The 112,935-nt window shown below is 59.4% G+C and carries 107 protein-coding genes and 2 pseudogenes (2 of these 109 only partly in view); 68 read left to right on the forward strand and 41 right to left on the reverse strand.

Annotation, left to right across the window (positions count from 1 at the left end; genetic code table 11):
- The 4 genes in view from dapF to JQ848_RS00280 are tightly spaced (at most 13 nt apart) and all read left to right on the forward strand, a layout consistent with a single transcriptional unit that may run on beyond the window.
- Positions 1–185 carry the final stretch of a diaminopimelate epimerase gene (dapF, locus tag JQ848_RS00265; protein ID WP_202210158.1) on the forward strand. Its footprint begins 646 nt before the window's first position, so only the last 185 of its 831 coding nucleotides appear in the window; its start codon lies off the left edge, out of view; the stop codon is at positions 183–185.
- Positions 186–198: 13 nt separating this feature from the next.
- Entirely contained in the window at positions 199–915 is a 717-nt protein-coding gene (locus tag JQ848_RS00270) for a DUF484 family protein (RefSeq protein WP_010656738.1), read from the forward strand.
- A gap of 2 nt (positions 916–917) precedes the next feature.
- Complete coding sequence (gene xerC / locus JQ848_RS00275) at positions 918–1,814, forward strand: tyrosine recombinase XerC (protein ID WP_160626478.1); 897 nt, start codon at positions 918–920, stop codon at positions 1,812–1,814.
- On the forward strand, positions 1,811–2,503 hold the full coding sequence (locus tag JQ848_RS00280) for an HAD family hydrolase (RefSeq protein ID WP_127196628.1): 693 nt from the start codon (positions 1,811–1,813) through the stop codon (positions 2,501–2,503). Before xerC ends, JQ848_RS00280 begins: the two co-directional genes overlap by 4 nt.
- Before the next feature lie 95 nt (positions 2,504–2,598).
- On the opposite strand, the gene sutA is transcribed toward JQ848_RS00280, so the two are convergent.
- The 3 genes from sutA to glnK all read right to left on the reverse strand — a co-directional run bounded on the left by sutA (position 2,599) and on the right by glnK (position 5,140).
- Positions 2,599–2,925 (reverse strand): transcriptional regulator SutA, encoded by a 327-nt coding sequence (gene sutA / locus JQ848_RS00285; protein WP_003437896.1) that lies wholly within the window; start codon positions 2,923–2,925, stop codon positions 2,599–2,601.
- 504 nt (positions 2,926–3,429) lie between these two features.
- The gene (locus tag JQ848_RS00290; RefSeq protein WP_003437894.1) at positions 3,430–4,767 is read right to left on the reverse strand and encodes an ammonium transporter; all 1,338 of its coding nucleotides are present in this window, start codon (positions 4,765–4,767) and stop codon (positions 3,430–3,432) included.
- 34 nt (positions 4,768–4,801) lie between these two features.
- The gene (glnK, locus tag JQ848_RS00295; protein WP_002555808.1) at positions 4,802–5,140 is read right to left on the reverse strand and encodes a P-II family nitrogen regulator; all 339 of its coding nucleotides are present in this window, start codon (positions 5,138–5,140) and stop codon (positions 4,802–4,804) included.
- A 417-nt stretch (positions 5,141–5,557) separates the two neighbouring features.
- On the opposite strand from glnK, the gene JQ848_RS00300 reads away from it, so the two are divergent.
- The 14 genes from JQ848_RS00300 to JQ848_RS00365 all read left to right on the forward strand — a co-directional run bounded on the left by JQ848_RS00300 (position 5,558) and on the right by JQ848_RS00365 (position 24,307).
- The gene (locus JQ848_RS00300) at positions 5,558–5,818 is read left to right on the forward strand and encodes an accessory factor UbiK family protein (protein ID WP_003437892.1); all 261 of its coding nucleotides are present in this window, start codon (positions 5,558–5,560) and stop codon (positions 5,816–5,818) included.
- A gap of 46 nt (positions 5,819–5,864) precedes the next feature.
- Positions 5,865–6,311: a bleomycin resistance protein gene (locus tag JQ848_RS00305; protein WP_010656740.1), complete on the forward strand. Its 447-nt coding sequence runs from the start codon at positions 5,865–5,867 to the stop codon at positions 6,309–6,311.
- Between the two features lie 150 nt (positions 6,312–6,461).
- A complete protein-coding gene (locus JQ848_RS00310) occupies positions 6,462–7,850 on the forward strand; it encodes an SrfA family protein (protein ID WP_202210159.1) in 1,389 nt (462 codons plus the stop codon).
- Positions 7,851–7,868: 18 nt separating this feature from the next.
- On the forward strand, positions 7,869–10,934 hold the full coding sequence (locus tag JQ848_RS00315; RefSeq protein ID WP_202210160.1) for a virulence factor SrfB: 3,066 nt from the start codon (positions 7,869–7,871) through the stop codon (positions 10,932–10,934).
- Positions 10,931–13,642 carry a virulence factor SrfC family protein gene (locus JQ848_RS00320; protein ID WP_003437884.1) on the forward strand — a complete coding sequence of 904 codons (2,712 nt, stop codon included), beginning with the start codon at positions 10,931–10,933 and terminating at the stop codon, positions 13,640–13,642. Before JQ848_RS00315 ends, JQ848_RS00320 begins: the two co-directional genes overlap by 4 nt.
- A gap of 3 nt (positions 13,643–13,645) precedes the next feature.
- Complete coding sequence (locus JQ848_RS00325) at positions 13,646–14,662, forward strand: hypothetical protein (protein ID WP_202210161.1); 1,017 nt, start codon at positions 13,646–13,648, stop codon at positions 14,660–14,662.
- Positions 14,659–16,644, forward strand: a complete 1,986-nt coding sequence (locus JQ848_RS00330) for a vWA domain-containing protein (RefSeq protein WP_202210162.1) — start codon at positions 14,659–14,661, stop codon at positions 16,642–16,644. Before JQ848_RS00325 ends, JQ848_RS00330 begins: the two co-directional genes overlap by 4 nt.
- Positions 16,645–16,654: 10 nt before the next feature.
- Positions 16,655–17,374 (forward strand): ABC transporter ATP-binding protein, encoded by a 720-nt coding sequence (locus tag JQ848_RS00335; RefSeq protein WP_127196634.1) that lies wholly within the window; start codon positions 16,655–16,657, stop codon positions 17,372–17,374.
- Entirely contained in the window at positions 17,358–18,581 is a 1,224-nt protein-coding gene (locus tag JQ848_RS00340; protein WP_202210163.1) for an ABC transporter permease, read from the forward strand. The genes JQ848_RS00335 and JQ848_RS00340 overlap by 17 nt, the downstream gene beginning before the upstream one ends.
- Positions 18,571–20,118, forward strand: coding sequence for an SUMF1/EgtB/PvdO family nonheme iron enzyme (locus JQ848_RS00345; RefSeq protein ID WP_127196636.1), 1,548 nt, complete (start codon positions 18,571–18,573; stop codon positions 20,116–20,118). The genes JQ848_RS00340 and JQ848_RS00345 overlap by 11 nt, the downstream gene beginning before the upstream one ends.
- 32 nt (positions 20,119–20,150) lie before the next feature.
- Entirely contained in the window at positions 20,151–20,864 is a 714-nt protein-coding gene (locus tag JQ848_RS00350; RefSeq protein ID WP_202210164.1) for a hypothetical protein, read from the forward strand.
- A gap of 4 nt (positions 20,865–20,868) precedes the next feature.
- On the forward strand, positions 20,869–21,372 hold the full coding sequence (locus tag JQ848_RS00355; RefSeq protein WP_003437868.1) for a hypothetical protein: 504 nt from the start codon (positions 20,869–20,871) through the stop codon (positions 21,370–21,372).
- Between the two features lie 61 nt (positions 21,373–21,433).
- Entirely contained in the window at positions 21,434–22,681 is a 1,248-nt protein-coding gene (locus JQ848_RS00360) for a VWA domain-containing protein (RefSeq protein ID WP_003437866.1), read from the forward strand.
- Between the two features lie 132 nt (positions 22,682–22,813).
- Positions 22,814–24,307, forward strand: coding sequence for a YifB family Mg chelatase-like AAA ATPase (locus JQ848_RS00365; RefSeq protein ID WP_202210165.1), 1,494 nt, complete (start codon positions 22,814–22,816; stop codon positions 24,305–24,307).
- Between the two features lie 10 nt (positions 24,308–24,317).
- Here JQ848_RS00365 and JQ848_RS00370 read toward each other — a convergent pair whose 3' ends face one another.
- On the reverse strand, positions 24,318–25,238 hold the full coding sequence (locus tag JQ848_RS00370) for a LysR substrate-binding domain-containing protein (RefSeq protein WP_003437862.1): 921 nt from the start codon (positions 25,236–25,238) through the stop codon (positions 24,318–24,320).
- 152 nt (positions 25,239–25,390) lie between these two features.
- Between JQ848_RS00370 and JQ848_RS00375 the strand changes: the two genes are divergently transcribed.
- Positions 25,391–26,767 carry a NorM family multidrug efflux MATE transporter gene (locus JQ848_RS00375; RefSeq protein ID WP_003437859.1) on the forward strand — a complete coding sequence of 459 codons (1,377 nt, stop codon included), beginning with the start codon at positions 25,391–25,393 and terminating at the stop codon, positions 26,765–26,767.
- A gap of 64 nt (positions 26,768–26,831) precedes the next feature.
- Here the strand turns inward: JQ848_RS00375 and JQ848_RS00380 are convergent, their stop codons facing one another.
- Positions 26,832–28,499 carry a putative bifunctional diguanylate cyclase/phosphodiesterase gene (locus JQ848_RS00380; protein WP_003437857.1) on the reverse strand — a complete coding sequence of 556 codons (1,668 nt, stop codon included), beginning with the start codon at positions 28,497–28,499 and terminating at the stop codon, positions 26,832–26,834.
- A gap of 260 nt (positions 28,500–28,759) precedes the next feature.
- Here JQ848_RS00380 and rep point away from each other — a divergent pair, with 260 nt between their 5' ends.
- The gene (rep, locus tag JQ848_RS00385) at positions 28,760–30,769 is read left to right on the forward strand and encodes a DNA helicase Rep (protein WP_127196640.1); all 2,010 of its coding nucleotides are present in this window, start codon (positions 28,760–28,762) and stop codon (positions 30,767–30,769) included.
- A gap of 56 nt (positions 30,770–30,825) precedes the next feature.
- Positions 30,826–31,398, forward strand: coding sequence for a xanthine phosphoribosyltransferase (locus tag JQ848_RS00390; RefSeq protein WP_003437854.1), 573 nt, complete (start codon positions 30,826–30,828; stop codon positions 31,396–31,398).
- A 46-nt stretch (positions 31,399–31,444) separates the two neighbouring features.
- Here JQ848_RS00390 and JQ848_RS00395 read toward each other — a convergent pair whose 3' ends face one another.
- From JQ848_RS00395 to dadA, 6 genes are all read right to left on the reverse strand, one after another.
- The gene (locus tag JQ848_RS00395; protein WP_202210166.1) at positions 31,445–33,376 is read right to left on the reverse strand and encodes an acetyl-CoA hydrolase/transferase family protein; all 1,932 of its coding nucleotides are present in this window, start codon (positions 33,374–33,376) and stop codon (positions 31,445–31,447) included.
- 147 nt (positions 33,377–33,523) lie between these two features.
- Entirely contained in the window at positions 33,524–33,937 is a 414-nt protein-coding gene (locus JQ848_RS00400) for a c-type cytochrome (RefSeq protein WP_127196668.1), read from the reverse strand.
- 180 nt (positions 33,938–34,117) lie between these two features.
- On the reverse strand, positions 34,118–34,666 hold the full coding sequence (locus tag JQ848_RS00405) for a cupin domain-containing protein (protein ID WP_003437848.1): 549 nt from the start codon (positions 34,664–34,666) through the stop codon (positions 34,118–34,120).
- A 127-nt stretch (positions 34,667–34,793) separates the two neighbouring features.
- Positions 34,794–35,867, reverse strand: a complete 1,074-nt coding sequence (gene alr, locus JQ848_RS00410; RefSeq protein WP_202210167.1) for an alanine racemase — start codon at positions 35,865–35,867, stop codon at positions 34,794–34,796.
- A 99-nt stretch (positions 35,868–35,966) separates the two neighbouring features.
- Positions 35,967–36,320 (reverse strand): RidA family protein, encoded by a 354-nt coding sequence (locus JQ848_RS00415; RefSeq protein WP_003437845.1) that lies wholly within the window; start codon positions 36,318–36,320, stop codon positions 35,967–35,969.
- Positions 36,292–37,593, reverse strand: coding sequence for a D-amino acid dehydrogenase (gene dadA / locus JQ848_RS00420; protein WP_003437843.1), 1,302 nt, complete (start codon positions 37,591–37,593; stop codon positions 36,292–36,294). The genes JQ848_RS00415 and dadA overlap by 29 nt, the downstream gene beginning before the upstream one ends.
- A gap of 156 nt (positions 37,594–37,749) precedes the next feature.
- Here dadA and JQ848_RS00425 point away from each other — a divergent pair, with 156 nt between their 5' ends.
- The gene (locus tag JQ848_RS00425) at positions 37,750–38,238 is read left to right on the forward strand and encodes an Lrp/AsnC ligand binding domain-containing protein (RefSeq protein ID WP_003437842.1); all 489 of its coding nucleotides are present in this window, start codon (positions 37,750–37,752) and stop codon (positions 38,236–38,238) included.
- A gap of 49 nt (positions 38,239–38,287) precedes the next feature.
- Here JQ848_RS00425 and JQ848_RS00430 read toward each other — a convergent pair whose 3' ends face one another.
- On the reverse strand, positions 38,288–38,641 hold the full coding sequence (locus JQ848_RS00430; protein WP_003437837.1) for a YkgJ family cysteine cluster protein: 354 nt from the start codon (positions 38,639–38,641) through the stop codon (positions 38,288–38,290).
- A 147-nt stretch (positions 38,642–38,788) separates the two neighbouring features.
- On the opposite strand from JQ848_RS00430, the gene JQ848_RS00435 reads away from it, so the two are divergent.
- Entirely contained in the window at positions 38,789–40,090 is a 1,302-nt protein-coding gene (locus JQ848_RS00435; RefSeq protein ID WP_003437833.1) for an NAD(P)/FAD-dependent oxidoreductase, read from the forward strand.
- A 35-nt stretch (positions 40,091–40,125) separates the two neighbouring features.
- Here JQ848_RS00435 and JQ848_RS00440 read toward each other — a convergent pair whose 3' ends face one another.
- Positions 40,126–40,359: a DUF1127 domain-containing protein gene (locus JQ848_RS00440; protein ID WP_003437832.1), complete on the reverse strand. Its 234-nt coding sequence runs from the start codon at positions 40,357–40,359 to the stop codon at positions 40,126–40,128.
- 169 nt (positions 40,360–40,528) lie between these two features.
- Between JQ848_RS00440 and JQ848_RS00445 the strand changes: the two genes are divergently transcribed.
- Both JQ848_RS00445 and JQ848_RS00450 read left to right on the forward strand, forming a co-directional pair.
- Entirely contained in the window at positions 40,529–41,965 is a 1,437-nt protein-coding gene (locus JQ848_RS00445; protein WP_003437829.1) for an aminotransferase-like domain-containing protein, read from the forward strand.
- A 30-nt stretch (positions 41,966–41,995) separates the two neighbouring features.
- Positions 41,996–43,531, forward strand: coding sequence for a phospholipase D family protein (locus tag JQ848_RS00450; RefSeq protein ID WP_202210168.1), 1,536 nt, complete (start codon positions 41,996–41,998; stop codon positions 43,529–43,531).
- 29 nt (positions 43,532–43,560) lie between these two features.
- On the opposite strand, the gene JQ848_RS00455 is transcribed toward JQ848_RS00450, so the two are convergent.
- Together JQ848_RS00455 and JQ848_RS00460 are read right to left on the reverse strand one after the other, a co-directional pair.
- Positions 43,561–44,706 (reverse strand): MFS transporter, encoded by a 1,146-nt coding sequence (locus JQ848_RS00455; protein ID WP_010656754.1) that lies wholly within the window; start codon positions 44,704–44,706, stop codon positions 43,561–43,563.
- A 147-nt stretch (positions 44,707–44,853) separates the two neighbouring features.
- Positions 44,854–46,347: an aldehyde dehydrogenase gene (locus tag JQ848_RS00460; protein WP_003437826.1), complete on the reverse strand. Its 1,494-nt coding sequence runs from the start codon at positions 46,345–46,347 to the stop codon at positions 44,854–44,856.
- A 238-nt stretch (positions 46,348–46,585) separates the two neighbouring features.
- On the opposite strand from JQ848_RS00460, the gene JQ848_RS00465 reads away from it, so the two are divergent.
- A complete protein-coding gene (locus JQ848_RS00465) occupies positions 46,586–46,948 on the forward strand; it encodes a cupin domain-containing protein (protein WP_003437825.1) in 363 nt (120 codons plus the stop codon).
- 173 nt (positions 46,949–47,121) lie between these two features.
- Here the strand turns inward: JQ848_RS00465 and rpmG are convergent, their stop codons facing one another.
- Positions 47,122–47,277, reverse strand: coding sequence for a 50S ribosomal protein L33 (gene rpmG, locus JQ848_RS00470; RefSeq protein ID WP_003437824.1), 156 nt, complete (start codon positions 47,275–47,277; stop codon positions 47,122–47,124).
- Between the two features lie 11 nt (positions 47,278–47,288).
- The gene (rpmB, locus tag JQ848_RS00475) at positions 47,289–47,522 is read right to left on the reverse strand and encodes a 50S ribosomal protein L28 (protein ID WP_003437823.1); all 234 of its coding nucleotides are present in this window, start codon (positions 47,520–47,522) and stop codon (positions 47,289–47,291) included.
- Positions 47,523–48,034: 512 nt separating this feature from the next.
- Here rpmB and JQ848_RS00480 point away from each other — a divergent pair.
- The gene (locus tag JQ848_RS00480; protein WP_202210169.1) at positions 48,035–49,621 is read left to right on the forward strand and encodes an ABC transporter substrate-binding protein; all 1,587 of its coding nucleotides are present in this window, start codon (positions 48,035–48,037) and stop codon (positions 49,619–49,621) included.
- Positions 49,622–49,624: 3 nt separating this feature from the next.
- On the opposite strand, the gene radC is transcribed toward JQ848_RS00480, so the two are convergent.
- Positions 49,625–50,299 (reverse strand): RadC family protein, encoded by a 675-nt coding sequence (radC, locus tag JQ848_RS00485; protein WP_202210170.1) that lies wholly within the window; start codon positions 50,297–50,299, stop codon positions 49,625–49,627.
- A 122-nt stretch (positions 50,300–50,421) separates the two neighbouring features.
- Between radC and coaBC the strand changes: the two genes are divergently transcribed.
- The 4 genes and pseudogenes from coaBC to argB all read left to right on the forward strand — a co-directional run bounded on the left by coaBC (position 50,422) and on the right by argB (position 54,720).
- Positions 50,422–51,630 carry a bifunctional phosphopantothenoylcysteine decarboxylase/phosphopantothenate--cysteine ligase CoaBC gene (gene coaBC, locus JQ848_RS00490; protein WP_003437818.1) on the forward strand — a complete coding sequence of 403 codons (1,209 nt, stop codon included), beginning with the start codon at positions 50,422–50,424 and terminating at the stop codon, positions 51,628–51,630.
- A gap of 5 nt (positions 51,631–51,635) precedes the next feature.
- Positions 51,636–52,091 (forward strand): dUTP diphosphatase, encoded by a 456-nt coding sequence (dut, locus tag JQ848_RS00495; protein WP_003437816.1) that lies wholly within the window; start codon positions 51,636–51,638, stop codon positions 52,089–52,091.
- A gap of 321 nt (positions 52,092–52,412) precedes the next feature.
- Positions 52,413–53,789: pseudogene (locus JQ848_RS00500) on the forward strand (phosphomannomutase/phosphoglucomutase); the annotation flags it as partial.
- 25 nt (positions 53,790–53,814) lie between these two features.
- The gene (gene argB / locus JQ848_RS00505) at positions 53,815–54,720 is read left to right on the forward strand and encodes an acetylglutamate kinase (RefSeq protein ID WP_003437812.1); all 906 of its coding nucleotides are present in this window, start codon (positions 53,815–53,817) and stop codon (positions 54,718–54,720) included.
- Between the two features lie 61 nt (positions 54,721–54,781).
- Here argB and pyrE read toward each other — a convergent pair whose 3' ends face one another.
- The gene (pyrE, locus tag JQ848_RS00510) at positions 54,782–55,423 is read right to left on the reverse strand and encodes an orotate phosphoribosyltransferase (protein WP_003437809.1); all 642 of its coding nucleotides are present in this window, start codon (positions 55,421–55,423) and stop codon (positions 54,782–54,784) included.
- 81 nt (positions 55,424–55,504) lie between these two features.
- On the opposite strand from pyrE, the gene JQ848_RS00515 reads away from it, so the two are divergent.
- Positions 55,505–56,284 carry an exodeoxyribonuclease III gene (locus JQ848_RS00515; RefSeq protein WP_003437806.1) on the forward strand — a complete coding sequence of 260 codons (780 nt, stop codon included), beginning with the start codon at positions 55,505–55,507 and terminating at the stop codon, positions 56,282–56,284.
- Between the two features lie 60 nt (positions 56,285–56,344).
- Here JQ848_RS00515 and JQ848_RS00520 read toward each other — a convergent pair whose 3' ends face one another.
- Positions 56,345–56,713 carry a DUF4870 domain-containing protein gene (locus tag JQ848_RS00520; RefSeq protein ID WP_003437794.1) on the reverse strand — a complete coding sequence of 123 codons (369 nt, stop codon included), beginning with the start codon at positions 56,711–56,713 and terminating at the stop codon, positions 56,345–56,347.
- Positions 56,714–56,762: 49 nt separating this feature from the next.
- Positions 56,763–57,485 carry a ribonuclease PH gene (gene rph, locus JQ848_RS00525; RefSeq protein WP_003437790.1) on the reverse strand — a complete coding sequence of 241 codons (723 nt, stop codon included), beginning with the start codon at positions 57,483–57,485 and terminating at the stop codon, positions 56,763–56,765.
- Between the two features lie 222 nt (positions 57,486–57,707).
- On the opposite strand from rph, the gene JQ848_RS00530 reads away from it, so the two are divergent.
- The 6 genes from JQ848_RS00530 to JQ848_RS00555 all read left to right on the forward strand — a co-directional run bounded on the left by JQ848_RS00530 (position 57,708) and on the right by JQ848_RS00555 (position 63,019).
- The gene (locus JQ848_RS00530; protein ID WP_202210171.1) at positions 57,708–58,571 is read left to right on the forward strand and encodes a YicC/YloC family endoribonuclease; all 864 of its coding nucleotides are present in this window, start codon (positions 57,708–57,710) and stop codon (positions 58,569–58,571) included.
- Between the two features lie 13 nt (positions 58,572–58,584).
- Positions 58,585–59,205, forward strand: a complete 621-nt coding sequence (gene gmk, locus JQ848_RS00535) for a guanylate kinase (RefSeq protein WP_003437785.1) — start codon at positions 58,585–58,587, stop codon at positions 59,203–59,205.
- Positions 59,206–59,372: 167 nt separating this feature from the next.
- Positions 59,373–59,636 carry a DNA-directed RNA polymerase subunit omega gene (rpoZ, locus tag JQ848_RS00540; RefSeq protein ID WP_003437783.1) on the forward strand — a complete coding sequence of 88 codons (264 nt, stop codon included), beginning with the start codon at positions 59,373–59,375 and terminating at the stop codon, positions 59,634–59,636.
- Positions 59,637–59,696: 60 nt separating this feature from the next.
- Positions 59,697–61,802 (forward strand): bifunctional GTP diphosphokinase/guanosine-3',5'-bis pyrophosphate 3'-pyrophosphohydrolase, encoded by a 2,106-nt coding sequence (spoT, locus tag JQ848_RS00545; RefSeq protein ID WP_003437781.1) that lies wholly within the window; start codon positions 59,697–59,699, stop codon positions 61,800–61,802.
- A 24-nt stretch (positions 61,803–61,826) separates the two neighbouring features.
- The gene (locus tag JQ848_RS00550) at positions 61,827–62,207 is read left to right on the forward strand and encodes a RidA family protein (RefSeq protein WP_003437778.1); all 381 of its coding nucleotides are present in this window, start codon (positions 61,827–61,829) and stop codon (positions 62,205–62,207) included.
- A gap of 68 nt (positions 62,208–62,275) precedes the next feature.
- The gene (locus JQ848_RS00555; RefSeq protein ID WP_202210172.1) at positions 62,276–63,019 is read left to right on the forward strand and encodes a putative periplasmic lipoprotein; all 744 of its coding nucleotides are present in this window, start codon (positions 62,276–62,278) and stop codon (positions 63,017–63,019) included.
- A 65-nt stretch (positions 63,020–63,084) separates the two neighbouring features.
- Here the strand turns inward: JQ848_RS00555 and JQ848_RS00560 are convergent, their stop codons facing one another.
- Positions 63,085–63,936 (reverse strand): SDR family oxidoreductase, encoded by an 852-nt coding sequence (locus JQ848_RS00560; RefSeq protein ID WP_003437773.1) that lies wholly within the window; start codon positions 63,934–63,936, stop codon positions 63,085–63,087.
- Positions 63,937–64,124: 188 nt separating this feature from the next.
- Between JQ848_RS00560 and exbB the strand changes: the two genes are divergently transcribed.
- The 6 genes from exbB (at position 64,125) to JQ848_RS00590 (ending at position 70,979) form a co-directional block, all read left to right on the forward strand.
- The gene (gene exbB / locus JQ848_RS00565) at positions 64,125–65,096 is read left to right on the forward strand and encodes a tonB-system energizer ExbB (protein WP_202210173.1); all 972 of its coding nucleotides are present in this window, start codon (positions 64,125–64,127) and stop codon (positions 65,094–65,096) included.
- A gap of 6 nt (positions 65,097–65,102) precedes the next feature.
- Positions 65,103–65,528 carry a TonB system transport protein ExbD gene (gene exbD / locus JQ848_RS00570; protein ID WP_202210174.1) on the forward strand — a complete coding sequence of 142 codons (426 nt, stop codon included), beginning with the start codon at positions 65,103–65,105 and terminating at the stop codon, positions 65,526–65,528.
- Positions 65,525–66,271: a TonB family protein gene (locus JQ848_RS00575; protein ID WP_202210175.1), complete on the forward strand. Its 747-nt coding sequence runs from the start codon at positions 65,525–65,527 to the stop codon at positions 66,269–66,271. The genes exbD and JQ848_RS00575 overlap by 4 nt, the downstream gene beginning before the upstream one ends.
- 224 nt (positions 66,272–66,495) lie before the next feature.
- Positions 66,496–67,416 (forward strand): hydrogen peroxide-inducible genes activator, encoded by a 921-nt coding sequence (locus JQ848_RS00580; protein ID WP_003437762.1) that lies wholly within the window; start codon positions 66,496–66,498, stop codon positions 67,414–67,416.
- An 8-nt stretch (positions 67,417–67,424) separates the two neighbouring features.
- Positions 67,425–69,500: an ATP-dependent DNA helicase RecG gene (gene recG, locus JQ848_RS00585; RefSeq protein ID WP_003437759.1), complete on the forward strand. Its 2,076-nt coding sequence runs from the start codon at positions 67,425–67,427 to the stop codon at positions 69,498–69,500.
- 69 nt (positions 69,501–69,569) lie between these two features.
- Entirely contained in the window at positions 69,570–70,979 is a 1,410-nt protein-coding gene (locus tag JQ848_RS00590; RefSeq protein ID WP_003437756.1) for an aminoacyl-tRNA deacylase and HDOD domain-containing protein, read from the forward strand.
- Positions 70,980–71,068: 89 nt separating this feature from the next.
- Here the strand turns inward: JQ848_RS00590 and JQ848_RS00595 are convergent, their stop codons facing one another.
- The 4 genes from JQ848_RS00595 to JQ848_RS00610 form a co-directional block, all read right to left on the reverse strand.
- Positions 71,069–71,449 carry a hypothetical protein gene (locus tag JQ848_RS00595; RefSeq protein WP_003437753.1) on the reverse strand — a complete coding sequence of 127 codons (381 nt, stop codon included), beginning with the start codon at positions 71,447–71,449 and terminating at the stop codon, positions 71,069–71,071.
- Positions 71,450–71,657: 208 nt separating this feature from the next.
- A complete protein-coding gene (locus tag JQ848_RS00600; RefSeq protein ID WP_003437750.1) occupies positions 71,658–71,933 on the reverse strand; it encodes an HU family DNA-binding protein in 276 nt (91 codons plus the stop codon).
- A 188-nt stretch (positions 71,934–72,121) separates the two neighbouring features.
- On the reverse strand, positions 72,122–73,270 hold the full coding sequence (locus JQ848_RS00605) for an NAD(P)/FAD-dependent oxidoreductase (protein ID WP_003437746.1): 1,149 nt from the start codon (positions 73,268–73,270) through the stop codon (positions 72,122–72,124).
- 41 nt (positions 73,271–73,311) lie between these two features.
- Positions 73,312–73,479 (reverse strand): rubredoxin, encoded by a 168-nt coding sequence (locus JQ848_RS00610; protein ID WP_003437744.1) that lies wholly within the window; start codon positions 73,477–73,479, stop codon positions 73,312–73,314.
- Positions 73,480–73,679: 200 nt separating this feature from the next.
- On the opposite strand from JQ848_RS00610, the gene JQ848_RS00615 reads away from it, so the two are divergent.
- Together JQ848_RS00615 and ubiA are read left to right on the forward strand one after the other, a co-directional pair.
- Complete coding sequence (locus tag JQ848_RS00615) at positions 73,680–74,243, forward strand: chorismate--pyruvate lyase family protein (RefSeq protein ID WP_127196648.1); 564 nt, start codon at positions 73,680–73,682, stop codon at positions 74,241–74,243.
- Positions 74,244–75,134, forward strand: a complete 891-nt coding sequence (ubiA, locus tag JQ848_RS00620; protein WP_003437737.1) for a 4-hydroxybenzoate octaprenyltransferase — start codon at positions 74,244–74,246, stop codon at positions 75,132–75,134. It begins immediately after the preceding gene.
- A gap of 51 nt (positions 75,135–75,185) precedes the next feature.
- Here ubiA and JQ848_RS00625 read toward each other — a convergent pair whose 3' ends face one another.
- The gene (locus tag JQ848_RS00625; protein WP_202210176.1) at positions 75,186–77,570 is read right to left on the reverse strand and encodes a penicillin acylase family protein; all 2,385 of its coding nucleotides are present in this window, start codon (positions 77,568–77,570) and stop codon (positions 75,186–75,188) included.
- 37 nt (positions 77,571–77,607) lie between these two features.
- On the reverse strand, positions 77,608–78,192 hold the full coding sequence (locus tag JQ848_RS00630; RefSeq protein ID WP_161719190.1) for a DUF6436 domain-containing protein: 585 nt from the start codon (positions 78,190–78,192) through the stop codon (positions 77,608–77,610).
- A gap of 109 nt (positions 78,193–78,301) precedes the next feature.
- Between JQ848_RS00630 and bipL the strand changes: the two genes are divergently transcribed.
- Positions 78,302–79,243 carry a phospholipase BipL gene (gene bipL / locus JQ848_RS00635; RefSeq protein ID WP_202210177.1) on the forward strand — a complete coding sequence of 314 codons (942 nt, stop codon included), beginning with the start codon at positions 78,302–78,304 and terminating at the stop codon, positions 79,241–79,243.
- A gap of 28 nt (positions 79,244–79,271) precedes the next feature.
- Here bipL and JQ848_RS00640 read toward each other — a convergent pair whose 3' ends face one another.
- The gene (locus tag JQ848_RS00640; protein WP_202210178.1) at positions 79,272–80,024 is read right to left on the reverse strand and encodes a hypothetical protein; all 753 of its coding nucleotides are present in this window, start codon (positions 80,022–80,024) and stop codon (positions 79,272–79,274) included.
- 151 nt (positions 80,025–80,175) lie between these two features.
- Here JQ848_RS00640 and JQ848_RS00645 point away from each other — a divergent pair, with 151 nt between their 5' ends.
- The 3 genes from JQ848_RS00645 to JQ848_RS00655 all read left to right on the forward strand — a co-directional run bounded on the left by JQ848_RS00645 (position 80,176) and on the right by JQ848_RS00655 (position 82,130).
- On the forward strand, positions 80,176–80,811 hold the full coding sequence (locus JQ848_RS00645) for a 2OG-Fe(II) oxygenase (protein ID WP_003437729.1): 636 nt from the start codon (positions 80,176–80,178) through the stop codon (positions 80,809–80,811).
- On the forward strand, positions 80,808–81,299 hold the full coding sequence (locus tag JQ848_RS00650; protein ID WP_003437728.1) for a 2-thiouracil desulfurase family protein: 492 nt from the start codon (positions 80,808–80,810) through the stop codon (positions 81,297–81,299). Before JQ848_RS00645 ends, JQ848_RS00650 begins: the two co-directional genes overlap by 4 nt.
- Positions 81,300–81,416: 117 nt before the next feature.
- Positions 81,417–82,130 (forward strand): carbonic anhydrase, encoded by a 714-nt coding sequence (locus tag JQ848_RS00655; RefSeq protein ID WP_202210179.1) that lies wholly within the window; start codon positions 81,417–81,419, stop codon positions 82,128–82,130.
- Positions 82,131–82,203: 73 nt separating this feature from the next.
- Here the strand turns inward: JQ848_RS00655 and JQ848_RS00660 are convergent, their stop codons facing one another.
- Positions 82,204–82,839, reverse strand: coding sequence for a hypothetical protein (locus tag JQ848_RS00660; protein WP_003437723.1), 636 nt, complete (start codon positions 82,837–82,839; stop codon positions 82,204–82,206).
- Positions 82,840–83,170: 331 nt separating this feature from the next.
- On the opposite strand from JQ848_RS00660, the gene coxB reads away from it, so the two are divergent.
- From coxB to JQ848_RS00705, 9 genes are all read left to right on the forward strand, one after another.
- Entirely contained in the window at positions 83,171–84,298 is a 1,128-nt protein-coding gene (gene coxB / locus JQ848_RS00665; RefSeq protein WP_202210180.1) for a cytochrome c oxidase subunit II, read from the forward strand.
- An 82-nt stretch (positions 84,299–84,380) separates the two neighbouring features.
- Positions 84,381–85,970, forward strand: a complete 1,590-nt coding sequence (ctaD, locus tag JQ848_RS00670; protein WP_003437719.1) for a cytochrome c oxidase subunit I — start codon at positions 84,381–84,383, stop codon at positions 85,968–85,970.
- A 117-nt stretch (positions 85,971–86,087) separates the two neighbouring features.
- The gene (locus JQ848_RS00675; protein ID WP_003437718.1) at positions 86,088–86,660 is read left to right on the forward strand and encodes a cytochrome c oxidase assembly protein; all 573 of its coding nucleotides are present in this window, start codon (positions 86,088–86,090) and stop codon (positions 86,658–86,660) included.
- Between the two features lie 12 nt (positions 86,661–86,672).
- Complete coding sequence (locus tag JQ848_RS00680; RefSeq protein WP_003437717.1) at positions 86,673–87,560, forward strand: cytochrome c oxidase subunit 3; 888 nt, start codon at positions 86,673–86,675, stop codon at positions 87,558–87,560.
- Positions 87,561–87,570: 10 nt separating this feature from the next.
- Complete coding sequence (locus JQ848_RS00685; protein WP_003437716.1) at positions 87,571–88,308, forward strand: SURF1 family protein; 738 nt, start codon at positions 87,571–87,573, stop codon at positions 88,306–88,308.
- Positions 88,283–88,876 (forward strand): hypothetical protein, encoded by a 594-nt coding sequence (locus JQ848_RS00690; protein ID WP_003437715.1) that lies wholly within the window; start codon positions 88,283–88,285, stop codon positions 88,874–88,876. Before JQ848_RS00685 ends, JQ848_RS00690 begins: the two co-directional genes overlap by 26 nt.
- A 10-nt stretch (positions 88,877–88,886) precedes the next feature.
- On the forward strand, positions 88,887–89,966 hold the full coding sequence (locus tag JQ848_RS00695) for a COX15/CtaA family protein (RefSeq protein WP_202210181.1): 1,080 nt from the start codon (positions 88,887–88,889) through the stop codon (positions 89,964–89,966).
- A complete protein-coding gene (cyoE, locus tag JQ848_RS00700; RefSeq protein WP_003437711.1) occupies positions 89,954–90,853 on the forward strand; it encodes a heme o synthase in 900 nt (299 codons plus the stop codon). Before JQ848_RS00695 ends, cyoE begins: the two co-directional genes overlap by 13 nt.
- On the forward strand, positions 90,850–91,485 hold the full coding sequence (locus tag JQ848_RS00705; protein WP_003437708.1) for an SCO family protein: 636 nt from the start codon (positions 90,850–90,852) through the stop codon (positions 91,483–91,485). The genes cyoE and JQ848_RS00705 overlap by 4 nt, the downstream gene beginning before the upstream one ends.
- A 56-nt stretch (positions 91,486–91,541) precedes the next feature.
- Here JQ848_RS00705 and JQ848_RS00710 read toward each other — a convergent pair whose 3' ends face one another.
- The 3 genes from JQ848_RS00710 to JQ848_RS00720 form a co-directional block, all read right to left on the reverse strand.
- Positions 91,542–92,312, reverse strand: coding sequence for a MetQ/NlpA family ABC transporter substrate-binding protein (locus JQ848_RS00710; RefSeq protein ID WP_202210182.1), 771 nt, complete (start codon positions 92,310–92,312; stop codon positions 91,542–91,544).
- 82 nt (positions 92,313–92,394) lie between these two features.
- Positions 92,395–93,069, reverse strand: a complete 675-nt coding sequence (locus JQ848_RS00715) for a methionine ABC transporter permease (protein WP_003437705.1) — start codon at positions 93,067–93,069, stop codon at positions 92,395–92,397.
- On the reverse strand, positions 93,069–94,076 hold the full coding sequence (locus JQ848_RS00720; protein ID WP_003437703.1) for a methionine ABC transporter ATP-binding protein: 1,008 nt from the start codon (positions 94,074–94,076) through the stop codon (positions 93,069–93,071). The genes JQ848_RS00715 and JQ848_RS00720 overlap by 1 nt, the downstream gene beginning before the upstream one ends.
- Before the next feature lie 190 nt (positions 94,077–94,266).
- Here JQ848_RS00720 and katE point away from each other — a divergent pair, with 190 nt between their 5' ends.
- Complete coding sequence (gene katE, locus JQ848_RS00725; RefSeq protein WP_268968739.1) at positions 94,267–96,459, forward strand: catalase HPII; 2,193 nt, start codon at positions 94,267–94,269, stop codon at positions 96,457–96,459.
- Positions 96,460–96,550: 91 nt separating this feature from the next.
- On the opposite strand, the gene JQ848_RS00730 is transcribed toward katE, so the two are convergent.
- The 4 genes from JQ848_RS00730 to JQ848_RS00745 are packed head-to-tail and all read right to left on the reverse strand — an operon-like array spanning position 96,551 to position 99,356.
- Positions 96,551–97,267 carry a PA5502 family lipoprotein gene (locus JQ848_RS00730; protein WP_003437696.1) on the reverse strand — a complete coding sequence of 239 codons (717 nt, stop codon included), beginning with the start codon at positions 97,265–97,267 and terminating at the stop codon, positions 96,551–96,553.
- A gap of 37 nt (positions 97,268–97,304) precedes the next feature.
- Entirely contained in the window at positions 97,305–98,093 is a 789-nt protein-coding gene (gene znuB / locus JQ848_RS00735) for a zinc ABC transporter permease subunit ZnuB (protein WP_003437694.1), read from the reverse strand.
- Positions 98,086–98,874, reverse strand: a complete 789-nt coding sequence (znuC, locus tag JQ848_RS00740) for a zinc ABC transporter ATP-binding protein ZnuC (RefSeq protein ID WP_003437692.1) — start codon at positions 98,872–98,874, stop codon at positions 98,086–98,088. The genes znuB and znuC overlap by 8 nt, the downstream gene beginning before the upstream one ends.
- Positions 98,874–99,356: a Fur family transcriptional regulator gene (locus tag JQ848_RS00745; RefSeq protein ID WP_029612723.1), complete on the reverse strand. Its 483-nt coding sequence runs from the start codon at positions 99,354–99,356 to the stop codon at positions 98,874–98,876. The genes znuC and JQ848_RS00745 overlap by 1 nt, the downstream gene beginning before the upstream one ends.
- Positions 99,357–99,422: 66 nt before the next feature.
- On the opposite strand from JQ848_RS00745, the gene JQ848_RS00750 reads away from it, so the two are divergent.
- Positions 99,423–100,343: a zinc ABC transporter substrate-binding protein gene (locus tag JQ848_RS00750; protein ID WP_160626503.1), complete on the forward strand. Its 921-nt coding sequence runs from the start codon at positions 99,423–99,425 to the stop codon at positions 100,341–100,343.
- 84 nt (positions 100,344–100,427) lie between these two features.
- On the opposite strand, the gene JQ848_RS00755 is transcribed toward JQ848_RS00750, so the two are convergent.
- Both JQ848_RS00755 and JQ848_RS00760 read right to left on the reverse strand, forming a co-directional pair.
- Positions 100,428–101,378, reverse strand: coding sequence for a homoserine kinase (locus tag JQ848_RS00755; protein ID WP_003437685.1), 951 nt, complete (start codon positions 101,376–101,378; stop codon positions 100,428–100,430).
- Positions 101,379–101,436: 58 nt separating this feature from the next.
- Complete coding sequence (locus tag JQ848_RS00760) at positions 101,437–101,727, reverse strand: DUF2782 domain-containing protein (protein WP_003437683.1); 291 nt, start codon at positions 101,725–101,727, stop codon at positions 101,437–101,439.
- A 74-nt stretch (positions 101,728–101,801) separates the two neighbouring features.
- Here JQ848_RS00760 and polA point away from each other — a divergent pair, with 74 nt between their 5' ends.
- Positions 101,802–104,567: a DNA polymerase I gene (gene polA / locus JQ848_RS00765; protein ID WP_127196659.1), complete on the forward strand. Its 2,766-nt coding sequence runs from the start codon at positions 101,802–101,804 to the stop codon at positions 104,565–104,567.
- 251 nt (positions 104,568–104,818) lie between these two features.
- Here the strand turns inward: polA and yihA are convergent, their stop codons facing one another.
- Entirely contained in the window at positions 104,819–105,469 is a 651-nt protein-coding gene (yihA, locus tag JQ848_RS00770; protein ID WP_003437678.1) for a ribosome biogenesis GTP-binding protein YihA/YsxC, read from the reverse strand.
- A gap of 190 nt (positions 105,470–105,659) precedes the next feature.
- Here yihA and JQ848_RS00775 point away from each other — a divergent pair.
- From JQ848_RS00775 to JQ848_RS00800, 6 genes and pseudogenes are all read left to right on the forward strand, one after another.
- Positions 105,660–105,948, forward strand: a pseudogene (locus JQ848_RS00775) (c-type cytochrome).
- A 46-nt stretch (positions 105,949–105,994) separates the two neighbouring features.
- Positions 105,995–106,615, forward strand: coding sequence for a c-type cytochrome (locus JQ848_RS00780; RefSeq protein WP_003437669.1), 621 nt, complete (start codon positions 105,995–105,997; stop codon positions 106,613–106,615).
- A 190-nt stretch (positions 106,616–106,805) separates the two neighbouring features.
- Positions 106,806–107,459 carry a thiol:disulfide interchange protein DsbA/DsbL gene (locus JQ848_RS00785; protein WP_160626506.1) on the forward strand — a complete coding sequence of 218 codons (654 nt, stop codon included), beginning with the start codon at positions 106,806–106,808 and terminating at the stop codon, positions 107,457–107,459.
- Between the two features lie 14 nt (positions 107,460–107,473).
- Positions 107,474–108,340: an endonuclease/exonuclease/phosphatase family protein gene (locus JQ848_RS00790; RefSeq protein WP_160626508.1), complete on the forward strand. Its 867-nt coding sequence runs from the start codon at positions 107,474–107,476 to the stop codon at positions 108,338–108,340.
- On the forward strand, positions 108,337–110,373 hold the full coding sequence (locus tag JQ848_RS00795; protein ID WP_202210184.1) for a diguanylate cyclase: 2,037 nt from the start codon (positions 108,337–108,339) through the stop codon (positions 110,371–110,373). Before JQ848_RS00790 ends, JQ848_RS00795 begins: the two co-directional genes overlap by 4 nt.
- An 83-nt stretch (positions 110,374–110,456) precedes the next feature.
- Positions 110,457–111,239: an N-acetylmuramoyl-L-alanine amidase gene (locus JQ848_RS00800; RefSeq protein ID WP_202210185.1), complete on the forward strand. Its 783-nt coding sequence runs from the start codon at positions 110,457–110,459 to the stop codon at positions 111,237–111,239.
- Positions 111,240–111,250: 11 nt separating this feature from the next.
- Here JQ848_RS00800 and JQ848_RS00805 read toward each other — a convergent pair whose 3' ends face one another.
- Positions 111,251–112,935, reverse strand: partial view of an ATP-binding protein gene (locus JQ848_RS00805; protein WP_003437664.1) — the 3' portion only. The gene runs 106 nt beyond the window's last position; only the last 1,685 of its 1,791 coding nucleotides appear in the window; its start codon lies off the right edge, out of view; the stop codon is at positions 111,251–111,253.

Genomic DNA, 112,935 nt, shown 5'->3' on the forward strand with positions numbered 1-112,935 from the left:
CCCAGGCCTGCGGTACCGGTGCCTGTGCCGCGGCAGTGGCGGCGATCAGCCAGGGCTGGATGGACTCGCCGTTGATTCTGGATTTGCCCGGTGGACGCCTGTCCATCGAGTGGGCAGGCCCGGGTCATTCGGTGATCATGACCGGCCCGGCGATGCGTGTTTACGAAGGACAAGTCCGTTTATGAGTGAGCGCTAACGATGACCGACAAGCCACAGTCTGCAGATCTCGAAATGCCTGCTGAAACCCCGGAGGCGGCGACGGTTGCGGCCTATCTGCAAGCTCACCCGGATTTCTTCAGCCAGCGTGAGGAGTTGCTCCTGTCGCTGCGGATTCCTCACCAGCGCGGCGATACGATTTCGCTGGTAGAACGACAGCTGGAACTGTTGCGTGGCCGTAATATCGAGATGCGTCATCGTTTGTCACAGTTGATGGACGTAGCCCGCGACAATGATCGGCTGTTCGAAAAAACCCGTCGCCTGAACCTTGCCTTGATGGACGCCACCAGCCTTGAAGAGCTGGTGATTGCCGTCGAAGACAGCCTGCGTCAGGACTTTCAGGTGCCGTTCGTCAGCCTGGTGCTGTTTGGTGACAATCCCATGCCGGTCGGTCGTTGGGTCAGCAGCGCCGATGCTCAGCGTGCCCTGGGTGGTTTGCTGACTGAAGGCAAGGCCGTCAGTGGCAGTTTGCGTGAGCATGAACTGGACTTTTTGTTCGGTGAAGAGCAGCGCAAAGAGATTGGTTCCACCGCGGTGGTGGCCCTCAATCATCTGGGGCTGCATGGTGTGCTGGCCCTTGCCAGCCGCGATCCGCAGCACTACAAAAGCTCGGTAGGCACGCTGTTCCTCGGTTATATCGCGCAAGTACTGGGCCGTGTATTGCCGCGCTTCACCAACGCTCTGCGCCCGGTACGTTAGTCATGGAGCGACAGCTGGACGCTTACTGCACCCACCTGCGCAGTGAGCGCCAAGTGTCGCCCCATACGCTGCAGGCCTACCGCCGCGACCTGAACAAGGTGCTGGCGTTTTGCAGCAAAGAATCAATTGCCGGCTGGCGCGCACTGGATATCCAGCGCCTGCGCCAACTGGTGTCGCGTCTGCATCAGCAAGGCCAGTCCTCACGCAGCATTGCCCGCTTGTTGTCGGCAGTGCGAGGGCTCTATCACTATCTGAATCGTGAAGGCCTGTGCGATCACGACCCGGCCAATGGCCTGGCGCCGCCCAAAGGCGAGCGTCGCCTGCCCAAAACCCTCGACACGGACCGGGCTCTGCAATTGCTTGAGGGCGCGGTTGAAGACGAATTTCTGGCCCTGCGCGACCAGGCCATTCTGGAGCTGTTCTACTCGTCGGGGCTGCGCCTGTCAGAGCTCACGGGGCTCAATCTGGATCAGCTCGACCTGGCCGACGGACTGGTTGAAGTACTCGGCAAGGGCAGCAAGACCCGGGTGCTGCCAGTGGGCAAAAAGGCCCGTGAGGCGCTGCAGGCGTGGTTGCCGTTGCGGGCACTGGCCAACCCGGAGGATGACGCCGTGTTTGTCAGTCAGCGTGGCAGGCGTCTTGGGCCGCGGGCCATTCAGTTGCGGGTCAAGGCCGCCGGCGAGCGCGAGTTGGGGCAAAATCTGCATCCGCACATGTTGCGTCATTCATTCGCCAGCCATTTGCTGGAGTCCTCCCAGGACTTGCGCGCCGTGCAAGAATTGCTCGGGCATGCCGACATCAAGACCACTCAAATCTATACCCATCTGGATTTCCAGCATCTGGCAACGGTCTATGACAGCGCCCACCCAAGGGCCAAACGCAGTAAGGGCAATGAATGACCATTGAGTTGATTACCTTCGACCTCGACGACACCCTGTGGGATACCGCGCCGGTGATTGTCAGTGCTGAAACCCGGTTGCGCGAATGGTTGGTTGCCAATGCACCAAAAGTGGGCGCGTTGGACGTTGCGGCGTTTCAGGCACTGCGTCAGCAAGTATTGAGCGACGAGCCGCAATTGCGTCACCGAATCAGCGCGCTGCGCCGGCGGGTGTTATTCCATGCATTGCAGGGCGCGGGTTACATGAACGCTGCAACCCTGGCAGACCAGGCATTTGAGGTGTTCATCGAGGCCCGGCATGCGCTGCAGCTGTTCCCGCAGGCAGAGCCGGTACTGACGATACTGGCCCGGGATTACAACCTGGGCGTGGTGACCAACGGCAACGCCGATGTGCGGCGCATCGGCCTGGGGCATCACTTCAAGTTCGTGCTGTGCGCCGAAGACATCGGTATTGCCAAGCCTGATGCGCGCCTGTTTCACGAGGCACTGGTGCGTGGCGGCAATATCTCGCCTGCGGCAGCCGTGCACGTGGGCGATCACCCCGGTGATGATATTGCCGGAGCCCAGCAGGCGGGCATGCGCGCGATCTGGTTCAACCCCGGCGGCAAGCGCTGGGAAGGCGACAAGGCTGCGGATGCCGAGATCGGCTGCCTGAGTGAGTTGCCGGCGGTGTTGAAACACATTTTGTAGGAGCAAGCTCGCTCCTGCAGAAGATGGGCCAAGGCTGCAGACACAAAAAAACCCGCAGCGACGGCGGGTTTTTTCTTCAAGCCGGCAATAAATCCTTAGATAGGACGGCTGCCGTACTTGTTGTCAGGCTTCTTGGGTGGGTCTGCCACCACGTTGGCCTCGACTTCCTGCACCTTGCCACCTTTGGACAAAAACTCTTCCATGGCACGGGCCAGAGCATCACGCTCCTTGTTTTTGGCTTCTACACTCGGCAGGTCATCAATCGACACTGCAGCCTTGGATTTACCTTTGGCTGCCGGAACCGGAGCATCGTCGCCACTGTCGTCGTCTGCAACGTCTTCGGCTGCCGCTTCCAGGCCTTCCTCGGTTTCGTCCTCGTCACCTACTTCGAGGTCATCATTTTCCAGATCGTCGTCGCTCATGTTCTACCCCATGACTTACTTAAAGCAGATTAGTTATATAGACCAGATGCGACAAATGTCGACCGCCGCCGGTGAAAAAGTAGCCTTGGGTAAACCTCGGCTCACGCCTCACCACTGATTAAAATGATGAGGACTTTACGAGCGCAGCAACAATTGCGGCACTCGCCCAAATAAGCACCTTGCCGAATGTCCGGTGCCAGTTGTTCCGCTGTGTTGGCTGGAGCAACCGGCAGCCCGGCCCTTGGGCCTTGAAAGCGTCTGGAGGTCATCCCCGCCTTCGTCCTGCCAGGACACAGTTTTGTGGCCTTCGGCGCGCATTCTAGCGCGCTGGAAAAAAAAGCAAAGCAGCTAATAGTCGAGTTGCGCTGTAAGTGATCATCCTACAAATCATTGCCGAACCGATCTCGGGACATGGGAGCAGGAAAAGTCATCTGATTGTTGCGAATCAGGCCACATTACAGACAAAAAAATACCCGGCTTGCCGGGTATTTTTCTGACCGTCAGTTACAGGTTGTAACCGCGTTCGTTGTGTTGTGCCAGGTCCAGGCCAACTGCCTCTTCCTCTTCAGCCACACGCAGGCCGATTACGGCATCCAGCACTTTGAGTATGACGAAGGTCACAATCGCGGTGTAGATCACGGTAAAGGCAACGCCTTTGCACTGAATCCAGACTTGAGCGGCGATATCGGTCACGGTGCCGAAACCGCCCAGGGCCGGCGCTGCAAACACACCGGTAAGGATGGCACCGACAATGCCGCCGATACCGTGTACGCCGAATGCATCCAGCGAATCGTCATAGCCCAGCTTGCGCTTGAGGCTGGTGGCGCAGAAGAAGCAGATCACACCCGCCGACAGGCCGATCACGATCGAACCCATAGGGCCAACGGTGCCTGCTGCCGGGGTGATGGCAACCAGACCGGCGACCACGCCAGAGGCGATCCCCAATGCACTTGGTTTGCCGTGGGTGACCCACTCGGCAAACATCCAGCCCAGCGCCGCTGCCGCAGTTGCGATCTGGGTCACCAGCATCGCCATGCCGGCGGTGCCGTTGGCGGCAGCTGCCGAACCTGCGTTGAAACCGAACCAGCCGATCCACAGCATGGCGGCGCCCACCAGGGTGTAGCCAAGGTTGTGCGGGGCCATCGGAGTGTTCGGGTAGCCTTTGCGCTTGCCGAGCACGATGCACGCTACAAGGCCTGCAATACCGGCGTTGATATGCACCACGGTACCGCCCGCGAAATCCAGCACGCCCCAGTCCCACAGCAGGCCACCATTACCGCTCCACACCATGTGGGCAATTGGTGCATACACCAGGGTGAACCACACACCCATGAAAATCAGCATGGCCGAGAACTTCATGCGTTCGGCAAAGGCGCCGACGATCAGTGCCGGGGTGATGATGGCGAAGGTCATCTGGAAGGTGATGAACACCGCTTCCGGAAACAGTGCGGTAGAGGACGTCAGGCTGTCCGGAGTCACCCCTGCCAGGAAGGCTTTGGAGAACCCGCCGATGAACGAGTTGAAGTTGGTGACGCCCTGCTCCATGCCCGTGGTATCGAACGTGATGCTGTAGCCATAAATGACCCACAGAATGCTGATCAAACCGGTGATGGCGAAGCACTGCATCATCACGGAAAGAATGTTTTTGGAGCGCACCATGCCGCCGTAGAACAGCGCCAGGCCGGGGATGGTCATAAACAGCACCAAAGCCGTTGCAGTCAGCATCCAGGCGGTGTCGCCCGAATTGAGGACTGGAGCCGCTACTTCGTCTGCCGCCATGGCCAGGCCTGGCATTACGACGGACAGCAGGGCTCCGAGCCCTGCGATTTTACGCAGAGTCATAGTGTTTTCTCCTGGGGCGTTGGGGTATGGCGGCTTAGATTGCGTCGGTATCGGTTTCGCCGGTACGGATGCGGATAGCCTGTTCCAGATTGACCACGAAAATCTTGCCGTCACCAATCTTGCCGGTGTTGGCAGCCTTGGTTATCGCCTCGATAACCCGGTCAAGATCTTTGTCGTCGATGGCGACATCAATCTTCACCTTTGGCAGAAAATCGACCACATATTCCGCGCCGCGATACAGCTCGGTGTGACCTTTCTGCCGGCCGAAGCCTTTGACCTCAGTAACGGTAATGCCCTGCACGCCGATTTCAGACAGCGACTCGCGCACGTCGTCTAACTTGAACGGCTTGATTATGGCGGTGACTAGCTTCATGAAACTTCTCCCGAATTGGTGGACTTGCCCCAGGAAAACAAACCCGGCTCAAGTCTAAGCGCAGTGTCTGGCTTTGTAACGCATCGTCAGCCTTGTTCAGGCTGTTCCACGTGTCTCAATCGCCGGTGACGAAAGCTTTCCCTGAACCACCTGCCGCACTGCCTAGGTCACAGCTACTGCATCAGTGCCTGAGTCACAGCCAACTAAGCAGAAACCTTGCCATGTCTGGAAAAGTCAGTAATTACAGGGAGATACCCATAGCTGATGGCTTTTGGCCTGATTTGGCAGGGCATTTGTGCACGTAAACAGTGCGTGCCCGGCAGGCCAGGCGCCCAAAAATCGTGCGAAGGCCCCCGAAGATTGGGCCCGGACACTGCGTGATACACTCGCCACCATCAGTTTTTCAGGACCTTACCCATGCTCGCGCCCAAAGACCTCCTCGACGCCCTGAGTGGCCATGCTTCCCGTGTGCTCAGTGGCGAAACTGCGCTGCCGCGCAATGAAATCGAAAGCCAGTTCAAAGCCTTGCTGCAAAGCGGTTTCAGCAAGCTGGATCTGGTGAGCCGTGAAGAGTTCGACAGCCAAATGGTGGTTCTGGCCCGCACCCGTGCCCGCCTCGAAAGCCTGGAAGCCAAGGTGGCCGAGCTGGAAGCCAGATTGCTGCCGCCGACCGAATAACGCGCCAAGGCGGTGCGTTTACCCATATGAACAAGGACGTTTTTGTATGTTGGTGATGAATCGGCTGGTCCCCGAGATGATCGTCTCGGACCTTGCCAGCAGCCTGGATTTTTACTGCGCAGTGCTGGGCTTTCAGATCGAGTACCAGCGACCTGAGCATCAGTTTGCGTTTCTGTCATATCACGGCAGCCAGCTGATGCTGGAGCAGGATGATCTTGAACCCTCCTCCTGGCGGGTCGGGCCGCTGGAGGCGCCTTTCGGGCGAGGCATCAACCTGTCGATCAAATGCCCCGACGTCCAGGCCCTGATCGACCGTTTCGAAGCCGCCGGGTACACATTGCGCAAACCCCTTGAAGAGCGCTGGTACCGCAGCAACGAGGTGTTGTTCGGTGAGCGCAACTGCCTGCTGCTCGACCCCGATGGCTACCTGCTGCGCTTTGCCGAGGACCTGGGAACCCGGGCCGCCACCCGGACACCCGCGATGCCAGGGTGATCCACCGCTCATTTTTTGAACCAATACGGCTCCCCAGATAATGGCCATTTGACTCTATGGCCCTTAAACATTACTGTCGCCAGCTAATCAAGGAAGCGGCACGGACTCATGTCCGGGTTTTGCCGCGCGAACTTAAAACACGGAGCACGGATGCGCGGCGCACTTCTTCGCAGTGGCAAAAGCGGGGCTTTTACTGCCCTGGGTGAGACCGGTCAGCCAGTCTATCGGGCGGCACTGCAATTGCGCGAAGCGATTCGCTGCCAAAATCCTGACATGGCAACGCATCTGGCCATCCCTCAAAGCGATGAGCTGGGCGACAACATTGACTGGTACAGCGAGCTACCCGGCGATGTGATTCCCTGGGCCAGCGCCACCCCGCAGGAACGTGCTCAAGCCGTTGTCGAGCTGGAACAGCTGCAGTCTTTTCTCAATCAGCTCAGTGCTGAACAACTCGACCCCGACAGTGCCCACAAACCTTCGGTAGACCGTACGGTGTTCGGCAAGCTGCTGGCCCACGTGCTGCCATTTCCGGATGAGAACTACGTTTATCTGGTCAACGGCAAACCGGTACTGACGTTCTGGGGCTTCCGTCGTCCGGGCACTGACCACGGCCTCGACCCGCTGTACTGTCTGCGGCCACAGGTAGCACCCGTTACCCCTGCCCCGGTGATTGCCCCGCTGGCCGAGCCTGCTCCGGCACCCGCCCCGGTGCCGGTGCCAGTGGTGGCCCGGTCTTGGTGGCGCTGGTTGTGGTGGCTGATCCCGCTGTTACTGCTGCTGTTGCTACTGTTTGGTCTGCGCAGCTGTGGCCCGCAGTTGGGGGTGCCAGTGCCGGCATGGCTGGTGGACTTCAACCTGGACGGGCTCAAGGTTTCTGAACCTGTTCCCGGGTCCTACCCCACGTCCACGCTCACGCCATCGCGCGAGCTGTCAGGCAGTGGCCAGGTTGGCGGGGCAGCGGGCACGGCTGAAACTGCAGGCCAGGTGCCTGAAGTGCAGACCCCGCCTGCGGTCCAGCCGGAGTCGGTGGTGCCGCCAGGCACCGATAACGCCCAGGCATCCATGGCTCAAGAGCCGCCGACAGCGGATAACGCGACTACCCCGCCGACGCCGCCGACAATCCCGGATGAGCTGCCGAAAACTCCGGCACCTGTGCCTGTACCCGGCGAGCCGTTGATCATCCCGGCCGACAGCGCGGATGGCCAGGCCGCCTTCCTCAACGGCCACTACCGCGCGGGCGCGGGCATTCAAGACAAAAACACCGGTCTGTCACTGCGCCTTGAGTATCAGTTCAAGGACGGCAAGGGCGAGGTCATTGTGCGCAAGGCCAATGGCATCAGCTGCACCGGTCCGGTTTCTGCGGCCATGCAGGCCGGCAGCCTGGCGATCAATAGCCAGGCCCAGGCCGCCTGCAGCGATGGCAGCAGCTATGACATGCCGCAAATCGATTGTCGTCAGGGGGCCAAAAGCATTGCCGACTGCACCGGCGCTTACGAAGACAAAAAATTCCCCATCACCATGCGCCAGACGGGCGAATAATGACTGGAAAACTCTGACATGCTGCCTCAAGTTACCCAATTTGAAGACACCGTTATCCTTGTTGCCGATACCGGCATCCAGTTCATGGATTTCGCCCTGCGCCTGGACCCCAGGAAGCTGCCCTCGGGTGATTTCGCGCCGTTGACCAATGGCCTGTTGTGCCGCCTCGAAGAGGGCGAACGCAACGGCATGACCAGCTACTTTTACGAAAGCGAGCCGGGCAAGACCGTTGACGCACGCAGTACCCTCAACCTCGGCATGGAAGCCAGTCTCAAGCTCTACGACGGGCTCTGGGTACCGATCCCGGTGTTCCGTTACCGCCCGCCCCAGAGCTTTGACCAGGGGCCGGCCAACTGGTCGCGGATGCGCCTGGTGCGCCTGCCCGAGCCGGACATTGATGGCAACACCCATCGCCTGACGGTCGCGCTGGATACCCGGCTCATGGAACAGCATGACACCAGCCTCTATCTGGGGCCGGTCGAGCGCGACGCCAGCTCCGGCGTATCGTTCAAGCTGGCGTGCAAGCCCCAGCAGGCCCGCTGGTTTCTGGATCAGATCTGGGTGCGGGAGTGGCTGCTGGAAGTATTCACGCAGGGCCATCCCAAAACCCCGCGCGATGAGCTGGACAAAGAGATCAAGGACGGTCATGCCGAAGCCCATTACCTGAACCTGCTCAGCTTGTTCATGGAGCCTTGCACCACCCGGGACAACAACACCCCGGCGGCGCAAGTGAAACTGCCCGAACTTAAAATCGTGGCCAGCCATGGCAGTGGTGTCACGCCTCCGATTCCGGTGGATCTGATCCTCGATGTTGGCAACTCGCGCACCTGCGGCATTCTGATCGAAAACCACGGCCAGTCCGGCTCCGGTCTCAAAGACAACTATGTGCTTGAGCTGCGGGACCTGATGAGCCCGGAGCACATCTACAACGACGCGTTCGAAAGTCGCGTCGAGTTTGCCCAGATCTCCTTTGGCAAGGATGACTGTTCGGTAAAAAGTGGCCACACGGAGGCTTTCCTGTGGCCAACCATCGCCCGGGTTGGCAAGGAGGCCGCGCGGCTGGCGAGTCGCCGTCGTGGCACCGAGGGCTCAACCGGACTCTCCAGTCCCAAGCGTTATCTGTGGGATGAAGAGGCCTACGATCACGGATGGCGCTTCAGCTACAGCTTCGACAAAAAGGAAGCCGAGCCGTTTGCCACCGCCAAACCGTTTTCGCTGCTGATCAACGGAACCGGCGACGCGCTGCACAGCTTCGACACCCCAGGCCTGGCGGTGTTTGTACCGCGTTATTCGCGCAGCTCGCTGATGACTTTCATGCTCGCTGAAGTGCTGGCCCAGGCGCTGATGCAAATCAATAGCCCGGCGCAGCGCTCGCGTCAGGGCCATACCCGCGTACCGCGGCGCCTCAACAGCATCACCCTGACCGTACCGCCGGGCATGCCCCAGGCCGAGCGCAGCATCCTGGAAAAGCGCATGCGACACGCCATTGGTCTGGTGTGGAAAAGCATGAACTGGCAGACCGACCGCAAAGACCCCTTCGCTCACGACTCGAGCCCGGCCACTACGCCGCTGCCCAAGGTGCGGGTGGAGTGGGACGAGGCCTCGTGCGGGCAATTGGTCTACCTCTACACCGAGGTCAATGAAAACTTCGCCGGGCACCCGGAAGAATTCTTCGATGCCATCTCGCGCCCCGGCAAGACGGACCGCGAACGTATCACCCTGGCCACCATCGACATAGGCGGCGGTACCACCGACCTGGTGATCACCGATTACCGTCTTGACCGTGCCGGCACTGCCAGCAGTGGCAGCAATGTGCACATCGTGCCCGAGCAGCGTTTCCGTGACGGTTTCAAAGTCGCGGGGGACGACATCCTGCTGGACGTGATTCAGGGGTTCATTCTGCCAAGCTTTGAAAGCGCCTTGCAGAACGCCGGGGTTAAATTCCCCGGCTCCCTGATGTCGCGGTTGTGCGGCGCCGAATCGGGCAGCGCGCAAGACATGGTGTTGCGCCAACAATTGAACCTGCAGGTGTTCACGCCGCTGGCCCTTGAATTGCTGCGCCGCTACGAGCTCTACAACCCGGAGTTCGCCACGCCGGCCAGTGACCACACCTACCTGACGTTGCTGGAAAAAGATGCTGTCAGAGCCAACGTGCTGGAGTATGTGAACACCGCGGTTCGCCGCGAGCTGGGGGTTCAGACCGATTTCGATCTGCTGCAAACGCCGATTACCCTGGACTTGCAGAAACTGCATGGCGCGTTCATCAGCGGTGGCATCAACATCACCAAGATCCTTGCCGGGTTGTGCGAGGTCATTGCGCATTATCCATGCGACATGTTGCTCCTGACCGGGCGGCCATCGCGTCTGCCGGGCATTCAGGCGTTTATCCGCAAGATGCTGCCACTGCCGCCGGGGCGCATCCTTGCGCTGCAAAATTACCGCACCGGCAACTGGTACCCGTTCCATAAAAACGGCCTGATCGACGACCCTAAAAGTACGGCATCTGTCGGCGCCATGCTGTGCCTGCTGTGCGCCAACCACAGTGTGCCGAACTTTTATTTCCGCACCTCGGCCCTGAGGCCGTACTCGACCATCAAGCACATCGGCAAGATCGACGGGGCCAACATCATCGTTGACTCGGACGTCCTGTTCCGCGACCTGACCTCCGAGGACGGGCGCATCGTGCTGCCCGAAATCGGTGAAGGCCTGGATGCAAGGCCGCCAGCGCTGGAAATGCGCGGCAATATGCGCCTGGGCTTCCGTCAGCTGGCGGCCGAGCGCTGGTCTGCCACGCCGCTCTACACCCTGGATTTCTCCCCCCAGGGGCGGCAGCGCTTTACCGAGGCCAAGACCCAGAACAAAGAGATGCCCGTGGTCTACGTGTCCTTCAAAGTGAGCGAGGCCACCGAGCAGATGAAGCGCCAGGGACAACTGAGCGACGAGCTTGAGGTGACATACGTGGATTCGAATACCGACAAAACGTTCAGCAAAAATGACCTTTTGCTGCAACTCAACACCACCCTGGTGGAAGGTTTGAGTGACAGCAAGTACTGGCTGGACAGCGGGAGCGTAAAACGCAAATGAGCAATCTGACCCCAGAGCAAATCGCCCTCAGCGCCAGCTGGAATGCCGTCTACGAAGGTGCCGGCCAGGCCCTGGGCTGGGTGGACAAAAGCCGGGTTACGGCGCCCAAACTTGATCGCGATGCGGCTGACCTGAAGCTGGGCCTGTATCAGGCGCGCAACATGGCCCGCAACCTTGGCCGGGTAGCCACCACACCGATGACCACCGGCTTCTTCGGGTTGTCCCAGGCGGGCAAGTCCTACCTTATTTCAGCCCTGGCGGCAGGGGCCAACGGTGCGCTCGAGACCCAGTTCGGCCAGCAGCGTATGGACTTCATCGAGAACATCAACCCCAGCGGTGGCGGTACTGAAGCCACCGGGCTGGTGACCCGTTTCAGTCGTCTGGCCAAGCCCAGTGAAGACGACAACTTCCCGGTGGAGCTCAAGCTTTTCCGCGAAATCGAACTGGCGAAAATTTTTGCCAACACCTGGTTCAAAGACTTCGACCAGGAAAAAGTCTCCTTCGTGATCGACGACAGCGTGGTGCGCCAGGCCCTGCAACCTTTCGAAGGCCGCGAGCTGGGTCCGCTGCAGCCTGGGGTGAGTGCCGAAGACGTCGTGTCGTTGATGGATTACCTGAACCAGAGCTTTGAACAATCGCTCAAAGTTCTGCCCCATCACTATTGGCCGAAAGTCATCGACCTGGCCCCGCGCCTCAATCCCCAGGAGCGTGGCGAGCTGTTTTCGATTTTGTGGGGCAAGCAAGATGGCCTGACCCAGGTGTACCAGCAGTTGGGCGCAGCGCTCAATCGGCTGGGCATGCCCGACACCGTTTTTGCACCGCTGTCAGTGCTGGCTGAGCGCGTAGGCGATGAATTCAGCCGTCGCAACAGCATCATGAACGTCGACATTTTGGAGCGTTACGGCAGCGCCACTGACGTGCCGGTGTCGGTGCGCCCGATGGTCGAGGGTGTGTTGCATAACCCCGGCCCGATTTCCCTGGTGCAGTTGGCGGCCCTCACCGCCGAGATGACCTTCCGCCTGATTGAAGTACCGGCCGCGCAGATCGTCGAGCAAATGGACCTGCTGGATTTTCCCGGATATCGCGGGCGCCTGAACGTGACCTCCATCGCCAGGGAAAACGGCCAGACCAACTCGATTTCGCAACTGATCCGTCGCGGCAAGGTCGCGTACCTGTTCGAGCGTTATGTCGATGATCAGGAAATGAACGCACTGGTGGTCTGCACCAACAGCACCAAGCAAAGTGATGTCAACGATGTCGGCCCGGTGCTGACGCGCTGGATCAACGCGACACAGGGCGAGACCCCGCAAGAGCGTGGCGCACGTGCCACGGGCTTGATCTGGACCCTGACCATGTTTGACCTGTGCATTTCCCAGTCATTGAACAAGAAGTCGCGCCTGGAGCTGGAAGAAGAGTGGGACGGCATGATGACCCGCACCATGCTCGAGCGCTTCAAAGACTACCCGTGGATGTCGAACTGGCAAGGCGCCCAGGCGTTCAATAACACCTATCTGGTGCGCAAACCGCGCCATCAGGCCGCATTCATTGGTCGTACCGATGGCAACGAAAGCCATTTCACCGAGGACAGTCACAGCACGCTGGAGCTGATGGCCCAAACTCTGGTCGAGCGCCCGAATGTCAAAAAGTACATCAAGGATGCACAGCAGGCATGGGACGCCATGCTCACGCTCAACGACGGCGGTATCACCCGTTTCAGCGAAAGCTTTACGGAACTGGCGAACGTTGACTTCAAACTCAAGCGCATCCGCGAGCAACTGAACAAGGTACTCAACGGCAAAGCCTTGCACACCCTGGGCAGCTACTACGTGGCCGATGGCGCCGATATGGTGGCCATCAAGCGTACCCAGGCGCAGATGATTCTGGCCCAGCTCAAGCGCCGCGGCGGTGTGCTGGGCGAGCTGATCAACACCTTGCAACTGCCGAACGAAGAGATCCGCGAGCTTTACCTCAACGGCGTATACGAAGAGGACAGCGTGTCTGAGACGGGCGATACAGCTCAGGACTCCGCCAGGCAATCGATCGTTTATGCCAGCAGCAACGAGTTTGATTTTGGCGATGATTTCGGTGATTTGTCGGTGGACTTCGATGCCCCGGCCAGTGCTCCGTTGCCAGCGTCCAAGGCTCCCGAGCTGCAAAGCAACGAGCACAAATTTGCCCGTGCCGTGTTCAGGAACTGGGTGAAGTACTTGCGTGCAGTTCCGGAGCGTGAGGGTTTGATGCGTGCCCTTGAGCTGGATAAAACATCGATTGAAGCACTGGTTCAGGAGTTGATCCTCAGCGGTGACCGTCTCGGCTTGCAGGACCAGTTGATTCGCGTCGTGCTCAAGCGTGCGCAAAGTGGCTCGCGCCGCGACCAGATGGTCGAGCGCCAGGTGCTGGAAGTACAGCGCGTGCTGAGCGATTTTGTGGCCTGGTTCGGTTACACCGCTGAACCGCTTGAATCCCGTCCTAAAAGCCATGCCGGCAACCGCGAAGCGCTGTTTTCGTTCTACGGTGATGTGGCCAGAGACGCGTTGCCGCAGCTGCCTGCGCAGCCGATTAACCAGGCGCAGCAGTTCCTTGGCGACTGGTTGTCCGGGGTGGCGCACATCACCCTGGACAATGCCAGCCACGGCACCGGCAGCGAATTCACCCCTGAACAAAATGAACGCCTGGGCCATGTGCTCAAAGCGTTTGAAGCGAGATAAGCAATGTCAATTTTTGTCGATTTGGTCACCCTTGAACCCCACATTGCCGGTCAGGCGTGCCTGATCGTCAAAGACTGGACCGGTGGCCACGAGCGTCTGGAGTTCTCTGTCCAGCGTAACCAGGACGGCTATTTCCTGCAGGGCGACCAGCACTGGAGCAACAGCCAGTACTGGTTCAAGGTGGCGCACTTCAGTGCCGCCGCCAACGGCGAAGCGCTGGAAACCGTGGTTGGCCCGCAATTGGTCGACCCGGCACTCGAAGTGGGCTCCATGGCCACCTTGCGCTTCGAATTGCGCGAGCAGGGCGGTAACGGCCATTGCGATGCCGGCATGCTGATCCCGGCCAAGAACCTGCAATCATCCAGCGCCGCCACGGATGTCAAAGCCCCGGTACACCAGGACACGGGCCAGCTGAAAACCCCGGTGGCGCCAGTGGTGTTGCCTGAAACGGTTCCCGAGCCGGTTACCGAACCGGCCCCGGAACCCGTGCCGGTCATTGAGCCCGCACCTGCGGCCCCGCCGCCACCGGTGCCAGCCAGGAAAAAACCCTGGTTGTTGATGGTGCTCATTGCATTGCTGGTACTGGCCGCCCTTGCCCTGGGCGCCTGGTTCTGGCTCAACAAAACACCCCCGGCAGTGCCTGAACCGATGCCACCGCAGCCTGTACCGGGCGATGCCGCCTGTACCCTGGAAAGCATGGCCGTGCTGCCTGAGCTGAGCGTTGTGCAGGCCTGCATCAAGAATTCGCCGGGCAGCGCCGAGTTGCTGGAAATCATCACCGTGGCCAAGGCCAACAACCATTGCGGCATCGCCCAGCGGCTGTACGCCAACCGTGCGCAAGCCGGTGACCTGCAAATTGCCACCGCCTACGCCCATGAGTACGACCCGAAATTCCATCAGGCCAGCAAGTGCTTTGCCGAGCCGGACCCGGCCACCGCGGCGTACTGGTACGAAACCATCCTCAGCCACGACCCTGAGAATGCCGAAGCCAAGGCGCGCTTTGAGGAGTTGAAACCGTGAGCCGTTTTGCATTGGCTGCCAGCGCTTTGCTGGCGCTGACCATCGGCAGCTCGCTGGCCCGCGCCGACGACAAGCCTTTGATTCAGGAAGGCAAGAAAACTCTGTTCCAGCGCGTGTTGACCACCCCGGGTTGTCAGCTCAGCAGTGCTGCTGGCGGTGATGCCGGTGCGGCGCAGCCAACATTCAGCCGCTTTTACGTATATGAACGGGCCCAGGCGGCTAATGCCGAGTGGCTCAAGGTCGGCCCTGACAGCTACGGTAAAACTATCGGCTGGTTGCCTGCAGCCTGTACCACGGACTGGAAGATGCAGCTCACGCTGGCATTCACCAACCCGGCCAACCGCGACCGTCTGATGTTCTTCAAAGACCGCGCCACCCTTGAAGGCATCCTCGATGCCCCGGACCCGGTGAGCAAAGTCGCGCCGTTGCGCGCCAAGCTCAAGCAAGGAGTACAGGCTCCGGGAGTACTGGCCCAGGAGCCGGAATACTTCGTTGACCTGCACAAGCAGTTTTACTTGCTGCCGGTGTTGAGCGGCGAAGAAGTCATGACCGAAGAAGGCTTTCGCACCCGCCTGTTGAATGTAGCGTCGGTGAGCAAGGCTGAAGACAAACCGCTGCAGGCAGGCGCAAACCCAGGCGCTACGGGGGCCGCGAAATCCAGCCAGTTGAAGGAATTCAGCGCGGCGGTGGTGTTTGTCATCGACTCCACGATCTCGATGGATCCTTATATCGACCGTACCCGCGAGGCCATTCGCAAGGTCTACAAACAGATTGAAAGCGAGAACCTGGGCAATCAGGTCAAGTTCGGTCTGGTGGCATTCCGTTCCAGCACCCAAGCCGTACCTGGCCTGGAATACGTGAGCAAAATGTACGCCGACCCGAACAAGGTCACCGGCAGCGAAGATTTTCTGGCCAGGGTGGCTGACCTCAAACAGGCCAAAGTGTCGAGCAAGGCCTTTGATGAGGACTCGCTCGCGGGCGTGATGCACAGTATCGACAAAGTGGACTGGACCCAGTTCGGTGCGCGCTACGTGGTGTTGATCACCGATGCGGGTGCCATCGAGGGCGACGACCCATTGAGCAGCACCGGGCTGAGCGCTGACCAGGTGCGCCTTGAGGCGGCCAACCCCGGCGTTGCGATTTACACCCTGCACTTGAAAACGCCGGCCGGGATCAAAGATCACGGCAAAGCCGAAGCGCAATATCAAAACCTGTCGACTTACCCGGGCACCAATACCTCGCTGTACTACCCGGTCAACGCCGGTGACGTGCAAGCATTCGGGCGTAAAGTGGATGCGCTGGCCAGCGCGATTACCTCCCAGGTCAAGGCCGCCTACATGGGCGACGATGCCATTGGCAGCGCGCTGAACGCCAAGCAAGCGCCTGTCGCCGGCAAAGACCCGGCCGAGCAAAAACTGCTGGATGACGCGGCCCTGATCGGCCACGCGATGCAACTGGCGTACCTCGGTGAAAAAACCAACAGTCAGGCGCCGCCAGTGTTCCAGGCGTGGATCACTGACCGCGACCTGATCAAGCAAAACATCCCCACCACCGATGTCCGGGTGTTACTGACCAAGTCACAGCTCAGCGATTTGAGCGACGTGATGAAGCAGATTCTGGATGCCGCCAACGAAGGCCTGATTTCGCCGACCGAGATGTTCGATCGCCTGCGTTCCGTCGCCGCGACCATGGGCGCCGATCCCAATCAGCTCAAGCAGAACGGCAACGCCAGGCTGGCGGACATGGGTGTGCTCGGTGAGTACCTCGAAGACCTGCCGTACCAGAGCGAAGTCCTCAACCTGGATGAAGAAACCTGGAAGAGCTGGGATGGTCTGGCCCAGGAGAAATTCATTCGTAACCTGAACACCAAGCTGCGCCACTACCAGCGTTACAACGCTGACGTGGACCGTTGGGTGGCCTTGGCCAAAGACAGCGATGCACGGGACAACGTGTACCCGGTGCCATTGGAAATGATGCCTTAACGGGACGCCCATGCTCGATATTCAGGACATGCTGGTGCGCCGTGGCAGCGGTGCGCAGGCCCATAGCGTGCGGTTGCCAGCCTTGCAGGTAAAGGCCGGCGAAATCCTCGCCATCACCGGCGAAAGCGGCTGTGGCAAAAGTACCCTGCTCGAAGCCATCGGCCTGCTGCTGATGCCCGTCGAGCTGGGGCGCTTCAGCCTTGGTCCGGCGCGTCATGAGCCAGGGGCCAAGGCACTGGATATAGCCCGCATGCTCGCGGCCAATGACCAGCCGGCGTTGTCGGCGGTGCGTTCGCGGGACCTGGGGTTCATCTTGCAAAGTGGCGGCTTGCTGCCGTTTTTGAGCGTGCGCGACAACATCACACTGCCCCGCCGCCTGCTCGGCATGCCGGTCGAGAGTGCGCAGGTCGAGCGTGCAGTGCAGGCGCTGCGGCTGGAGGGCTTGCTGGACAAGTTGCCCCAGGCCTTGTCCATCGGCGAACGCCAGCGCGTGGCGTGCGTGCGGGCTATCGCCCATGAGCCGCAGTTGCTGCTGGCCGATGAGCCCACCGCGGCACTTGATCCCCACAGCGCCAGGCGTTTGTTTGAATTGTTGCTGAGTCTGGTGAATGAGCTGGGCTTGAGCGCACTGGTGGTGTCCCATGACTGGGCGCTGGTGCGCGATTTTGGTTTGCCGCGTCTGGGTGCCATCAGCGGTCAGGGAGAAACACGCTTTGAAGCCATGGATTAGCCGCCTCGGCCTGCTCGGCAAGCTGGCGGTCGAAGACCTCTGGCATGACCGCAAAGTGTCCTTGTGCATCGCCGCGTCGCTGGTGGCGGTGATCGCACCGCTGTTGCTGCTGTTCGGGCTCAAGCATGGCGTAGTCAGCCAGTTGCAGAACGAACTGCTCAGCGACCCGCGCAACCTTGAAGTGAAAATGCTCAGTAGCGGCAATTACGACACCGCCTGGATCGAGGGTTTGCGCCAGCGACCTGAAGTCGGTTTCGCCATCGGCCAGACCCGTTCGCTGAATACGCAGGCCGACCTGCTGGTGGGCCTGCAGCGTTTTGTCGAAAACGCCGAAATTATCCCCAGCGCGGCGGCTGACCCGTTGCTGAACCTGCCCGATATCACGTTGAGTGCCAATCAGGTGATCCTCAGTGCCCGTGCCGCCCAACGTCTGCAAGCCGATGTCGGCGACAGCGTGCGGGTGCGGGTGAGCCGCCGTCTGGACGGCATCAATGAGCGCGGCGAGCTGAATCTGATCGTGGTCGCGGTGCTCGACGCCGCCCGCTTTGGCCGCGCCGCCGGTTTCGTTGCACCGCCTTTATTGCTCGAGCTGGAACGCTTTCGCGATGGCTACCAGGTCCCGGCGCTTGGCCTTGCTACCGGCAAACCGGTCGGCGACTTGCAGCCGCTGTATGCCCGCGCCCGGGTCTATGCCCGTGATATCGATAGCGTGGCGCCGCTGGAACGCTGGCTGAACCAGCAGAACATCGAGACATCGAGCCGCCTGGCCGATATCGACAACGTCAAAGCCATCAACCATGTACTGGGGCTGATCTTTGGCGTGATCGCCGGGGCCGCGCTGATTGGCTGCATCGCCTCGATGATCGGTGCGTTCCTGGCCAATATCGACCGCAAACGCAAAAGCCTGGCGGTTCTGCGATTACTGGGCTTCAGCAGCCCGGCAGTGGCCGGGTTCGTGATCGCTCAGGCGTTGCTCTTAAGCCTGGCCGGCTATGTCGGCGGGCTGGCGTTTTATGGCGTGGGCAGCCTGCTGTTCGACCATCTGCTGGGCAGCAGTCAGGCCACCGGCACCTTTGTCTGCCACATCACTGTCTGGCACGGGCTGGCAGCCCTGCTGATCGCCCTGTTGGTCGCTGCACTGGTCGCCGTGATCGGCGCCCTGCGGGCCATCAGCATCCAACCTGCGGAGAGTCTGCGTGAGTTATAAATCTGTTGTTGCGCTCGCATTCCTGAGCCTTGGCTACTTGCCCGGCGCCTCGGCGGCGGCCTGGGACGAGAAATTCTACAACCCGGCCGCCGACGCCAGTGACGTCGTATTGCCCATGCCCTGCGACGGCTCGATGGTATTTCGCAAGGTGTTCATTCCCGTTACCGGCCCGCTGGACGACTACCCGATCAATATCGGTCAGGACAGCGCCGAATGGGGGTATGTGGAGCAGAAGCGCCCCGCGTTTATTTCCGGCAGTTTCACCGGCAGCAAAACCGACAAGTCCCGTTATTACTTGATGGCCAAGTACGAGATGAGCCAGTTGCAGTATCAGGCTCTGACCGATGAAACCTGCCCGGTGCCGTCGAACAAGCTGCGCTTGCCGCAGGTGGCGATCAGTTGGGTACAAGCCATCGAAGTGGCCGACAAATACAACCTGTGGTTGCGTAAAAACGCTGCCGCCGCGCTGCCCAAGGAAGATGGTGCGCTGGGCTTTTTGCGCCTGCCGACTGAAACCGAATGGGAGTTCGCCGCCCGTGGCGGGCTGGAAGTGGGGGCCGCCGAATTCAGCGATACACGCTACCCGATGCCGGACGGCCTGAACGCTTATGAGTGGTTCGGCGGTGCGCAATCGTCCAACGGCAAGCTGCAACTGGGCGGGCTACAAAAACCCAACCCGCTGGGCCTGCACGACATGCTCGGTAACGCCGATGAAATGATGTTCGAGCCCTTTCGCCTGAATAAGCTCGATCGGCAACACGGTCAGGCCGGCGGCTATGTGGTACGCGGCGGCAACTACCTGACGCCCCAGGCGGACGTGCGCACGTCCTTGCGCAAAGAAGAGCCTTACTACAACGCCGACGGCCAGGTTAAGAATAAAACCACCGGCCTGCGGCTGGTTCTGGTGTCGCCGACACTCACCTCGCGCGAGCGTGTGGGCAGCATCGAAAAGAGCTGGCAGAGCCTCGGCACGGGCGCTGTCCAGGGTGACACCGGGAAAGACCGCGGCGCGGTCCAGGAGCTGAACTCGCTGGCCTCCGCGGTGGAAGACAAGGCCCTCAAAGAAAAGCTCCAGGCCCTGGAAAACCAGCTGCGTGCCAGCAATCAGCAGCAGGAAGAAACCCGCGACCAGGCGATTCGCGCGAGCCTCAATCTGGGGGCGTTCCTGTGTACCAAAATGCTCGATGACGGCCAGTACCTGGACTTCCTGCAGAAAAATTACGCCCTCAATTGCGAGTCCGAAGACAAGGACCCGAGCTGCGACATGCGCAAAGGCAAGCTGGACGAACAGAAAGACCGTCTGCACAAACTCAGCCGTTATTACGCCAGCAGCCTGGTGGAGTCGGCGTCCTTGTACGGCCAGTCCCTGCTGGAACCGCAGGTGCCGGTGATGGAAGAAATCATCGGCCAGAACAAACAACTGCAAGAACTCAAACCTTACCTGCGCACTCACTGGGCGAATCAGAAGACCTATCTGCAAAAGCAGAGGATCGACACTGACGCCTGGTTGAAGAGCTGCAAATCGGTCACCCAATAAGCCCAATACCTGCTTCAACAAGGAGAAATACGATGATGCGCAGCCTGTGGTCCTCTTCCCGGTTACTGATCAGTTCTGTACTCACAGGCAGCCTGCTGTTGGGCGGTTGCGCCAGCACGGGCAGCAGCATGGTCGATCCGCGCCTGACCCAGAGCTCGGACGCCCAGTTCTTCAGCAAGTCGGGCTATCAGGCCTGCGCCATGGGGGTCGGTACCGGTGTATTGGCCTGTGTACTGGCCGATAGCGGCAATAAAACCGTGTGCATGATTGCTGCGGGTGTCACCGCATGTGGCGTGGCAATGGGCGCCAACTACTACCTGGATCAGCGTCGCAGCGAATACTCCAACACCAGCGAGCGTTTGCAGAAGTACAACAGCGATGTGCAGCTGGACACCCAAAAAGTAGTGTCGCGTACCGCGACGGCTCAGCAGGTGATCAAGGATGACCAGGCGCAGATCGCGCAGATCAAGCGCGACCTGGCCAGCAAGAAAATCGATCAGGCCCAGGCTAAAAAACAAATCGCCATGGTTGACGGCAACATTGCTCAGTTGCGCCAGGAGCTGGACAACATGCGGGTCAAGGTCAAGGGCTATAACGACGTGGTGCAAGCCGAGCGTGCCCAGGGCAATGCCCCGGAGCTCAAGCAAATCGACGCCAATATCTCGAAGATGAACGAGAAAGTCGCCAGCCTGCAAAAAGAAGTCGATGGCTTGTACAGCCAGCGCTCTGCAATCACTCTGGGTTGAGACGATGAACGCACGATTGATACTGGGTTTCGGTGTTTTGCTGGCGTTGTCCGGTTGCGCCACACAGCCGGGTGAATGTGATGCCGGCAACCGTGACGCCGGGCTGTTCACCAAAATGAACTGCGACGCCGGTGGCGGTTACAGCGAGCAGATTCGTCAAAACGAATTGGCGCTGGCCAAGTCGCAGCAGGAAAATGCGCTGTTCCATCAGGTCTACGAAAACATTGCCGCGCAACAGGCGGTGTCGCGCACCGACCTGCTGGGCCAGCAAAAGTCCCAGGCGGCATTGAACCAGTCGCTGAACCAGTTACTGGGTTCGCTCAAAGCCCGCAGTGGCAACAAGGCGCAGGTACAGCAGCAGATTGCCGGGCTTGAACAGCAGCTCCAGGCCGCCCGTGCCAAGCCGGCCAGCAGCGCTGATCCGGCGCTGGTGGCCGCCAGGCAGCAGGAGCTCAAGACGTTGCAGAAGAAGGTGAACCAGCTGCAATTCAGCCTCGGTTACGAATAACCCTGCATCCCCGTCCAGTCGGCGGCCAAGTGCCGCCGACCCTTTTTCAGGAAGCCACTGCATGCAGCGCATTACCCGGGATGAGCACGCCAGCTCCACAGAGCTGGATGTGCTGGAAGCGAAAATTGCGCTGATCCTCAAGCATTTCCCGCCGTCGGTGGCGAGTGTCTACGCGATCCCGCGCATCGGCAGCGGCAATGTGGTGGAGTGGTGGACGGAGCTGGGCGGCCAGCCTACGCGCTTCCACGAGTTGAACGAAGATCAGCAGGCGGCGTTGCTGGAACGCTATCGCCAGCGCCAGGAAACCCTGGGCTTGCTGGCCGATGAGCTGGTCGCGCGCGGCCAGGCCGAACAGGCCGCCAGCTTGCGTTCACTGATCCGCCCGCCGGACCTGAACAATCTGTACAGCGTCAACGGTGACCCGGTTGTGGTGCGTTGGGGGCTGCAGCCGCGGGCTGCGGTCGTGGCCCCGCCGCCGGCACCCGCGCCAGCCCCACGTCCGGTGGTGCGCCGGGTAATAGTGTGGCGGGTCTGGCGCGGCTGGTTGTGGCTGCTTGCCGGGTTATTGGGGTTGGGGCTGTTGCTGTGGGCGTTGTGGCAGTGGCGTTTGCCACTGATGAACCTGTGGCCGGGCCAGAGCAGTTATGCCTGTCGGGCCAAGGTACCGGGTGGCGGGGAGCTGCCGCCGGAGTTTGTGGTGATTCTGGACACCTCGGGCTCGATGAACCTGAACATTGCCGCCACCAAGGCTGACGAAGACTGGTATTTCAAGACGCGCCCCCGACCGGCGGCTGACGACCCGCGCACAATCAGGATGTTCAGCCCACAAACCCGGCTGGACGTGGCCAAGGCCTCGTTGTCGGGAATGATCAATAACCTGCACCCGGACATTGATACGCGCTTGATGACCTTCGCCGGCTGTTCGCAACAACCGGATCACGGCGTTTTCAACGCGGCCCGGCGTGGGCAATTAATCGACGGGATTCAGCGTTTGAACGCCGACGACGGTACTCCCCTGGCGTCGAGCCTGAAAAAGGCCGCGCGCACGGTCAACGGCCGTGACCGCGATGCGGTGATTGTGATGTTTGTCGACGGTGACGATGGCTGTAACCAGAACGTGTGCAAGGTGGCGCAGACCATTGCCACCGAACAGCCGCGTCTGCGGGTCAACGTGGTCAATATTGGCGACAGCTCGCTGTCTGACTGCATCGCTGAAAATACCGGAGGCAGTATTTACTCCAGTCGCAACGCCAGCGATTTGGCCGATGCGTTGAAAGAGGCCACCGGCCCGGTGTCGGAATGTGAATGATCGCGGCGAGTCTGCCCGGCGTTTGACGCGCTGACGACCGGGGGCTCGCAACACATTCCGTATCCATTGCGACCCTGCCCCGGGTCGTTGATTCGCGCAGGATGGACGCTTTGTGAACTCAAGGAGTGAGTCATGTCGCTGGCCATCGTTTACAGCCGAGCCAGAGTGGGCGTCGAGGCCCCGGCCGTTACGGTCGAAACGCATCTGGCCAACGGGTTGCCGGCACTGACCCTGGTCGGGCTGCCGGAAACCGCAGTCAAGGAAAGCAAGGACCGGGTACGCAGCGCGATTCTAAACTCCGGGTTTGAGTTTCCGGCCCGGCGTATCACCCTCAATCTGGCGCCTGCCGACCTGCCCAAGGACGGCGGGCGTTTTGACCTGGCCATTGCTCTCGGCATCCTGGCTGCCAGCGGGCAAATCCCCGCTGTATCCCTGGCCCAGGTCGAGTGTCTCGGTGAACTGGCCCTGTCGGGCGCCATCAGGTCGGTGCAGGGCGTACTGCCTGCCGCCCTGGCAGCCCGTGCTGCGGGCCGGACTTTGCTGGTGCCGCTGGCCAATGCCGAGGAAGCCTGTCTGGCCTCCGGCCTGACGGTCATCGCGGTCGAACACTTGTTGCAGGCAGTGGCGCACTTCGCCGGCCGTACAGTGCTTGAACCTTACGGCGCCAGTGGCTTGCTGCGCGAGAGCATGCCTTATCCGGACTTGAGCGATGTACAGGGCCAGCTCTCGGCCAAGCGGGCGTTAGTGATTGCCGCTGCTGGCAGCCACAATTTGTTGTTCACCGGGCCGCCCGGCACGGGCAAAACCCTGCTGGCCAGCCGTCTTCCGGGGTTATTGCCGCCCCTCAACGAGCAAGAGGCGCTGGAGGTGGCGGCCATTCAATCGGTGGCCAGTCATGTGCCCCTCAAGTGCTGGCCGCAGCGTCCGTTTCGCCAGCCGCACCATTCGGCTTCCGGCCCGGCGCTGGTTGGCGGCGGCTCAAAACCCCAGCCGGGCGAGATCACTTTGGCGCACCACGGGGTGTTGTTTCTGGATGAACTGCCCGAATTCGATCGCAAAGTGCTGGAGGTGCTCAGAGAACCGATGGAATCGGGATTTATCGTGATCGCCCGGGCCCGGGATCGAATGCGGTTTCCGGCGCGCTTCCAGCTGGTGGCGGCAATGAACCCCTGCCCCTGTGGCTATCTGGGAGAGCCCACGGGCCGTTGTCGCTGTACCCCGGAGCACATCCAGCGCTACCGCAACAAGCTGTCCGGGCCCTTGCTCGATCGCATCGACCTGCACCTGACCGTGGCCCGCGAAACCACCTCGCTCAACCCCGCTCTTGCCTGCGGCTTGACCACGGCCAGCGCCGCCGCGTCAGTGGCTGGTGCCCGTGAACGGCAGCTGCAGCGCCAGGGCTGTGCCAATGCTTTTCTGGACCTGCCCGGGGTGCGGAGCCAGTGCAGGCTCAGTGCTGTGGATAACACCTGGCTGGAGACGGCCTGCGAGCGCATGGGCCTGTCGCTGCGGGCCGCTCACCGGTTGTTGAAAGTTGCACGAACCCTGGCCGATCTGGAGCAAGTGGACGCTATAGAGCGCAAGCATCTGGCGGAGGCGTTGCAGTACCGGCCGGTGAGCGGGTAACGGGCCTGACTCACGCCATGCGCCTGACCACCGGCAGTTCCATCGCGGCCACTTCGTGTTGCAAGAAATCACTCAGACGGCGCAAACGTTCGCCGCCGGGGCGGGTTTTGGGCCACACCAGATAGTAGTTTTCGCCGCTGGCCACGGCGGTTCTAAAGGGCAGGCTCAGACGATCCTGAGCAACGTCTTCGGCCACCATCAGCAGGTCGCCCATTGAGATGCCGTAGCCACGGGCGGCGGCGATCATGCCCAGCTCCAGGGTGTCGAATACCTGCCCGCCCTTGAGGGACACCTGGCCGCTCAGGCCCATGCAGTCGAGCCAGCGCCGCCAGTCGCGACGGTCAGGTGTGGGGTGCAGCAGTTCAGTGGCCGCCAGACGCCTGGCATCCCATGGCTGGTCGTCTTGCAGGTTGGGCGCGCCGACGGGAATCAGCATCTCCGGGAACAGCAATGTGGCCTCCCAGTCGGGCGGGAAGTGCCCGTTGCTCAGCAGCACCGCGCAGTCGAAGGGTTCCTGATTGAAGTCCACATGGTCGATATCCATCCAGGCGCTGGTCAGTTGCACTTCATTGCCCGGCTGCAAATGGCGAAAGCGACTGAGGCGGGCCAGTAACCAGCGCATGGTCAGGGTCGAGGGGGCCTTCATGCGCAAGATGTCATCTTCGGCACGCAAGGTGGTACAGGCGCGCTCCAGGGCCGCAAAACCTTCGCGCACGCCCGGCAACAGCAAGCGGGCAGATTCGGTGAGTTGCAAGGTGCGGCCATTGCGCTGGAATAACCGGCAGGCGAAATGCGCTTCCAGGGTTTTGATATGGCGACTGACGGCGCTCTGGGTGATCGACAGCTCTTCGCCCGCTCGGGTAAATGAGCTGTGGCGGGCCGCGGCTTCAAAGGCGCGCAAGGCATAAAGCGGAGGAAGGCTACGTGACATGAGGATTATTCCTGGGCGCAACACCAAACAGTGGAAAATTACGGATCTATATATGAGTTTTAATCATGTCATGGATCGTTTTTATCCCTTTGCTTAAAACACTCAACGCGCCGAGAATCAAGCCCTTCAACGCACCTACAGAAATTTTACTGATGACCCTACAGCATCCCGTTCGTATCGAACTCCGGGCCCTTTTGCGGCTGGCCGGGCCGCTTATTGCCTCGCAGTTGGCTCATATGCTGATGGTGCTTACCGACACCCTGATGATGGCTCGTCTGAGCCCGGAGGCTTTGGCAGGCGGGAGCCTGGGGGCGGCCAGTTACTCATTCGTGTCGATTTTCTGCATCGGTGTGATTGCGGCGGTGGGCACCCTGGTGTCGATTCGTCAGGGGGCAGGCGATATCGAAGGCGCGACCCGCCTGACCCAGGCCGGACTGTGGCTGGCCTGGGGCCTGGCCCTGGGCGGCGCGCTGATGCTGTGGAATATCAAACCGCTGCTGCTGTTGTTTGGCCAGACGCCTACCAACGTTGAAGCCGCGGGCCAGTTTTTGCTGCTGCTGCCCTTCGCCCTGCCCGGCTACATGACGTTCATGGCGTTGCGTGGTTTTACCAGCGCCATGGGGCGAGCGACGCCGGTGATGGTGATCAGTCTGATCGGCACCGTGGCCAACTTTCTGCTCAATTACGCGTTGATCACCGGTATGTTCGGCCTGCCCAAGCTGGGCTTGATGGGCATCGGCCTGGTCACGGCAATCGTGGCCACCTGTATGGCCGCAGGCTTGGCCTGGCATATTCATCGGCATCCGGCCTACGACGCGTATCCGATTCGCAATGGCCTGTCGCGGATTAATCTGACGTACCTGCGTGAACTGTGGCGCCTTGGCTTGCCGATTGGCGGCACCTACGCGGTGGAAGTCGGGTTGTTTGCCTTTGCAGCACTGTGCATGGGCACGATGGGCAGCACTCAACTGGCTGCGCATCAGATTGCGCTGCAGATTGTGTCGGCGGCGTTCATGGTTCCGGCCGGGTTGTCCTATGCAATTACCATGCGTATCGGTAAGCACTATGGCGGTGGCGATTTGCTCCGGGCGCGACTGGCCGGTCGGGTCGGGATCGGTTGCGGCGCGCTGATCATGCTTGGTTTTTCAGTGGTGTTCTGGTTCTGGCCGAGCCAGCTGATTGGTCTGTTTCTGGATTACAACGACCCGGCATTCCGCCCGGTGTTCGAGCTGGCTATCAGTTTGCTGGCGGTGGCGGCGTGGTTCGAGCTGTTCGATGGAGTGCAAACCATTGCCATGGGCGCTATCCGCGGGCTCAAGGATGCCCGGACCACGTTCCTGGTGGGGCTGTTCTGCTATTGGGCTATTGGTGCGCCGATGGCCTGGTTGTTGGCGTTCACCCTTGGCTGGGGCCCTACCGGGGTTTGGTGGGGGCTGGCATTGGGTCTGGCTTGCGCGTCGGTAAGCCTGACCCTGGCATTCGAATGGAAGATGCGGCGCATGTTAAAGCGTGAGCTCAAGGCAAGTTGAGTCTGCAGGAGCGAGTTCCTGGCTGGCGTATTGAACAGCTCGCTCCTGCAGGTGACGGTGATGGCTAGATAACCTGCGGTACCTTCTGCTGCTCGCCCAAGGTCAAAAACTCCACCAGGTCTGCCAGCGGCAGCGGTTTGCTGATGAAGTAGCCCTGCACCTGATCGCAGCCAAACCCCCGCAGCAAGGACAATTGCTCAGGGGTTTCGACGCCTTCGGCAACCACTTCCAGTTTCAGGTTGTGGGCCAGGTTGATCATGGCATGCACCAGCTTGCGGTTTTCTTCGCGGTCTTCCATGCCGCCGACGAAACTCTTGTCGATTTTGAGCAGCGCAATCGGCAGGCTGTTGAGATGCACGAACGATGAAAAACCGGTGCCGAAGTCGTCCAGCGAGAAGCGCACCCCCAGCCTTCCCAAGGCATCCATTGTCTGTTTGACCAGGTCACTGCGGCGCATGACAGCCGTTTCGGTCAGCTCGAATTCCAGCCACTGGGCTTCAACTGCGCGCTCGGTGATCAAGCGGCTGAGGGTTGAAAGCAACTGACTGTCCTGGAATTGGCGGAACGACAGGTTGACCGCCATGTGCAGCGCCGGCAGGCCAAGCTCGCGCAGGGTCTGCATATCGCGCAGGGCCCGGGAAATGACCCAGTAACCCAGCGGCACGATCAGCCCGCTTTGCTCGGCCAGTGGCACGAACTCGTTGGGCGCGAGCAAGCCGCGCTCGGCATGGCGCCAGCGTACCAGTGCCTCGAGCCCGACGATCTTGCCCGTGCCCAGATCCAGGCGCGGCTGGTAATGCAGTTCAAGTTCGTCACGGCGCAAGGCCCGGCGCAGCTCGCTTTCAAGGTCGGCCAGGCTTCTGGCATTGCGATTGATGCGTTCGTCGAACACATGAAAGGTGCAGCCCTGGGTGCTTTTGGCCTGCTGCATGGCAATGTGTGCGTGCCACATCAATGGGTCGGCCCCGGCGCTGGCCCGTGCATGGGCAATGCCAAGGCTGCAGCCGATCAGCAGGCTTTCACCGTCGATCCAGTAGGGCTCGGCCATGACTTCGGTGATGCGCTCGGCGATCCATTCGGCGCGCTCGGGGGCACGGCGGGTATCGATCAGCAGGGCGAATTCATCACTGCCCAGCCTGGCAAGCTGATCGCCGGCCTCGAGCTGGCTTTTGAGACGTGCGACTACTTGCAGGATCAGGCGGTCTCCCGCCTGATGCCCGAGGGCGTCGTTGGCGTGACGGAAATTGTCCAGGTCAAGGTGCCCGAGGGCGATGCCACGCCCGTCGCTTTCGGCCAAACGCACGGCCAGCAGGGTCTGGAAGCCCTGGCGGTTGGCAATGCCGGTCAGCGGGTCTTCTTCGGCCAGGCGCTGCAAGGTGTGTTCAAGCACTCCGCGCTCGCGCACATGGCGCAAACAGCGGCGCAGGACATCGGTGTTCAGGCTGGTACTGATTAACCAGTCGCTGACCCCCTGGGGAGGATCCACGGGTTCGCTGTCGAGCAACAGAACCGTGGGCATGCGACAGCGTCCCGGGGCGGGTTGCAGCGCCGGGGTGGTCAGAAGCAGTGCATTTCGATCGTGCTCGAACAGGTAGCTGACAGATTCCCAGTCCGGTGCGCACATCAGTACGACCTTGCTTCCCATGGGCGCCAGGCACTCGCGCACTAACGCTGCCCAAGATGGCTCTTCGGCCAGTAGCAGTAAACGCAAGGGTTCAACATGCTTGGACAAGCTAGCTCCCTAGACTCTGCATAATTCAGGCGATGGGCATTATGACGCGCCAATACTTAATGGTAAATGACACCGATTATCAATTACGCGCGGTCGGTGTATACCAAACGGTAGACTAAAACCCCCCGGTATCCTGCGGCAAACTAACAAAAGCGGCAAATTTAGATAGAGTGCCACGTCACACCGTCGCACGGAGGCAGCAATATCTGCTCAGCCTGTTAAAATGCCTGCCCTTTTTGCACACGACCCCTATTTTCGTCATGTCCCGACTCAATCCCCGGCAGCAAGAAGCCGTGAACTACGTCGGCGGCCCTCTTTTGGTGCTCGCCGGCGCAGGCTCCGGCAAAACCAGCGTGATTACCCGCAAAATCGCGCACCTGATTCAGAACTGCGGCATTCGTGCCCAGTACATCGTCGCCATGACGTTTACCAACAAAGCGGCGCGCGAGATGAAGGAGCGGGTGGGCACCCTGCTCAAGAAGGGCGAGGGTCGTGGCCTGACGGTGTGTACCTTCCACAATCTGGGGCTTAACATCATCCGCAAGGAGCATGCGCGGCTGGGCTACAAGCCCGGGTTCTCGATCTTTGACGAGGCCGACGTCAAAGCGCTGATGACCGATATCATGCAAAAGGAATACTCGGGCGACGACGGGGTCGACGAGATCAAGAATATGATCGGCTCGTGGAAAAACGATCTGATCCTGCCGCCCCAGGCCCTGGAAAACGCGCGCAATCCCAAGGAACAGACGGCGGCCATTGTCTACACCCACTACCAGCGCACGCTTAAAGCCTACAACGCGGTGGACTTTGACGATCTGATTCTGCTGCCGGTGAAGCTCTTCGAAGAGCACACCGACATTCGCGAAAAGTGGCAGAACAAGGTCCGCTACCTGCTGGTGGACGAGTATCAGGACACCAACGCCAGCCAGTATTTGCTGGTGAAATACCTGATCGGTACACGCAATCAGTTCACCGTTGTGGGCGACGATGACCAGTCGATCTATGCCTGGCGCGGTGCCCGCCCGGAAAACCTGATGTTGCTCAAGGACGACTATCCGTCCCTGAAAGTGGTGATGCTGGAGCAAAACTATCGCTCCACCAGCCGCATTCTGCGCTGCGCCAACGTGCTGATCTCCAACAACCCCCACGCGTTCGAGAAGCAACTGTGGAGTGAGATGGGCCACGGCGACGAAGTCCGGGTCATCCGCTGCCGCAACGAAGATGCCGAAGCCGAGCGCGTGGCTGTTGAAATCCTGACCCTGCACTTGCGCACCGATCGGCCTTACAGTGACTTTGCGATCCTGTATCGCGGCAACTATCAGGCAAAGCTGATCGAATTGAAGCTGCAACACCATCAGATCCCGTACCGCTTGTCGGGCGGAAACAGCTTCTTCGGGCGTCAGGAAGTGAAAGATCTGATGGCCTACTTTCGACTGATCGTGAACCCGGACGACGACAACGCCTTCCTGCGGGTGATCAACGTCCCGCGTCGCGAAATCGGTTCTACCACCCTCGAGAAGCTGGGCAACTACGCCACCGAGCGAAAAATCTCGATGTATGCGGCCACTGACGAGATAGGTCTGGGTGAGCATCTGGACCCCCGCTTTACCGACCGTCTGGCGCGGTTCAAGCGCTTTATGGACCGTGTGCGCGAGCAATGCTCGGGCGAAGATCCGATCGCGGCGCTGCGCAGCATGATCATGGACATCGACTACGAGAACTGGCTGCGCACCAACAGTTCCAGCGAAAAGGCTGCTGACTATCGTATGTCCAACGTCTGGTTCCTGGTCGAGGCGTTGAAAAACACCCTCGAAAAAGACGAAGACGGTGCCATGACGATCGAGGAAGCCATCGGCAAGCTGGTGTTGCGCGACATGCTCGAACGCCAGCAAGAAGAGGAAGATGGCGCCGAGGGCGTGCAAATGATGACGTTGCACGCCTCCAAAGGTCTGGAATTTCCCTACGTGTTCATCATGGGCATGGAAGAAGAGATCCTGCCGCACCGCTCCAGTATCGAAGCCGACACCATCGAAGAAGAGCGCCGGCTGGCCTATGTGGGCATTACCCGTGCACGTGAGACCCTGGCATTTACCTTTGCAGCGAAGCGCAAGCAGTACGGCGAAATCATCGATTGCGCACCGAGCCGCTTCCTGGATGAGTTGCCCCCGGACGATCTGGCCTGGGAAGGTAACGATGACACCCCCACCGAAGTGAAAGCGGTTCGCGGAAATACGGCATTGGCCGATATACGCGCCATGCTAAAACGCTAAAATTGACTATTTTTTACTCTACCTTCAGCGCATAAGCGCTATTTGAGGACGTTACGTTGGAAGCACTGCACAAGAAAATTCGCGAAGAAGGCATCGTGCTTTCCGATCAGGTTTTGAAGGTCGACGCCTTTTTGAACCATCAGATTGATCCGTACCTGATGAAGCAGATTGGCGATGAATTCGCGCGTTTGTTCAAGGATGCGGGCATCACCAAGATCGTTACCATCGAAGCATCGGGCATCGCCCCGGCGGTGATGACGGGCCTGAACCTGGGTGTACCGGTGATTTTCGCGCGTAAGCACCAGTCCCTGACCCTGACTGAAAACCTGCTGTCGGCCACGGTGTATTCGTTCACCAAGCAAACCGAAAGCACTGTGGCGATTTCTCCGCGTCACCTGACCAGCACCGATCGCGTGCTGGTGATCGACGATTTCCTGGCCAACGGCAAAGCTTCCCAGGCGCTGATTTCGATTATCAAGCAAGCGGGCGCAACGGTTGCCGGTCTGGGTATCGTGATCGAGAAGTCGTTCCAGGGCGGTCGTGCTGAACTGGACGCGCAGGGTTATCGCGTTGAGTCGTTGGCACGGGTTAAATCCCTGGCTGACGGTAAAGTGACCTTTATCGACTGATACCGCTGCCCTCCCTGCAGGAGCACGCTCCTGCAGGTGACAGGTGTCAGATGCCGGTCTTTGCGGTCGCCTGCAAACCTGCCAGCAGCAGGCGCTGATACAGCTCTTCGCGCAGACCCTCGGGCTTTTCAAGCCCCATGCGCGAGAGGTGTTCGGGGAATGCTTGCGCTGCAGGTGCGTCCAGCGTGGCTTTGCCCAGTTCATAGATCTGCGTGAGTTTGAATTTGCTCTTGAGCCAGTTCAACGCCCGCAGCAGGTCTTGCTCCTGGGTGCTGAAATCGCTGCCCAGCGGGTACTCCGGGAATAAATGCGGGTGGCGCGCGGCAATCGATTGCAGGCGCTGCGGACTGTTGTCGGCAAATCGCGGATCGAGGCAAAAGTCCTTGGGCAATTTGCCGATTTGCTGTGCCTGTTCGATCAGTTCGGTCTGGAAGCGTGAATCGGTGATGGACAGCATCGCCTCGATCACATGACGATCGGTCTTGCCGCGCAGATATGCGATGCCGTATTCGGTTATCACGATGTCGCGCAAATGCCGGGGAATGGTGCAGTGGCCATATTCCCAGACGATGTTGGAACTCACATCGCCTCCCGACTCGCGCCAGCTGCGCAGGATGATCACCGAGCGCGCGTCATGCAGCGCATGGCCCTGGGCCACAAAGTTGTATTGGCCGCCGACCCCGCTGAGTACGCGGCCGTCTTCCAGTTGATCGGCGACGGCGGCCCCGAGCAAGGTGGCGGTGAACGCGCTGTTCACAAAACGCGCATCGCGCCGCTGCAAGCGCTTCAGGTCTTCCTGGCCATACAGTTCGTTGATGTAGCTGATGGCGGTCATGTTGAATTCACTGCGCCTGCTCAGTGGCAACTCCCTCAGGCGCTGGTAAAAGCTGGCCGGACCAAGGATGAAGCCGCCGTGTACGCTGATGCCATCGCGGTGCAGGCTTTCGTCCAGGGTGCCGGCATTGGCCTGCGTCTGACGCTCGATATCCGGGTACACCTTGCGCCGCACAATACCTGCGTCCGCCAACACCATCAGCCCGTGCACAAACATCTCGCTACAGCCATACAGGCCCCGGGCGAACGGTTCGACCCCGCCTTCGCGTTCAATCAGCGAGCGCCATGGGGTTATATCGATATCGCCGAGCAAGGCCCGGTAGCCGTCATTATCGCCCTGACGCGCGAGCAACGCGGCGCTCAGCGCATCGCCCATCGAACCAATGCCAATCTGTAGCGTGCCGCCATCACGCACCAGAGTGCTGGCGTGCAGGCCGATAAAATGGTCTTGCTGGCTCACCGGCATATTGGGGGTAGAAAACAGCGTGGTGTGCTCATCCTCGTCGATCAGCAGGTCAAAATCTTCGATGTCGAGCTCAGAGTCCCCGGGCATGTAGGGCAAGTCGCTGTGCACGTGGCCCAGTATCAGAATGGTTTCGCCCGCGGCCCGGCGTCTGGCGATCATGGGCAGTAAATCGAGGGTGACATCGGGGTTGCAGCTCAGGCTCAGGCGAGTGGCATCCAGGGGATCACGGGCGACCATCTGCGCCACCAGATTCAAGCCGTTGGCGTTGATATCGCGGGCGGCATGGCTGTAGTTGCTGCTGACGTAATCCTGTTGCGCCGCCGGGCTATTGAGCAGGCTGCCCGGCTGCATAAAGAACTGCTCGACGTGAATGTTGCCCGGCATGCTGTTGCGATGCAGGTCGGCTAGATAATCCAGTTCGATATAGTCGCCAAACACCCGCTCCACAAAGGGCTCGAGAAAGCGGCGCTGCAAACCGTCACCCAGGGGCGGGCGACCAAGGCTCAGGGCGGTGTAAATCGTCAGCCGGCGCTCGGGCAGCAACTTGATGCGCCGATATAGCGCGTTAACGAACCGGTTGGCCTTGCCCAGACCCAGCGGCAAGCCGAGGTGAATATGCATCGGCAAACGTGCGAGCACATCATCGACTGCGCGCTCGATCGAACAGGACTGCACCATCTGACCCTCCAAGACCATCCGTGTATAGAGATGTGACAGAGAGTGACCGGTCTTGGTTGCAAAGAGCAAGGAGGATCAAGGGCGTGCCGGAGCAAATTTCAGGCACAAAAAAGCCGCCCATCAGCGGCTTTTCTGGTGAAGATCGGCTTACTTCAAGCCGGACATCTTCTCGATGGCGCCTTTCAGTTCTTCATCGGTACAGGTCATGCACGTGCCTTTTGGCGGCATGGCGTTGATCCCGGTGATAGCCTTGGCCAGGATGCCATCGAGGCCGCCCTGGTGATCGGCACGTTCTTTCCAGGCTGCGGTGTCACCGATTTTCGGTGCGCCCAGCAAGCCTGTGCCGTGGCACGCGTTGCAATGCTTGGCAATGATGTCGTCCGGGCTTTGAGCACCGCCGCCACCAGCTGAAGCGACGACATCCATGCCTTTACATTCTTCGCCCTGAACACAGACTTTGCCTACAGGCTCGAGACGTTTTGCGATGTCATCGTTTGTTGCCGCTTGAGCGTTGACTGCCCAAAGGGCCAATACAGTTGCTGGTACGGCCAGCATTTTCATAATTAGGTTCACGCGTACACCCTCAATGGTGGCTATTCACGCCCACAACCACGGTTTCGCGGGCGGCAAAAGTATAACGGTTAGCCCGCCACTCTGAAACAACCCTAAAGACAAAGGGGGAATAGAGATGGCGAAATGCAGCTGCGGATGCCTCTGCCCATAAGCAGGGCGCCTCTTTTCTTAGAAATTCGCCGGGGTGGCTGCGCTGATTAGTCGCGCTGCGACATCGAACGGATTGCGAAAACGGTGCGGCTTGGAGCTTTCGAAATAGTAGCTGTCGCCGGCTTCGAGCACGAAGGTCTCAAGACCTACGGTCAACTCCAGACGGCCTTCCACCAGGATTCCGGTTTCTTCGCCTTCGTGGGTCAGCATTTCGTCCCCGGTATCGGCGCCCGGTGGATAGATTTCGTTAAGAAATGCGATGGCCCGACTCGGATGCGCCTTGCCGACCAGTTTCATGGTCACGGCACCATCTGAAATGTCGATCAATTCATTGGCTTTGTAGACAATTTGCGTCGGTTTCTCCTGAAGGATCTCTTCGGAAAAAAATTCGACCATGGACATTGGAATGCCACTCAGCACTTTTCTCAGGGAGCTTATTGAAGGGCTCACGCTGTTTTTTTCGATCATCGAAATAGTGCTGTTAGTGACGCCCGCACGCTTGGCGAGTTCACGCTGTGACAGGCCTTTAAGTTTGCGGATGGATTGCAGTCGTTCACCGACGTCCAATGCGGGAGCCTCCTAGGGGTCAAGTTCAGGTCGAGAAGCCGCCATCATGGCGATAGCGTTCAGTATTTACAACACTTCGACTTCAAACCTGTACACCCATTTTGCTCCGCACATTGGATACAACTCATCAGTTCCCGGAATAGAGGCGCGGGGCTCGTTTCAGGTTGCAAAAAATCTGGTAAGGAATGGTGTCAGCCTTGGCCGCCACCTCACTGGCGAGGATGGTTTTGCCCCACAACTCGACGGGTGAACCGAGGCCGGCTTGCGGCACATCCGTGAGATCAATGCACAGCATGTCCATCGACACCCGCCCCAGCAGCTGGCTGCGTACACCGGCCACCAGTACCGGGGTGCCGGTGGGCGCCTGACGCGGGTAGCCGTCGGCATAACCCATGGCCACTACGCCGACGCGCATTGGTCGGGTGGTGATGAATCTGGCGCCGTAGCCCACCGGCTCGCCTGCCGGCAATTCGCGTACGCAAATGACTCTGGATTCCAGGCTCATCACTGGCTGCAGGCGGGAAGCTTGAGCCTGCGGCTCTTCAAACGGGGTTGCCCCGTACAGCATGAGCCCCGGACGGACCCAGTCACTCGGGGTGGTTGGCCAGCCAAGGATCGACGGCGAGTTGCGCAAGCTGACTTCGGCAGACAAGTCCGCACGGGCCGCCTGAAACACCGCCAGCTGTTCTTCACTGCGGCTGCAGTTCAGTTCATCGGCGCGGGCGAAGTGGCTCATGAGTACGATTTTTGCCACTTTGCCGCTGGCCTGCAGGCGCTGGTAGGCGGCTTTGTAATCATGCGGGTGCAAGCCGACGCGGTGCATGCCGCTGTCGAGTTTTAACCACACCTGAATCGGTCTGGCGAGGCGGGCCTGCTCGATCGCGTCGAGCTGCCACAGCGAATGCACCACGCACCAGAAGTCGTGCTCGACGATCAGCGGCAGTTCATCTGCTTCAAAAAAACCTTCAAGCAGCAGAACAGGGGCGCGAATGCCGGCAGCGCGCAGTTCCAGGGCTTCTTCGATACAGGCAACAGCAAAGCCGTCGGCTTCAGCCTCCAGGGCCTGGGCGCAACGTACGGCGCCATGGCCGTAGGCGTCGGCCTTGATCACGGCGAGGGCTTTGGCCCCCGTCACTTCACGGGCCAGTTGGTAGTTATGACGCAGGGCTTGAAGGTCGATCAGGGCACGGGCTGGGCGCATGGCGGCGGGCTTCTAACGGCTGTTGAATAAAAAACCGGCGCCAACCCGTGGCTTGACCACGGTGGCACCGGAAGAGGGACAGTTATGACATCAAGGGTGTTATGGCAGTGCCGCGATAACCGACAGCTCCACCAGAATTTCCGGTTCACACAGCTTGGCTTCGACCGTTGCGCGTGCAGGCTGTACGCCTTTAGGCAGCCACTCGTCCCAGACACTGTTCATGCCGGCAAAGTCGGCATCGATGTTCTTGAGGTAGATGGTGACCGACAGGATGTGGCTTTTGTCGGTGCCCGCCAGGTCCAGCAGGTGCTCGATATTTTTCAGGGTTTCGCGGGTTTGCTGCTCGACCCCGGCATACATGTCATTGCCGACTTGCCCTGACAGGTAAACAGTGCCGTTGTGAGCCACGATCTGGCTCATGCGTTCATTGGTGAGCTGGCGCTGGATTGCCATGTTTTGCAGTCTCCTGGTGGTTTCCGTAACGGGAAATATCAAGGCCTTCGGCGCTGATCTGTGGCGTCTTTTTGGCCATCACGTCAGCGAGGAAGCGACCGGAGCCGCAGGCCATGGTCCAGCCGAGTGTGCCATGACCGGTGTTCAGGAACAGGTTTTTAAATGGCGTCGGGCCCACGATCGGCGTGCCGTCCGGAGTGGTCGGGCGCAGGCCGGTCCAGAAACTTGCCTGGCTCAAATCACCGCCCCGAGGATAAAGATCATTGACGATCATCTCCAGGGTTTCACGCCGGCGTGGATTGAGCGACAGGTCAAAACCGGCTATCTCGGCCATGCCGCCGACACGGATACGGTTGTCGAAACGGGTGATGGCGACTTTGTAGGTCTCATCCAGAATGGTCGAGGTGGGGGCCATGGCCGGATCGGTGATCGGGATGGTCAGCGAGTAGCCTTTGAGCGGGTAAACCGGGGCCTTGATGCCCAGTGGCTTGAGCATTTGCGGTGAGTAGCTGCCCAGGGCCAGTACGTAGCGGTCAGCGGTTTCGAGCTTGCCGTCGATCATTACGCCATTGATGCGATCGCCCGCGAAGTCCAGGTGCTGGATATCCTGACCGAAGCGGAATTCGACACCCAGGTTTTTAGCCATTTCAGCCAGGCGGGTGGTGAACATCTGACAGTCACCTGTCTGGTCATTCGGCAGGCGCAGGGCGCCGGCCAGAATGTCAGTGACACCGGCCAGTGCCGGCTCAACCCGGGCGATACCCGCACGGTCGAGCAGCTCGTAAGGCACCCCGGACTCCTTGAGTACGGCGATATCTTTGGCTGCGCCGTCCAGTTGGGCCTGGGTGCGGAACAATTGAGTGGTACCGAGGTTGCGAGCCTCGTAGGCAATACCGGTTTCGGCGCGCAGTTCATCGAGGCAGTCGCGGCTGTACTCGGACAAACGCACCATGCGCTCCTTGTTCACGGCATAGCGGCTGGCGGTGCAGTTGCGCAGCATCTGCGCCATCCACAGGTACTGGTCGATATTGGTGGTGGCCTTGATCGCCAGGGGCGCGTGGCGCTCGAGCAGCCATTTGATCGCCTTGAGCGGAACGCCCGGCGCGGCCCATGGCGATGCATAGCCCGGGGATACCTGGCCGGCGTTGGCAAAGCTGGTTTCCATCGCAACGGCTGGCTGACGGTCTACGACGACTACATCGAAACCGGCTCGGGCCAGATAATAGGCGCTGGCAGTACCAATAACGCCGCCACCCAATACCATAACTCGCATATTTATTTCCCTCATCGCGGCCAGCCGCAGACGTTTATTGTTCAAAGCGAAGATGAGCGCAGTATAAGAAGCATTTGCCAGTGGATTTCACTGTATAAAAAGCTATATTTGGCGACAATTCTCGGTCAAAACGCTTTTTACAAAGGAGATTCTCCTATGCGTACAAATCATCAGACAAAGCGTGAACTGGACAAGATCGATCGCAACATTTTGCGCATCCTGCAGGCCGATGGCCGGATCTCGTTTACCGAGCTTGGAGAGAAGGTAGGGTTGTCGACCACGCCCTGTACCGAGCGGGTACGCAGGCTGGAACGCGAAGGGATCATCATGGGCTACAACGCCCGGCTCAACCCCCAGCATTTGCAGGGCAGTTTGCTGGTGTTCGTCGAAATCAGCCTCGACTACAAGTCAGGCGATACTTTTGAAGAATTCCGCCGTGCAGTGCTGAAATTGCCCCACGTACTGGAGTGTCATCTGGTGTCGGGTGACTTCGACTATCTGGTCAAGGCGCGGATCAGCGAGATGGCCTCGTACCGCAAGCTGCTGGGCGATATCTTGCTCAAACTGCCCCACGTGCGTGAGTCCAAGAGCTATATCGTGATGGAAGAGGTGAAAGAGAGCCTGAATTTGCCGATCCCGGATTGACCCCGGGGCTCTGCAGGAGCGAGCTTGCTCCTGCAGGGGCAGGAAGGTTCTAGACCAGCACCTGGCGGGTACTGGCGATGTATTCATGCACCAGCTTCTCCGCCGAAGGATGGATCATTTCCACCGGGCGGCGGCCGTTAGGGCACGGCAAGGTCGGGGTGGTGCCAAACAGACGGCAGATCAGCGGGCGCTCTTCATACACAGTGCAGCCATTGGGGCCCAGGTGAACGCAGTTCAGCTCGTCCATGGCCGCCTCTTGTTCGGCAGCAGTCTTGCGTGGCAGGCGGGCCATTTCTTCAGATGAGGTGGTCACGGGCCCGCAGCAGTCATGGCAACCCGGAACGCATTCGAACGACGGGATCTGCTGCCTGAGAAAGCGGATTTTATGACTGTTACAGCTCATCTAAGGCTCACCGGATTTGAAAAGGCCGCAGAGTCTGCCCGAAAAGCCTCACTCTAGACAGGGCCGTCCGGCTGTTCTTGCCCCGCAGGAAGGGCCGGGCTTATGCTCCGTCAAATTTTTCTAACATGAATAATCAGGATTAATCACATGAGCGCCCCGGATCCGCGCAGCCAGCACACCGCTTCTTATTACGCCGCCAGCAGTCTGCCGCAGCCCGATCATCCGGTGCTGCAAGGTGAGCATGTGGCTGATGTGTGCGTGGTGGGCGGCGGCTTTTCCGGCCTGAACACGGCGCTGGAGCTGGCCGAGCGCGGCATGAGCGTGATTGTGCTCGAAGCGCACAAGATCGGCTGGGGCGCCAGCGGGCGCAATGGCGGGCAACTGATTCGCGGCGTCGGCCACGGGCTTGAGCAGTTTGAAGGGATCATCGGCAAGGACGGTGTGCGGCAAATGAAGTTGATGGGCCTGGAGGCGGTGGAAATCGTGCGCCAGCGGGTCGAACGCTACAACATTGCCTGCGACCTGACCTGGGGTTATTGCGACCTGGCCAACAAGCCTCGCGACCTGGAAGGTTTTGCCGAAGAGGCCGAAGAATTGCGCGGCTTGGGTTATCGCCACCAGACCCGTTTGCTGCAAGCCAACGAAGTGCACAGTGTGGTGGGTTCGGACCGTTATGTCGGAGGCCTGGTCGACATGGGCTCGGGTCATTTGCACCCGCTTAACCTGGCGCTGGGTGAAGCCGCCGTCGCGGCGCAACTGGGCGTGAAGCTGTTCGAAAACAGCGCGGTAACCCGGATCGATTACGGCCCTGAAGTGCGGGTGCATACGGCTCAGGGATCGGTGCGGGCCAGGAGCCTGGTGCTGGGCTGCAATGCCTATCTCAAGGATCTCAACCCGCAACTCAGTGGCAAAGTACTGCCTGCGGGCAGTTACATCATTGCCACCGAGCCGTTGAGTGAAGCCCAGGCTCATGCTTTGTTGCCGCAGAACATGGCGGTATGCGATCAGCGTGTGGCGCTGGATTATTACCGGCTTTCGGCGGACCGGCGTTTGCTGTTCGGTGGTGCCTGCCATTACTCAGGCCGCGACCCGCAGGACATCGGCGCTTACATGCGGCCGAAAATGCTCGAAGTGTTCCCGCACCTGGCCAATGTAAAAATCGATTACCAGTGGGGCGGGATGATTGGTATTGGCGCCAACCGCTTGCCGCAGATCGGTCGTCTGCCGGATCAGCCCAACGTGTATTTCGCCCAGGCGTATTCAGGACATGGGGTGAACGCCACGCACCTGGCCGGCAAGCTGCTGGCCGAGGCCATCAGCGGCCAGCAAAGCCACGGTTTTGACCTGTTCGCCAAAGTCCCGCACATCACCTTTCCGGGCGGCAAGTACCTGCGTTCGCCGTTGCTGGCGCTGGGCATGTTGTGGCATCGGCTCAAAGAGCTGGGTTAACCCGCCCCCCTGGGCGCTCGCTGCTGCCAGTCAGGTCAAGAGCGCCAGAACGGTTTGCAGCCTTCGCGCAGGGCCAGCTCCGGGCTCAAACCCACGTCCCGCAGCTGCTGTGCATCCAGCTGGAGCAAGGCCCGGCGGGTGCGTGAGCGGTGACAGAACAGGCCCCAGCGGCTTAAAGCGGCAGGTGAACTGACGACCTGAAAAGATTCGTGCTCAGCCTGTAATTGCGGGCCGTGTAACGTCAGACGCACATCGCTTAAACCATTCATTCGCCAGCTCCTTTTGACTCGGTTGCTATGAGTCAGCATGATGGCCTTGCGTCAAAAACCATGACAGATTCAGCAAACTGTTTTTATATGCATACAGATTCGTCTTTTTAGAGCCTGAATCCTCGGTTTATAGCCCATCTGTACCGGTCAATCTTTCGAGAGCACCGCCATGACCCTATACGTCAACCTCGCCGACCTGCTCGGTACGCGCATCGAACAGGGCTTTTATCGCCCCGGCGACCGCTTGCCTTCAGTGCGTGCATTAAGCGCCGAACATGGTGTGAGCCTGAGTACGGTGCAGCAGGCGTATCGGTTGCTGGAGGACAATGGCCTGGCTTCGCCGCGCCCCAAGTCCGGATACTTTGTACCGATGGAGCGCCAGTTGCCGGCCTTGCCGGGCATGGGCAAGCCCGCTCAGCGGCCGGTGGAAATTTCCCAGTGGGAGCAGGTGCTGGAACTGGTGCGCTCGGTGCCGCAAAAGGATGTGATTCAACTGGGGCGCGGCATGCCCGACGTTACTGTGCCGACCATCAAGCCGTTGTTGCGCAGCCTGGCGCAAATCAGTCGCCGCCTGGACTTGCCCGGCCTGTATTACGACAACGTCTACGGGGTGCTGGCCCTGCGCGAGCAACTGGCGCGCCTGCTGCTCGACTCGGGCTGTCAGTTGAGCCCCGACGAGATAGTGATCACCACTGGCTGCCATGAAGCGCTGTCATGCAGTATTCGGGCGGTGTGTGAGCCGGGAGATATTGTGGCGGTCGATTCGCCGAGCTTTCACGGCGCCATGCAAACCCTCAAAGGGTTGGGCATGAAGGCGCTGGAGATACCCACCGACCCGCTGACCGGCATCAGCCTGGATGCGCTGGAGCTGGCGCTGGAGCAGTGGCCGATCAAGGCAATCCAGATCACCCCCAGTTGCAACAATCCGCTGGGCTACATCATGCCCGAGGCGCGCAAACGGGCCTTGGTGACCCTGGCCCAGCGCTTTGACGTGGCCATTATCGAAGACGATGTCTACGGTGAGCTGGCCTACACCTACCCTCGCCCGCGGACCATCAAGTCGTTCGACGATGACGGTCGGGTGCTGCTGTGCAGCTCGTTCTCCAAGACCCTGGCCCCGGGCCTGCGGGTAGGCTGGGTCGCGCCGGGCCGTTATCTGGAGCGGGTGCTGCACATGAAGTACATCTCCACCGGCTCCACCGCGCCGCAGCCGCAGCTGGCGGTTGCCGACTTTTTGAAAAACGGTCATTTCGAGCCGCACCTGCGCAAAATGCGCACCCAATATCAGCGCAATCGCGATTTGATGCTGGGCTGGATCAGCCGCTACTTTCCGCCCGGTACCCGCGCCAGCCGGCCTCAGGGCAGTTTTATGCTGTGGCTTGAACTGCCCGAGGGGTTTGATAGCTTGCGCCTCAATCGCGCGCTGCTTGAGCAGGGGGTGCAGGTCGCGGTGGGCAGCATCTTTTCTGCCTCGGGCAAGTACCGTAATTGCTTGCGCATGAACTACGCTGCCAAGCCAACGCTGCAGATTGAAGAGGCCGTGCGCAAGGTCGGTGAAACGGCCAGCAAATTGTGGGCTCAGGCGGCCGGTCACGCGGACAGTTGAACGGGGCACCGTACGTTGAAATCACTCTGCATGTTGTTTTTCGCGCTGTTGCTGGGAGGTTGTAGCACCTTGGATGTACCTCGAGAGTCAAGTCAGGCTACCCCCGCGGTGGATTCATCCTTTGGCCGCTCGATCATGGCTCAGGCGGCGCCCTACCGGGGCCGCTCGGGGTTCCGTTTATTGCCCAACAGCGGCGAAGCGTTCCGGGCCCGGGCAGAGCTGATCCGCAATGCGCAGAGCAGTCTTGATCTGCAGTACTACATCGTCCACGACGGGCTGAGTACGCGGATGCTGGTTGATGAGCTGCTCAAGGCGGCAGATCGCGGGGTGAGGGTACGACTGCTGCTCGACGACACCGCCAGCGATGGCCTGGACGATATTCTGGCCACCCTGGCGGCCCATCCCAATATTCAGGTCCGCCTGTTCAATCCGCTGCAATTGGGACGTGGCACGGGGGTGACCCGGGCGATGGGCCGGCTATTCAATCTTTCGCGCCAGCACCGGCGCATGCACAACAAGCTGTGGCTGGCCGATAACAGTGCGGCGATTGTCGGCGGGCGGAATTTGGGCGATGAGTATTTCGATGCTCAGCCGGATCTGAATTTCACCGACATCGACCTGCTCGGAGTGGGGCCGGTGGCTGAGCAACTGGGGTACAGCTTCGATCAATACTGGAACAGTGCCCTGAGCCAGCCCATTGGTGATTTTGTTTCGGCACGGCTGTCCCGGTCGGAGCTGGCCAGGGCGCGGGAAAAACTCGAGGCGTCACTCAAACTGGCACAACAACGCAACAACACGCTGTACCAGCAACTGGCTTCGTATGAAACCAGCCCGCAGCTGGATACCTGGCGCAAAGAGCTGATCTGGGCCTGGGGTCAGGCCTTGTGGGATGCGCCGAGCAAGGTGCTGGCCAAGGACGAGCCGGATCCGCATTTGTTGCTGACCACGCAACTGGCGCCGGAACTGGCCGGGGTGAACAAAGAGCTGATTCTGGTCTCGGCCTACTTTGTGCCGGGTGAAACCGGGCTGGTGTACCTGACGGGCCGTGCGGATGCCGGGGTCGATGTACGTTTATTGACCAACTCCCTGGAAGCCACGGACGTGCCGGTGGTGCATGGCGGCTATGCCCCCTATCGCAAGGCGTTGCTGGAGCATGGGGTCAAGCTCTTTGAGCTGCGGCGCCAGCCCGGCAGCCATCCGGGCAGCGGTCCGCATCTGTTTAAACACGGGATGAGCAGCGATTCGAGCCTGCACAGCAAGGCGATGATTTTCGACGGACAAAAATCCTTTATCGGCTCGTTCAATTTCGACCCGCGTTCGGGCTTGTGGAACACCGAGGTCGGGGTGCTGGTGGACAGCCCGCAGCTGGCGGACGAGGCGCGCAAGCTGGCGTTGCAGGGCATGTCGCCGGTCTTGAGCTACGAGCCGACCCTGGAGCAGGGCAAGATCGTCTGGGTAACCGAAGACAATGGCCGGTTACATGCGTTGAGCCACGAGCCGGGCAACTGGTGGCGCCGGCTGAACGCCTGGTTCAGCAAGAGCGTGGGGCTGGAGAAGATGTTGTAACCACCCAGGCCCCTCTGCAGGCGCATGTTTTATGCGGCTGTTTGCTCTGCGCCAAAGGCGCCCTGGCGCAACACCAGGATCACCAGCACCAAGGCTCCGGCGGCCATGAACAGCGGCAAGGCATGGCCGCTGATCCACTGGCTGCCAGCACCTGCGGCCAGCGGCCCGATCAGGCAGCCAATGCCCCATAGCTGTGCAATGTGGGCATTGGCACGTACCAGCGCGTCGTCACGGTAGCGCTCGCCGATCAGAATCAACGACAGGGTGAACAGGCCGCCTGCGCTGGCGCCGAAAATCACCCACAGCGGCCAGATCAACAGGGTATTGAGCAACAATGGCACCGCCAGGCTCGACAGCATCAGCAGCACCGCGCAACCGGTGAACAACGAACGCCGGGACAGGCGGTCGGCCAGCGCACCAATCGGCAGTTGCAGCAGGGCATCGCCCACCACCACGGTACTGACCATTGCCAGGGCGATGTCGGCGGTAAAGCCCTGACGCAGGCAATAGACCGGCAGCAGGGTCAGAATCATGGCTTCAAAGGCCGCAAATAACCCTACAGCCCAGGCGATGGCCGGCAAGCCTCGACAGAACTCCAGCAAGTCCTTGAAGGTCACGCTGTACGCTTCGGTGACGGGGGCGCCATCGCGGCCCATCAGCAGCAAGGGGGCCAGCGTCAGCAGAGCTACGCCGATCCAGAATCCGTAGTCCCCTTCAGAGCCAACCAGGCCCAATAGCAGGGGCCCGGAGAGTTGGCTCAAGGCGTAGGCCGAGCCATACAGTGCGACCAGGCGGCCGCGCCATTGTTCGACCACCAGTTGGTTGATCCAGCTTTCACCGAGAATAAAAATGATCGTGAGCACTACCCCGATCAGCAGTCGCAGCACCAGCCACACCGGGTAGCTGGGCAGTAACGCCAGCAGCCCGATGGACAGCGCGCCACACCACAAACACAGACGCATCAGGGCCGGCGTACCAAAGCGCGAGGCCAGTTTGCTGGCCAGGCTGGCGCCCACCAGCACGCCGATTGCCGGCATGGCTGCCATCACGCCAATTGCGAACCCGCCGTAACCCCAGCTTTCGAGCCGGAACGACACCAGCGGCATGCTCACGCCCAGCGCCAGGCCGACGCTGAGTACCGAGGCCAGTACGGCGAAGTAAGTCGCCCAACGCATCGCTGTGCTCCTGTGGATAACTGGAAATAAAGGTTTGAAACAAATGTGGGAGCGGCTGCTCGCGATGCTAGCACCGGGGTCCATAGCGCAGACCGGGTGCGATCATCGCGGGCAAGCCCGCTCCCACAGGGTGTTACCAGTGTTGTGTTACAGCTTGATCCAGGTGGATTTCAGCTCGGTGTATTTGTCGAATGCGTGCAGCGACTTGTCACGGCCGTTACCCGACTGTTTGAAGCCGCCAAACGGAGCGGTCATGTCGCCGCCATCGTATTGGTTGACCCATACGCTACCGGCGCGCAGGGCTTTGGCAGTCAGGTGAGCCTTGGAGATATCGGCTGTCCAGACTGCAGCCGCCAGGCCATATGGCGTGTCGTTGGCAATCTGGATCGCTTCTGCGGCGCTGTCGAAGGCGATAACCGACAAGACCGGGCCAAAAATTTCTTCCTGGGCGATTTTCATCGCGTTGCTCACACCGTCGAAAATGGTCGGCTCAACATAGGTGCCACCGGTTTCCTGCAGGATTCGTTTGCCACCGGCAACCAGTTTGGCGCCTTCGCTGTGGCCGGCTTCGATGTACGACAGCACAGTGTTCATTTGCTGAGTGTCGACCAGGGCGCCCACGGTGGTGGCCGGGTCCAGCGGATTGCCCGGCTTCCAGTCCTTGAGCGCTTCGATCACCAGCGGCAGGAATTTGTCTTTGATGGAGCGCTCGACCAGCAGGCGCGAACCTGCGGTACAGACTTCGCCCTGGTTGAAGGCGATGGCGCTGGCAGCGGATTCGGCAGCGGCTTGCAGGTCGGGAGCATCGGCGAAGACGATGTTCGGGCTCTTGCCGCCGGCTTCGAGCCAGATGCGCTTCATGTTGGATTCGCCGGAATAGATCATCAACTGCTTGGCGATTTTGGTCGAGCCGGTAAACACCAGGGTGTCGACGTCCATGTGCAAGGCCAGGGCTTTGCCGACAGTGTGGCCGTAACCTGGCAGGACGTTCAGGACGCCAGCCGGAATGCCGGCTTCAACGGCCAGTGCCGCAATGCGGATGGCTGTCAGTGGCGATTTTTCGGAGGGCTTGAGGATTACCGAGTTACCGGTCGACAGCGCCGGACCGAGCTTCCAGCAGGCCATCATCAACGGGAAGTTCCATGGCACGATGGCGGCGACTACGCCGACCGCTTCGCGGGTCACCAGACCCAACTGGTCGTGGGGGGTGGCGGCGACCTCATCGTAAATCTTGTCGATGGCTTCACCGCTCCAGCTCAGCGCACCGGCTGCACCGGGGACGTCGATGTGCAGCGAGTCGCTGATCGGCTTGCCCATGTCCAGGGTTTCAAGCAGGGCCAGTTCTTCGGCGTTTTGCTTGAGCAGATCGGCAAAGCGGATCATGGCGGCTTTGCGCTTGGCCGGTGCCAGGCGCGACCAGACGCCCGACTCAAAGGTTTTGCGTGCCACTTCTACGGCGCGCTGGGCGTCAGCTGCATCGCAGCTGGCAACTTTGCCCAGCAAGCGGCCGTCGACCGGGCTGAGACACTCGAACGTTTCATTGGAGACCGCGTCGGTGTATTCACCGTTGATGTAGGCGCGACCTTCGATTTTCAGCTGTTTGGCCCGTTGTTCCCAATCAGCACGCGTCAGGGTGGTCATTCGAGTGTCCTCCTCTTATTAAAAATTGCAGCGCTCAGGCTTTGGCATGGCGCGTCATGGATGCTGTCCGATTCACTAAAGTGATCAGTACGAGACATCCGCCACCCTAAACCAGTGGCCCTGGAACTTTCAATATATTTGACACATGTGTCGCAAACGGCAAGGCTTGTTCGTTTTAATAAACATCAGCTTTTGTCTTTCTGACCACACACGCAGCAATTTCGGGGGTACAAAAATAATGAGCATTGCCACAATCGTCGACTTCAGCACTGCCAAAACCCAGGCTGACCGATTCAGTCCTGCGCCGGAAAAAGTGCTCAAGGGTAATCCGGAGCAAGTTGTCCACAACCATTACGACAGCCCTTGCGGGCAGATGAGCGCGGGGGTGTGGGAAGGTGCTGTGGGGCACTGGACGGTCAATTACACCGAGCATGAATATTGCGAAATTCTGCAGGGCGTTTCAGTTCTGCGTGACCAGGAAGGCAACGCCAAGACCCTGCGGGCCGGTGACCGTTTTGTCATCCCTGCCGGCTTCAGTGGCACGTGGGAAGTGCTGGAGCCATGTCGCAAAGTTTACGTCGTGTTTGAACACAAACCCTGAGCCGATAGATGGCGGCTGAGGATCGTGGCGCAGGAGGGGCAATGGTGACCATGAAACTGAGTCAGGCCGGGAAATGCAGGGAAGTGCCGGTCTCACGTTGAACCGTCAGCGCTGAGCAACAAAAAAGGCCCGTATCGTGAGATGCGGGCCTTTTTTGTAAGAAGTAAAACCAATTACTTGATTTTGGCTTCTTTGTAGATCACGTGCTTGCGAACCCGCGGATCGAATTTTTTGATTTCGATTTTGTCCGGAGTGGTGCGCTTGTTCTTATCTGTGGTGTAGAAATGGCCTGTACCAGCGCTCGACACCAAACGGATCAATTCACGCATGATTAGCTCCCTTAGATCTTGCCATCGCGGCGGATTTCGGCCAGCACGACAGTGATGCCACGCTTGTCGATGATGCGCATGCCTTTAGCAGATACGCGCAGACGAACAAAACGTTTCTCTTCTTCAACCCAGAAGCGGTGATGCTGCAGGTTCGGCAGGAAACGACGACGGGTTTTGTTATTTGCGTGGGAAATGTTATTCCCAGTCACCGGACCCTTACCGGTAACTTGACAGACTCTCGACATGCCTCAGCCCTCTAAAACCACATGCCCAACCCGGCATGGGTTGGCCGCTTAATCTCTCAGTCATGGCGCCAGGCGCCGCGTTTCTTTAAGGGTCTTACCGGCTACACCTACAAACGAAGGAACCGGGCCCCTAGAAAAGAGCGCTGCTTTATACCAGAAAGACTAAAGAGCAACAACACGAACTGTGGTTTGCTGTAATTAATTAAGTCGGCAGTCTAACGGCATTTCGCGCTAAAGCCTATGCCTGCTTGGGTTTTACCGCTCGTCGCGAGATGAAAGGTTTCAGTGCGAAAATTGCGCTTTATTGCAGTCGGCGACGGCCGCGACAAGGGCGGACGGGTCTTGATATGGCCGAAAATACCCCCGTTTCGAGCTCTGCAGGCGCCTTCGGCAGCCGCTACAGGGAACGGATCGTATTAAAAAGTAGTCATTTGTCCATCAGGTCACTAGGGTTAGTCTTTTCCAGACTGCACCTGCAGATGGGCCACATCGACTTGCAAAGGAAACAGATCATGCGCCTCGCTGCCGCCCCCTTATTGCTTACCTTTTGCCTGAGTCCGCTGGTTCAGGCGGCCACCTTGAGTGTTTGCACCGAGGCCAGCCCCGAAGGGTTCGATGTGGTGCAGTACAACTCGCTCACGACCACCAATGCCTCGGCAGACGTGCTGATGAATCGTCTGGTGGATTTTGATGCCCGGGCTGCCAGGTTGGTGCCGAGTCTGGCGCAAAGCTGGTCAGTGTCCCCTGACGGTCTTGTGTACGACTTCAAATTACGCCCCGGGGTCAAGTTTCACAGCACGCCTTATTTCACCCCGAGCCGTGAACTGAATGCCGATGACGTGCGCTTCAGCTTCGAGCGCATGCTTGATCCGGACAATCCGTGGCATAAGGTGGCGCAAAGCGGTTTCCCCCATGCGCAGTCCTTGCAACTGCCGCAGCTGGTGAAAAAGATCGAAACCCCGGACCCGTTGACCGTGCGCTTTACCCTCAGCCATCCGGATTCAACGTTCCTGCCGGCGCTGAGTATGGGCTTTGCATCGATCTATTCGGCCGAATATGCCGACAAACTGCTCAAGGCCGGGACGCCGGAGCTGATGAACAGCCAGCCGATCGGAACCGGGCCTTTTGTGTTCTCGCGCTTCCAGAAAGATGCGGTGGTGCGTTACAAGGCCAGCCCGGACTATTTCGCGGGCAAGCCGGCTATCGACGGGCTGATTTTTGCCATCACCCCGGACGCCAACGTGCGCCTGCAGAAATTGCGCCGCAATGAGTGCCAGATTGCCCTCTCGCCCAAACCGCTGGATGTGGATGCCGCCACCAAGGACCCGGCGTTGAGCGTTGCGCAAACCCCGGCCTTCATGACTGCTTTTGTGGCCATCAATAGTCAGCATCCGCCACTGGACAAGCCCGAGGTGCGGCAGGCGATCAATCTGGCCTTCGATAAAGACACTTACCTCAAGGCGGTGTTCGAGAACGGTGCACAGACTGCCAATGGCATCTATCCGGCCACGACCTGGAGCTATGCCAAAGATTTGCCGGGCTATGCCCATGATCCGCAAAAAGCCAAAGAGCTGCTGGCCAGTGCAGGCCTCAAGGACGGCTTTAAAACCACCATCTGGACCCGGCCGACCGGAAGCGTGCTGAACCCGAACCCAAGCCTTGGGGCGCAGTTGCTGCAGGCGGACCTGGGCAAGGTGGGCATCAAGGCGGACATCCGGGTGATTGAATGGGGCGAATTGATCCGTCGCGCCAAAGCGGGTGAGCACGACCTGTTGTTCATGGGCTGGGCCGGTGATAACGGCGACCCGGACAACTTCCTGACTCCGCAGTTTTCATGCGCCGCGGTGAAGTCCGGGACCAACTTTGCGCGTTATTGCGACAAGACCCTGGACAGCCTGATCAGTGAGGGCAAAACCCTCACCGACCAGGACAAGCGCAGCGCGCTGTATCAAAAGGCCCAGGCCCTGATTCAGCAGCAGGCGCTGTGGCTGCCGCTGGCACACCCAACGGCCTACGCGCTTACCCGTAAAGACGTACAGGGTTATCAGGTGAGTCCGTTCGGGCGTCAGGACTTTTCGACGGTCAGCATCAAGCCCTGAGTGTCACATCCAGCCATGTTCGACCATTGAGAGCGGTTCACCGTCGCCAACGATAAAGTGATCCAGAACCCGCACTTCGATCAGGTCCAGCGCATCGCTCAGGCGCTTGGTCAGGGTGCGGTCGGCCTGGCTGGGCTCGGTGACACCCGAGGGGTGGTTGTGGCAAAAAATCACCGCTGCGGCGTTATGTGCGAGGGCGCGCTTGACCACTTGGCGCGGGTACACGCTGGCACTGTCGATGGAGCCCCTGAACAGCACTTCAAAGGACAGCATCCGGTGTTTGGAGTCCATGAACAGGCAGCCAAACACTTCGTGGAGTTCGTGACGCAGTAACGACTTGAGATAGTCACGAACGGCCTGCGGGCTCTCTAGCGCCGAGTCCCGGCGCAGGCGCTCGGCCAGGTGCCGGCGGCTCATCTCCAGTACCGCCTGCAACTGACTGAACTTGGCCGGCCCGAGCCCCAGCTGGCGACAGAACCCGGCGAGGTCGGCTTCGAGCAAGGCCCTCAGGCTGCCGAATTCAGCGAGTAAATGCCGTGCCAGGTCGACTGCGCTTTTGCCCGAGACCCCGGTGCGCAGGAAGATTGCCAGCAGTTCGGCGTCGGAAAGATTGGATGCTCCGTGTTCTAAAAGCTTCTCGCGCGGCCGCTCTGCTGCCGGCCAATCCCTGATGCTCATAACACCTCCATGTATGTGGGCGCCGCTGTTCCCTGGCAGGCGCTGTGTTATCTTAGCCCATCATTTTTGCGTGGCATTTGGCCATTTTCCGCGCAGTCATCATCGAACTAGAAGGCAGGCCTATGCAGCGGCTGTATCGAAAACGCATTGTTTTGGGCGTCGGCGGCGGCATCGCGGCTTACAAGAGTGCAGAGCTGGTTCGCCGTTTGCTGGATCAAGGCGCCGAAGTGCGGGTTGTCATGACCCGTGGCGGTAGCGAGTTCATCACTCCGCTGACCATGCAGGCCCTGTCCGGGCACCCGGTTCACCTGGATTTGCTGGACCCGGCGGCTGAAGCCGCGATGGGCCATATCGAGCTGGCCAAGTGGGCTGACCTGGTACTGATCGCGCCAGCCACGGCTGACCTGATCGCCCGTCTTGCCCAGGGCCTGGCCAATGATCTGCTGACCACCCTGGTGCTGGCCACTGACGCGACGGTCGCCATTGCGCCGGCGATGAATCAGGCCATGTGGCGTGATCCGGCCACCCAGGCCAACACCCGATTGCTTGAAACCCGCGGCCTGCGCGTGTTTGGTCCGGCTTCCGGAAGCCAGGCCTGCGGTGACGTGGGCTTTGGCCGCATGCTTGAGGCCGATGATCTGGTGCACTGCGCCGCCGAGTGTTTTCAGCGTCAGGTGTTGACCGGCAAGCATGTACTGATTACGGCAGGCCCGACCCAGGAAAACATCGACCCGGTGCGCTATATCACCAACCACAGCTCCGGAAAAATGGGCTTTGCCCTGGCTGAAGCGGCGGTTGAGGCCGGTGCCCGGGTAACCCTGATTACCGGGCCGGTGCACTTGCCGACCCCGGACCGGGTGAGCCGGATCGATGTGGTCAGTGCCCGCGACATGCTCGCGGCCTGTGAAGCGGCGATCCCCTGTGACGTGTTTATTGCGTCCGCTGCAGTCGCGGATTACCGCCCGGAAGTCGTTGCCCCGCAGAAACTCAAGAAAGACCCTACCAAGGGTGACGGCCTGTTGCTGCAGATGGTGCGCAATCCAGACATTCTGGCCACCATCGCTTCGCGCCCTGACCGCCCTTTTAGTGTCGGCTTTGCCGCAGAGACCGAGCACTTGCTCGATTACGCTGCGCGCAAGCTCAAAGACAAAAACCTCGACCTGATTGTGGCCAACGATGTGGCTAACCCCAGCATCGGCTTCAACAGCGAAGAAAACGCCTGCAGCGTGATTGACCGTCAACTGCATGCCACTGTGTTTGCCCAGACCAGCAAGGGCAAAATTGCCCGCCAGCTGATCACTTTTATCGCCGAACGTCTGAACCAGGTTTAACTCGTATGCACGCTTTGCAAGCCAAAATCCTCGATCCACGCATTGGTAGCGAATTTCCGCTGCCGCAGTACGCCACGCCCGGCTCCGCCGGTCTTGATCTGCGCGCCATGCTTAAACAAGACACCGTTCTGGAACCGGGCCAGACCCTGTTGATCCCGACCGGTCTGTCGGTATACATCGGTGATCCGGGCCTGGCGGCGCTGATCCTGCCGCGCTCCGGCCTGGGTCATAAGCACGGCATCGTGCTGGGTAACCTGGTCGGCCTGATCGACTCCGATTATCAGGGCGAGCTGATGGTTTCGTGCTGGAACCGTGGTCAAACCGCCTTCAACATCACCATCGGTGAGCGTATTGCTCAGCTGGTGCTGGTGCCGGTGGTGCAGGCGCACTTTGAGCTGGTCGAAGAATTCGACGAAAGCCAGCGTGGCGCTGGCGGCTTCGGTCATTCCGGCAGCCTCTGATTGTACTCAGGTCAGGCGCCCTGCCTGACCTGACTCGTTAGCGTGGTAATTCAGGATGAAGCTCGCGCCAATGCAGTCACTCTGTTTATTGCCAAAATCGATGGCAGCCTTGTGCCATACGCCCCGTAATGCCAACTGGCCTCACGAACTCTCGCGTCAAAACGCCGTCCAAAGCCACAGCTTATGCTCGACCGCTCCCCGTCAACCGGTGAATGCTCGCCGTAGGGCAAGGTCGACGTTCGTGTGCCTGGCAGTTTCAGTGCACACCCCGAATTCTCAGAAAATGGAGCATCCTTTTTAATGAGCAGCCCAGCTTCGGTCGCGCCGCAATTCCCTGACAGCATCTTCCGCGCCTATGACATTCGCGGTGTGGTGCCTGAAACCTTGACCGCTGAAACTGCCTACTGGATTGGCCGTGCCATTGGCGCCGAAAGCCTGGCCCAGGGTGAGCCCCATGTATCGGTGGGGCGTGACGGGCGGTTGTCGGGTCCGGAACTGGTGGAGCGTTTGATTCAGGGTGTGGCCGACAGCGGTTGCCATGTCAGCGATGTAGGCCTGGTACCGACGCCGGCGCTGTATTACGCGGCCAGCGTGCTGAGGGGCAAGTCGGGGGTGATGCTCACGGGCAGCCATAACCCGTCCAACTACAACGGCTTCAAGATCGTGATCGCTGGCGACACCCTGGCCAACGAGCAAATACAGGCGCTGCATACCCGCCTCAAGAGCAATGATCTGACCTGGGGTGAAGGCAGCATCACCCGGGTTGAGATTTTGCCGCGCTACTTCGATGAAATTACCGGGGACATCAAGCTGGCCCGGCGTCTTAAAGTGGTGGTCGACTGTGGTAACGGTGCGGCAGGCGTGATTGCCCCGCAACTGATCGAAGCCCTGAATTGCGAAGTGATCCCGTTGTTCTGCGAGGTGGACGGTAATTTCCCCAACCACCACCCGGACCCGGGCAAGCCCGAGAATCTGCTGGACCTGATCGCCAAGGTTAAAGAAACCAATGCCGACCTTGGCCTGGCCTTTGATGGCGACGGCGACCGTGTCGGTGTCGTGACCAATACCGGCACCATGGTGTTCCCGGATCGCTTGCTGATGCTGTTCGCTCAGGATGTGCTGGTGCGCAACCCGGCTGCCGAGATCATTTTTGATGTGAAATGCAGCCGTCGTCTGGCGCCCTGGATCGAAGAATGTGGCGGTCGGCCACTTATGTGGAAGACCGGTCATTCGTTAATCAAAAAGAAGATGAAGGAAACCAGTGCCTTGCTGGCCGGAGAAATGAGCGGGCATATCTTTTTCAAAGAGCGCTGGTTCGGTTTTGATGACGGTATTTACAGTGCTGCGCGCCTGCTGGAGATCCTCAGCAAGCGCCAGGCGACAGCCGAAGAGCTGTTTGAGACCTTCCCCAACGATATTTCTACGCCAGAGATCAATATCGATGTGACGGATGAGAGCAAATTCAGCATCATTGACGCCCTGCACGATGCCCAATGGGGTGAAGCCGCCGAGCTGACCACCATTGATGGTGTTCGGGTCGACTATCCACACGGCTGGGGCCTGGTTCGCGCCTCCAACACCACTCCGGTGCTGGTGCTGCGATTCGAGGCAGAGACCGAGGCCGAACTGCAACGTATCAAGGATGTCTTTCACGCCCAATTGAAGCGTGTGGCGCCTGATCTCCAACTACCGTTTTGATCGATTTGTTCTACCGGAGCCCTGAATGACCCTCGAACGTGATGCCGCCTCCAACGTCGCCAAGGTTTTGTCCGAAGCGCTGCCCTATATTCGCCGTTACGTCGGCAAGACGCTGGTGATCAAGTACGGCGGCAACGCTATGGAAAACGATGAGCTGAAAACCGGGTTTGCCCGCGACATCGTGTTGATGAAGGCCGTGGGTATCAATCCGGTCGTGGTCCATGGTGGCGGTCCGCAAATCGGTGATTTGCTCAAGCGCCTGTCCATCGAGAGCCATTTCATCGACGGTATGCGGGTCACAGACTCGCAAACCATGGATGTGGTTGAAATGGTGCTCGGCGGCCATGTGAACAAAGAGATCGTCAACCTGATCAACCGCCATGGCGGTAGCGCCATAGGCCTGACCGGTAAAGACGCCACGCTGATCCGGGCCAAGAAAATGGTGGTTACCCGCCAGACACCGGAAATGACCAGCCCGGAAATCATCGATTTCGGGCATGTGGGCGAAGTGGTCGGGATCAACACTGACCTGCTGAACATGCTGACCAAGGGTGATTTCATCCCGGTAATTGCGCCGATTGGCGTGGGTGAAAACGGCGAGTCCTACAACATCAACGCGGATCTGGTGGCGGGTAAGGTCGCCGAAGCGCTGAAAGCTGAAAAGCTTATGTTGCTGACCAATATCGCGGGCCTGATGGACAAGCAGGGCAAGGTGCTGACCGGGCTGACCACTGCCCAGGTGGATGACCTGATTGCCGATGGCACCATCTACGGGGGCATGCTGCCCAAGATCCGCTGCGCGCTGGAAGCCGTGCAAGGTGGCGTGACCACTGCACACATCGTCGACGGTCGTGTACCGAACGCGGTGCTGCTGGAAATCTTCACCGATACCGGTGTCGGTACCCTGATTACCAACAGCAAGACGGTTTAAGCAAAACCAGAAAAGCCCCGTCCGGCGATTGCCGGGCGGGGCTTTTTTTTGGCTGTGCGGACTAGATCCCGTACTGCGCCCGATAGGCTTCAACGGCTGGCAGGTATTGCTTGAGCGTTTCGTCTTCGGCCAGGTACTGCAGCACCTGGTTCAAGGAAACGATGCTGACCACAGGAATACCAAAGTCACGCTCGACTTCCTGAATGGCTGACAGCTCGCCATTGCCACGCTCCTGACGGTTCAGGGCAATCAGCACGCCTGCGGCTTTGGCGCCCTGGGCCTGGATGATCTGCATGACTTCACGGATGGCGGTGCCGGCGGTGATCACGTCGTCGATGATCAGGATATTGCCTTCGAGCGGCGAGCCGACCAGGCTGCCACCTTCGCCGTGGGCTTTGGCTTCTTTGCGGTTGAAGCACCATGGCAGGTCGCGGTCATGGTGTTCTGCCAGGGCCACTGCGGTGGTTGCCGCCAGTGGAATGCCTTTGTAGGCCGGGCCAAACAGGACGTCGAAGGAGATACCGCTGTCAACGATGGCGGCAGCGTAGAAACGCCCCAGTTGAGCCAGTGCGGAGCCGGTGTTGAACAGGCCGGCATTGAAGAAGTAAGGACTGGTGCGCCCGGACTTCAGGGTGAACTCACCGAAGCGCAAAACGCCGCGATCGATGGCAAAACGGATGAAGTCGCGCTGATACGCTTGCATGTAAAGGCCCCAGATGCCACGGATTTAGCTAATTGGTTAGACGGCGTGTATCATACACGCACGTGATTTTTGGGGCCATTTATGCGGATCATCAGTGTGAACGTCAATGGTATTCAGACGGCAGTCGAGCGCGGTTTGCTCAGTTGGCTGCAAGCTCAGAATGCCGACGTTATCTGCCTGCAGGACACCCGCGCCTCCGCCTTTGAACTGGACGATCCAGCCTACCAGCTGGATGGCTACTTTCTTTATGCCTGCGAAGCTGAAGTCCCTGCCCAAGGCGGTGTGGCTTTGTATTCGCGCTTGCAACCGAAAGCAGTCATCACTGGGCTTGGCTTCGAGACGGCCGATCGCTACGGGCGCTACCTGCAAGCCGATTTCGATAAGGTCAGCATCGCGACCTTGCTGCTCCCTTCGGGGCAGAACGGCGATGAAGACTTGAATCAAAAATTCAAGCTAATGGACGACTTTGCACGCTATCTGGATAAGCAGCGTCGCAAGCGTCGTGAGTACATCTACTGCGGCTCGCTGTATGTGGCGCAGCAGAAACTCGACATTAAAAACTGGCGTGACAGCCAGCAATCTCCTGGTTTCCTGGCGCCTGAGCGGGCCTGGATGGACGAGATTGTCGGCAATATGGGCTATGTCGATGCCCTGCGTGAAGTCAGTCGTGAAGGCGATCAGTACAGCTGGTGGCCGGATAACGAACAGGCCGAGATGCTTAATCTGGGCTGGCGTTTCGACTACCAGTTGTTGACACCGGGTCTGCGCCGCTTCGTACGAAGCGCTCGCCTGCCGCGTCAGCCACGCTTCTCGCAACATGCGCCATTGATCGTGGACTACGACTGGACACTGACTATCTAGGTGTTTTTTCGAAGCCACAAAAAAGCCGACATCGCTGTCGGCTTTTTTGTGGGTGCTTGTTTACTTGATCGGGCGCCAGGTGAAGGGGTAGCGGTATACCACTCCGTCATTGGCCTTGACGCCGGCAATCACCACCAGCACCACTGCGCCGATCAGGACCAGGCCGAGCAGGGCGAAACCGATCAGAACAAACATCAGCACGTAGCAAATGGCCGAAGCAATCGCCACGGTGATCTGAAAGTTCAGGGCTTCCTTGCCCTGGTCATCGATGAACGGATCGCTTTCACGCTTTACCTGCCACAGGATCAGCGGGCCGATCAGGCTGCCAAACGGAAACCACATCCCGAGGAACGCTGAAAAGTGACAAAACATGGCCCATTTACGAGCATCGCGGCTCGGCTCGGGTTTTGAAAGGTCCAGCTCGCTCATGGCGTTCTCCAGATGGTTACAGACGGCTTCGGCATACAGCTCGGCGATGTTAGTCGGCCAGTGCAGCTTGTTGCAGGGCGAAAATTTCGGTCATGCCCTTTTGCGCCAGTGCCAGCATGGCGTTCAGCTCTTCAGGCTGGAATGGCGCGCCTTCGGCGGTGCCCTGAACTTCGATGAAGCCACCGGTGCTGGTCATTACGACGTTCAGGTCGGTTTCGGCTGCCGAATCTTCAGGATAGTCGAGGTCGAGCACTGGCTCGCCCTGATACATGCCCACCGAGACCGCTGCAATCATCTGCTTGAGAGGGTCGCCGCCCTTGAGGCCGCCACGTTTCTTGATCAGCTTCAAAGCGTCGACCAGGGCAACCATGGCGCCGGTGATCGAGGCCGTGCGAGTGCCGCCGTCGGCCTGGATCACGTCGCAGTCGACGTACAGGGTGATGTCGCCCAGCTTGGACATGTCCAGCGCGGCGCGTAGCGAGCGGCCGATCAGGCGCTGGATTTCCAGGGTACGTCCGCCTTGCTTGCCGCGGCTGGCTTCACGCTGGTTGCGGTCGCCGGTGGCGCGGGGCAGCATGCCGTATTCGGCAGTCAGCCAGCCCTGGCCCTGGCCTTTAAGGAAGCGTGGCACGCCGTTTTCGACGCTGACGGTGCAGATGACTTTGGTGTCACCGAACTCGACCAGTACAGAACCCTCTGCGTGTTTGGTGTAGTTGCGGGTGATGCGGATCGGACGGAGCTGATCGGCAACGCGACCACTTGGACGTTTCATGTGGGATACCTGTACGGGACGGAAAACTGCCGAGCATTATAAAGGCCATGGCCCGACAGGACACGCCTAATAATTGCATGCCCGGCTCGCCGCCCCCTTGGGAGCGCCATGACACCGGGTACTTTTACGACAGACGTCATTTGGGGCCGTCCCCTGCACTGCGTTACAATCCTTCGCCTCAATGGCCGTCAGGCTAAATTCATCGAATCGCGAGGTACCTCCATGGTGCATAGCATGACCGCCTTTGCCCGCGTCGAAAGTGCCGGCACTCAGGGCACCCTGAGCTGGGAGCTGCGCTCGGTCAATAGCCGCTACCTGGAGCCGCACCTGCGCCTGCCCGAGTCTTTGCGTGACCTCGAAGTTGCGGTGCGTGAAGCGCTGCGTCAGGGGATCTCACGTGGCAAGCTGGAATGCACGCTGCGTTTCACCGAAGAAACCACGGGCAAGCCGCTGCAGGTTGACCGTGAGCGTGCGGCGCAACTGGTGGCCGCCGCCGAATCCATCGCCAGCCTGATCAAGCAGCCGGCTGCGCTGGATCCGCTGAAAGTGCTGGCCTGGCCAGGCGTATTGGTGGCGGATGCAAGCGACCCTCAAGCCCTGAACAATCAGGCGCTGGTGCTGTTCAAGCAGGCGCTGCAGGAACTGAAAAACGGCCGCGAGCGCGAAGGCGCCGAACTGGCGCGCCTGATCAGCGAGCGACTGACCGCGATCGAGGCTGATGTCGAGACTTTGCGTGAACTCGTGCCACAGATGCTGGCCACCCAGCGGCAAAAGGTGCTCGATCGCTTTGCTGACATGAAGGCCGAGCTTGATCCCCAGCGCCTTGAGCAAGAAATGGTCCTGCTGGCGCAAAAAAGCGACGTCGCCGAAGAGCTTGACCGCCTGAGTACCCACATCCTTGAGGTGCGGCGCGTGCTCAAGTCCGGTGGAGCCGCCGGCCGGCGCCTCGACTTCCTGATGCAAGAACTCAACCGGGAGGCCAACACCCTCGGTTCCAAGGCATTCGATCCGCGCAGTACCCAGGCGGCGGTCAACCTCAAGGTGTTGATCGAGCAGATGCGCGAACAAGTACAGAATATTGAGTAAGGCTCTCCCTGACATGACCCATAGCACCGGCACCCTTTATATCGTTTCTGCCCCTTCGGGCGCAGGCAAGACCAGTCTGGTCAAGGCATTGATCGACCTCGAACCGCAGATTCGCGTCTCGGTTTCGCACACCACCCGCGCCATGCGCCCGGGTGAGGTCAACGGCGTGAACTATCATTTCGTCGAGCGCGAAGAGTTCGTGAAAATGATCGAACACGGTGATTTCCTGGAGCGCGCCGAGGTGTTCGGCAACCTTTACGGTACTTCGCAGAGCCATTTGCAGCAGACCCTGGATGAAGGTCACGACCTGATTCTGGAAATCGACTGGCAAGGCGCCGAGCAGGTTCGCCAGCTGATGCCGCAGGCGCGTTCGATCTTCATCCTGCCGCCGAGCCAGCAAGCCTTGCGTGAGCGTCTGGACAATCGCGGGCAGGACAGCGACGAAATCATTGACGGGCGCATGCGTGAAGCCGTGAGTGAAATGAGCCACTACGTCGACTATGACTACCTGATCATCAATGATGATTTTGCGCTGGCACTGGAGGACCTGAAGGCAATTTTTCACGCCAATCGCCTCCAGCAAAAACGTCAGCAGCAGCGTTTTGGCAAATTACTGGCTGAATTGCTGGGTTAAAGGGCTCTTCCCAAAACCCCTGTAAGGGCTTTACATTGGCGCTTACAGCGGGTTTCGGGGGGCGCTTGAAAAATCAGCGCTTCCCTAATGGCTGGTGATTTTTTAAACTGTTGAGTCCGCTCGCCCATCCGGGCAGCGCGCATATTGCATTTGCTACGAGGAAGACCATGGCCCGCGTAACCGTTGAAGACTGTCTAGAACACGTGGATAACCGCTTTGAGCTGGTCATGCTCTCTACCAAGCGTGCCCGTCAACTGGCCACCGGCGGTAAAGAGCCTTTGGTTGAGTGGGAAAATGACAAGCCTACCGTTGTTGCCTTGCGTGAAATCGCTGCAGGCCTGATGAGCTACGAGTTTATCGCCAACGCTGAAATCGTCGAAGACGAACCGCTGTTCGCAGCGTTCGAGGACGAGTCCAACGAGGCGAACTAAGCCTATGCCCGGTCGACGTAGCACGGCGAAGGGTAAAAAGTTTTGGCAGGAGGTTTCCTCTTGCCGAGCATAGACGCCCTCGCCGATCGCTTGTCGACTTACCTCAGTGCGGACCAGGTCAATCTGGTCCGACGAGCGTACTTCTACGCCGAACAAGCCCACGACGGCCAACGCCGACGTAGCGGCGAGCCTTATGTCACGCATCCGCTGGCAGTGGCGAACATTCTTGCCGACATGCATATGGACCATCAAAGCCTGATGGCTGCCATGCTGCATGACGTGATCGAAGACACCGGTATTGCCAAGGAAGCGCTTGTCGCGCAGTTCGGCGAAACCGTGGCCGAACTGGTCGATGGCGTCAGCAAGCTGACCCAGATGAACTTCGAGACCAAGGCCGAAGCCCAGGCTGAAAACTTCCAGAAAATGGCCATGGCCATGGCGCGGGATATTCGCGTGATTCTGGTCAAGCTGGCTGACCGTCTGCACAACATGCGTACCCTCGAAGTGCTGTCCGGCGAAAAACGCCGGCGGATTGCCAAGGAAACCCTGGAAATCTACGCGCCCATTGCCAACCGGCTGGGCATGCACAGCATTCGTATCGAATTCGAAGATCTCGGTTTCAAGGCGATGTACCCGATGCGCTCCGCGCGCATCTATCAGGCGGTCAAGCGCGCCCGGGGCAATCGCAAGGAAATCGTCAACAAAATTGAAGAGTCGCTCAGCCACTGTTTAGCCGTAGACGGCATTCAGGGCGAAGTCAGCGGCCGTCAAAAGCATATTTACGGCATTTATAAAAAAATGCGCGGCAAGCGCCGGGCCTTCAACGAGATCATGGACGTTTACGCGTTCCGGATCATCGTCGACAAGGTCGACACCTGCTACCGGGTTCTGGGTGCTGTACATAATTTGTACAAACCACTGCCGGGACGGTTTAAAGACTACATCGCGATTCCCAAAGCCAACGGCTATCAGTCGCTGCATACCACGCTGTTTGGCATGCATGGCGTACCGATCGAAATTCAGATCCGTACCCGTGAAATGGAAGAAATGGCCAACAACGGTATCGCCGCCCACTGGTTGTACAAGTCCAGTGGCGACGAGCAGCACACGGGGACCCATGCCCGGGCGCGGCAATGGGTCAAGGGCGTGCTGGAGATGCAGCAGCGCGCCGGCAACTCCCTCGAATTTATCGAAAGCGTGAAGATCGACCTGTTTCCGGACGAGGTCTACGTGTTCACGCCCAAAGGCCGGATCATGGAGCTGCCCAAAGGCTCCACCGCAGTCGATTTTGCCTACGCGGTGCATACCGACGTCGGCAACAGCTGTATTGCATGCCGTATCAACCGGCGTCTCGCACCGCTGTCCGAGCCGCTGCAAAGTGGTTCCACGGTCGAGATCGTCAGCGCCCCCGGTGCCCGCCCCAACCCGGCGTGGCTCAACTTTGTGGTTACCGGCAAGGCGCGTACGCATATCCGTCACGCCCTGAAATTGCAGCGCCGTTCCGAGTCCGTGAACCTTGGCGAACGCTTGCTGAACAAGGTGCTCAACGGCTTCAACAGCGCGCTGGACAAGATCCCGGCCGAGCGCATTCAGGCCATGCTTCAGGAGTATCGTCTGGAGCAGGTCGAAGACCTGCTGGAAGACATCGGCCTGGGCAATCGCATGGCTTACGTCGTTGCCCGGCGTCTGATGGGTGAAGGCGAACAGCTGCCGAGCCCGGAAGGTCCACTGGCGATTCGCGGTACCGAAGGTCTGGTACTCAGTTATGCCAAATGTTGTACGCCGATCCCGGGAGACCCGATTGTGGGTCACCTGTCCGCGGGCAAAGGCATGGTTGTGCACCTGGATAACTGCCGCAATATCAGTGAGATTCGGCACAACCCCGAAAAATGTGTCCAGCTTTCGTGGGCCAAGGATGTCACCGGTGAATTCAACGTCGAGTTGCGTGTCGAACTGGAGCACCAGCGTGGCCTGATTGCGCTGCTTGCCAGCAGCGTCAACGCAGCCGACGGCAACATCGAAAAAATCAGCATGGACGAACGCGATGGTCGTATCAGCGTTGTCCAACTGGTGGTCAGCGTGCACGACCGTGTGCATCTGGCCCGCGTGATCAAAAAACTGCGCGCCCTTAACGGGGTTATCCGCATCACTCGTATGCGTGCGTAGCCATCTAATTACAAGGAGTCACCCATGACCAAGACTGTAATCACCAGCGATAAGGCACCTGCTGCTATCGGTACTTACTCTCAGGCGATCAAAGCTGGCAATACTGTCTACATGTCCGGTCAGATCCCGCTGGACCCAAAAACCATGGAACTGGTTGAAGGTTTTGAAGCCCAGACCATTCAGGTATTCGAAAACCTGAAATCCGTGGCTGAAGCAGCAGGCGGTTCGTTCAAGGACATCGTCAAACTGAATATTTTCCTGACTGACCTCAGCCACTTCGCCAAGGTCAACGAAATCATGGGCAAATACTTCGAACAACCATACCCGGCTCGTGCCGCTATTGGCGTTGCGGCCCTGCCAAAGGGTTCGCAGGTTGAGATGGACGCTATTCTGGTCATTGAGTAACACCCCTCGGCGCAGCGCCTTCATGCTGCGCCAACCCCCCGCTTGCCCCGCTTTAAAAGGATTCCGCCATGCGCAAAGCGCTCGCTTTCTCGCTGCTCACCATTTTCCTGGGTGGCTGTGCCAGCGGCCCCGCCCATCGCGATATCAGTGGCGTCTGGATCAACCAGGCCGCGATCAATGAAGCTGCCAAAGGCGGCAATTTGCGTGAAGCCCTGCTGGCCAACGGGCCAAATCTTGAATGGCAAATTGATTCCAGACAGGCCAAAGCCAATTACACCAATGGTTTTGAGTGGGTTGAAGGCAAGCTGATGCCTGAAAACAAAGGGGTTTGGCAGGTCAATATTTATGGCAGCGCGGCCACCGACTTGAGCCTCAATGGCGACGAGCTGGTACAGGCTGCGGGTGAGTCCGATCCGCAACAATCCTTTGTTCGTTCCCCCATCAACCTGACAAGCGACGCGCCTTTGGGCACCAATTTCGAGCACGCGCTCAAGACTGCCTATCTGGGCGGTCAGTGGCGTGTGGTCAGCGGTAAAGGGCAAGGCAATCAAGTGACCTTTTTTGCCGATGGCCGGATTACCGGTTTACCTGAAGCCAATGCTTACGCCCTGTGCCTGGCGGGCGACTGCGCATCAATGAGCGGCGAGTACGACAGTCTCTGGCTGGAACAGGACGAGACAGGTGCGGCGCACATTTTTGTGCGCAATGGTCGCCAGCTGGAGATCTTCCAGGCGCTGGATTCTGCCAAGCCTGACGAAATGCCCCAGCTATACCCGGGCAAGCGTGAATGGGTACTGGAAAAGCAGCTTTAAGCCTGGCCTGCTGCAAGAGCTTGCTGGCGATGGTATCGCCGGCAAGCTCGCTCCCGCAGAGAGAGTCAATCCGCTAGCATCGCGCTGTAGCCTTCGCGATAACTCGGATAGCGCGGTTCCCAGCCCAGGGCCTTGGCCCGTGCGTTGCTGCAGCGTTTGCTGCCGGCCCGGCGCACGCTGGCTTCGGCAGCCCATTCGGTAATACCCAGACGTTCACGCAGCCAGCCCACGACTTCAGCCAAAGGTACCGGCGCGTTATCCACGCCGATATAGCAATCCTCCAGGGTTTTGCCCTGCAGGTCGGCCTGGAGCAGGAATGCCAGAAGGCCGCCTGCGTCATCGGCATGGATGCGGTTGCCATACAGCGGCGGATCGACTGCCACGCGATAGCCCTTGCGCACTTGCCCCAACATCCATTCGCGACCGGGTCCGTAAATCCCGGTGAGGCGCACCACGCTGGCAGCAATGCCGCTGTTCAATGCGATCTGCTCGGCTTCACGCATGATTCGCCCCGAGTAGCTTGTGGCTTCGGCAGGCGAGGTTTCATCGACCCATTCCCCTTCCGTCTGGCTATACACCCCGCTGCTGGAGACAAACAGCAAGCGCTTTGGCTGCTGGCCTTTTTGCTTGAGCCAGCCCAGCGTGTGCTTCAAACCTTCTATATAAGCGGCCTGATAGCCGGCCTCGTCGTGGTCGGTGGCGGCGGCGCTGTACACCAGATAGTCAATGTTGCCTTCAGGCCATTGCCCGGGGCACTGGTCGCTGAACAGGTCCCCCGCCACGCCTGTGACGCCTGCAGGTAACCGCTCAATGGAGCGTCGCAGCCCATAGACCTGCCAGTTATTGGCCGGCAGTTGAGCCGCCAGACGACTTCCGACATCACCGCATCCGGCGATCAGAACCGAGGCTTTGGGCATCTCAAAACTCCTAATTTAAAGTTACAAAAGTACATGTTCAGGCACGACCAAGGTCGTGACTTTTGAAAAAAACAGATGCTATTGCTTTTGTTAACAAGAATTACTTGCAATAATAACTCATCATTTGCCCCGGGTCTCAAGACGCGTTGCAGGGCATAACCTTCTTACTTTTCTCAGGTCCGGCTAGCATGACACGCAATCATTCCACCGCTTCGCCAACCCAGTTTTTGAGTCCGGCACGCCTCTGGCGCGGGCTTGCTGCGCTGATGTTCAGCCTTTTGCTGGCCCCGGGCGCAGTCTTTGCCGACGAGCCAGCGGCTCCGGCTGCGCAACCGGCTATTGAGGCTGCGGCCCCAGTTGCTGCGCCGGGTGCAACCGACCCTGTGCTGGCTGAAGGCGCTGTTGCCCCGGCCGATGACGCTCCGCAAGTTCTTGAAGAAGACAACACGCTGGGCATGGCCCATGACCTGTCTCCTTGGGGCATGTACAAAAACGCGGACATCATCGTCAAGATCGTCATGATCGGCCTGGCTATCGCCTCGATCATCACCTGGACCATCTGGATTGCCAAAGGCTTTGAAGTCCTGGGCGCCAAGCGTCGTCTGCGGGTTGAAATCGCCAACCTGAAAAAAGCCCGCACCCTCAAGGAAGCCAGCGAATCTGCAACCAAAGAAGGCACGCTGGCGCACCTGCTGGTGCAGGACGCACTGGAAGAAATGCGCCTGTCGGCCAATAGCCGCGAAAAAGAAGGCATCAAGGAGCGCGTCAGCTTCCGCCTTGAGCGTCTGGTTGCCGCCTGTGGCCGCAACATGAGCAGCGGCACCGGCATCCTCGCCACCATCGGTTCCACCGCACCGTTCGTCGGTCTGTTCGGTACCGTTTGGGGGATCATGAACAGCTTCATCGGTATCGCCAAAACCCAGACCACCAACCTGGCCGTTGTGGCACCGGGTATTGCCGAGGCCCTGCTGGCCACTGCACTGGGCCTGGTTGCTGCGATCCCTGCGGTAGTGATTTACAACGTCTTCGCCCGCTCTATCACTGGCTACAAGGCTCAAGTGGCAGACGCATCGGCAGAAGTGTTGCTGTTGGTTAGCCGTGACCTCGATCACCTGCCGCCCGAGCGCAGCTCGCAACCGCACATGGTGAAAGTGGGGTAATCGGCCATGGGCCTGCATTTAAAAGAAGGCGATGACGATCTCGCCGAGAACCATGAAATCAACGTCACGCCTTTTATTGACGTGATGCTGGTACTGCTGATCATCTTCATGGTGGCAGCACCGCTGGCCACTGTGGATATCAAGGTTGACCTGCCAGCTTCCACCGCCAAACCGGCGCCTCGTCCCGAGAAGCCGGTGTTCCTCAGCGTCAAGGCTGACCAGCGCCTGTACCTGGGTGAAGAGCCGGTCACTGTTGAAGCCCTGGGTGCGACCCTGGATGCCAGGACTCACAACAAGAAAGACACGACGATCTTCTTCCAGGCCGATAAAGGCGTGGACTACGGTGACTTGATGGGCGTGATGGATGCATTGCGCGCAGCCGGTTACTTGAAGGTGGGTCTGGTCGGACTAGAGACGGCAGCCAAGAAATGACCATAGCGCGCCAAAAGATGACGCGTTACGCAATCAGCCTGGTCGCGGTGTTGGCTATCCATGCAGTGGCAGTCATTCTTGCCATGCAATGGTCCAGCCCGCGGGCCGTCGAACTTCCACCGCAAGCGATGATGGTTGATCTGGCACCGCTGCCAGCACCGCCACCGCCTGCGCCGCCGAAAGTGGTGACACCGCCACAGCCGCCGGCTCCTGTGGAAGAGCTGCCGATACCCAAGCTGGCCGAAGCGCCCAAGCCGAAAATAGCTGTCCCGAAACCGGTCAAGCCCAAGCAGAAGCCACAACCGCCCAAGCCTGTGGAAAAAACCGAGCCGGTTAAAGAGAAGCCTTCAGAAGAGAAACCTAGCGACGCCACACCGACCAAGGCGCCGAGCGAGAAGTCTGCCGCCCCGGCTCCTGGGCCGTCGGCACAACAACTGGCGGCTAAAGCCAGTTGGGAAGGCACATTGCTGGCTCACCTGGGCAAGTACAAGAAGTACCCGGCTTCTGCTCAGTCGCGAGGCAAGGAAGGTCTGAACCGGCTGCGCTTCGTGGTAGACGGTGAAGGCAAGGTGCTGTCCTATGAGTTGGTAGGTCGTTCAGGCAATGCGGATCTGGACCGGGCCACCCTGGAAATGATTCGCCGGGCACAGCCGTTGCCCAAGCCGCCGGCCGAAATGCTGACCAATGGCACCATCGAGATCGTGGCACCCTTCGTTTATTCCATCGATAAACGTCGGCGATAAAGCCTCGGCCCGGATAAAAGTCCTGTAGGCGCTGGCTTGCCAGCGCTGGCAACAGTGCAGTCGCCCGCAATACAGGGGCGGCTGCATCGCTGCTAAACCCGTTTGCACAGTATTAAACCTCCCTTGCATTGATTAGCGACTGTAGCTCCGGGGCTAATGTCTGATAACGTGCGTCTATCGATTGCAGCCGCTATGCTTGGCTCGCAGCCACAGGGACGCCCGCTATGACGCTTACAGAATTACGCTACATCGTTACGCTCGCCCAAGAACAACACTTCGGCCACGCGGCTGAACGTTGCCACGTCAGCCAGCCGACCTTGTCGGTGGGTGTGAAAAAACTGGAAGACGAACTCGGTGTGCTGATTTTCGAGCGCAGCAAAAGTGCCGTGCGCCTTACCCCGGTGGGCGAAGGCATCGTTGCCCAGGCGCAAAAGGTACTGGAGCAGGCCCAGGGCATTCGTGAGCTGGCCCAGGCCGGCAAGAACCAGCTGACCGCTCCGCTCAAGGTAGGCGCCATTTACACCGTAGGCCCGTACCTGTTTCCGCACCTGATTCCGCAGCTGCACCGGGTCGCCCCGCAAATGCCGTTGTACATCGAAGAAAACTTCACCCATGTACTGCGGGACAAGCTGCGCAACGGCGAACTGGACGCGATTATCATTGCTCTGCCCTTCAATGAAGCCGATGTGCTGACCTTGCCGCTCTACGACGAGCCGTTCTACGTGTTGATGCCGAGCGAGCATCCATGGACGCAGAAAGAGACCATCGATGCCAGTCTGCTCAACGACAAGAGCCTGCTCTTGCTGGGCGAAGGACACTGCTTCCGCGACCAGGTGCTTGAAGCCTGTCCGACCCTGGCCAAAGGCAAGGACGGCTCGCAGCACACCACGGTCGAGTCCAGCTCGCTGGAAACCATTCGGCACATGGTTGCTTCAGGGCTGGGCATTTCGATCCTGCCATTATCGGCTGTCGACAGTCACCACTATGCCCCGGGCATATTGGCTGTGCGTCCGCTGACTCCGCCGGTACCTTTTCGTACAGTCGCCATCGCCTGGCGTGCCAGCTTTCCGCGGCCCAAGGCGATTGAAATCCTCGCCGACTCGATCCGCCTGTGTTCGGTGGCCAAGCCGCCTGCCGCGAAGTAAGCCTGCCGATGACCGAGTTGTCGAAAGTGGCGGTCACCGCGCTCAAGGGCGTAGGCGAGGCCATGGCAGAAAAATTGGCCAAGGTGGGCCTGGAAAACCTGCAGGATGTGCTCTTCCATTTACCGTTGCGCTATCAGGACCGGACTCGCGTGGTGCCCATCGGCGCCCTGCGCCCCGGTCAGGATGCGGTGGTCGAAGGCCGGGTGATCGGCGCTGATGTGGTCATGGGCAAGCGTCGCAGCTTGCTGGTACGGATCAATGATGGCACCGGGGGCCTGAGCCTGCGGTTCTACCATTTCAGCAATGCACAAAAAGAAAGTCTCAAGCGTGGCACCGAAGTGCGCTGCTATGGCGAGGCCCGCCCCGGCGCATCGGGGCTGGAGATCTACCATCCGGAATACCGTGCCATCACCGGCGATGAGCCGCCTCCAGTCGATACCACGCTGACACCGATTTATCCTACAACCGAAGGTCTGACCCAGCAGCGTCTGCGCCAGCTCAGCCAGCAAAGCCTCGCCCTGCTCGGCCCGCGCAGCTTGCCTGACTGGCTGCCGGCGGAGTTGGCCAAGGAGCACCAGCTGGCCCCGCTGGATCAAGCCATTCGCTATCTGCATCAGCCCCCGGCCGACGCCGATGTCGAAGAGCTCGCGTTGGGCCATCACTGGGCGCAACACCGTCTGGCGTTTGAGGAACTGCTGACCCATCAACTCTCGCAGCAGCGATTGCGCGAGAGCCTGCGCTCCCAGCAGGCGCCCGCTTTGCCCAAAGCCGAAAAACTGCCCGCGCAGTTTCTGGCCAACCTGGGGTTCCCGCCCACCGGCGCCCAGGTGCGAGTCGGCAACGAAGTGGCCTACGACCTCAGTCAGCCTGAACCCATGCTGCGCCTGATTCAGGGCGATGTGGGGGCAGGCAAGACAGTGGTCGCTGCGATGGCCGCCTTGCAGGCGCTGGAAGCCGGCTACCAGGTGGCGCTGATGGCGCCGACGGAAATCCTCGCCGAGCAGCACTACATCAACTTCAAGCGCTGGCTGGAGCCGCTGGGTCTTGAAGTTGCATGGCTGGCCGGCAAGCTCAAAGGCAAGGCCCGGGCCAGTGCGATGGAGCAAATTGCCAATGGCGCGCCCATGGTCGTTGGCACCCATGCCTTGTTTCAGGATCAGGTGCAGTTCAAGAACCTGGCTCTGGTGATCATCGATGAGCAACACCGGTTTGGCGTTCAGCAACGTCTGGCCCTGCGCAACAAAGGGGTGGGCGGTGTGATGTGTCCGCACCAGTTGATCATGACGGCCACGCCGATTCCGCGGACGCTGGCCATGAGCGCATACGCCGACCTCGACACTTCGATTCTCGATGAGCTGCCACCCGGGCGAACCCCGGTCAATACCGTGCTGGTGGTCGACACGCGGCGCATCGAAGTGATCGAGCGGGTACGTGCAGCCTGTGCCGAAGGCCGCCAGGCCTACTGGGTATGCACCCTGATTGAAGAGTCTGAAGAGATGACCTGTCAGGCCGCCGAGACCACCTTTGAAGACCTCTCCAGTGCCTTGGGCGAGTTGCGCGTGGGCCTGATTCACGGGCGCATGAAGGCTGCAGAAAAGGCCGCAGTCATGGCGCAGTTCAAGGCTGGCGAATTGCAGTTGCTGGTCGCCACCACGGTAATCGAAGTAGGCGTTGACGTGCCCAATGCCAGTCTGATGATCATCGAAAACCCCGAGCGTCTGGGCCTGTCCCAGCTTCACCAGTTGCGTGGCCGGGTAGGCCGGGGCAGCGCCGCCAGTCATTGCGTGCTGCTGTACCACCCGCCGCTGTCGCAAATCGGGCGCCAGCGTCTGGGCATCATGCGTGAGACCAACGATGGTTTTGTGATCGCCGAAAAAGACCTCGAGCTGCGCGGTCCCGGCGAAATGCTCGGCACCCGGCAAACCGGCCTGCTGCAATTCAAAGTGGCTGACCTGATGCGTGATGCCGACCTGTTACCCGCCGTGCGCGACGCCGCCCTGACCCTGATTGAACGCTGGCCGAGCCATGTCAGTCCACTGCTGGACCGCTGGCTCAGGCATGGCCAGCAATATGGCCAGGTATGAAATTTCGTTCAGTAATCAGATTTGCGGCCGATCAAGTGACGCTTACCAAATTTGAGTTGCAGGAATCGAATGCAGATCTTCACTGAAGTCGCCGGCGCTCCAGCCTTTTCAAGCACACCGCCGGTCATCCGGCGGCTGCTTGCTGATCTGGGCATTACCTGTCGAGAAGTCCGCGACCACCCCGGGCTCAACCCGGGCTGCAAGGTCCAGGCTGTGTTGCTCGAGGACTCGGTGGGCGTGCTGATGGTGCTGTTCGCGCAGAGCCACTTGCTCGACCTCAATCGTCTGGCTGATTTAACCGGCCGGCGCATGACGGCTATCGCACCTGAGCGGCTTGAGCAGATGCTCGGCAGACACAACCTGAGCCTGTTGCCGGGCGTGCCGGCACTCATCGGCTCGCCATGTCTGTATGAAGAGCAATTGCTGCAGCAGCCTCTGTTACTGGTCGGCGGGGGGGAGCCCGGTTTGTGGCTGGAGATGACCCGGGAAGACTTCAAGCTTCTGCTGAGCAATGCCAGCGGCGGTCGTTTTGGCGAGTCCGTGAGTGCCATCACGCTTAACCCTGATCATGCCGACGATGATGGCGCGGCGATCTGCCGGGCGGTCCAGGCATTCACCGCGCGACGAATCCAGCAACGGCTGGAAGACACCATCGAGTTGCCGCCCCTGGCCGAGAGCGTGCGCAAAATCATGCGGTTGCGGGTCGACCCGAACGTGACCATCGATGAAATTACCAGTGTTGTCGAAACCGACCCGGCGCTGGCGGCACAGGTCATGAGCTGGGCATCGTCGTCGTACTACGCCTCACAAAGTAAAATCCGTTCGGTTGAAGACGCCATCATGCGGGTGCTGGGGGTCGATCTGGTGATCAACCTTGCGCTGAGTCTGGCGCTGGGGAAAAGCCTGGGTGTGCCCAAGGATCATCCGCAATCAAGCGTCCCCTACTGGCAGCAGTCGATCTACACGGCAGCGGTCATCGAAGGGCTGACCCGGGCCATGCCCCGGGCCCAGCGTCCGGAAGTCGGCCTCACCTACCTGGCCGGGCTGTTGCACAACTTCGGCTATTTGCTCCTGGCCCATGTGTTTCCGCCGCACTTCTCATTGATTTGCCGTCACCTTGAAGTCAACCCGCACGTCAGCCATGGCGTCATCGAACAGCATTTGCTGGGCATCAGCCGCGAGCAAATGGGCGCCTGGGTGATGCGGTACTGGGGCATGCCGCCAGAATTGGCGACGGCTTTGCGTTTTCAACACGATCCGCACTTCAGTGGCGCTGATGCACACTTCCCGAACCTGGTCTGCGTGGCACTGGGGTTGTTGCGTAGCCGGGCAATCGGCACCGGATCCTGTGCGCCACTTCCCGACGCCGTGTTCGAACGACTGGGCGTCCCCCGCGAAAAGGCTGAAGACGTTGTCAGCAAAGTGTTGGAGGCGGAGGTGCTGTTTCGCGAAATGGCAGCGCAATTTGGCCGGGCTTAGCCCGCCGTTACCTGTAGGAGCGAGCTTGCTCGCGAGCTCTTCCAAGCGTAAACAGCTCGCGAGGTAAGCTCGCTTCTACGGTTGAAGTATCAGGCCTTGGGCTTTTTGCGCGGTTTGAGGTACTTGGTCAGGCCCTGGAACCAGATGACCAGCGCCGGGTTGCCTTTGATCTGAATCGATTTGTCCTGAATCCCGGTCATGAATGCCAGCTGCTTGTTCTTCGCCTGCAGCGTGGCGAAGCCGTAGGCTGCATCTTTAAAACTGATGGAAAATGCAGGGTCGGGGTACGTGCCCGAATGGCTGGTGATGCGCTGATCTTTGACTTTGAAGTGACGGGCCACTGTGCCATCGAGGGTTTGCAGCTGGAAAACCAGGTCTTTATCGACCAGTTGCTGCTGAAAAGCAGGGTTTTTACGGCTGGCTTTGCCCATCAAAAAGCCCAGCATCCAGAGCAGAAAACGAAATTTCATGTACGCGGCCTCGGGGAAAAATTAAATAGCCGGCGCAGTGTAACGATTTGAACGAGGAACGCCATATATCTGCATGGATTGGCGTAGATGGTGGGGGTTTTGCCACTTATGGCCGCACGATTGAGTGGGAAGATATCAAGAATGGGCCGCTAGCCGAGCCAGCTTGCCCATTCTTCAAGGCCGTTACGAGCAGCGGCCACTCAGTGCTTTATGGATTGACGCTGTCTTTCAGGAACTTGCCCGGCTTGAAAGCGACGGTGTTGCTGGCCTTGATTTTTACCGGCTCACCGGTTTGCGGGTTCTGTCCGGTGCGAGCGCCACGATGGCGCTGAATAAAGGTGCCGAAACCGACCAGCGTCACGCTGTCTTTGCGATGCAGGGCCTGGGTGATTTCTTCAAGCACTGCGTTGAGTACGCGGTTGGCTTGCTCTTTGGTGAGGTCAGCCTTTTCGGCGATAGCGTTGGCGAGATCTGGTTTACGCATGATGAAGCCTCTTTGACGGTTTTTTGTTGTTATGTCCGTGCTGCTCTCTATGGAGCAGCGCCAAGGCGCCGCAGGCTCTACTCTGCGGCAGACCGGTGTGAGAATGGCACGCGGCCAAGGCCGGCGCCAGCCTCTGCACCGGCTTTGTTAAAGCAAGGCAATGTCATATGCGACAGAGTTAACCGTATTTACGCCAAAAGTGCCGGCAGCTCTTTGTTCAGCGCCAGTTTTTCGCGAACAGCCTCACCCGTCAGTGCATAACCTAGCAATTTGCCTTCAGCATCGCGGCACAAGGCTTTGATATCTGCGCCCTGGCCTTCCACAGTCCAGACCCCTTCATGGCCACGTGGCACGGGTGACACCACCAGCGGGCAAACCGGGGTTTTGACCGTAATCGGCATCGCACCGTAGCTGACAGCAGTGGGATTGCCTGCGAGGGTTTGTGCCAGTGCCCGGGCGCAGCTCATCAGCGGCATCACATACAACAGGCTCAGCCCATCGACCTCGGCGCAGTCGCCCAGGGCATAGATGTTGTCATGGGAGGTTTTGAGCAGACGGCTCACCTCGATCCCGCGGTTGACCCGGATCCCGGCGGCAGCCGCCATATCGATGCGCGGACGCAAGCCAATGGCCGATACCACCACATCGCAGTCGATCACGCTGGCATCTGACAAATGTGCTTGGAGTCCGTCATCGGTGCGCTGCAGGCGGGTCAGAACCGGGCCCAGGTGCAGGCGCGCGCCCAGGCTTTCAAGGCCCGCCTGGACTGCTGCCGCCGCCGCGGGGTGCAACAGGGTAGGCATGACTTGCTCGCAGGGTGCGACCAGATCAACTTCATAGCCGCCTGCGATCAAGTCATTGGCAAACTCGCAGCCGATCAGGCCTGCGCCCAGAATCAGGACCCGACGCTTGCCCGCGGCGGCTGCGCGGAAGCGGGCGTAATCTTCGAGGTCATTGATCGGGAAGATTGAATCCTGGGCATCCCCTTCCACCGGCACCTGCACCGTTTGCGCGCCCCACGCCAGAATCAGGTCGCGATAGGCAACGGCTTCTTCACCGATCCACAGCTGCTTGTGGCCCGGGTCGATTCCGCTGATGCGGGTATGGGTACGCACCTGGGCATTGAGCTGTTGTGCCATGGCTCCAGGCATCGCCATGCTCAGGCCGTCAGCTTCTTTGTTCTTGCCAAAGCCGGTGGACAGCATGGGCTTGGAGTAGGAGCGGCCGTCATCGGCCGTGATCAACAGCAGCGGGGTTTCGCTGTCCAGCTTGCGAAACTCCCGGGCCAGGTTATAGCCCGCCAGCCCGGTACCAACGATCACGACAGGTGCGTTCATTCCAATCTCCATGGGGTGAGTCAGGTTTTGAGGGGGGTAGATCAGTTGATTTCGATCATCTCGAAATCCATTTTGCCAACCCCGCAGTCCGGGCACAGCCAGTCTTCAGGTACGTCTTGCCACAGCGTACCGGGAGCAATGCCGTCATCCGGCCAGCCGTCGGCTTCGTTATAAATCAGTCCACATACGATGCATTGCCACTTTTTCATCGGGTTCTTCCTCAAGTTCAGGCTAATACGAGGCCACAGGCTTTTTCAGATTCGCCAGGTCTCTCGTCAATTCAGGGCGTTTTGTACTGATGACGACCGGTAGATGCAAGCACGATCGCTGCCAAATAATCCTCGGCCGCTCAATCAAAGATCCGCGTGATAAGCTCGCCGGCCTCAATGGCTGCCAATTATGACCCACTGTGCCGCACATAACTTACCCGCTGATCTCCCCTGTCTGGCTTGAAAAAGACCAGCTTCCTGTATTGCCTGATGAACAAACCCTCGACTGGTTGTTCGATCAAGGCTCTTTGACCCGACGTCTGACTGTGCTCTCGGAGGGTGCCTTTAGTGTGCAGCCGCTCTTTGAGGGCTGGCAGGCCTTGCGCCAGGATGAATGTGCAGCCCTCAGCCTGCCCGAAGGCAGCCAGGGCTGGGTGCGCGAAGTGTATTTGCACGGGCATCAACAGCCGTGGGTGTTTGCCCGCAGCGTGGCGGCGAAAAGTGCGCTGGAAGATGGTGCACTGAACATGGACGAGCTGGGCACCCGATCTCTGGGTGAACTGCTGTTTTGTGATCAGGCTTTTGCTCGCGGCGCCTTGCAGGTGTGTCACTACCCCCGGGGCTGGTTGCCTGCCGCCGATCAGGCAGATCAGCTATGGGGCCGCCGCTCGCGCTTTGTACGCGGAGCGTTGAGCGTGCTGGTGGCCGAGGTGTTTTTACCCAAACTGTGGGCCGCCCTGAGTGCCCGGCCGGAGAACAACTGAATGTACGTGCGCCTGCTCAAGTCACTCAATCGCCTGAACCCTCGCGCCTGGGACTTCATCCAGCTGACCCGCATGGACAAGCCCATCGGCATCTACCTGCTGCTTTGGCCCACGCTGTGGGCGCTGTGGATTGCCGCCAAGGGTGTGCCTTCGCTGAGCAACCTGCTGATCTTTGTGTTCGGCGTAATCCTGACCCGTGCCGGCGGTTGTGTAATCAACGACTTTGCCGATCGCAAAGTCGATGGCCACGTCAAACGTACAGAGCAGCGGCCGTTGGTCAGCGGAAAAATCAGCGGTAAAGAGGCGTTGGTGTTTTTTGCGCTGCTGATGGGGATAAGTTTCCTGCTGGTGCTGTGCACCAATGCCCCGACCATCTGGCTGTCATTCGGCGGTCTGGCGCTGGCGGCGAGCTACCCGTTCATGAAGCGCTACACCTACTACCCGCAAGTGGTGCTGGGTGCAGCGTTCTCATGGGGCATGCCCATGGCATTCACCGCTGAAACTGGCAGCCTGCCTGCCGCGGCATGGTTGCTTTATATCGCCAACCTGCTGTGGACCGTGGGCTACGACACCTATTACGCCATGACTGACCGTGAAGACGACCTGAAAATCGGGGTCAAATCCACGGCCATTCTGTTTGGCGATGCTGATCGCGTGATCATCCTTACCCTGCAAGGCCTGGCGCTGGGTTGTCTGCTGCTGGCGGGCGCGCACTTCGAGCTTGGCGTCTGGTTCCACCTCGGCCTGCTGGTCGCGGCCGGGTGCTTCGTGTGGGAGTTCTGGTATACCCGCGACCGCGACCGGCAACGTTGCTTCAAAGCCTTCCTGCACAACCACTGGGCCGGCTTGGCAATTTTTGTGGGCATCGTGCTGCATTACGCATTGGGTTGACTGAACGGACCCTGCAGGAGCGAGCTGGCTGTCGAATTGAAAAGCTCGCTCCTACAGTTGCTTGGGCACCAGTCGCAAGACGCTGCGGGTGTTGAGCTGGATTTCTGTCTCGTCGATATGCGGGATGCTGTAGTCGCCTTCAATGTAGGGCTGGGCCTGGTCGCGGTAGTGTTTGTCGAAGGGTACGCCGCTTTGCCCTAGCGGGTTGATGGTCAGGCTGTGGTACGGCTCGGCAAAGTCGATCAGACGTCTGGTTGAGGGGCCGTAGGTCACTGCCCAGGGGGCCGGGCCGAGTTTGGCGCTGAGATTGTTGGGTACTTCGTGGCTGCCGGGGGCCTCGAATGGGCCGACGTTAAACAGCCAGTCCAGCGGTTTCTGCCGCCCCAGCGGGTGGTCATGGGTCAAGGTGTGCGCCTTGCCCCAACGCCATTGCGCCGGGTCGTCGCCCATGGTGGCTTTCAACTGCGCAATGCTGGTTTGCCAGGCGACCTTGACTGTCTCGGCCCGGGTCTCTTTGTGCGCCGTATTACGGTTGTCCCACCACGGCGAATCCGGGTTTGCGGCGAGGCGTGGCAAGGCGGCGTCGATCACCCGGGTGCTGAGCAAGGTGTCGAAATAAACATCCCCCAACTCATCACTCATCGCTGCGTCAGCCAGGCTGAACAGAAGCTGGTTGAACAGCGTGGCGGCCGTTGAGTCCAGCGGATAATCGCCCTGCCATTGCGCCAGTTGTTCTACCAGCTGGCGTTCGGCCGGATCGCTGACTACTTCACGCAGCACTGGCAACAGCGGTTTGAGCACACGCTGCCCGTAGTCGGTGCGGGTGCCCAGTTGCAGCGCCTGGCTGTTCTTCAGGTTCCATTTCACGCCGGGTTCGCTGAGCTGGCGATTGAGTTGCTGGCCGCGGTCCGCCAGGTTGTAGTAACCGGGGATCTCTATGCCGGCAGGCGATACCGGCTGAAAGTTGGCCGATACGATATAGCCCCGCGCGGGATTCTCTTCCTGGGGGTTGGCGCTGAACGGATAAAAACCGACTTTGTCTGCCTGGCTGGTACTGCCGTCCAGAATGAACGCGGGATTGACCCCTGCCGGGCGTTTGGGCAATTGCGCCGCCGCCCACCAGCCGATGTCGCCCTTGGCATTTGCCCACACCAGGTTCAGGCCCGGTGCGTGAATATAGGTGGCGGCCGTGCGGGCCTTGCTCAAGGTATCGGCGCGGTTGAGCTGGTAAAAGCCTTCGAGAATCGGGTCCCGGGTTTCCAGAAAGCCCCACCACATTGCAATCGGCGTGCTGCCGGCGGCAGACCCGAGTACATCGTTGATGATCGGACCGTGGGGGGACCGGCGCAGGGTGAGGGTCACCGGTGCCTGGCCTTTGACCGCAATCTGTTGCTCGCTGCTGCTCATGTCGACCCACTGGCCGTGGTACCACACCTGATTCGGGTGGTCGGGATTGGTCTTCTCTGCGATCAGGTCCAGATCATCGTTCTGGAACATGGTCAGGCTCCAGCCAAAATCGCGGTTGTTGCCCAGAAAGGCGAACGGCACCAGGGCCTGATGGTAGCCATAGAGCTCAAAATCGGGCGCCGAGAGCTGCGCTTCGTACCATACCGCCGGCGCCGAGAAGCGGATATGCGGATCGCCTGCCAGTAGCGGTTTGCCACTTTGGGTACGTTTGCCCGACACGACCCAGGCATTGCTGCCTTCGAACTGTGGCAGGCCGGCCTGATTCAAGGCCTGATCGCTCAGCCGGGCGAGGGAACCGAGGTTTTTCCAGTCGTTGCTCGACAGTGCCGGGCTCAGCACGCCCCGGGGTTGCCAGTCCAGGTCGAAGACTTTCAGGTAGTTGCTGCCTAACTGGTCACGTACGTAAGTCAGCAATGGCTCCGTACGAAAGGCGACTGCAAAGCTGTAAGCCATATAGCCGGCGACGCTGATCGTGTCTTCGGCGGTGAATGGCCGCGGGGTGATGCCCAGCAGGTCAAACTCCACCGGTCTGGCGTGGCTGGCCTGGTACTGGTTGATCCCGTCCAGATAGGCTTGCAGGGCCAGCCACGAAGGTGACTGATAGTCCAGTTCGGCGACATAGCTGGCGGCACGTTCGCGAATGCGCAGGCTGCGGAACAGTTTGTCGGTATCGATCAGCTTGGGGCCGAGTACCTCGGCCAGTTCCCCCCGCGCCAGGCGACGCATTATCTCCATTTGAAACAGGCGGTCCTGCGCCTGTACATAGCCAAGGGCGCGGTACATATCCGTCTGGTTAGCTGCGCGGATATGCGGCACCCCGCGCTCGTCATACCGTACCGCGACCGGCCCCTGCAGCCCGTCCAGCGCTACCTGGCCCTGGCGGGTGGGCAGCTTGCTTTGCACATACCAGACGCCACCGCCCGCGATGACGGCAATAACGAGGGCGGCCAGGGTCAGGCTGCGTTTCATGGTGCAACTCCTTGTAATTGGTTCGCACCGAAGCGCCTTAGGGGGAAGCGCGGTCATTCTGCCACGGGCAATAGCAGCCCACGGCCATGGTGTGGGTGGCATTTACCGGGCGGCCTTCGTTCAGGGCCTGCAGGACGGGTTCGATAAAGCTGTTGCTGGCGTTGCAGGTGGCACCTTCGCTGTAGGGGCCAAAGTAGGCCAGTTGGCCGCTGCGGTCCCAGATAGCCACGGCCGGGCTGGCGCTCAGATGCTCGGCGCCGGGCAGGCTGGCCAAGGGCTTTATTGCGCCCAGGGTGGCGGGTAACTGGCCATGGGTGCCGGGCTTTTGCACGGAGTAGAACGCGACGCCCAGCGGCACGTAATGCGCCAGCAATTCGCTGAGGTGTTGTTGGTTACCGACATTGCACGGGCAGGCCGGGTCCCAGAAATGCACCACGCGGATGGGCCCCGGGCCTGACAGCTCGGCGGGCAGACTCAGGATATCTCCGGCGAACAGTGCGGTCTGGTCGCTGAAGGCGCGAATATAGCGGCCCTGGAACCAGTCGTAGGCCGTCCACAACCCCGCTGCACATATCAGCACCAGCAGGCAGGCAAGCAGGGTTTTTAAGGTGGGCACAGGCATGCAAAAAGGTCCTCGAAGGCCGCGTAGCTTGCCATGCTTGAACGGACAGATGAATATCGTCGGTCTATAAAGCCTGTTTTGCGCACGTGCGCCCCGTCTGGAAATTCTTATGCCTGCCCCGTTTGCCCCCGATTCCTTGCGCGCCAGCTTGCAGCCTTTGCACGATGGCCAGCCATTATCGCGCGAGGGGCTGGCGTATCAGCAGTTCTACGGGCTGGATTTTGCGCAGCGCAAGGTGCCGGTGCGCCGGCAATTGGGGCGCTTCAGTGCCGGCGGCTACGAGCTGGTCAGTCAGGTCTGGTGGCCAGCGTCCGCCCCGGTGGCGACGCTATTCGTCATCCATGGTTTTTACGATCATATGGGGCTGTATCGGCACGTGATTGAGTGGGGCCTGGATCACGGATTCGTGGTCATTGCCTGCGACTTGCCGGGGCATGGGCTTTCCAGTGGCGAGCGGGCCAGCATTGATGATTTCGCGCAGTACCAGGCGGTGCTGCAAGGTTTGTTTATCGAGGCCCAGTCACTGGCTTTGCCGCAACCCTGGCACCTGTGCGGGCAAAGTACCGGTGGCGCGATTGTGCTTGATCATGTGCTGCGTCAGGGTGATCAAAGCCCGGCACAAGGGCAGGTGATTCTGCTGTCACCGTTGATCAGGCCCAAGGACTGGAATTGGTCGAAGTTCAGCTATTACCTGCTCAGAGCCTTCGTCAAAGGCATTGCCCGACGTTTCAGCGAGAACTCCAACGATCCCGACTTCTTGCCGTTCCTGCAGGCCGATCCGTTGCAGCCGGTGCGTCTGCCGACGGCCTGGGTCGGTGCGCTGGCGCGCTGGATTCCGCGTATTGAAAGTGCGCCAGCCTGCTCCCGGCGGCCCTTGGTGATTCAGGGCGAAGCGGACAAAACCGTTGATTGGCGGCATAACCTTGAGGTGCTGAAAACGAAATTCGATCAGCCTCAGGTGTTGTTGCTGCCAGAGGCCCGGCACCATCTGGCGAATGAAACTTCCGAGATTCGTGAGCGTTATTTCGCGTTTCTGGATCAACATCTGTAGACGCGAGCTTGCTCCTACGGGACGTTGGTTATTGCGACAGGCTTGACGTGCTTTGGCCCACGGCCAGCCCGGCGCGAATAGCTGCCAGTGCCGCCTGATAATAGGCTTTCCCGGCAGACGACTCTGCAAAGGTGACGAACTCTTCCAGTTCCGGATCAGACAGGTCGCGATACACGTAGAGCAACGTGTTATCCAGTTCACCGGCAAGTTGCTCCATCAAGCGCTGGCGCTGGCCATTCAACATGCCTTGGGCCTGACCGCCTCCGAGCAACCCCGGGATCATCGAACTCAAACTGTCTGCTGCAATCCCGGCAATCGCCAGAGTGACTTCCGCGCCGGCTTCACGGGCTGGCAGCGCCCGCGACAAGTGGTTGATCAGCAGTTGACGGGTGGCGCTGGCCTCGATGCGCGGCAAGCCTTGGGCGTGTTTGGCCAACTGATCGCGGCGGGTGGCCAGCAGTTCAGCAGCCACAATCTGGCGGCCCAGCGGCGACTGGAAAAAGGTCAGTGCGGGAACAGGGTCTGGCAGGTGGTTACGCATCTGCTCTTTGGCGCGCCGGTCCATTGCTTCGGGGGCAAAGCGCAGGCTGCTATTATTGACTAGGGCCTGATAAACCGCCGGCGGCAAGTTATTGCGATAGCGCTCCTGGGCGGCAGTAAGGGCATCAACAAAATGCGCGCGCTGTTCTGGCCACCCGGCAGTCGTAAACAGATCATCGAGGTTATCTGCCCATGCGGGTAACGTGCAAAACATCATCAATAGTAAAAACAAGCGGCGCATGAGGGACTCCTGTCTGCAGGGCGCTATTGTCCGGGTGCGGCGTAGGACTTGTCGAGAATTCGCTCGTTCCAAGAGGCTTTAAATACTCCGGTTGATTATTTCCGCTCCGCCAGCTCGACGGAGCTGTCAGATTTTCAGGCGTGTCGATATTATGCGCGGCATGCAAATACCTACTGATCATCCGCTGTTGCTACGCATCGTCGACGACCTGTACGCACAGGGATGGTCACAGCAAAACATCTTTCTGCCCGAGGCTTTGACCCTCGAACTGGCGGCCGAGTGCCAAAAACGTTCGGCCGAAGGTGAACTGACCCCGGCCGCAGTCGGAAGGGGCATTACCCAGGAAGTCCGCGAGGGTATACGCGGCGACCATATTCAATGGCTGGAGCCGGGAGAGGTTTTAGCCTGCGACAATTATCTGGGGTTAATGGAAAGCCTGCGAATCGCCATGAATCGCAGGCTTTTTTTGGGCCTGGAGGACTTTGAAAGTCATTTCGCCCTCTACCCGCCCGGAGCTTTCTACCTCAAGCATCTGGACCGTTTCCGCGATGATGACCGGCGCATGGTCTCGGCCGTGGTTTACCTCAATCAGGCATGGTTGCCTGAGCATGGCGGGCATTTGCGCATGTATCTGGATGGCGACCTCGACTATGACGTACTTCCGGTTGGCGGTTGTCTGGTGGTATTTCTCTCGGGCGAGATTCCCCACGAAGTCATGCCTGCGACCCGCGACCGCCTGTCGTTGACCGGCTGGTTTCGCCGGCGCGCCACCGAGGTATTTGTATGAGCCAGAAGTTGCTGGTCAGTCGTTGCCTGTTGGGCCATCGCGTGCGCTATGACGGCGGCGCCAGTGGTCCGTACGGGCAATTGGCCCGATGGCAGGAAGAAGGCCGGATCATTGCCTTGTGCCCGGAAGTTGCGGGCGGCCTGCCGACGCCGCGTGCTCCGGCAGAAATACCCGGTGGCCAGGGGAGCGATGTGCTCAACGGCCTGGCGCCGGTGATGACCAGCGAGGGTGAAGATGTGACCGCGGCCTTTATGGACGGGGCACAACAGGCGCTGGCGTTGGTGGTTCGGCACGGTATTGGTATTGCTATCCTCAAGGCTAATAGTCCGTCTTGCGGCAATGTGCAGACCTATGACGGCAGCTTTGGCGGGATCAAGGTTGCAGGCCAGGGCGTCACGGCGGCATTGCTGGCGGGGGCCGGGGTACAGGTATTTAACGAGCTGCAGCTGGAAGACGCCGCGCGGGCTCTAGCGCAGCTTGAGGCCTGAGGATTTGCGGGCCGGCCGGGAAATACCGGCGCGAGCAAACCCGCTCCTGCAAGGGCGTGTAGAGCGTATAAATGAGTTCAGGTAATATCCGGTGCCATTTTGCCCAGGGGATCCATCATGACTGACAAGCCGAAACCACAGCCCTCGGCAGCGACCGAAAGTGCTGATTCTGCACTGCACCATATCGTTGATGGTTTTTTGCACTTCCATCACGAAATCTTTCCTGAACAAGAAGCCTTCTTCAAAAAACTCGCCACGGCACAGAACCCGCGTGCGATGTTTATTGCCTGTGCCGATTCGCGCATCGTGCCTGAGCTGATCACCCAGAGTGCACCGGGCGATTTGTTTGTAACGCGTAACGTCGGCAACGTGGTGCCACCCTATGGCCAGATGAATGGCGGTGTTTCAACTGCCATTGAGTACGCGGTGCTGGCACTGGGCGTGCAGCACATCATTATTTGCGGACATTCGGATTGCGGGGCGATGCGCGCCGTACTCAACCCGGCAAGCTTGAAAAGGATGCCCACGGTCAGAGCCTGGTTGCACCACGTTGAAGTGGCCAAAACCATGGTGCAGGACAACTGCAACTGCGCCAATGAAGCTGAAAGCATGCACGTGCTGACTGAAGAAAACGTGATTGCCCAGCTGCAGCATTTGCGCACACACCCGTCGGTGGCGTCGCGCATGGCCAACGGGCATCTGTTTATTCACGGCTGGGTATACGACATCGAAACCAGCGAGATCAAAGCCTACGACGCCGATAAAGGCGCCTTCCTGCCGCTGGATGGCACCAGCCCGATTCCAAGCGCTACGCCCAAAGCCAGGTTTTAGGCGCTTATCCTTGCTCGCGTGCTCTGCGCTTTCTCGGACACTGCTCTGAAGGCGCTCGCGAGCACGCCGGCTGCTACAGGTTCAGGCCGACGCCCAGTTGCTTGGACAGACAAGGCCAGCGGCTCCAGGCAGCGCCCGTCTCGGGGCTGGTCAGCCGTTCGCGGTAAGCATCGACCGATTCCACGGCAAAGCTTTCGTCGTTAAGCATCTCGTCGAGCGCATGGTGCACGGCTTCGTCCAGCTGGTTGGCAAAGGCCTCGCCGATTAACTGGTGGGCGATGAGGTTGGCCACTGTCATGTCCAGAGGAATCAACGGCTGACCCAGGTGCTTGATGTAGAGATCGTTGACCTCTTCGACCAGGCGGTGCGCCAGATAGGCTTCGTCCAGTAAACCTTCAAGCCCCGGATGGCCATCGAGCAGCGGGAGCGGCTGGGCAAAATATTGCTCGGCGATTTTCAGTACCGGCTTGATTTGCGACTCGATACCCGCCTCATGGGCGACTGCGTTGGCAGCATCCAGCAAGTCGGGCACCTGCTCGATGTAGGCGCTGACAAAGCGGGTCATCACGACGTTTTTATCCGTATCAGGCAGCTCGATTGCGGCATGAAGGTGCGGCAGTTGCTTGGCCAGATGCTGGGCCAGCTGCTTCGTTTCGGCCTCATGTTCTTGGGCACGCGAGATCTGCGCGCGGATGGCGGCGGTGTTCATGGGAACTCCAGGGGGGTTGCAAGACAAAAAAGAGCTATAAAAGTAGCCCTTTAAACGCAAAGGGATTTTTTTCAGGGGAAGTATTGTTATTCATTTTGTGACCGGGCAGTGAGTGCCATTTGTCGATGTGGCCTTATTTCACTGTTTTGACCCCTTACATTGCGGGGCTGGTGTCGGTGTCTATACTCGCTTTTGTAACCGTTATTTGATGTCGCCCGACTGCCTGAGCAGACGAGGCTCGGCGGTCCAGGTTCACAGGGTTTGAAAACCGCCCCCTTGTAACGCAGGTTGATACCGGCGCAATAACAAGAAAAACAAAGGGGAACCCGCAATGAAGCGACATCCAAATCTATGGATGGGCCTGCTGTTGTGGTCGGTTTTCGGTCAGGCGCATGCTGCCTGGACCGTGAACATGACGCCGGGCGCGACCGAAGTCAGCAACGCGGTATTCGACCTGCACATGACCATCTTCTGGATCTGTGTCGTGATCGGCATCATCGTGTTTGGTGCCATGTTCTGGTCGATGATCGTTCATCGGCGCTCCACCGGGCAGCAAGCAGCAAAATTCCACGAAAGCACCACGGTCGAAATCCTCTGGACGGTCGTGCCTCTGGTTATCCTCATTTTGATGGCCATCCCCGCAACCAGAACCCTGATCAATATCTATGACTCCAGTGAGTCGGATGTCGACATCCAGATCACGGGCTACCAGTGGAAGTGGCATTACAAATACCTGGGTCAGGATGTCGAGTTCTTCAGCAACCTGGCCACCCCCGCCGAGCAAATTCATAACCAGGCCCCCAAGGGCGAACATTACCTGCTGGAGGTGGACGAGCCGCTGGTGCTGCCGATCGGTGCCAAAGTGCGCTTTCTGGTGACCTCGGCGGACGTTATCCACTCCTGGTGGGTGCCTGCCTTCGCGGTCAAGCGCGACGCTATTCCAGGGTTTATCAACGAAGCCTGGACCCGTATCGAGAAGCCCGGCATTTACCGTGGCCAGTGTGCCGAATTGTGCGGCAAGGACCACGGCTTTATGCCGATCGTGGTGGATGTCAAAACCCGTGCGGACTATGACGCCTGGCTCGCAGACCGCAAGGCCCAGGCTGCTCAGCTCAAGGAACTGACCAGCAAGGACTGGACCCTCGACGAACTGGTGGCCCGTGGCGACAAGGTTTACCACACCACTTGCGTGGCCTGTCACCAGGCAGAAGGTCAGGGCTTGCCGCCGATGTTCCCGGCACTCAAAGGCTCGCCGATCGCTACCGGACCGGCTGCCGATCACCTGCACCGGGTGTTCTTCGGCAAACCGGGGACGGCCATGGCAGCCTTCGGCAAGCAGCTCTCGGAAGTTGATATTGCCGCGGTGGTGACCTACGAACGTAACGCCTGGGGCAACAACAAGGGCGACATGGTCACCCCCAAAGACGTGCTGGAGCTTAAACAGGCGCAAGGCAAATGAGCCGCCGGGGGCTGTGTGTGGGTAATGGCAGGGGGCCGTGGGCCGCCGGTTTTTTGGTCCATCCGTTTGCAGGAGTCAGGACATGAGTGCGGTTATTGATGACCACGGGCCTGCGCAAGACCACGCCCACGGCCCGGCCAAAGGCCTTATGCGCTGGGTGTTGACCACCAACCATAAAGACATTGGCACCTTGTATCTGTGGTTCAGCTTCTGCATGTTTTTGCTCGGTGGATCCTTCGCCATGGTGATTCGCGCCGAACTGTTCCAGCCGGGATTACAGATTGTGGCGCCGGCCTTTTTCAACCAGATGACCACCATGCACGGGCTGATCATGGTATTTGGCGCAGTGATGCCGGCGTTTGTCGGGCTGGCCAACTGGATGATTCCGCTGATGATCGGCGCCCCCGACATGGCCTTGCCGCGGATGAACAACTTCAGCTTCTGGCTGCTGCCTGCCGCTTTCGCACTGCTGATCTCGACCCTGTTCATGGCCGGTGGCGGGCCTAATTTTGGCTGGACCTTCTACGCGCCACTGTCCACGACCTATGCCCCTGAAAGCGTGACTTATTTTATTTTTGCCATCCATTTAATGGGCATCAGTTCGATCATGGGCGCGATCAACGTGATCGCCACCATCCTCAATTTGCGTGCTCCCGGCATGACGCTGATGAAAATGCCGCTGTTCGTCTGGACCTGGCTGATCACGGCCTTCCTGCTGATAGCGGTGATGCCCGTGCTGGCAGGGGTGGTCACCATGATGTTGATGGACATCCACTTCGGCACCAGCTTCTTCAGTGCCGCGGGCGGCGGTGACCCGGTGTTGTTCCAGCATGTGTTCTGGTTCTTCGGCCACCCCGAGGTCTACATCATGATCCTGCCGGCCTTCGGTGCCATCAGCGCGATCATTCCGACCTTCTCGCGCAAGCCGTTATTCGGCTACACCTCAATGGTCTACGCCACGGCCAGCATCGCCTTCCTGTCATTCATCGTCTGGGCCCACCATATGTTTGTGGTGGGGATTCCCCTGGTCGGTGAACTGTTCTTTATGTATGCCACGCTGCTGATTGCGGTGCCGACCGGGGTCAAGGTCTTCAACTGGGTCAGCACCATGTGGCAAGGCTCGCTGACCTTCGAGACGCCAATGCTGTTCGCCGTGGCCTTCGTAATTCTGTTCACCATCGGCGGGTTCTCCGGGTTGATGCTGGCCATCGCGCCGGCAGACTTCCAGTACCACGACACCTATTTCGTGGTCGCACATTTCCATTACGTACTGGTGCCGGGGGCGATTTTCGGGATCTTCGCTTCGACCTATTACTGGCTGCCGAAATGGACTGGCCACATGTACGACGAAACCCTCGGGAAGTTGCATTTCTGGCTGTCGTTTGTGGGCATGAACCTGACGTTCTTCCCGATGCACTTTGTCGGTCTGGCCGGCATGCCGCGCCGGGTTCCGGACTACAACCTGCAGTTCGCCGACTTCAACATGGTGTCCTCGATTGGCGGGTTCATGTTCGGCACTACGCAGCTTCTATTCCTGTTCATTGTCATCAAATGCATTCGTGGTGGCCCCAAGGCCCCCGCCAAACCCTGGGACGGCGCCGAAGGTCTGGAATGGAGCGTGCCCTCGCCCGCGCCATATCACACCTTCACCACGCCGCCGGAAATCAAGTGACCGGTGCATGCCGAGTCCCTGCAGGAGCGAGCTGGCTCGCAATGCAGACGGCCCGGTTTGCCTTGATAAATTCGCTGCTGTCATTGCGAGCAAGCTCGCCCCCACAGGAAGCCGCTTATGGCTAACTCAACTGCGGTCAAACGCCTGGTCCTGCGCCTGTTGTTGATGGTGGTGGTGATGTTCGCCTTTGGTTTCGCCCTGGTGCCGATTTACGACGTGATGTGCAAAGCCTTCGGCATCAACGGCAAGACCGCCGGACAGTACGAAGGTGAGCAAGTGGTCGACCCGACCCGGCAGGTGCGCGTGCAGTTCTTGTCGACCAATGCCATCGACATGGTGTGGGAGTTCTATCCCAAGGGCGATCAGTTGGTGGTCAACCCCGGGGCGGTTAACGAGATGGTGTTTGTAGTCTCCAACCCCACTGACCACCCGATGACGGCGCAAGCCGTGCCGAGTATTTCACCGGCCGAAGCCGCCCAGTACTTCCACAAGACCGAGTGTTTTTGCTTTACCCAACAGGTGTTGCAACCGGGCCAAAGCCTGGAGATGCCGATGCGTTTTATCGTCGACCGCGACATGCCCAAGGATGTGAAACACCTGACGCTGGCCTACACGCTGTTCGATATCACTGCTCGCCATCCGCCTGTCGCCGCTAACGCCGGCAAGGACGAAACCCGGCTTGCCCGATAAGGAGAACGCTCCATGGCAACTCACGATCACTACTATGTCCCGCCTCAAAGCAAGTGGCCGATCATTGCCACGGTGGGGCTGTTGGTCACGGTGTATGGCCTGGGCACCTGGTTCAACGACCTCAAGGCGGCGCGACCCGAGTCCCATGGCCCGCTGATTTTCTTTATTGGCGGCCTGATCGTTGCGTACATGCTGTTTGGCTGGTTCGGCGCAGTGATCAGGGAGAGCCGGGCCGGGCTATACAGCGCGCAACTGGATCGTTCGTTTCGCTGGGGCATGACGTGGTTTATTTTTTCTGAAGTGATGTTCTTTATCGCGTTTTTTGGTGCGCTGTTTTACGTGCGGCACTTTTCCGGTCCGTGGTTGGGTGGCGAGGGCAGCAAGGCGGTGGCGCACATGCTGTGGCCTGACTTTCAGTTTGCCTGGCCGTTGCTGCACACCCCAGACCCTGCGCTATATCCACCGCCTAAAGGCACCATCAGCCCGTGGGGCTTGCCGCTGCTCAACACGGTGTTGCTGGTCAGTTCCAGCATCACCCTGACCATCGCTCACCATGCCTTGAACAAGGGCCATCGCGGGGCGCTGAAGTTCTGGTTGGGCCTGACGGTTTTGCTCGGGGTCGGATTTTTGGGGTTTCAGGCCGAGGAGTACATCCACGCGTACAAAGAGCTGGGCCTGACTCTGGGCTCCGGGGTGTATGGCGCGACGTTCTTTATGCTCACCGGTTTCCACGGTGCCCACGTGACCATCGGCGCCCTGATTTTGCTGGTGATGCTGATCCGGGTGATACGCGGGCATTTCAATACCGAGCACCAGTTTGGTTTCCAGGCTGCGACCTGGTACTGGCACTTTGTGGATGTGGTGTGGCTCGGGTTGTTCCTGTTCGTATACGTGTTGTGAGTCAGCGCCCATGACGCGCTTTCGACCCGGCATCGCGCCGACACTGGTGGTGCTGGCGTTACTGCCGCTGCTGGTGTTCCTGGGTTTTTGGCAACTGAGCCGCGGGGAGCAGAAACGCGCGCTGCTCGATAGCTACGCAGAACGTCAGGCCGCCGCGCCGCTGACCGCAGGTCAGCTGCTGAATGTGGAGCAACCGGCCTTTCGCCGTGTGCAATTGCGGGGGCATTTAGACGGGCAACACAGCCTGCTGCTGGACAACCGTATGCGGGATGGCCAGGTCGGTGTCGAACTGCTGCAACCCTTTCAGGATCAAGCCAGCGGCCAGTGGCTGCTGCTCAATCGTGGCTGGCTGCCGTGGCCGAGCCGTCACACACCGCCGGTATTCAGCACTGCGCAACAGACCCTGGATGTGCAGGCCTGGGTTTATGAGTCGCCAGGCGCCCCCTTTCAATTACACGCCGACCCGCTTGACGCGCCCTGGCCGCGGCTGGTGACGACGGTGGAACCCGCCAAACTTTGGGCCGAGCTGGGCCGCGAAGGTTTTGCCGATGAAATCCGTATCGCCCCCGGCCCGGCCGCGTATCAGGCTGACTGGCCACTTATTTCCACGGGCATGGGCCCGGAAAAACACACCGCCTATGCCGTGCAGTGGTTCGCCATGGCGCTGGCCCTGTTCGGTCTTTATCTGTACCTCGGTTGGCACAACGCTCGGGAGAAACGTCATGGCAACGGCCATCAATCCGCCTGATACAGCTCGCGCCCCATCCCCTGCCACCCGGCGCCGCGGGCGATTGCAGCTGATCCTTATTCTGCTGCTGACCATCGGCCCCATGGTGCTGGCCACGGGCATGTACAAACTCAAGTTCTGGGTGCCTGAAAGCCGCAGCTACCACGGAGAACTGCTGGGGAACGGGCAGAACCGCGCGGCCCTTGGCGTCGTGACCGATGAGCAGCGCTGGCAACTGCTGGTAACGGCCCCCCAAGGCTGTGCTGCCGATTGCCAGCAGTTGGTGTATCTGGCACGCCAGCTTCAGGTCGGACTGGGCCGCGATGCGTCGCGGGCGAGCCACGGCTTGGCGGTGGCGCAGCCGGTGGACGCGCAATACGCCGCCAAATTGCAACGCGAGTATCCGCAATTACAGCGCTACACACTGGACCTGCCGACTTATACACAGGGCGCTGAAGGCAATGGCGCGGCGCAACTGTGGATAATCGACCCCCACGGCAATCTGGTGCTGCGCTACGACCCGCAGGTCAACGGTAAGGACGTGCTCAACGACCTCCGCCATCTGCTGAAGCTGTCCAACATCGGATAGGGGCCAGGTCATGGCTAAAGCTGGATTTCGTCTCGCATTGTTGGCCACCTTGCTGGCGCTGGTGGTGGTATTGCTCGGCGCCTACACCCGCCTCACCCATGCAGGCCTAGGCTGCCCGGACTGGCCCGGTTGCTACGGTTTTATCAGCGTGCCGCAAAGTGAGGCGCAACTGGCCCACGCCGAGCTGCACTTTCCCGATGCCCCGGTGCAGGCCGACAAAGGCTGGAGCGAGATGGTGCACCGCTATTTTGCCGGCACCCTCGGGCTGTTGATTCTGCTGCTGGCGGCACGGGCCTGGAGCCAGCGTCGGTTGCAGGATCAGCCGTTAAAACTGCCGTTGTTTATTTTGTTGGTGGTGATCGCACAAGCGGCCTTTGGCATGTGGACGGTAACGCTCAAGTTGTGGCCCCAGGTGGTGACGGGGCATTTGCTCGGCGGGTTTGCGACCCTGAGTTTGTTGTTTTTACTGACCTTGCGTCTGTCCGGGGTGCTGCCCGCCCTGGCTATCCCCCGCCGCCTGCAGCGCTGGGCAACGGCCGGGCTGGTGCTGGCGGTCATGCAAATCGCGCTGGGGGGCTGGGTCAGTTCCAACTACGCAGCCGTGGCCTGCGTCGATCTGCCGACCTGTCATGGTGAATGGTGGCCTCAGGCCGACTTCGCCAATGGCTTTCATCTGACCCAGCATATCGGCCCCAACTATTTGGGCGGGCAACTGGACAGCGAGGCGCGCACAGCCATTCACCTTACCCACAGGCTCGGCGCTGTGCTGCTGACCCTGGTGTTATTGGGCCTGGCCTGGCAACTGCGCAAAGTCGGCATGACCCGGTTGGCGGGCTTGCTGCTGCTGGCGCTGGGAGTGCAGATCAGCCTGGGAATGAGCAATGTGCTGTTTGGTCTGCCACTGGTGGTCGCGGTGGCTCACAACGCGGGGGGCGCGGCGTTGTTGCTGACGCTGGTGCTGGTCAATTACCACGCCCGCACGGCATTGGTCAGGGTCAAGGCCCCGCGCTTCTCCCGCTGGATTTTCAGCCCCCGGCGCCATACGCCCGGTCTCGTCACCCTCAAAGGAGAATTGCCATGGCGACCGTGACTGGCGAACACCAGCGCCAGGGGCTCTGGCGTGACTACCTGGAGCTGACCAAGCCGAGGGTGGTCCTGATGATGCTGGTTACTTCGCTGGTGGGCATGTTTCTGGCTACCCGCGCGGGCGTGCCGTGGACGGTACTGGTGTTCGGAAACCTGGGGATTGGCCTGTGCGCCGGTGGCGCGGCGGCGGTCAATCATGTGGTGGATCGGCGTATTGATGCCATGATGGCCCGCACCCATAAGCGACCGCTGGCCGAAGGGCGGGTTTCACCGCTGGCGGGATTGTCGTTCGCGCTATTGCTGTCGCTGTCGGGGCTGGTGCTGCTATTGGTGTACACCAATGCCCTGGCGGCCTGGCTAACGCTGGCTTCTCTATTGGGCTACGCGCTTATTTACACAGGCTTTTTGAAGCGGGCCACGCCGCAAAATATCGTGATCGGCGGGCTGGCCGGTGCGGCGCCGCCGCTGCTGGGCTGGGTGGCGGTCACGGGGCATGTCACCGCCGAGCCGTTGCTGCTGGTGTTGATCATCTTTGCCTGGACCCCACCGCACTTTTGGGCGCTGGCGATCCACCGCAAGGCGGAGTACGCCAAAGCGGATATCCCCATGTTGCCCGTGACCCACGGCGAGCACTACACCAAGGTACATATTCTGCTGTACACCCTCGTGCTGCTGGCGGTCAGCTTGCTGCCGTTTGTGATTCACATGAGCGGCCTGCTCTATCTGGTATGTGCACTAGTGTTGGGCGCACGCTTTCTGCATTGGGCTTGGGTGCTGTACCGTGGCACTGCGCCGCACGCTGCGATCAACACCTTCAAGTACTCTATTTACTACTTGCTGCTGCTATTTATCGCGCTGCTTGTCGATCATTACTTAGTGTTGAACCTATGACTAGAACTCAAAAAACCGTTTATATCCTCGTCGCGCTGGTGGCATTGGTCATGGGCCTGACGTTTAACAAAATGATGTCGAGCAAAAGCCAGGGCGACAACACGTCCCTGATCGATGCCGGGATCATTCTGCTGCCGCAGAGCCGTCATTTGCCGGATGTGAAGATGACCGACCAGAACGGTCAGCCGGTGCTCATGAATGAACTGAAAGACAAGTGGAGCATGCTGTTTTTCGGCTACACCTTCTGTCCGGACATCTGCCCGACCACCCTCGCCCAGCTGCGTCAGATCAAAAGTGAACTGCCCAAGGACGTACAGGACAAACTGCAGATCGTGCTGGTCAGTGTCGACCCGAACCGCGATACGCCGCAGCAGCTCAAGCAATACCTGGGTTACTTCGACCCGCAGTTCGTGGGGCTGACCCCTGCTTCCATAGAAGATCTGCAAACACTGGCGAATGCCGTGAGCATCCCTTTCATCCCGGCGGATACCAGCAAGCCCAACTACACCGTCGACCACAGTGGCAACCTGGCGCTGATCGGGCCGGACGGCACCCAGCGGGGTTTCATTCGCGCACCGTTCAACACCGCCAAAATGGTTGCCCAATTGCCGGGGTTGGTAGAGCGCAAATAAAGGACGCGAGGGGCAATCTGTAGGAGCGAGCTCGCTCCTACAGAAAGATCAGAGGATCAGAACGCCGGGATGATGGCGCCTTTGTACTTCTCGTTGATGAACGCTTTCACTTCAGGGCTGTGCAAGGCAGCAACCAACTTCTGCATATCAGCCGAGTCTTTGTCGTCCGGGCGAGCGACCAGAATGTTCACGTAAGGCGAATCGCTGCCTTCAATGATCAGGGCGTCTTTTTCCGGGTTCAGCTTGGCTTCCAGCGCGTAGTTGGTGTTGATCAACGCCAGATCGACTTGAGTCAGAACACGGGGGATGGTCGCTGCTTCCAGCTCGCGGAATTTCAGGTTCTTGGCGTTCTGTTCGATGTCTTTTGGCGTCGACAGGATGTTGCTCGAGTCCTTGAGCTTGATCAGGCCCGCCTTGTCCAGCAACAACAGGGCACGGCCGCCGTTGGTGGCGTCGTTCGGAATGACCACGGTGGCCCCGTTCGGCAGATCATCCAGCTTCTTGTACTTGCTGGAGTAAGCACCCAGTGGTTCCAAGTGTACGGCTGCAACGCTGACCAGGTTTGTCCCCTTGGCCTTGTTGAACTCGTCCAGGTACGGCTGGTGCTGGAAGAAGTTGGCATCCAGACGTTTTTCGGCCACCTGCACGTTTGGCTGGATGTAGTCGGTGAAAACCTTGACCTTGAGGTTCACGCCCTCTTTGGCCAGTGCCGGTTTCACGAACTCCAGAATCTCGGCGTGGGGTACCGGTGTGGCTGCGACCGACAGATCGCCGGCATGGGCGGAAAATGCGGCTACAGCGGCCACGGCAGCAAATAACTTCTTCATTCAGCAACTCCTTGTGAACACCCGACTTCAGGTGCCTGCCAGCCCTGGGCTGGCGGTTACGTTTATTAACGAGAGGTCGCGCTTACTTGCGCGAAAAGTGCACCACTAGCCGATCACCAACGGTTTGCAGAATTTGCACCAGAATCAGCAACAGCACCACCGTGACAATCATCACGTCGGTCTGGAAGCGCTGATAGCCGAAACGGATCGCCAAATCACCCAGGCCGCCGGCGCCGACCACACCTGCCATGGCGGTGTAGGACACCAGCGTAATGGCGGTCACGGTAATCGCTGCAAAGATGCCGGGGCGCGCTTCAGGCAACAAGGCGCTGGTAATGATCTGACGCGTGCTGGCGCCCATGGCCTGAGTAGCTTCGATGATGCCGCGATCCACTTCACGCAGCGCGGTCTCGACCAGACGGGCGAAGAACGGCGTAGCGCCGACCACCAGAGGCGGGATCGCGCCCGCTACGCCCAGGGAGGTTCCGGTAATCAGAACGGTGAGCGGGATCATCACAATCAACAAAATGATGAATGGCAGCGAACGCAGAATGTTCACCGCCAGTGACAATATGGCGTATACCGCCTTTTGCTCGAACAGTTGGCGCGGGCTGCACAAAAACAGCAGTACGCCCAGCGGCAGGCCAAGCAGGATGGTGAACAGCAGCGAGCCGCCGAGCATCATCATGGTGTCGCCGGTTGCCAGCCAGATTTCGAACCAGTCAATGTTGGAAAAGAAACTCAACAGGGATTCCATCAGCGCAGCACCTCCATATGAACGTCAGCCGCAGTGAAGCGGGCGAAAGCCGCTTCCATGTCGCCACCGGTAATGGCGAGGGTCAGTTGCCCGTAGGGGGTGTCTTTGATGCGATCGATACGACCGGCCAGGATGCTGTAGTCCACCCCCGTTTCACGGGCGACAGTGCCCAGCAAAGGTGCATAGGTGGATTCGCCCTGGAAGGTCAGGCGCACGATACGGCCAGGAACATGGGCGAAGTCGTCGCGCTGCTCGCTTTCGTCGATCTGCTCGTCTTCCTGGACAAAACGCTTGGTGGTCGGGTGCTTGGGGTGCAGGAACACTTGGGCGACCGGGCCTTGCTCGACGATTACGCCTGCATCCATAACCGCTACGTGGTCGCACACGCGACGGATCACATCCATCTCGTGGGTGATCAGGACGATGGTCAGCTTCAGTTCGCGGTTGATCTCAGCCAGCAACTGCAAGACCGAGGCCGTGGTTTGCGGGTCCAGGGCACTGGTGGCTTCGTCACACAGCAGCACTTTGGGTTTGGTGGCCAGTGCACGGGCAATGCCTACGCGTTGTTTTTGGCCGCCTGACAGTTGCGCCGGATATTTCTTGGCGTGGTCGGACAGACCTACCCGCGCGAGCAACTCGGCGACCCGCAGATCGATGTCCTTGCGGGACAATTCACCGGCCAGCGTCAGGGGCATGGCCACGTTATCGGCCACAGTCTTGGAGGCCAGCAGGTTGAAGTGCTGGAAGATCATGCCGACTTGCTGGCGAAACCGTCGCAGGCCGTTGGCATCCATCGCCGTCACGTCTTCGTTGTCGACGATGATCTGCCCGCCACTCGGGGTTTCGAGGCGGTTGATCAGGCGCAGCAGGGTACTTTTGCCCGCGCCGGAGTGGCCAATCAGGCCGAAAACCTGGCCGCTCTCAACACGCAGACTGGTGGAGTGCAACGCGGGAATGTCCTTACCGGAAACCCGGTAGGTTTTATGAACGTTATGGAACTCAATCACGTAGCGAACCTTGTGGGGCGCGAAAATAGAAGATCAGCGGTTAGCCGGGCGCGCATTTTAGCCTGTCCGTATAGAGGTTCTTAGCATTTATTTGCGCTGGGACCTTTGATTTGGCAATAAGACGACTGATGGTCTGAATTAAGGAACGACGGTAAACGCTAAAAGTCAGTACTAGGACCCGCCTCGGGAGATTAGTCCAGGAAGCCCGGCCAACAGGGCTTTCGCCAACAAGGAGTTTAGTCTGATGAGTAGCAAAAAACCGTCTTCCAACAAGAGCCAGATGGCCGGCACCGACACCTTGGATCGTGGCAACACCAACGTCAAACTCGATAGCCTCGAAACTTTTCGTGATGACGCAACCGATCAGGCTCTGCGGACCAATCAGGGGGTGAAGGTTGCAGACAATCAAAACACCCTGAAAGCCGGCGCCAGAGGCCCCTCGCTGCTCGAAGACTTCATTATGCGCGAGAAGATCACCCATTTTGACCATGAGCGAATTCCAGAGCGCATTGTTCATGCTCGAGGTACCGGCGCCCACGGCTACTTCCAGACTTATAAATCCCACAGCGCACTGACCAAGGCGGGTTTCCTGCAGGACCCGGGTAAGAAAACTCCGGTATTTGTGCGTTTCTCCACCGTCCAGGGCCCGCGCGGCTCCGGGGATACCGTGCGTGATGTGCGCGGTTTTGCCGTGAAATTTTTCACCGATGAAGGCAACTTCGATCTGGTCGGCAACAATATGCCGGTGTTTTTTATTCAGGACGCGATCAAGTTTCCGGATTTCGTACACGCGGTAAAACCTGAGCCCCATAACGAAATGCCTACGGGCGGTTCAGCTCATGACACGTTCTGGGACTTCGTCTCACTGGTGCCGGAATCTGCGCACATGGTTATTTGGGCGATGTCTGACCGTGCCATTCCTAAAAGCCTGCGCAGCATGCAGGGGTTCGGCGTGCATACGTTCCGTCTGATCAACGCTGAAGGCAAATCCAGCTTCGTCAAATTCCACTGGCGTCCGAGTGTGGGTACTTGCTCGCTGGTGTGGGACGAAGCGCAAAAACTGGCAGGTAAAGACACCGATTACCACCGCCGTGATCTGTGGGAGTCGATTGAAACCGGCGATTACCCTGAGTGGGAATTCGGCGTGCAGATCATTTCGGAGGAAGACGAGCATAAATTCGACTTCGATATTCTTGATCCGACCAAGCTGATCCCCGAAGAACTGGTGCCGATTACGCCTTTGGGCAAGATGGTACTCAACCGTAACCCCGACAACTTTTTTGCGGAAACCGAGCAAGTGGCTTTTTGCCCGGGCCATATCGTGCCGGGTATCGACTTTTCCAATGACCCGTTGCTGCAGGGCCGGCTGTTTTCCTACACCGATACGCAAATCAGCCGTCTGGGCGGGCCGAACTTTCACGAGATTCCGATCAATCGCCCCGTCGCGCCGTTTCACAATAATCAGCGTGACGCGCAGCACCGTAGCACCATCAACAAAGGCCGGGCGTCCTATGAACCGAACTCCATCGACGCTGGCTGGCCGAAAGAAACCCCGCCTGCAGCCCATGACGGGGGGTTTGAGTCTTATCCCGAGCGCATCGACGCCAACAAGATTCGTCAGCGCAGCGAGTCGTTCAGCGATCACTTCTCCCAGGCCCGGCTGTTTTTCCGCAGCATGAGCAAGCATGAGCAAGAACACATTATTGCGGCCTACAGTTTTGAATTGGGCAAGGTCGAGCGTGTGCCCATCCGGGAGCGCCAGGTGAATGAAATCCTGGCCAATATCGACCTTGAGCTGGCCAGGCGGGTGGCTGAGAACCTGGGCTTGCCTGCACCGAAGGCGGGTACGCAAGCGGAGCGCAAAACCAGCGTCAGCCGCTCCCCGGCCTTGAGTCAGGCCAATCTGCTACCGGGCAATATCAAAACCCGTAAAGTGGCAATTCTTGCCGCCAACGGGGTTGATGGCGCAGCGATTGATGCTCTGAAAAAGGCGCTGGCGAATGAAGGCGCCCATGCCAAATTGTTGGGTCCTACGTCTGCGCCGGTGAAAACCGCAGACGGCAAATTGCTGCCGGTTGATGCATCCATGGAAGGCATGCCGTCGGTTGCCTTTGATGCGGTGTACGTGCCGGGTGGCGCGGCTTCGATCAAAACCTTGAGCACCGATGGCGTGGCGTTGCACTACCTGCTCGAAGCCTATAAGCACCTGAAGGCGATTGCCTTGCATGGCGAAGCCAGGCAGCTGCTGGACGTTCTGCATTTGCAGGCCGATGAGGGGTTGCTGGCAATCAAGGATGGCAAGGATCTGAAGGCGTTCTTTGCCGCGATCGGGCAGCACCGTGTGTGGGCCCGGGAGCCGAAGGCCAAAGCTGTTCCGGCGTAAACGAAGGGCTCTGCAGCAGCTGGCTGGTTCGCGATGGGGGTCAGAGATGACCCTGTTGCGAACCAGCTGCTTGCTGCAGGTTTGCCTGGACCTAGGGTTTACTTGGGATCAGCACTATTTGCGCAGGCACATGGCGAATGATCTGACGTTCAACTTTCAGATCGAACGCCGGATCGAGTTTTTTCACCCGCTTGCTGATCAGCGTGGACAGCCATGGGAAGTCCGCTGTGCGCGGAACCTGCAGACTGACAGCACACTGGTAATTGACGATATCTTGCGCGATCAAATTCAGTTGATGGCGAAGTTTCGCAATATCCTCGATGTTAAGCGTAACTGTGGTGCTCTCTGCGGCAGGGTCGATAACCCTGGCCGGTGGTCTGGCCTCGGCAGCCTTGAGTGCGGCTTCGGCTTTATCCAGTTCGGCCTTGCGCGCATGGGCAATGGCACTGTTGACGCCGCCGGTCAGCGCTGGAGCCGTGGGCATCAAGGCGCGGGCGCGGCTCAGTGCCGTGGCAGCAGCATTGACATCACCTTTTTGCAGCACGATCTGACTGCGTTGCAAGTAGGCTTCTGCCAGTTGACGCTGGTATTGCACCAATTGTGGATCATCCGGCGTTTGCTTCTGCAAGGTAGCCAGTTGATCTTCAGCGGTCGCGAGTTCGCTGCTGGCCAGGTTTTGCTCCAGCTGTGCGATGGCCGTAGCGCGCGCATCCGGGACAGGTGTGTCGCCGGAGGGTGTGCTTTGGCAGGCGCCCAGCAGCAAGGAAAATGCGGCCAGGAGCAAGTAACGGGAGTTGAACAGCTTCATTCCTGCGGCTCTCTAAGTGCGCAAAAAACGAGCAAGTCTACACCCCTCGACGGGGCAGAACAAAACTCAGCAGAAACAGTGCCGCGGCACACACCACAATTGATGGTCCCGCCGGCGTGTCTTTGAACCATGAAAGTGCCAGGCCACCACACACCGCCAGCATTCCCAGCAAACTGGCACCCAGGGCCATCTGCTCCGGAGAGCGGGCGTGGCGCTGGGCAGCTGCTGCCGGGATGATCAGCAAGGACGTGATCAATAACACGCCGACAATCTTCATTGCTACGGCAATAACAATTGCGATCAACAGCATCAGCGTCATGCGCAACGCCGCTACCGGCAAGCCTTCAACAGTGGCCAGCTCTTCATGCACGGTGATCGCCAGCAGCGGCCGCCACAGCGCCACCAGCAATGCCAGAACCACAGCGCTACCGCCCATGATCCACATCAAATCGTTGGGGCTGATGGCCAGCAGATCACCAAACAGATATGCCATCAGGTCGATTCGTACTTCATGCATGAAGCTTAGTACGACCAGCCCGAGGGACAAGGTGCTGGGTGCAAGTATTCCGAGCAATGTGTCAGATGCCAACGGCTGGCGCTGTTGCAGGGTGACCAACAGGACTGCCAGCAGCAGACAGCCGACAGTCACGGCAATGGTAGGGCTGACATCCAGCAGGAACCCCATCGCCACCCCCAGCAAAGCCGCATGGGATAGCGTGTCGCCGAAATAGGCCATTCGTCGCCACACCACAAATGAGCCCAGGGGGCCGGCGACGATCGCCAGGGCCAGACCTGCCAGCAGGGCGTAAAACAGAAAATCAGCCATGCTTGCAGCCTTCTCCATGAACGTGGGCGGGTGCCGTTGTGGCGTCTTCGCTGACCACCGAACCATGCAAGTCATGGGCGTGGTCATGATGGTGATGATAAATCGCCAGGCTCTGTGCGTTTTTGCCGAACAGTTCGACGAAAGCCGGGTCATTGCTGACTTGTTCCGGGTGGCCCGAACAGCAGACATGGCGATTGAGGCAGACCACCTGGTCGGTGGTGCTCATGACCAGATGCAAATCGTGGGACACCATCAGCACGCCACAGCCATGGCGGTCGCGCAGGCGGGTAATCAGGCTGTACAGCTCGGCCTGGCCAGCGACATCGACGCCCTGTACCGGCTCGTCAAGCACCAGCAACTCCGGTTTGCGCAGCAGGGCGCGGGCCAGCAGTACGCGCTGCATTTCGCCACCGGACACACTTTGCACGGGGCTGTCGATGACCTTTTCGGCGCCGACTTCTTTCAGCGCGGCAAGGGCTTGCGCCCTGTCCACGCCCGGTACCAGACGCAAAAAGCGTAAAACCGAGAGCGGCAATGTCGGATCGACGTGCAGTTTTTGCGGCATGTAGCCGACCCGCAACCTGGGTTTGCGCCAGACGCTGCCACTGGTGGGCTTGAGCAGGCCGAGCACGGCTTTGACCAGTGTGGTTTTGCCGGCGCCGTTGGGGCCGATGAGGGTGACGATCTGGCCCGGCTCGACACTCAGCTCGATATTGTCGAGCACGTCTTGCCCGGCGAAGGTCACGGTGACCCGATCCAAACGTATCAGTGCAGCGCTCATCAGGCCTCCCGGCAACCCGAACACAAACCGACCACTTCGACGGTCTGGCCTTCGACAGTAAAGCCGACATCCAGCGCACTGTTGATGATTGCGTCGCTGATGGTTTTTTGCTCGAGTTCGATGGCGGCATGGCAGTTGCGGCAGATCAAAAACTGACCCTGATGCGCGTGCTCGGGGTGGCTGCAACCAATAAAGGCGTTCAGTGAGGCGATGCGATGCACCAGGCCGTTCTCCAGCAGAAAATCCAGCGCCCGATAGACGGTCGGTGGCGCTGCCCGGCGGCCGTCCTGCTCGCTGAGTACTGCCAGAATGTCGTAGGCGCCCAGCGGCTTGTGACTTTGCCACACCAGTTCCAGCACCCGGCGGCGCAGTGCAGTCAGGCGCAAACCCTTTTGCGCGCACAGCACATCCGCTTCGCTAAGGGCGCTGTGGACACAATGGGAGTGGTCATGGGGACGACTGGCAAGCGGTGTAATAGGCATGGGCGGCGACGATTTTTGAGAGAGACGTTATTATGTTACCTGTTTCAACCACCATGAGTGCTCATCGTGCCCCGTCTTTTTTCCATTTTTCTTGCTCTAACCGCCAGTTTGGCCGTAATTGGCCCGGCCCGGGCCGAGGTCAGCGTGTTGACCAGCATCAAACCCTTGCAGCTGATTGCGGCTGCTGTGCAGGACGGTGTGGGCCATCCCGAGGTGCTTTTGCCGCCCAATGCTTCGCCGCATAACTATGCCCTGCGTCCTTCCGACGTACGGCGCGTGCAGTCGGCTGATCTTTTGTACTGGATTGGCCCGGACATGGAAGGTTTCATGCCGCGGGTGATCAAAACCCGCACTTTGCCATCGGTGGCGGTCTACACCCTGCCTGAGCTTAAGCTTCGTCATTTCTCCGAAGATAGCCACTCCCATGCCGAAGATGCGGCCGAACACGACCACGATCACCGTCCGGGAACGCTGGATGCGCACCTGTGGCTGGCCCCGGCCAACGCCCGTGTGATCGCGGCAAAAATGGCGGCTGACCTGAGTCAGAAAGACCCGGCCAATGCTGCCCGGTATCAAGCGAATCTGGCGGCTTTCAATCAGCGTCTGGACGCCCTGGATGCGCGCCTGAAAACACGTCTGGCGGGGATTTCCGACAAGCCGTTCTTTGTGTTCCATGAGGGCTACGACTATTTCGAAAGCGCTTACGGCCTAAAGCATGCGGGTGTTTTCAGCGTGGCTGCAGAAGTACAGCCAGGGGCCCAGCACGTCGCCGCCATGCGTAAGCGTCTGCAGGAAGCGGGTAAGACCTGCGTATTCAGTGACCCGCCTTTGCGTCCGCGTCTGGCAGACACCCTGACCGCCGGCTTGCCGGTCAAGTTGGCTGAGCTGGACGCCCTGGGCGGCTATACCCCGGCGACGGCGCAGGGCTATGAGCAACTGCTGGAGAAGCTGGGCAATGACCTGGCGGGCTGCCTGGAAAGCTTGTAACCCCGCACCAATAGAGCCTGCAGGAGCGAGCCTGCTCGCGAGCATTTCAATTACACACAGCTCGCCAGCAGGCTCGCTCCGGCCTTACAGGGCAAAAGGCAGATGAACTGTCACTGTCTGGTGCACGGCCAGACGGCGTTCGAATTCGCCCGGATCGTGAATCAGCACGTCTTGCCCGGCAAAGGTATGGGCCGCGATCAGGCGCGACAGCCAAAAGCGCACGCACGCGACCCGCAGCATCGTCGGCCACAATTGGGCTTCGCTTGCAGTAAACGGGCGCAGTGCGGCATAGGCACCGAGTAACGCGCGGGCGCGCGGGGCGTCAATCTTGCCGTCTTCGTCAGCGCACCAGTCATTCAGGGCGATCGCAACGTCATACAGCATCGGACCTGAGCACGCGTTGTAAAAGTCGATCAGGCCGGTCAGATGCGTGCCTTCAAACATGGCGTTATCGCGGAACAGGTCGCCATGCAGGTTGGCCCGGGGCAACGCGAGGATCTGCTCTTTATGCGCGCTGATTTCAATCAACGCGTTTTGCAGCAATTGTGCCGCCTCAGGTGACAGATCGGCCATTAGTGCAGGCCCTTCTGCCAGCATCCAGTCCAGCCCGCGGTCAGTCTTGCGCTCCAGCACCTTGTCGCGGGTGGCCACATGCAAGTGACCAAGCAGCTCGCCGACCTGGGCGCAATGCTGGGCATTGGCTTCACGAATATGTTTGCCCGCCAGGCGCGGTTGCAGCAGCGCCGGTTTGCCCTTGAGTTCACGCAGTGCCTGGCCGTCGACGGTACGCAGGGCGAAAGGCACCGGCAGTTCTGCGCTGTGCAGCACATCGAGCAGTTCGATGAAGAACGGCATCTCTTTGATCGGGCCACGCTCAACCAGGGTCAGGACATATTCGCCCTGCTCCAGACTGATGAAGTAATTGGTGTTTTCGCTGCCAGCGGCAATCCCCTGGAAATCGAGCAGGCGGCCAAGCCCGTAAGGCGCAAGAAAAGTTTCCAACTCGGTGCGAGTCAGGGGCGTGAATACAGACATGGTTTAAAACTGCCAGTACGGGCGCCGCGTTGAGTCGGCGCCGATTAAAGTTAAGACGCTATTTCCATTCGAAGATTTTCCACGATGGAATCAGCATATCCGGCTGGTCGGAACGGATGAAATTGGCATCAGTACCATCAGCGCGCACTAAAAAGTACGGCGGTGCTCCTTTTGGGGTGACCTTGATGGCATAGAGAAAACCGTTTTGACGGTATTCCTGGATCGTTTTATCGCCTTCCGTGCGAATGGTTACGTCTGGGTCAGCTGTGACTGCTTCATCGGCTGCGAAGGTTAGCAGCGGAGTGAATGCAAACAAGCCGGTCAGCAACAGGCGATTTAGTGTGCGCATGATAACCTTGTCCCTTTGTCGTCATTGGTCCGGACATTCTAGCGCCGGACTCGCCGAAAAGGTTGATCCTGCTCATGAGCCAAGCTCCCCTCGTCCTGGTGGACGGTTCTTCATATCTGTACCGCGCCTTCCATGCGCTGCCGCCGCTGACTACGTCCAAGGGGCTGCCGACAGGTGCCGTGAAGGGCGTGCTGAACATGCTTAAAAGCCTGCGCAAACAGTACCCGGACAGTCCGTTTGCGGTGGTTTTCGATGCCAAGGGCGGAACATTTCGCGATGAAATGTTCGCCGAATACAAGGCTAATCGCCCAAGCATGCCCGATGACATGCGGGTCCAGATCGAGCCCCTGCACGCCAGCGTTATCGCGCTGGGTTTCCCTTTGCTGTGCGTCGAAGGTGTCGAGGCCGACGATGTCATCGGCACGCTGGCCCGCAGCAGCGCGGCGGCAGACCGCCCGGTAGTGATCTCGACGGGCGACAAGGACATGGCGCAACTGGTCGATGGCCACATCACCCTGGTCAATACCATGACCGGCAGCGTGATGGACATCGAGGGTGTGAAAGAGAAGTTTGGCGTTTCGCCCGAGCAGATCATCGATTACCTGGCCCTGATGGGCGACTCGTCCGATAACATTCCCGGGGTTCCGGGCATTGGTCCGAAGACCGCATCCGGCTTGCTGGTGGGTGTGGGCGGCGGTCTGGTCGACCTGTACGAGAAGCTCGATATCGTGCCGACCTTGCCGATCCGGGGCGCCAAAAACCTCCCGGCCAAGCTCGAAGAACACCGGGAAATGGCGTTTTTGTCGTACCGGCTCGCCACGATCAAAATTGATGTGCCATTGGATATCGGCCTTGAAGACCTGCACCTCAAGCAGCCAGATTGCGAAAAACTGATCGAGTTGTACACCGAGCTGGAATTCAAAAGCTGGATTGCCGAGGTGGAGCGCGATGCCAAGCGCGCCGGCCAGGTCATTGTTCATGAAGAGCCTGCGCCGCCTGCCGAAGAGCAGCAGTACGAAACTATCCTGGATCAGGCGCGCTTTGACGTATGGCTGAAAAAGCTTAACGACGCCAAGTTGATTGCTTTCGATACTGAAACCACCGGCCTGGATGCGCAGCAGGCGCAGTTGGTGGGGCTTTCGTTTGCAGTCAAGCCGGGCGAAGCGGCCTACATTCCGCTGACCCACTCCTATATGGGCGTGCCGGAGCAACTGGATCGCGATTCGGTATTACGAGCCCTCAAACCGCTGCTCGAAGACCCGGCCAAAGCCAAAGTGGGCCAGCACGCCAAGTTCGACATGAACATCCTGGCCAACTGCGCCATCGGTGGTGATCAGGCCTGCGGGATCATGGTGCAGGGCGTCGCTTTTGACACCATGCTCGAATCCTATGTGCTCGACTCCACTGCCACGCGTCACGATATGGACAGCCTGGCGCTGAAATACTTGGGCCATAGCACCACCAGCTTCCAGGACATTGCCGGCAAGGGCGTGAAACAGCTGACCTTTGACCAGATCTCGCTGGAGCAGGCCGGACCTTACGCCGCTGAAGATGCCGACGTGACCCTGCGTTTGCATCAGGCACTGCACGAAAAACTGCTGGCGATCCCGAGCCTGAACAAGGTGCTGACAGACATTGAGATGCCGCTGGTGCCTGTACTGGCGCGCATTGAGCGCCAGGGCGCGCTGGTGGACGCCAACCTGCTGGGTATTCAGAGCGTTGAGCTGGGTGACAAACTGGTCGCGCTGGAACGTGAGGCGTTCGCCATCGCCGGCGAAGAATTCAACCTCAGCTCCCCCAAGCAATTAGGCGTGATTCTGTACGAAAAGCTCGGTTTGCCGATTATCAGCAAAACCGCCAAGGGCCAGCCTTCGACCGCTGAAGCGGTGCTGGCTGAATTGGCCGAGCAGGACTTCCCGTTGCCCAAGGTGCTGATGCAGTACCGCTCTATGAGCAAACTGAAAAGCACCTATACCGATCGCCTGCCTGAGCAGATCAATCCTCGTACAGGCCGGATTCATACGTCCTACCACCAGGCTGTTACCGCGACCGGACGTTTGTCCTCCAGCGATCCAAACTTGCAGAACATTCCTATCCGTACTGCCGAAGGCCGTCGGATTCGTCAGGCGTTTGTGGCGCCTAAAGGCTACAAACTGCTGGCAGCGGACTACTCGCAAATCGAGCTGCGGATCATGGCCCACCTGGCCAAGGATGAAGGCTTGTTGCACGCCTTCCGCAATAACCTGGACGTGCACAGCGCCACTGCCGCCGAAGTATTCGGCGTCGAGCTGGGTGATGTCACTGTCGATCAGCGCCGTAGCGCCAAGGCAATCAACTTCGGCCTGATCTATGGCATGAGCGCGTTCGGCCTGGCCAAGCAGATCGGTGTCGACCGCAAACAGTCCCAGGCCTACATCGACCGCTATTTCGCCCGCTACCCGGGTGTTCTGGATTACATGGAGCGCACCCGCACCCAGGCGGCCGAGCAAGGCTATGTCGAGACCATCTTTGGTCGTCGCCTGTACTTGCCGGACATCAACGCAAAAAACCCGGCGCTGCGCAAAGGCGCAGAGCGGACTGCAATTAACGCCCCGATGCAGGGCACTGCTGCGGACATCATCAAGAAAGCCATGGTGGCTGTGGATAACTGGCTGACGGCTTCAGGCCTGGATGCCCGGGTCATTCTGCAAGTACACGATGAATTGGTGCTTGAAGTGCGTGAAGACCTGGTGGATCAGGTGCGCGATGAAGTTCGTATCCACATGAGCGAAGCCGCGAAGCTCGATGTGCCGCTGCTGGTTGAAGTGGGTGTGGGCAACAATTGGGATGAGGCGCACTAAGGGGCTGCAGGTGAAATTGCGGGCCTGTCAGTCAGGGAAAAACCGGGTTTATTGCAAATGGTTATTAGCCCTCTGGAACTAACCAGCCCTTCGCCACTCAGATTTACTGAATGGGTGGTGAAGCCCTTCAAAGCTCCTGATGTTGTGTTAAGTGTTGGCAGATATCTGGAGCGCGCCCTAGCGTTCCAGTACTTGAACCCCGAACTTCTTCCCCCAATACGAAGTCCGGGGTTTTTTTTGCCTGGGATTTCTTACTCGCTGGCCTCGACCACTTCTTCGCCTTTGTTCGGCAATTCCATCCAGCGTGCCAGCACGGTGTACGCCTCTTCCAGGCCCATGCGTTTCGGGGTGGAGAACAACTGGATGGTCACTGCATCGCCCCACTGCTTGCGAATATCAGCCTGGATTTTGAGCAGGGTATTTTTTGCTGCGCCGTACGTCAGTTTGTCGGCTTTGGTCAGCAAAATGTGCATCGGCATGCCGCTCGAAACGGTCCAGTCGAGCATCAACAGGTCGAAATCGGTCATTGGATGACGGATATCCATCATCAAAATCACGCCTTTGAGGCTTTCACGGCTGCCGAAATAGGCTTCCAGGTGACGCTGCCAATGCAGCTTCAGCGGGATTGGCACCTTGGCATAACCATAACCCGGCAGGTCGACCAGGCGTCGTTCTTCGTCCAGCTGGAAGAAGTTCAGCAGCTGTGTGCGCCCCGGAGTTTTCGAGGTGCGCGCCAGGCTGGCATGGGTCAAAGTGTTGAGTGCGCTGGACTTGCCGGCGTTGGAGCGCCCGGCAAACGCGACTTCAAAGCCTTCGTCGTCGGGGCATTGATCAACTTTGGCGGCGCTGAGCATGAAGGTAGCCTGTTGGCACAGACCGAGAATGGGGTTCTTGAGTTGCATGGGATTTCCGATGTGAGCGGCGTCAGGAATGGACGCGGCGAGCGTGTCGTTTCCGTTTCAGTGGCGCCAGTATATAATGCCGCAGATTTTGTGTGCGCTTTGTCCCAGCGTAGGATGAAGAACACGGGAGCGATAAACCTAGGTTGCGCATTAGAACGCAGCAAGCTCCCAACCCTGAAAAGGTCGTTTTATGACGAAATGGCTGCTAGCTGCCGGTATCTTGATGCCACTTTAACAGCACTCAGGCTACACAGGATCCGGAAGCCGTGTACAACCGCGTTTGTATTGTCTGCCAGCTGGTCAACTGCCCGTAGCACCGAAATCCGGTGATCGGGAAGCCTCAAGGCCAAGGACAGGATGATATGGAAGCGCTGGTGCAACACGTGACCCAGGGTTTCAAGGCGATGCCGCCGCGTGGTTTGTGCATGGACTGCAGTGTCGAGGATTACCGGTCAACCATCCTGTGGGTGAACGAGTAAGCCCGGCCCATAACTCTTTAACCCTTAGCCGTAGTTGGATTAGCTGATGAACAAATTACTCGTGAGTCTGCTGTTGACCTTGGGCGTCGCCGGTATTGCCCAGGCTGCAGCCACCGCCGTTGTCGGCGATGCTGCTGCAGGTCAGGCAAAAACCGCTGTATGTGGCGCGTGTCACGGTCCGGACGGCAATAGCATGGCGCCAAACTTCCCCAAGCTGGCCGGGCAAGGTGACCGTTACCTGCTCAAGCAGCTGCACGAAATCAAGGACGGCAAGCGCCAGGTTCTGGAAATGACCGGTTTGCTGACCAACCTGAACGATCAGGATCTCGCGGATATCGCGGCCTATTACTCCAGTCAGAAAAACTCGGTGGGTGCTGCTGACCCGGCGCTGGTTGCCCGTGGCGAAGCCCTGTTCCGTGGCGGCGACCTGCAAAAAGGCATGCCTGCGTGCACCGGTTGCCACTCCCCGGACGGCCAGGGCAATGCTGCCGCCGGCTTCCCGCACCTGGGTGGCCAGCACGCCAGCTACATCGAGAAACAACTTACCGACTTCCGCGAAGGCGAGCGCACCAACGACGGTGACTCGATGATCATGCGCGGTATTGCTGCGAAGTTGAGCAACAAGGACATCAAGGCACTGGCCAGCTACATACAGGGTCTGCACTAAGGGTCGATCAGGCCGGGATGCAACCTTCGGCCGTGTTAACGATCGTTTAATCCTTGACTGTGAACCTGAAAGGGCAGCTTCGGCTGCCCTTTTTCGTAGCATCTGCCGCTACACTACCGAACTCAAGCCAGAACGGACCTGTCTGAAGACAGGTCACGTTGAAGCGACCTTATTTGCCCAGGAGTAAAGCATGCGTAATCTGATTCTCAGCGCCGCTCTCGTCAGTGCCAGTCTGTTTGGCATGACCGCTCAAGCTGCCGATGTACCGCTTGAAGCCGGTAAGACCTACGTCGAATTGTCCAACGCTGTTCCGGTTGCAGTGCCCGGCAAGATCGAAGTGGTTGAGTTGTTCTGGTACGGCTGCCCGCATTGCTTCGCGTTCGAGCCGACCATCAATCCATGGGTTGAGAAGCTGCCGGCAGACGTTAACTTTGTCCGCATCCCGGCCATGTTCGGCGGCATCTGGGACGTTCACGGTCAACTGTTCCTCACCCTCGAAGCCATGGGGGTAGAAGACAAGGTTCATAAAGCGGTCTTTGAAACCATCCACAAGGCTTCCCTGAACGACAAGTCCGGGAACCTGCTGAAAACTCCGGAAGAAATGGCTGAATTCCTGGCGGCTCAAGGCGTGGATAAAGCCAAGTTCCTGAGCACCTACAACTCCTTCGCCGTTGCCGGTGCGGTCCAGAAGGCCAAAGATAAAGCCAAGGCCTATCAAATCTCCGGCGTTCCGACCATGGTCGTGGATGGCAAGTACCGATTCGATCTGGGTACTGCCGGTGGCCCGGAACAGGCACTCAACGTGGCTGATCAACTGATCGCCAAAGAGCGGGCCGCCAAGTAACAGGGGGCCTTGCCGTGCGCGGCTGGAAAAGCAAACGCATCGTTGGCCTGCATGAACCGCAGGTCAACGAGGATCATCTGGCTGCCTGCGGGCTGCCGGATGATCGGCGTTTGCGGCTGCTAAGTTTCAATATCCAGGTCGGTAACAGCACTCAAAGTTATCGTCATTACCTGACCCGCAGTTGGCAGCATGTACTGCCACACAAAGGGCGGGCCGGTAACCTGGACAAGATTGGCGACTTGTTGAGCGACTTTGATCTGGTCGCGTTGCAGGAAGCCGATGGTGGTAGCCACCGATCCGGCTACATCAATCAGGTCAAGTACCTGGCCCAACAGGGCGAATTCCCTTACTGGTATCAACAGCTCAATCGCAATCTGGGGCGACTGGCGCAGCATAGCAATGGCGTGCTCAGCCGCTTGCGTCCTACGGCGATTGAAGATCATCCCTTGCCCGGCCCTGCGGGTCGTGGCGCGATTTTAGTGCGCTTTGGTACCGGCCCTGATGCGCTGGCCGTCGTGGTCATGCACCTGGCGCTGGGGACTAAAGTACGAAACCTGCAACTGGCCTACATTCGCGAGCTGGTTAGCGGTTATCAGCACCAGGTGCTGATGGGCGACATGAACACCAATGCCACCGATCTGCTCCAGACCTCGCCCCTGCGTGACCTCGGTTTGCTGGCGCCACAAATGCAAGCCACTTTCCCCAGTTGGCGCCCGCAGCGCTGTCTTGATCATATTTTGCTCAGCCCCAGCCTGACCCTTGAGCGTGTGCAGGTGCTGGACCAGCCTATCTCTGACCATTTGCCGGTGGCAGTTGAAATCCGTTTGCCGGGAATGGTGGGCAGCGATTCACTGCCGATGTTGAGCGGCTCGCCTTCATGAGCTCCGACGACGCCAATCGCTGGAAAGAGAAGTACCTTTTAAGCATCGAGCGCCAAGACAAACTTGAGCGGCGCTGGAATGCGCGGCTCGACCTGCTGCGCAGGGGCCTGGTGCGCAGTACCCTGGCGGCGGAAGGGACAGACCGCACCGTTGATCAATGCATGAAGGAAATGCGCGAAGCGGTACGCACTGACGAAATGGACGCGGCATTGGCGACCTTGCTGCCCCGTCTTGAAAAAGCCGTACTCGACTCCGAACAACGCCGCGAAACCCGGGTTGCGCAAATCAGTACTGCGCTTAATACCTTGGTCACTCAACTGCAGGCGTTGCCGTTGCCCCGTGAAGTCAGCAAGCCGCTCAAGGCATTTGCCAGGCAGCTCGACAGCCGGGCTGGCCAGGCCCGTGAGATACCGCTGTTGCTGGACGAGTTGAGTAACTTGCAGGGACTTGCCCTGGCGCCGCAACGCCAGGCACCGGAATCGTCCAAACCGGGCTTGTTACAGCGTCTGTTCGGTGCTCAAGACCCAGACAAACCCCAGCCCGAAGTCGTTGCGGTACCGGCAGCACAAGCCATGGCACCGCCAGTCATGCTGCAGCCGATGGTTGCCAAGTTGCCTGCAGCGCCGGTGTTGCCACAGGCTGAGAGCCAGCCACCGGTGTCTGAGCAGCCGCAACCGGCGCCAATGGTGCACGCGCAGTCCTTGCCTGAGTACGCTCAAAAGGCGCTTGAACAGCCCCTTGCCGTACTCGAAGTGCCCGCACCCGATGAGCCGGAAGAACAAGCTCTCTGCGGTGCCCTGGAGTCGGTGGTGGCTCTGGTCGATGCAGAGAACAGTCTGCCTGAGGCGCCGGTCGAGTCGCTCACTCTTGAACCTGACGACAGTGCTGAACTGCCTGAATCGGTAGACCCGGTTGCGGCTGCGCCGCCGGAGCCTGATATCGTCTATGCACTGCCTGAAAGCCCGGAGCCCTCATACAGCTCGGTGGCGGCGCATATCGAGTCAACCCTGCTGGGTCTGCTAAGTGACCTGTCGTTGCCGGAGCATCACCGCCCGCAAGCCGAAGCCATGAAAGCTCGTCTTGAAAAAGGGCTCAACTGGTATGAGTTACTACCGATCCTCGACGATCTTGCAGTCTTGATGCTGGCCGTCACTGACAGTGACCAGCATGAGTTCGAGGCGTATCTAAAACAGCTCAACGAGCGGCTCGAGTCATTCCAGAACAGCCTTCAGGCGGCCAGTGAAGGGCACACTGAAGGTCGATCTGCCGCGGCTGACTTGAACAATCAATTGCGCGAACAGGTCGACGGGCTGCAAAACAGCGTTCAGGGCGCGGTTGACCTGAGCAGTCTCAAACACATTCTGGAAAATCGCCTGGAAGGCCTGCTGGGCACGCTGGATCAACACCAGCAGCAGCGTGATGCGCGCGAGCAAGACGTCGCAGCACACCTGCAAGCATTGGCCGAGCGGGTGGTGCAAATGGAGCAGCAGGCCCAGGACTTTCGCGAGCACCTGGAAGAGCAGCGGCAAAAAGCCCTGCTCGATCCCCTGACCGGTTTGCCCAATCGGGCGGCCTGGGGCGAGCGGCTGGCATTTGCAGTCGCACGCTGGCAATCACAGGGCAACTCGTTGTTGATCGCCATGCTCGATCTCGACCATTTCAAGCGGATCAATGATGGTTATGGGCATCTGGCAGGCGACAAAGTGCTCAAGATCATTGCCAATCAACTCCGCAGGCAACTGCGCCCGGGTGATTTTATCGCCCGGTTCGGCGGTGAAGAGTTTGTCCTGTTGATCCCTGACGCTACGCCGGCCATGGGCCTGGCGCTGCTCGAAAAACTGCGACTGGCCATTGCCGACTGTCCGTTCCACTTCAGGGGCGAGCCGGTAACCATCACCGCCTCCATCGGGGTCTCGGCGTTCAAGGCGGGTGACCGCAGCGAGTCTGTACTCAAGCGTGCAGACGAAGCCCTGTATCGGGCCAAGCATAACGGGCGAAATCGCATTGAGTCAGACCTTCAGGAGCTGCTCTGAAGGTCTGAGGGCTCAGGTTCAGATGCATCCGCAGCCAGTAAGGTATGCTGGTGTATTAACATTTTACTGTGTTGTGTCTGCCCATGAAATTTTCCGCGCTTCTAGTCTTTATTGCCCTGCTGGCGGGTTGTGCCAGCGGTCCCCGCATGGATACCAGCCATCCTTCGGCCAACCACGACAGCCGCGTGCAGTTCGTGGTCCTTCACTACACCTCGACCTCCCTTGAGCGTTCACTGCAATTGCTGACCAGCGGGCCGGTGAGCAGCCACTATCTGATTGGTGATACCCCGCCAACCATTTACAAGCTGGTGGACGAAAACCAGCGGGCCTGGCACGCCGGTGAAAGTCAGTGGAACGGCCGCACCTGGCTCAACTCCAGTTCCATCGGCATTGAAATCGTCAACAAGGGTTTCCGCGATACGCCCAACGGGCGGGTCTGGTATCCCTACACTGAAGGTCAGATCCAGTCGGTGATCGCCCTGCTTAAAGACATCACGACGCGCTACAAAATCGATCCGCACAACATCATTGGTCACAGTGACATAGCGCCGTTGCGCAAGCTTGATCCGGGGCCGCTGTTTCCCTGGAAGCGCCTGGCCGAAGCCGGCTTTGGAGTCTGGCCGCAGGCCCAGGCCGTAGCCCGGGAGCAGGCCCTGTTTGCCAACGCACTGCCAAGTATTAGCTGGTTTCAGCAGCAGTTGGCCCTGTTGGGCTACGAGACCCCCCAGACCGGTGAGCTGGACGTTGCCACTCGCCACGTCCTGGCGGCCTTCCAGATGCATTTCCGGCCAGCGCTGTTTGATGGCACGCCCGATGCCGAAAGCGCGGCCATTTTGAAAGTGCTGAACACCCAGGCCAAGCGATGACCGCGCGAGCGCTATAACAGCGGCAGGGCCATGTAGAACTGGGTGCCCTGGCCAGGGCGTGAGTAGACGCCGATCCGCCCGCCGTGGAGCTGGACGATTTCCTTGCACAGCGCCAGCCCCAGGCCGGCGCCGCCTTTTTTGCGACCTACCTGCACGAAGGGCTCGAAAATCCGCCCTTGTTGGCCATAGGCAATGCCTTCGCCATTGTCTTCAATACTGATGATCACCCGCTCGCCATGCCGCCGCGCCTGCAGGCGAATCTGCCCGCCGCTGGCCGTGTGGCGCAAGGCATTGTCCAGCAGGTTATCAATGACCCGTTCGAGCTGTGGCTGGTCGGCATTCAACACCGGTAGCGGTGGCTGCAGGTCGACCTGCAACTCGATCCCCTTGGCTGCCGCGCGGGCCGCGAAGCGGGTCCGGGCGTCTTCGAGCATGTCCGGGAGGTCGCAGGGGGCCAGCGTCAGCTTTTGCATGCCATTTTGATAGCGGGAAAAATTCAGCAGGTCATTGATCAACTGCATCAGCCGCTGCATTTCTTCATTGACGGTGTTGAGCAGGTCGGTTTCACGGGACTGCGGATCAAAACGCGCCCGCTCCATAAACAAGCCAAAGGCCATATGCATACCGGTGACCGGGGTGCGCAATTCGTGTGAGGCACGCAGTACGAACTCGCTGCGTACCCGTTCAAAGGCCCGCTGCTCGGTGACATCATGCAACACCATTACAGCACCAAGAATCGGTCCTTTGGGCTGGCTGACCGGGGTCAGGCTGTAGGTCAACAGGCGTTTTTCACCCTCTATATCGACGCTCAAGTCTTCCGGGGCTCGCTCCAGGTTGCCGCCACGCAAGACCGTGAGCAATTGCTGATCGAGCTCCGGGCGCATCAACGCCTCGCCCAGCGGCTGACTGAGGCGGCTCTGATCCCAGCCCAACTGGCGTTGCGCGACCGGATTCAGATGCTCGAGGCGGCCTTGCTGATCAATCATCAGCAACCCGTCGTCAATACTGTCGAGCACCGCCTGAAGCCGTTGCTGGCCCGCCAGCAGTTCGTCGACATTGGTTGCCTGATGTTGGCGCAGTGCTTCGGCCATGATCCCGAAACGCCGGGTCAGCAGGTTCATCTCGGTGGCCGAGGAGAGTGGCAGCACCACCTCGAAGTTGCCTTTGCCTATATTGTCGGCGGCTTTGGCCAATGCTTCGATCGGCGCGCCAAAACGTCGGGCAATGCCGTGGGCGGTAATAAAACCTATGGTCAGTACCGCAAGCCCTACCAGGCCCAGAAGCAAGGCAATGATCAGGGCCCGGTCCCGGGCGGAGGCCTGGGCGCTATAGATGTTTTCGAGGGCCTTGCGGTGCTCGGTAATCAGGCCGTTGCGCAACAGGTTGAAGCGGTTCCTCAGCTCGTTGTCAGTACTCAGGTCAGGGGTGTTGGGTTGAGCCGGGTTGAGGGCTTTGAGGAAGCTTTCGTAGTCCGTACGGGCCTGGGTAAAGCCGCTGTGCAGATTGTTTTTGCGCTCATGCTCGATGCCCTCGTCGAGCAGTTTCAGGTATTCCCGGGTTGATGCTTGCAGCGCTTTGGGGTCTTGCTGATTACGCAGCAGCAGAATCAGCTGGTCACCCAGGCTTTGACGCAGCTTCAGGCCCAGATCGAGGGTGATGAAGTTATTGCGGATCAGCGCCTCCTGGGTCTTGGCCA

The organism is Pseudomonas paraversuta (assembly GCF_904067025.1).
GTDB lineage: Bacteria > Pseudomonadota > Gammaproteobacteria > Pseudomonadales > Pseudomonadaceae > Aquipseudomonas > Aquipseudomonas paraversuta.

Bases quoted from the DNA above. Each gene is read 5' to 3' on its own strand.
- JQ848_RS00270 (WP_010656738.1), top strand. From the start codon at position 199: ATGACCGACAAGCCACAGTCTGCAGATCTCGAAATGCCTGCTGAAACC.
- xerC (WP_160626478.1), top strand. From the start codon at position 918: ATGGAGCGACAGCTGGACGCTTACTGCACCCACCTGCGCAGTGAGCGC.
- JQ848_RS00280 (WP_127196628.1), top strand. From the start codon at position 1,811: ATGACCATTGAGTTGATTACCTTCGACCTCGACGACACCCTGTGGGAT.
- sutA (WP_003437896.1), bottom strand. From the start codon at position 2,925: ATGAGCGACGACGATCTGGAAAATGATGACCTCGAAGTAGGTGACGAG.
- JQ848_RS00290 (WP_003437894.1), bottom strand. From the start codon at position 4,767: ATGACTCTGCGTAAAATCGCAGGGCTCGGAGCCCTGCTGTCCGTCGTA.
- glnK (WP_002555808.1), bottom strand. From the start codon at position 5,140: ATGAAGCTAGTCACCGCCATAATCAAGCCGTTCAAGTTAGACGACGTG.
- JQ848_RS00300 (WP_003437892.1), top strand. From the start codon at position 5,558: ATGCTCGCGCCCAAAGACCTCCTCGACGCCCTGAGTGGCCATGCTTCC.
- JQ848_RS00305 (WP_010656740.1), top strand. From the start codon at position 5,865: ATGTTGGTGATGAATCGGCTGGTCCCCGAGATGATCGTCTCGGACCTT.
- JQ848_RS00310 (WP_202210159.1), top strand. From the start codon at position 6,462: ATGCGCGGCGCACTTCTTCGCAGTGGCAAAAGCGGGGCTTTTACTGCC.
- JQ848_RS00315 (WP_202210160.1), top strand. From the start codon at position 7,869: ATGCTGCCTCAAGTTACCCAATTTGAAGACACCGTTATCCTTGTTGCC.
- JQ848_RS00320 (WP_003437884.1), top strand. From the start codon at position 10,931: ATGAGCAATCTGACCCCAGAGCAAATCGCCCTCAGCGCCAGCTGGAAT.
- JQ848_RS00325 (WP_202210161.1), top strand. From the start codon at position 13,646: ATGTCAATTTTTGTCGATTTGGTCACCCTTGAACCCCACATTGCCGGT.
- JQ848_RS00335 (WP_127196634.1), top strand. From the start codon at position 16,655: ATGCTCGATATTCAGGACATGCTGGTGCGCCGTGGCAGCGGTGCGCAG.
- JQ848_RS00350 (WP_202210164.1), top strand. From the start codon at position 20,151: ATGATGCGCAGCCTGTGGTCCTCTTCCCGGTTACTGATCAGTTCTGTA.
- JQ848_RS00355 (WP_003437868.1), top strand. From the start codon at position 20,869: ATGAACGCACGATTGATACTGGGTTTCGGTGTTTTGCTGGCGTTGTCC.
- JQ848_RS00360 (WP_003437866.1), top strand. From the start codon at position 21,434: ATGCAGCGCATTACCCGGGATGAGCACGCCAGCTCCACAGAGCTGGAT.
- JQ848_RS00365 (WP_202210165.1), top strand. From the start codon at position 22,814: ATGTCGCTGGCCATCGTTTACAGCCGAGCCAGAGTGGGCGTCGAGGCC.
- JQ848_RS00370 (WP_003437862.1), bottom strand. From the start codon at position 25,238: ATGTCACGTAGCCTTCCTCCGCTTTATGCCTTGCGCGCCTTTGAAGCC.
- JQ848_RS00375 (WP_003437859.1), top strand. From the start codon at position 25,391: ATGACCCTACAGCATCCCGTTCGTATCGAACTCCGGGCCCTTTTGCGG.
- rep (WP_127196640.1), top strand. From the start codon at position 28,760: ATGTCCCGACTCAATCCCCGGCAGCAAGAAGCCGTGAACTACGTCGGC.
- JQ848_RS00395 (WP_202210166.1), bottom strand. From the start codon at position 33,376: ATGGTGCAGTCCTGTTCGATCGAGCGCGCAGTCGATGATGTGCTCGCA.
- JQ848_RS00400 (WP_127196668.1), bottom strand. From the start codon at position 33,937: ATGAAAATGCTGGCCGTACCAGCAACTGTATTGGCCCTTTGGGCAGTC.
- alr (WP_202210167.1), bottom strand. From the start codon at position 35,867: ATGCGCCCAGCCCGTGCCCTGATCGACCTTCAAGCCCTGCGTCATAAC.
- JQ848_RS00415 (WP_003437845.1), bottom strand. From the start codon at position 36,320: ATGGCAATCCAGCGCCAGCTCACCAATGAACGCATGAGCCAGATCGTG.
- dadA (WP_003437843.1), bottom strand. From the start codon at position 37,593: ATGCGAGTTATGGTATTGGGTGGCGGCGTTATTGGTACTGCCAGCGCC.
- JQ848_RS00425 (WP_003437842.1), top strand. From the start codon at position 37,750: ATGCGTACAAATCATCAGACAAAGCGTGAACTGGACAAGATCGATCGC.
- JQ848_RS00430 (WP_003437837.1), bottom strand. From the start codon at position 38,641: ATGAGCTGTAACAGTCATAAAATCCGCTTTCTCAGGCAGCAGATCCCG.
- JQ848_RS00435 (WP_003437833.1), top strand. From the start codon at position 38,789: ATGAGCGCCCCGGATCCGCGCAGCCAGCACACCGCTTCTTATTACGCC.
- JQ848_RS00440 (WP_003437832.1), bottom strand. From the start codon at position 40,359: ATGAATGGTTTAAGCGATGTGCGTCTGACGTTACACGGCCCGCAATTA.
- JQ848_RS00445 (WP_003437829.1), top strand. From the start codon at position 40,529: ATGACCCTATACGTCAACCTCGCCGACCTGCTCGGTACGCGCATCGAA.
- JQ848_RS00450 (WP_202210168.1), top strand. From the start codon at position 41,996: ATGTTGTTTTTCGCGCTGTTGCTGGGAGGTTGTAGCACCTTGGATGTA.
- JQ848_RS00455 (WP_010656754.1), bottom strand. From the start codon at position 44,706: ATGCGTTGGGCGACTTACTTCGCCGTACTGGCCTCGGTACTCAGCGTC.
- JQ848_RS00460 (WP_003437826.1), bottom strand. From the start codon at position 46,347: ATGACCACCCTGACGCGTGCTGATTGGGAACAACGGGCCAAACAGCTG.
- JQ848_RS00465 (WP_003437825.1), top strand. From the start codon at position 46,586: ATGAGCATTGCCACAATCGTCGACTTCAGCACTGCCAAAACCCAGGCT.
- rpmG (WP_003437824.1), bottom strand. From the start codon at position 47,277: ATGCGTGAATTGATCCGTTTGGTGTCGAGCGCTGGTACAGGCCATTTC.
- rpmB (WP_003437823.1), bottom strand. From the start codon at position 47,522: ATGTCGAGAGTCTGTCAAGTTACCGGTAAGGGTCCGGTGACTGGGAAT.
- JQ848_RS00480 (WP_202210169.1), top strand. From the start codon at position 48,035: ATGCGCCTCGCTGCCGCCCCCTTATTGCTTACCTTTTGCCTGAGTCCG.
- radC (WP_202210170.1), bottom strand. From the start codon at position 50,299: ATGAGCATCAGGGATTGGCCGGCAGCAGAGCGGCCGCGCGAGAAGCTT.
- coaBC (WP_003437818.1), top strand. From the start codon at position 50,422: ATGCAGCGGCTGTATCGAAAACGCATTGTTTTGGGCGTCGGCGGCGGC.
- dut (WP_003437816.1), top strand. From the start codon at position 51,636: ATGCACGCTTTGCAAGCCAAAATCCTCGATCCACGCATTGGTAGCGAA.
- argB (WP_003437812.1), top strand. From the start codon at position 53,815: ATGACCCTCGAACGTGATGCCGCCTCCAACGTCGCCAAGGTTTTGTCC.
- pyrE (WP_003437809.1), bottom strand. From the start codon at position 55,423: ATGCAAGCGTATCAGCGCGACTTCATCCGTTTTGCCATCGATCGCGGC.
- JQ848_RS00515 (WP_003437806.1), top strand. From the start codon at position 55,505: ATGCGGATCATCAGTGTGAACGTCAATGGTATTCAGACGGCAGTCGAG.
- JQ848_RS00520 (WP_003437794.1), bottom strand. From the start codon at position 56,713: ATGAGCGAGCTGGACCTTTCAAAACCCGAGCCGAGCCGCGATGCTCGT.
- rph (WP_003437790.1), bottom strand. From the start codon at position 57,485: ATGAAACGTCCAAGTGGTCGCGTTGCCGATCAGCTCCGTCCGATCCGC.
- JQ848_RS00530 (WP_202210171.1), top strand. From the start codon at position 57,708: ATGGTGCATAGCATGACCGCCTTTGCCCGCGTCGAAAGTGCCGGCACT.
- gmk (WP_003437785.1), top strand. From the start codon at position 58,585: ATGACCCATAGCACCGGCACCCTTTATATCGTTTCTGCCCCTTCGGGC.
- rpoZ (WP_003437783.1), top strand. From the start codon at position 59,373: ATGGCCCGCGTAACCGTTGAAGACTGTCTAGAACACGTGGATAACCGC.
- JQ848_RS00550 (WP_003437778.1), top strand. From the start codon at position 61,827: ATGACCAAGACTGTAATCACCAGCGATAAGGCACCTGCTGCTATCGGT.
- JQ848_RS00555 (WP_202210172.1), top strand. From the start codon at position 62,276: ATGCGCAAAGCGCTCGCTTTCTCGCTGCTCACCATTTTCCTGGGTGGC.
- JQ848_RS00560 (WP_003437773.1), bottom strand. From the start codon at position 63,936: ATGCCCAAAGCCTCGGTTCTGATCGCCGGATGCGGTGATGTCGGAAGT.
- exbB (WP_202210173.1), top strand. From the start codon at position 64,125: ATGACACGCAATCATTCCACCGCTTCGCCAACCCAGTTTTTGAGTCCG.
- exbD (WP_202210174.1), top strand. From the start codon at position 65,103: ATGGGCCTGCATTTAAAAGAAGGCGATGACGATCTCGCCGAGAACCAT.
- JQ848_RS00575 (WP_202210175.1), top strand. From the start codon at position 65,525: ATGACCATAGCGCGCCAAAAGATGACGCGTTACGCAATCAGCCTGGTC.
- JQ848_RS00580 (WP_003437762.1), top strand. From the start codon at position 66,496: ATGACGCTTACAGAATTACGCTACATCGTTACGCTCGCCCAAGAACAA.
- recG (WP_003437759.1), top strand. From the start codon at position 67,425: ATGACCGAGTTGTCGAAAGTGGCGGTCACCGCGCTCAAGGGCGTAGGC.
- JQ848_RS00590 (WP_003437756.1), top strand. From the start codon at position 69,570: ATGCAGATCTTCACTGAAGTCGCCGGCGCTCCAGCCTTTTCAAGCACA.
- JQ848_RS00595 (WP_003437753.1), bottom strand. From the start codon at position 71,449: ATGAAATTTCGTTTTCTGCTCTGGATGCTGGGCTTTTTGATGGGCAAA.
- JQ848_RS00600 (WP_003437750.1), bottom strand. From the start codon at position 71,933: ATGCGTAAACCAGATCTCGCCAACGCTATCGCCGAAAAGGCTGACCTC.
- JQ848_RS00605 (WP_003437746.1), bottom strand. From the start codon at position 73,270: ATGAACGCACCTGTCGTGATCGTTGGTACCGGGCTGGCGGGCTATAAC.
- JQ848_RS00610 (WP_003437744.1), bottom strand. From the start codon at position 73,479: ATGAAAAAGTGGCAATGCATCGTATGTGGACTGATTTATAACGAAGCC.
- ubiA (WP_003437737.1), top strand. From the start codon at position 74,244: ATGTACGTGCGCCTGCTCAAGTCACTCAATCGCCTGAACCCTCGCGCC.
- JQ848_RS00625 (WP_202210176.1), bottom strand. From the start codon at position 77,570: ATGAAACGCAGCCTGACCCTGGCCGCCCTCGTTATTGCCGTCATCGCG.
- JQ848_RS00630 (WP_161719190.1), bottom strand. From the start codon at position 78,192: ATGCCTGTGCCCACCTTAAAAACCCTGCTTGCCTGCCTGCTGGTGCTG.
- bipL (WP_202210177.1), top strand. From the start codon at position 78,302: ATGCCTGCCCCGTTTGCCCCCGATTCCTTGCGCGCCAGCTTGCAGCCT.
- JQ848_RS00640 (WP_202210178.1), bottom strand. From the start codon at position 80,024: ATGCGCCGCTTGTTTTTACTATTGATGATGTTTTGCACGTTACCCGCA.
- JQ848_RS00645 (WP_003437729.1), top strand. From the start codon at position 80,176: ATGCGCGGCATGCAAATACCTACTGATCATCCGCTGTTGCTACGCATC.
- JQ848_RS00650 (WP_003437728.1), top strand. From the start codon at position 80,808: ATGAGCCAGAAGTTGCTGGTCAGTCGTTGCCTGTTGGGCCATCGCGTG.
- JQ848_RS00655 (WP_202210179.1), top strand. From the start codon at position 81,417: ATGACTGACAAGCCGAAACCACAGCCCTCGGCAGCGACCGAAAGTGCT.
- JQ848_RS00660 (WP_003437723.1), bottom strand. From the start codon at position 82,839: ATGAACACCGCCGCCATCCGCGCGCAGATCTCGCGTGCCCAAGAACAT.
- coxB (WP_202210180.1), top strand. From the start codon at position 83,171: ATGAAGCGACATCCAAATCTATGGATGGGCCTGCTGTTGTGGTCGGTT.
- ctaD (WP_003437719.1), top strand. From the start codon at position 84,381: ATGAGTGCGGTTATTGATGACCACGGGCCTGCGCAAGACCACGCCCAC.
- JQ848_RS00675 (WP_003437718.1), top strand. From the start codon at position 86,088: ATGGCTAACTCAACTGCGGTCAAACGCCTGGTCCTGCGCCTGTTGTTG.
- JQ848_RS00680 (WP_003437717.1), top strand. From the start codon at position 86,673: ATGGCAACTCACGATCACTACTATGTCCCGCCTCAAAGCAAGTGGCCG.
- JQ848_RS00685 (WP_003437716.1), top strand. From the start codon at position 87,571: ATGACGCGCTTTCGACCCGGCATCGCGCCGACACTGGTGGTGCTGGCG.
- JQ848_RS00690 (WP_003437715.1), top strand. From the start codon at position 88,283: ATGGCAACGGCCATCAATCCGCCTGATACAGCTCGCGCCCCATCCCCT.
- JQ848_RS00695 (WP_202210181.1), top strand. From the start codon at position 88,887: ATGGCTAAAGCTGGATTTCGTCTCGCATTGTTGGCCACCTTGCTGGCG.
- cyoE (WP_003437711.1), top strand. From the start codon at position 89,954: ATGGCGACCGTGACTGGCGAACACCAGCGCCAGGGGCTCTGGCGTGAC.
- JQ848_RS00705 (WP_003437708.1), top strand. From the start codon at position 90,850: ATGACTAGAACTCAAAAAACCGTTTATATCCTCGTCGCGCTGGTGGCA.
- JQ848_RS00710 (WP_202210182.1), bottom strand. From the start codon at position 92,312: ATGAAGAAGTTATTTGCTGCCGTGGCCGCTGTAGCCGCATTTTCCGCC.
- JQ848_RS00715 (WP_003437705.1), bottom strand. From the start codon at position 93,069: ATGGAATCCCTGTTGAGTTTCTTTTCCAACATTGACTGGTTCGAAATC.
- JQ848_RS00730 (WP_003437696.1), bottom strand. From the start codon at position 97,267: ATGAAGCTGTTCAACTCCCGTTACTTGCTCCTGGCCGCATTTTCCTTG.
- znuB (WP_003437694.1), bottom strand. From the start codon at position 98,093: ATGGCTGATTTTCTGTTTTACGCCCTGCTGGCAGGTCTGGCCCTGGCG.
- znuC (WP_003437692.1), bottom strand. From the start codon at position 98,874: ATGAGCGCTGCACTGATACGTTTGGATCGGGTCACCGTGACCTTCGCC.
- JQ848_RS00745 (WP_029612723.1), bottom strand. From the start codon at position 99,356: ATGCCTATTACACCGCTTGCCAGTCGTCCCCATGACCACTCCCATTGT.
- JQ848_RS00755 (WP_003437685.1), bottom strand. From the start codon at position 101,378: ATGTCTGTATTCACGCCCCTGACTCGCACCGAGTTGGAAACTTTTCTT.
- JQ848_RS00760 (WP_003437683.1), bottom strand. From the start codon at position 101,727: ATGCGCACACTAAATCGCCTGTTGCTGACCGGCTTGTTTGCATTCACT.
- polA (WP_127196659.1), top strand. From the start codon at position 101,802: ATGAGCCAAGCTCCCCTCGTCCTGGTGGACGGTTCTTCATATCTGTAC.
- yihA (WP_003437678.1), bottom strand. From the start codon at position 105,469: ATGCAACTCAAGAACCCCATTCTCGGTCTGTGCCAACAGGCTACCTTC.
- JQ848_RS00780 (WP_003437669.1), top strand. From the start codon at position 105,995: ATGAACAAATTACTCGTGAGTCTGCTGTTGACCTTGGGCGTCGCCGGT.
- JQ848_RS00785 (WP_160626506.1), top strand. From the start codon at position 106,806: ATGCGTAATCTGATTCTCAGCGCCGCTCTCGTCAGTGCCAGTCTGTTT.
- JQ848_RS00795 (WP_202210184.1), top strand. From the start codon at position 108,337: ATGAGCTCCGACGACGCCAATCGCTGGAAAGAGAAGTACCTTTTAAGC.
- JQ848_RS00800 (WP_202210185.1), top strand. From the start codon at position 110,457: ATGAAATTTTCCGCGCTTCTAGTCTTTATTGCCCTGCTGGCGGGTTGT.